104 protein-coding genes and 2 riboswitches (2 of these 106 cut by a window edge) are annotated in these 115,343 nt (G+C 43.4%); of the genes, 77 read left to right on the top strand and 27 right to left on the bottom strand.

The features are described 5' to 3' along the window. The 6 genes from CES82_RS05560 to clpB form a co-directional block, all read left to right on the top strand. Positions 1-2,581, top strand: the end of a protein-coding gene (locus CES82_RS05560) for a mucin-binding protein (protein ID WP_098824321.1). It extends 3,920 nt beyond the left edge of the window; 2,581 of the gene's 6,501 nt are visible here — the last part of the coding sequence; the start codon falls outside the window, past its left edge; its stop codon occupies positions 2,579-2,581. A 361-nt stretch (positions 2,582-2,942) separates the two neighbouring features. After that, positions 2,943-3,647 (top strand): tRNA (adenine(22)-N(1))-methyltransferase, encoded by a 705-nt coding sequence (locus CES82_RS05555; protein ID WP_098824320.1) that lies wholly within the window; start codon positions 2,943-2,945, stop codon positions 3,645-3,647. After that, positions 3,637-4,749: a Nif3-like dinuclear metal center hexameric protein gene (locus tag CES82_RS05550; protein ID WP_098824319.1), complete on the top strand. Its 1,113-nt coding sequence runs from the start codon at positions 3,637-3,639 to the stop codon at positions 4,747-4,749. The genes CES82_RS05555 and CES82_RS05550 overlap by 11 nt, the downstream gene beginning before the upstream one ends. 13 nt (positions 4,750-4,762) lie before the next feature. Next, a complete protein-coding gene (gene pepT, locus CES82_RS05545; protein WP_098824318.1) occupies positions 4,763-6,001 on the top strand; it encodes a peptidase T in 1,239 nt (412 codons plus the stop codon). 71 nt (positions 6,002-6,072) lie between these two features. After that, on the top strand, positions 6,073-8,193 hold the full coding sequence (locus tag CES82_RS05540) for a DNA topoisomerase (RefSeq protein ID WP_098824317.1): 2,121 nt from the start codon (positions 6,073-6,075) through the stop codon (positions 8,191-8,193). A gap of 111 nt (positions 8,194-8,304) precedes the next feature. Then, a complete protein-coding gene (clpB, locus tag CES82_RS05535; RefSeq protein ID WP_098824316.1) occupies positions 8,305-10,938 on the top strand; it encodes an ATP-dependent chaperone ClpB in 2,634 nt (877 codons plus the stop codon). A gap of 57 nt (positions 10,939-10,995) precedes the next feature. Here clpB and CES82_RS05530 read toward each other — a convergent pair whose 3' ends face one another. After that, positions 10,996-11,193, bottom strand: coding sequence for a DUF2929 family protein (locus CES82_RS05530; protein WP_098824315.1), 198 nt, complete (start codon positions 11,191-11,193; stop codon positions 10,996-10,998). A gap of 121 nt (positions 11,194-11,314) precedes the next feature. On the opposite strand from CES82_RS05530, the gene dnaE reads away from it, so the two are divergent. The 17 genes from dnaE (at position 11,315) to CES82_RS05445 (ending at position 30,819) form a co-directional block, all read left to right on the top strand. Then, positions 11,315-14,692: a DNA polymerase III subunit alpha gene (gene dnaE, locus CES82_RS05525; RefSeq protein WP_098824314.1), complete on the top strand. Its 3,378-nt coding sequence runs from the start codon at positions 11,315-11,317 to the stop codon at positions 14,690-14,692. A gap of 197 nt (positions 14,693-14,889) precedes the next feature. After that, the gene (gene pyk / locus CES82_RS05520) at positions 14,890-16,647 is read left to right on the top strand and encodes a pyruvate kinase (protein WP_098824313.1); all 1,758 of its coding nucleotides are present in this window, start codon (positions 14,890-14,892) and stop codon (positions 16,645-16,647) included. Between the two features lie 159 nt (positions 16,648-16,806). After that, positions 16,807-17,715 (top strand): CvfB family protein, encoded by a 909-nt coding sequence (locus CES82_RS05515; protein WP_098824312.1) that lies wholly within the window; start codon positions 16,807-16,809, stop codon positions 17,713-17,715. Beyond that, positions 17,699-18,586 (top strand): site-specific tyrosine recombinase XerD, encoded by an 888-nt coding sequence (gene xerD / locus CES82_RS05510; RefSeq protein WP_098824311.1) that lies wholly within the window; start codon positions 17,699-17,701, stop codon positions 18,584-18,586. The genes CES82_RS05515 and xerD overlap by 17 nt, the downstream gene beginning before the upstream one ends. 18 nt (positions 18,587-18,604) lie before the next feature. Further along, on the top strand, positions 18,605-18,961 hold the full coding sequence (locus CES82_RS05505; RefSeq protein WP_098824310.1) for an N-acetyltransferase: 357 nt from the start codon (positions 18,605-18,607) through the stop codon (positions 18,959-18,961). Then, positions 18,954-19,706, top strand: coding sequence for a segregation and condensation protein A (locus CES82_RS05500; RefSeq protein ID WP_098824309.1), 753 nt, complete (start codon positions 18,954-18,956; stop codon positions 19,704-19,706). Before CES82_RS05505 ends, CES82_RS05500 begins: the two co-directional genes overlap by 8 nt. Then, positions 19,706-20,293 carry an SMC-Scp complex subunit ScpB gene (gene scpB / locus CES82_RS05495; protein WP_098824308.1) on the top strand — a complete coding sequence of 196 codons (588 nt, stop codon included), beginning with the start codon at positions 19,706-19,708 and terminating at the stop codon, positions 20,291-20,293. The genes CES82_RS05500 and scpB overlap by 1 nt, the downstream gene beginning before the upstream one ends. Positions 20,294-20,297: 4 nt before the next feature. After that, positions 20,298-21,026 (top strand): pseudouridine synthase, encoded by a 729-nt coding sequence (locus CES82_RS05490; protein ID WP_098824307.1) that lies wholly within the window; start codon positions 20,298-20,300, stop codon positions 21,024-21,026. A 54-nt stretch (positions 21,027-21,080) separates the two neighbouring features. After that, positions 21,081-21,203: riboswitch (FMN riboswitch) on the top strand. Between the two features lie 109 nt (positions 21,204-21,312). After that, positions 21,313-21,900 (top strand): ECF transporter S component, encoded by a 588-nt coding sequence (locus tag CES82_RS05485; RefSeq protein ID WP_098824306.1) that lies wholly within the window; start codon positions 21,313-21,315, stop codon positions 21,898-21,900. 130 nt (positions 21,901-22,030) lie between these two features. Then, on the top strand, positions 22,031-23,071 hold the full coding sequence (locus CES82_RS05480; protein ID WP_098824305.1) for a helix-turn-helix domain-containing protein: 1,041 nt from the start codon (positions 22,031-22,033) through the stop codon (positions 23,069-23,071). Beyond that, positions 23,058-24,503, top strand: a complete 1,446-nt coding sequence (locus tag CES82_RS05475) for a RecQ family ATP-dependent DNA helicase (protein WP_098824304.1) — start codon at positions 23,058-23,060, stop codon at positions 24,501-24,503. The genes CES82_RS05480 and CES82_RS05475 overlap by 14 nt, the downstream gene beginning before the upstream one ends. A 90-nt stretch (positions 24,504-24,593) precedes the next feature. Further along, positions 24,594-25,256 carry a LysM peptidoglycan-binding domain-containing protein gene (locus CES82_RS05470; protein ID WP_098824303.1) on the top strand — a complete coding sequence of 221 codons (663 nt, stop codon included), beginning with the start codon at positions 24,594-24,596 and terminating at the stop codon, positions 25,254-25,256. Between the two features lie 19 nt (positions 25,257-25,275). After that, positions 25,276-25,962 (top strand): (d)CMP kinase, encoded by a 687-nt coding sequence (gene cmk / locus CES82_RS05465; RefSeq protein ID WP_098824302.1) that lies wholly within the window; start codon positions 25,276-25,278, stop codon positions 25,960-25,962. 79 nt (positions 25,963-26,041) lie between these two features. Next, positions 26,042-27,304, top strand: a complete 1,263-nt coding sequence (gene rpsA / locus CES82_RS05460) for a 30S ribosomal protein S1 (protein ID WP_098824301.1) — start codon at positions 26,042-26,044, stop codon at positions 27,302-27,304. Between the two features lie 133 nt (positions 27,305-27,437). After that, positions 27,438-28,745 carry a ribosome biogenesis GTPase Der gene (gene der, locus CES82_RS05455; protein WP_098824300.1) on the top strand — a complete coding sequence of 436 codons (1,308 nt, stop codon included), beginning with the start codon at positions 27,438-27,440 and terminating at the stop codon, positions 28,743-28,745. Positions 28,746-28,990: 245 nt separating this feature from the next. Further along, positions 28,991-29,266, top strand: a complete 276-nt coding sequence (gene hbs, locus CES82_RS05450; RefSeq protein ID WP_054655222.1) for a non-specific DNA-binding protein Hbs — start codon at positions 28,991-28,993, stop codon at positions 29,264-29,266. A gap of 281 nt (positions 29,267-29,547) precedes the next feature. After that, the gene (locus tag CES82_RS05445; protein WP_098824299.1) at positions 29,548-30,819 is read left to right on the top strand and encodes a tetratricopeptide repeat protein; all 1,272 of its coding nucleotides are present in this window, start codon (positions 29,548-29,550) and stop codon (positions 30,817-30,819) included. Between the two features lie 94 nt (positions 30,820-30,913). Here CES82_RS05445 and CES82_RS05440 read toward each other — a convergent pair whose 3' ends face one another. Continuing rightward, a complete protein-coding gene (locus tag CES82_RS05440) occupies positions 30,914-31,759 on the bottom strand; it encodes a YitT family protein (protein WP_098824387.1) in 846 nt (281 codons plus the stop codon). 182 nt (positions 31,760-31,941) lie between these two features. On the opposite strand from CES82_RS05440, the gene CES82_RS05435 reads away from it, so the two are divergent. The 10 genes from CES82_RS05435 (at position 31,942) to CES82_RS05390 (ending at position 42,407) form a co-directional block, all read left to right on the top strand. Further along, a complete protein-coding gene (locus CES82_RS05435; RefSeq protein ID WP_098824298.1) occupies positions 31,942-33,156 on the top strand; it encodes a CCA tRNA nucleotidyltransferase in 1,215 nt (404 codons plus the stop codon). A gap of 4 nt (positions 33,157-33,160) precedes the next feature. Next, on the top strand, positions 33,161-35,044 hold the full coding sequence (locus tag CES82_RS05430; protein ID WP_098824297.1) for an ABC-F family ATP-binding cassette domain-containing protein: 1,884 nt from the start codon (positions 33,161-33,163) through the stop codon (positions 35,042-35,044). Positions 35,045-35,063: 19 nt separating this feature from the next. Further along, positions 35,064-36,014: a thymidylate synthase gene (locus tag CES82_RS05425; RefSeq protein WP_098824296.1), complete on the top strand. Its 951-nt coding sequence runs from the start codon at positions 35,064-35,066 to the stop codon at positions 36,012-36,014. Between the two features lie 10 nt (positions 36,015-36,024). Further along, entirely contained in the window at positions 36,025-36,513 is a 489-nt protein-coding gene (locus CES82_RS05420; protein WP_098824295.1) for a dihydrofolate reductase, read from the top strand. A gap of 603 nt (positions 36,514-37,116) precedes the next feature. Further along, positions 37,117-38,313, top strand: coding sequence for an ABC transporter substrate-binding protein (locus CES82_RS05415; RefSeq protein WP_098824294.1), 1,197 nt, complete (start codon positions 37,117-37,119; stop codon positions 38,311-38,313). A 106-nt stretch (positions 38,314-38,419) separates the two neighbouring features. After that, positions 38,420-39,298 (top strand): branched-chain amino acid ABC transporter permease, encoded by an 879-nt coding sequence (locus CES82_RS05410; RefSeq protein WP_098824293.1) that lies wholly within the window; start codon positions 38,420-38,422, stop codon positions 39,296-39,298. 9 nt (positions 39,299-39,307) lie between these two features. Then, positions 39,308-40,267 carry a branched-chain amino acid ABC transporter permease gene (locus tag CES82_RS05405; protein WP_098824385.1) on the top strand — a complete coding sequence of 320 codons (960 nt, stop codon included), beginning with the start codon at positions 39,308-39,310 and terminating at the stop codon, positions 40,265-40,267. Next, positions 40,264-41,043 carry an ABC transporter ATP-binding protein gene (locus tag CES82_RS05400; protein WP_098824292.1) on the top strand — a complete coding sequence of 260 codons (780 nt, stop codon included), beginning with the start codon at positions 40,264-40,266 and terminating at the stop codon, positions 41,041-41,043. Before CES82_RS05405 ends, CES82_RS05400 begins: the two co-directional genes overlap by 4 nt. Positions 41,044-41,045: 2 nt before the next feature. After that, a complete protein-coding gene (locus CES82_RS05395; protein ID WP_098824291.1) occupies positions 41,046-41,756 on the top strand; it encodes an ABC transporter ATP-binding protein in 711 nt (236 codons plus the stop codon). Between the two features lie 3 nt (positions 41,757-41,759). Then, complete coding sequence (locus CES82_RS05390) at positions 41,760-42,407, top strand: CBS and ACT domain-containing protein (RefSeq protein ID WP_098824290.1); 648 nt, start codon at positions 41,760-41,762, stop codon at positions 42,405-42,407. A gap of 226 nt (positions 42,408-42,633) precedes the next feature. Here the strand turns inward: CES82_RS05390 and trhA are convergent, their stop codons facing one another. Continuing rightward, positions 42,634-43,299, bottom strand: coding sequence for a PAQR family membrane homeostasis protein TrhA (trhA, locus tag CES82_RS05385; RefSeq protein ID WP_098824289.1), 666 nt, complete (start codon positions 43,297-43,299; stop codon positions 42,634-42,636). Between the two features lie 205 nt (positions 43,300-43,504). Here trhA and CES82_RS05380 point away from each other — a divergent pair, with 205 nt between their 5' ends. The 12 genes from CES82_RS05380 (at position 43,505) to CES82_RS05325 (ending at position 53,403) form a co-directional block, all read left to right on the top strand. Then, positions 43,505-44,350: a DegV family protein gene (locus CES82_RS05380; protein ID WP_098824288.1), complete on the top strand. Its 846-nt coding sequence runs from the start codon at positions 43,505-43,507 to the stop codon at positions 44,348-44,350. A 153-nt stretch (positions 44,351-44,503) separates the two neighbouring features. After that, positions 44,504-45,415 (top strand): GDSL-type esterase/lipase family protein, encoded by a 912-nt coding sequence (locus tag CES82_RS05375; RefSeq protein WP_098824287.1) that lies wholly within the window; start codon positions 44,504-44,506, stop codon positions 45,413-45,415. Between the two features lie 16 nt (positions 45,416-45,431). After that, a complete protein-coding gene (locus CES82_RS05370; protein ID WP_225364845.1) occupies positions 45,432-46,058 on the top strand; it encodes a YpmS family protein in 627 nt (208 codons plus the stop codon). A gap of 13 nt (positions 46,059-46,071) precedes the next feature. Further along, the gene (locus CES82_RS05365; protein WP_098824286.1) at positions 46,072-46,290 is read left to right on the top strand and encodes a YozE family protein; all 219 of its coding nucleotides are present in this window, start codon (positions 46,072-46,074) and stop codon (positions 46,288-46,290) included. Between the two features lie 84 nt (positions 46,291-46,374). Beyond that, positions 46,375-46,584: a hypothetical protein gene (locus CES82_RS05360; RefSeq protein WP_098824285.1), complete on the top strand. Its 210-nt coding sequence runs from the start codon at positions 46,375-46,377 to the stop codon at positions 46,582-46,584. Positions 46,585-46,731: 147 nt separating this feature from the next. Next, entirely contained in the window at positions 46,732-47,151 is a 420-nt protein-coding gene (locus tag CES82_RS05355; RefSeq protein WP_098824284.1) for a MarR family winged helix-turn-helix transcriptional regulator, read from the top strand. Further along, a complete protein-coding gene (locus CES82_RS05350) occupies positions 47,148-48,530 on the top strand; it encodes an MDR family MFS transporter (RefSeq protein ID WP_098824283.1) in 1,383 nt (460 codons plus the stop codon). The genes CES82_RS05355 and CES82_RS05350 overlap by 4 nt, the downstream gene beginning before the upstream one ends. A 760-nt stretch (positions 48,531-49,290) precedes the next feature. Beyond that, positions 49,291-49,854, top strand: coding sequence for a hypothetical protein (locus tag CES82_RS05345; RefSeq protein ID WP_098824282.1), 564 nt, complete (start codon positions 49,291-49,293; stop codon positions 49,852-49,854). 94 nt (positions 49,855-49,948) lie between these two features. Beyond that, entirely contained in the window at positions 49,949-50,332 is a 384-nt protein-coding gene (locus CES82_RS05340) for a hypothetical protein (RefSeq protein WP_098824281.1), read from the top strand. 173 nt (positions 50,333-50,505) lie between these two features. Beyond that, entirely contained in the window at positions 50,506-51,297 is a 792-nt protein-coding gene (locus CES82_RS05335) for a CAP domain-containing protein (protein WP_098824280.1), read from the top strand. A 416-nt stretch (positions 51,298-51,713) separates the two neighbouring features. Continuing rightward, entirely contained in the window at positions 51,714-52,310 is a 597-nt protein-coding gene (locus tag CES82_RS05330; RefSeq protein WP_098824279.1) for a hypothetical protein, read from the top strand. A 187-nt stretch (positions 52,311-52,497) separates the two neighbouring features. Further along, positions 52,498-53,403, top strand: coding sequence for a hypothetical protein (locus CES82_RS05325; RefSeq protein WP_098824278.1), 906 nt, complete (start codon positions 52,498-52,500; stop codon positions 53,401-53,403). Between the two features lie 694 nt (positions 53,404-54,097). Here CES82_RS05325 and CES82_RS05320 read toward each other — a convergent pair. Then, the gene (locus CES82_RS05320; RefSeq protein ID WP_098824277.1) at positions 54,098-55,303 is read right to left on the bottom strand and encodes an MFS transporter; all 1,206 of its coding nucleotides are present in this window, start codon (positions 55,301-55,303) and stop codon (positions 54,098-54,100) included. Positions 55,304-56,517: 1,214 nt separating this feature from the next. On the opposite strand from CES82_RS05320, the gene CES82_RS05310 reads away from it, so the two are divergent. From CES82_RS05310 to hslU, 11 genes are all read left to right on the top strand, one after another. Then, positions 56,518-56,880, top strand: coding sequence for a MerR family transcriptional regulator (locus CES82_RS05310; RefSeq protein WP_098824275.1), 363 nt, complete (start codon positions 56,518-56,520; stop codon positions 56,878-56,880). Positions 56,881-56,919: 39 nt separating this feature from the next. Then, positions 56,920-57,810 (top strand): alpha/beta hydrolase, encoded by an 891-nt coding sequence (locus tag CES82_RS05305; RefSeq protein WP_098824274.1) that lies wholly within the window; start codon positions 56,920-56,922, stop codon positions 57,808-57,810. 305 nt (positions 57,811-58,115) lie between these two features. Beyond that, positions 58,116-58,280, top strand: coding sequence for a hypothetical protein (locus CES82_RS05300; RefSeq protein ID WP_439959045.1), 165 nt, complete (start codon positions 58,116-58,118; stop codon positions 58,278-58,280). 27 nt (positions 58,281-58,307) lie between these two features. Further along, a complete protein-coding gene (locus CES82_RS12470; protein WP_180245668.1) occupies positions 58,308-58,457 on the top strand; it encodes a hypothetical protein in 150 nt (49 codons plus the stop codon). Positions 58,458-58,709: 252 nt separating this feature from the next. Then, positions 58,710-59,564, top strand: coding sequence for a ribosome biogenesis GTPase YlqF (gene ylqF / locus CES82_RS05295; RefSeq protein WP_098824273.1), 855 nt, complete (start codon positions 58,710-58,712; stop codon positions 59,562-59,564). Further along, positions 59,557-60,330 (top strand): ribonuclease HII, encoded by a 774-nt coding sequence (gene rnhB / locus CES82_RS05290; RefSeq protein WP_098824272.1) that lies wholly within the window; start codon positions 59,557-59,559, stop codon positions 60,328-60,330. Before ylqF ends, rnhB begins: the two co-directional genes overlap by 8 nt. 41 nt (positions 60,331-60,371) lie before the next feature. Beyond that, positions 60,372-61,256 (top strand): DNA-processing protein DprA, encoded by an 885-nt coding sequence (gene dprA, locus CES82_RS05285; protein ID WP_098824271.1) that lies wholly within the window; start codon positions 60,372-60,374, stop codon positions 61,254-61,256. Positions 61,257-61,425: 169 nt separating this feature from the next. Beyond that, a complete protein-coding gene (gene topA / locus CES82_RS05280; protein WP_098824270.1) occupies positions 61,426-63,555 on the top strand; it encodes a type I DNA topoisomerase in 2,130 nt (709 codons plus the stop codon). 90 nt (positions 63,556-63,645) lie between these two features. Further along, on the top strand, positions 63,646-64,557 hold the full coding sequence (gene xerC / locus CES82_RS05275; RefSeq protein ID WP_098824269.1) for a tyrosine recombinase XerC: 912 nt from the start codon (positions 63,646-63,648) through the stop codon (positions 64,555-64,557). A gap of 19 nt (positions 64,558-64,576) precedes the next feature. Next, positions 64,577-65,119 (top strand): ATP-dependent protease subunit HslV, encoded by a 543-nt coding sequence (gene hslV / locus CES82_RS05270; RefSeq protein WP_098824268.1) that lies wholly within the window; start codon positions 64,577-64,579, stop codon positions 65,117-65,119. 23 nt (positions 65,120-65,142) lie between these two features. After that, positions 65,143-66,555: an ATP-dependent protease ATPase subunit HslU gene (hslU, locus tag CES82_RS05265; protein WP_098824267.1), complete on the top strand. Its 1,413-nt coding sequence runs from the start codon at positions 65,143-65,145 to the stop codon at positions 66,553-66,555. A 240-nt stretch (positions 66,556-66,795) separates the two neighbouring features. On the opposite strand, the gene CES82_RS05260 is transcribed toward hslU, so the two are convergent. Continuing rightward, the gene (locus tag CES82_RS05260) at positions 66,796-67,842 is read right to left on the bottom strand and encodes a zinc-dependent alcohol dehydrogenase family protein (protein WP_098824266.1); all 1,047 of its coding nucleotides are present in this window, start codon (positions 67,840-67,842) and stop codon (positions 66,796-66,798) included. A gap of 184 nt (positions 67,843-68,026) precedes the next feature. Here CES82_RS05260 and CES82_RS05255 point away from each other — a divergent pair, with 184 nt between their 5' ends. After that, positions 68,027-68,908, top strand: coding sequence for an aldose 1-epimerase family protein (locus tag CES82_RS05255; RefSeq protein WP_098824265.1), 882 nt, complete (start codon positions 68,027-68,029; stop codon positions 68,906-68,908). A 90-nt stretch (positions 68,909-68,998) separates the two neighbouring features. On the opposite strand, the gene plsY is transcribed toward CES82_RS05255, so the two are convergent. After that, complete coding sequence (gene plsY, locus CES82_RS05250; RefSeq protein ID WP_098824264.1) at positions 68,999-69,640, bottom strand: glycerol-3-phosphate 1-O-acyltransferase PlsY; 642 nt, start codon at positions 69,638-69,640, stop codon at positions 68,999-69,001. A 137-nt stretch (positions 69,641-69,777) separates the two neighbouring features. On the opposite strand from plsY, the gene parE reads away from it, so the two are divergent. The 11 genes from parE to CES82_RS05195 all read left to right on the top strand — a co-directional run bounded on the left by parE (position 69,778) and on the right by CES82_RS05195 (position 82,774). Next, positions 69,778-71,763, top strand: coding sequence for a DNA topoisomerase IV subunit B (gene parE, locus CES82_RS05245; protein WP_098824263.1), 1,986 nt, complete (start codon positions 69,778-69,780; stop codon positions 71,761-71,763). Between the two features lie 21 nt (positions 71,764-71,784). Further along, complete coding sequence (gene parC / locus CES82_RS05240; protein WP_098824262.1) at positions 71,785-74,229, top strand: DNA topoisomerase IV subunit A; 2,445 nt, start codon at positions 71,785-71,787, stop codon at positions 74,227-74,229. A 114-nt stretch (positions 74,230-74,343) separates the two neighbouring features. Beyond that, positions 74,344-75,303, top strand: a complete 960-nt coding sequence (locus CES82_RS05235; RefSeq protein WP_098824261.1) for a LysR family transcriptional regulator — start codon at positions 74,344-74,346, stop codon at positions 75,301-75,303. 50 nt (positions 75,304-75,353) lie between these two features. Then, a complete protein-coding gene (locus tag CES82_RS05230) occupies positions 75,354-76,283 on the top strand; it encodes a manganese-dependent inorganic pyrophosphatase (protein WP_098824260.1) in 930 nt (309 codons plus the stop codon). Between the two features lie 128 nt (positions 76,284-76,411). Next, positions 76,412-76,505, top strand: a riboswitch (TPP riboswitch). Positions 76,506-76,614: 109 nt separating this feature from the next. Then, positions 76,615-77,331 carry a TenA family protein gene (locus CES82_RS05225; protein WP_098824259.1) on the top strand — a complete coding sequence of 239 codons (717 nt, stop codon included), beginning with the start codon at positions 76,615-76,617 and terminating at the stop codon, positions 77,329-77,331. Next, positions 77,331-77,921, top strand: a complete 591-nt coding sequence (locus CES82_RS05220) for an ECF transporter S component (RefSeq protein WP_098824258.1) — start codon at positions 77,331-77,333, stop codon at positions 77,919-77,921. The genes CES82_RS05225 and CES82_RS05220 overlap by 1 nt, the downstream gene beginning before the upstream one ends. A gap of 22 nt (positions 77,922-77,943) precedes the next feature. Further along, positions 77,944-79,233, top strand: a complete 1,290-nt coding sequence (locus tag CES82_RS05215; protein WP_098824257.1) for an LLM class flavin-dependent oxidoreductase — start codon at positions 77,944-77,946, stop codon at positions 79,231-79,233. Between the two features lie 184 nt (positions 79,234-79,417). Then, positions 79,418-79,852, top strand: a complete 435-nt coding sequence (gene msrB, locus CES82_RS05210; RefSeq protein ID WP_098824256.1) for a peptide-methionine (R)-S-oxide reductase MsrB — start codon at positions 79,418-79,420, stop codon at positions 79,850-79,852. 79 nt (positions 79,853-79,931) lie between these two features. After that, positions 79,932-80,306: a hypothetical protein gene (locus CES82_RS05205; RefSeq protein ID WP_098824255.1), complete on the top strand. Its 375-nt coding sequence runs from the start codon at positions 79,932-79,934 to the stop codon at positions 80,304-80,306. A gap of 1,120 nt (positions 80,307-81,426) precedes the next feature. Next, a complete protein-coding gene (locus tag CES82_RS05200; protein ID WP_098824254.1) occupies positions 81,427-81,858 on the top strand; it encodes a MarR family winged helix-turn-helix transcriptional regulator in 432 nt (143 codons plus the stop codon). A gap of 22 nt (positions 81,859-81,880) precedes the next feature. Beyond that, positions 81,881-82,774 carry an SDR family oxidoreductase gene (locus tag CES82_RS05195; protein ID WP_098824253.1) on the top strand — a complete coding sequence of 298 codons (894 nt, stop codon included), beginning with the start codon at positions 81,881-81,883 and terminating at the stop codon, positions 82,772-82,774. A 77-nt stretch (positions 82,775-82,851) separates the two neighbouring features. Here CES82_RS05195 and cls read toward each other — a convergent pair whose 3' ends face one another. Together cls and CES82_RS05185 are read right to left on the bottom strand one after the other, a co-directional pair. Continuing rightward, positions 82,852-84,306, bottom strand: a complete 1,455-nt coding sequence (cls, locus tag CES82_RS05190) for a cardiolipin synthase (RefSeq protein WP_098824252.1) — start codon at positions 84,304-84,306, stop codon at positions 82,852-82,854. A gap of 110 nt (positions 84,307-84,416) precedes the next feature. Beyond that, positions 84,417-85,286, bottom strand: a complete 870-nt coding sequence (locus tag CES82_RS05185) for a bifunctional 5,10-methylenetetrahydrofolate dehydrogenase/5,10-methenyltetrahydrofolate cyclohydrolase (protein ID WP_225364844.1) — start codon at positions 85,284-85,286, stop codon at positions 84,417-84,419. A gap of 389 nt (positions 85,287-85,675) precedes the next feature. Here CES82_RS05185 and CES82_RS05180 point away from each other — a divergent pair, with 389 nt between their 5' ends. From CES82_RS05180 to xerS, 3 genes are read left to right on the top strand one after another with little or no spacing between them, the layout of a single operon-like run. Beyond that, positions 85,676-86,320: a phosphatase PAP2 family protein gene (locus CES82_RS05180; RefSeq protein ID WP_098824251.1), complete on the top strand. Its 645-nt coding sequence runs from the start codon at positions 85,676-85,678 to the stop codon at positions 86,318-86,320. Positions 86,321-86,350: 30 nt separating this feature from the next. Beyond that, positions 86,351-88,324: a glycosyltransferase-like membrane protein gene (locus CES82_RS05175; protein WP_098824250.1), complete on the top strand. Its 1,974-nt coding sequence runs from the start codon at positions 86,351-86,353 to the stop codon at positions 88,322-88,324. Positions 88,325-88,375: 51 nt separating this feature from the next. Next, positions 88,376-89,479: a tyrosine recombinase XerS gene (xerS, locus tag CES82_RS05170; protein WP_098824249.1), complete on the top strand. Its 1,104-nt coding sequence runs from the start codon at positions 88,376-88,378 to the stop codon at positions 89,477-89,479. Positions 89,480-89,801: 322 nt separating this feature from the next. On the opposite strand, the gene CES82_RS05165 is transcribed toward xerS, so the two are convergent. Then, a complete protein-coding gene (locus tag CES82_RS05165) occupies positions 89,802-90,404 on the bottom strand; it encodes a helix-turn-helix transcriptional regulator (protein ID WP_098824248.1) in 603 nt (200 codons plus the stop codon). A gap of 472 nt (positions 90,405-90,876) precedes the next feature. Here CES82_RS05165 and CES82_RS05160 point away from each other — a divergent pair, with 472 nt between their 5' ends. Both CES82_RS05160 and CES82_RS12770 read left to right on the top strand, forming a co-directional pair. Then, positions 90,877-92,847, top strand: coding sequence for a glycosyltransferase-like membrane protein (locus CES82_RS05160; protein WP_098824247.1), 1,971 nt, complete (start codon positions 90,877-90,879; stop codon positions 92,845-92,847). Positions 92,848-92,953: 106 nt separating this feature from the next. Continuing rightward, positions 92,954-93,079 (top strand): hypothetical protein, encoded by a 126-nt coding sequence (locus tag CES82_RS12770; protein WP_263850121.1) that lies wholly within the window; start codon positions 92,954-92,956, stop codon positions 93,077-93,079. On the opposite strand, the gene CES82_RS05155 is transcribed toward CES82_RS12770, so the two are convergent. Next, entirely contained in the window at positions 93,076-93,855 is a 780-nt protein-coding gene (locus CES82_RS05155) for a sulfite exporter TauE/SafE family protein (RefSeq protein ID WP_098824246.1), read from the bottom strand. The two genes, CES82_RS12770 and CES82_RS05155, sit on opposite strands and share 4 nt — an antisense overlap. 212 nt (positions 93,856-94,067) lie before the next feature. On the opposite strand from CES82_RS05155, the gene CES82_RS05150 reads away from it, so the two are divergent. Both CES82_RS05150 and CES82_RS05145 read left to right on the top strand, forming a co-directional pair. After that, complete coding sequence (locus CES82_RS05150) at positions 94,068-94,994, top strand: ABC transporter ATP-binding protein (RefSeq protein WP_098824245.1); 927 nt, start codon at positions 94,068-94,070, stop codon at positions 94,992-94,994. Continuing rightward, positions 94,987-95,763, top strand: a complete 777-nt coding sequence (locus tag CES82_RS05145) for a DUF2705 family protein (RefSeq protein WP_098824244.1) — start codon at positions 94,987-94,989, stop codon at positions 95,761-95,763. Before CES82_RS05150 ends, CES82_RS05145 begins: the two co-directional genes overlap by 8 nt. Before the next feature lie 25 nt (positions 95,764-95,788). On the opposite strand, the gene CES82_RS05140 is transcribed toward CES82_RS05145, so the two are convergent. Together CES82_RS05140 and CES82_RS05135 are read right to left on the bottom strand one after the other, a co-directional pair. After that, a complete protein-coding gene (locus tag CES82_RS05140) occupies positions 95,789-96,697 on the bottom strand; it encodes a sensor histidine kinase (protein WP_098824243.1) in 909 nt (302 codons plus the stop codon). Next, complete coding sequence (locus tag CES82_RS05135; protein ID WP_098824242.1) at positions 96,694-97,365, bottom strand: response regulator transcription factor; 672 nt, start codon at positions 97,363-97,365, stop codon at positions 96,694-96,696. The genes CES82_RS05140 and CES82_RS05135 overlap by 4 nt, the downstream gene beginning before the upstream one ends. Before the next feature lie 404 nt (positions 97,366-97,769). Between CES82_RS05135 and CES82_RS05130 the strand changes: the two genes are divergently transcribed. Continuing rightward, positions 97,770-98,090, top strand: coding sequence for a hypothetical protein (locus tag CES82_RS05130; protein WP_225364843.1), 321 nt, complete (start codon positions 97,770-97,772; stop codon positions 98,088-98,090). 121 nt (positions 98,091-98,211) lie between these two features. Here CES82_RS05130 and CES82_RS05125 read toward each other — a convergent pair whose 3' ends face one another. The 10 genes from CES82_RS05125 to CES82_RS05085 form a co-directional block, all read right to left on the bottom strand. Continuing rightward, a complete protein-coding gene (locus tag CES82_RS05125; protein WP_098824240.1) occupies positions 98,212-98,622 on the bottom strand; it encodes a MerR family transcriptional regulator in 411 nt (136 codons plus the stop codon). 11 nt (positions 98,623-98,633) lie between these two features. Then, entirely contained in the window at positions 98,634-99,959 is a 1,326-nt protein-coding gene (locus CES82_RS05120; RefSeq protein WP_098824239.1) for an MFS transporter, read from the bottom strand. Between the two features lie 191 nt (positions 99,960-100,150). Beyond that, a complete protein-coding gene (locus CES82_RS05115; protein ID WP_098824238.1) occupies positions 100,151-101,191 on the bottom strand; it encodes a zinc-dependent alcohol dehydrogenase family protein in 1,041 nt (346 codons plus the stop codon). 14 nt (positions 101,192-101,205) lie between these two features. Beyond that, a complete protein-coding gene (locus CES82_RS05110) occupies positions 101,206-101,856 on the bottom strand; it encodes an NAD(P)H-binding protein (protein ID WP_098824237.1) in 651 nt (216 codons plus the stop codon). 49 nt (positions 101,857-101,905) lie between these two features. Beyond that, positions 101,906-102,040, bottom strand: coding sequence for a hypothetical protein (locus CES82_RS12765; RefSeq protein WP_263850120.1), 135 nt, complete (start codon positions 102,038-102,040; stop codon positions 101,906-101,908). Positions 102,041-102,457: 417 nt separating this feature from the next. Next, entirely contained in the window at positions 102,458-103,183 is a 726-nt protein-coding gene (locus tag CES82_RS05105) for an SDR family NAD(P)-dependent oxidoreductase (RefSeq protein ID WP_098824236.1), read from the bottom strand. A 143-nt stretch (positions 103,184-103,326) separates the two neighbouring features. After that, positions 103,327-104,427 carry an NADH-dependent flavin oxidoreductase gene (locus CES82_RS05100; protein ID WP_098824235.1) on the bottom strand — a complete coding sequence of 367 codons (1,101 nt, stop codon included), beginning with the start codon at positions 104,425-104,427 and terminating at the stop codon, positions 103,327-103,329. Between the two features lie 223 nt (positions 104,428-104,650). Then, the gene (locus CES82_RS05095) at positions 104,651-106,345 is read right to left on the bottom strand and encodes an oleate hydratase (protein ID WP_098824234.1); all 1,695 of its coding nucleotides are present in this window, start codon (positions 106,343-106,345) and stop codon (positions 104,651-104,653) included. Positions 106,346-106,492: 147 nt separating this feature from the next. Beyond that, positions 106,493-107,359, bottom strand: a complete 867-nt coding sequence (locus tag CES82_RS05090; protein WP_098824233.1) for a DegV family protein — start codon at positions 107,357-107,359, stop codon at positions 106,493-106,495. 139 nt (positions 107,360-107,498) lie between these two features. Beyond that, entirely contained in the window at positions 107,499-107,939 is a 441-nt protein-coding gene (locus tag CES82_RS05085) for a MarR family winged helix-turn-helix transcriptional regulator (protein WP_225364842.1), read from the bottom strand. Positions 107,940-108,098: 159 nt separating this feature from the next. Between CES82_RS05085 and CES82_RS05080 the strand changes: the two genes are divergently transcribed. Next, complete coding sequence (locus CES82_RS05080) at positions 108,099-109,814, top strand: NFACT RNA binding domain-containing protein (RefSeq protein ID WP_098824231.1); 1,716 nt, start codon at positions 108,099-108,101, stop codon at positions 109,812-109,814. A gap of 68 nt (positions 109,815-109,882) precedes the next feature. On the opposite strand, the gene CES82_RS05075 is transcribed toward CES82_RS05080, so the two are convergent. The 5 genes from CES82_RS05075 to lspA form a co-directional block, all read right to left on the bottom strand. Continuing rightward, entirely contained in the window at positions 109,883-112,387 is a 2,505-nt protein-coding gene (locus CES82_RS05075) for a carbamoyl phosphate synthase preATP-grasp domain-containing protein (RefSeq protein ID WP_098824230.1), read from the bottom strand. A gap of 4 nt (positions 112,388-112,391) precedes the next feature. Further along, positions 112,392-113,462 (bottom strand): carbamoyl phosphate synthase small subunit, encoded by a 1,071-nt coding sequence (locus CES82_RS05070; protein ID WP_098824229.1) that lies wholly within the window; start codon positions 113,460-113,462, stop codon positions 112,392-112,394. A 28-nt stretch (positions 113,463-113,490) separates the two neighbouring features. Then, a complete protein-coding gene (gene pyrR / locus CES82_RS05065) occupies positions 113,491-114,027 on the bottom strand; it encodes a bifunctional pyr operon transcriptional regulator/uracil phosphoribosyltransferase PyrR (protein ID WP_098824228.1) in 537 nt (178 codons plus the stop codon). A 96-nt stretch (positions 114,028-114,123) separates the two neighbouring features. Continuing rightward, positions 114,124-115,035, bottom strand: coding sequence for an RluA family pseudouridine synthase (locus CES82_RS05060; protein ID WP_098824227.1), 912 nt, complete (start codon positions 115,033-115,035; stop codon positions 114,124-114,126). Further along, positions 115,028-115,343 carry the 3' portion of a signal peptidase II gene (gene lspA, locus CES82_RS05055; protein ID WP_098824226.1) on the bottom strand. It continues 149 nt past the right edge of the window, so 316 of the gene's 465 nt are visible here — the last part of the coding sequence; the start codon falls outside the window, past its right edge; the stop codon is at positions 115,028-115,030. Before lspA ends, CES82_RS05060 begins: the two co-directional genes overlap by 8 nt.

The raw sequence follows: 115,343 nt of genomic DNA, 5'->3' as shown, positions 1-115,343 counted from the left end.
CTATCCGACAGTTACTTCACCATCGATAACGGGTTATACCCCGGATAAAGCAACGGTGGCGGCTGAGACTGATACCGCTACTACCACAATGCCGACAGATAGCCATGTTACCGTTATCTACTCAGCTAACAATGCCGACTTGACGGTGACCTATGTTGATAAGGACGAAAATAATAAAGTCGTTGGTACGCCGGAAACACTTACGGGCAAGGTCGATGAGACCGGTACCTATACGGTGATTATCCCAGATGGGTATGTTTTAGCACCCAGACAAGGTGAAGCGGTGCCATATACCTTTACAACAGATACGTCGGATAATCTGATGATCAAGTTAGCACACAAGCACACGACTGATTTGCCTGAAGGCTTTACTGGCACCACGACCCGAACAATCACTTATACTGGGGCACCAAAGAACCCAGATTCAGTCAGTCAACCCATAATGTGGACGACTGATACCGATGAAGTGACCGGTGTCACGACTTATACACCGTCAGGCGATTACGGAGCAGTAACCACACCAGATGTCACTGGCTATGTACCAGATAAAGACAGTGTGCCAGCTGGAACTAACGCTGTTATGACCACTATGCCAAAAGACACGGATGAAATAGTTACTTACAGTGCCGGCGATGCTGATCTGACAGTGACCTATGTCGATGTTGATAGTGGTAATGCCACAGTTGGTGATCCAGTAACAATCACTGGCAAGACTGATGGAACGGGTACCTATACAGTTGTCATTCCAGATGGGTATGTTTTAGCACCCGGACAAGACGCGACGGTACCATATACCTTTACAACAGATACGTCGGATAATCTGACAATCAAGTTAGCACACAAGCACACAACTGATTTACCTGAAGGCTTTACTGGCACCACGACCCGAACAATCACTTATACTGGGGCACCAAAGAACCCAGATTCAGTCAGTCAACCCATAATGTGGACGACTGATACCGATGAAATTACCGGTGTCACGACTTACACACCATCGGGCGACTACGGAGCAGTAAACACCCCTAATATCACCGGCTATGTACCAGATAAAGCCAGTGTGCCGGTAGGAACTAACGCTGTTACGACCACCATGCCAAAAGATACGGTTGAAACAGTTACTTACAGTGCTGGTAATGCTGATTTGACAGTGACTTACGTCGATGTTGATAATGGCAACGCCACTGTCGGCGATGTTCAAACACTCAATGGTAAGACCGATGGAACGGGTACGTATACCGTAACGGTACCTGCTAATTACGTTTTAGCACCTGGACAAGATGAAACGGTGCCATATACCTTTACAACAGATACGTCGGATAATCTGACAATCAAGTTAGCGCACAAGCACACAACTGATTTGCCTGAAGGCTTTACCGGTACCACAACTCGAACAATCACCTACACCGGTGTTGCCAACGGCCAAAATCCGTCAGTCAAAGTTCAGCCAATTACTTGGACAACGGATACGGATGAAGTTACGGGTGATACGACCTACACGCCATCCGGTAACTATTACGAAGTTGATACGCCACGAGTAGCTGGCTATACTCCAGATAAGACTACGGTTCCGGCTGGTGTCAATGCGGTTACTACTACAAAGCCTGCAGATGCCAACGTTACCGTCACCTTTAAGGCTGATCCGCAAAGCACCACGGTGGAATACGTGGATGATGCTAACAACGGTGCTGTTGTCGGCACACCAACGAAGCTAGAAGGTGTCACTGATGGTACAGCAAGTTGGAACACCGATAACAAGCCTGCTAAATACACGTTGGCTACCGGTCAAGCGGCTAACGGAACGTATACTTTTAAGGCTGGCGACAACGCACCCGTTCAGATTCATTTGACGCACACGATGGCTTATACCACAACCACTACCACGCGGACGATTCACTACGTTGTGAATGATCCAAATTATACTGGTGAGGTTCCAGCACCAACGGTTCAGAAGGTAACTTGGAATGTTGTGACGGATGAAGTCACTGGTAGGAGTGTTGCTACGCCAACGGCAGCTTATTACGAACAAACTGCGCCTGATTTGACAGGTTATACTGCAAAACCAGGTCAAGTTGCTCAGCAGGCTTTAGGCAGCGTGGTTGCACAAGATGTGCCAATGTATAACGAAGACGTTGTGGTTACTTACACGCCTACGTCACAGCCAACAACAGAGCCATCCGTTCCATCTGATGGTACCGGTGTTCCTGAAAACCAGCCAGATGGTAATCCGACTGGTACACCAACTGAGCCGACCACGCCTGGGACGCCCGCTCCAGGAACAGCGACATCTGGAAAGACGAATGGTGATGATTCGCAGACATCAACTGAAAGTGGCAGCAATGCAGGAACTGCTGAAGGATCAACTATGGGAACCACGTCAAAGACTGAGAGTCAGAATGGTTCAGTTTCGCAAACTCGCAGCAATGCTTCAGCTACCAATCAGCAACAAGGATCACAAGCTCAGCAGAAATTGCCTCAAACCAATGAGCAAAGTCAAGCCACGGTGGGCTTAGGTGTCCTCGGGTTATTGACCAGTATGCTTGGTTTAGTTGGTCTGAAACGGCGTAAACGCGATGATGAGTAATTCAGTCATTGCAAAATAAGTTGTCATTAAACAGTGTGTGACAAAACTCGGTAGATTCCAGAATTTAACTAAATAATGCCTATTCCGTGATTTGTGCGGAGTAGGCATTATTTGCGTTAAATTCTGGAATCTGAGTTTTGGCGCATGATTAGGCTATATTGACGCATTGAACCAAAGAACAGGCATCACTAATTTTTGCTGAAAAATTGATTGGAATGCTTGCCAATATAGATTTATGGCACAATCTTTTTTGTACAGAGGGATTCACATCAACAGCCCACAAAAACAGTATCTAATGTTGTGCTAGGTTCGGGCTCTAGCCTATAATGGAATTACGAGATTGAAGTGGAGGAATGAACGTATGAACGGGACACATTTATCCAACCGGCTACAAACCGTCGCCGATTTTGTTTCACCTGGCGCGCGGTTAGCTGACATTGGCTCAGATCACGCTTATCTGCCAGTCCATTTAGCCAAACAAGGCGTCATTACTGCGGCGCTCGCTGGCGAAGTGGTGAAGGGACCTTATCACAATGCGTTAACTGAGATTGAAAATGAGCAGTTGACGGATACGATTACGGCACGGTTGGCGGACGGACTAGCAGCCATTCAGCCAGACGACAAGATTGACACTGTCACTATTGCCGGTATGGGCGGTACGCTGATCACGAATATTTTAGAAAGTGGCAAGTCGCATTTAACTCACCATGAACGGTTGATTTTACAGCCCAATGTGGGTGAAGATAACGTGCGACGCTGGCTGCAGAATAACCGCTATCAAATCGTGGCGGAACGAATCTTAGCCGAAGACGGTCACATTTACGAAATTATTGTGGCTGATCCGGTTGAAACACCAGTGACTTATACGGCTACGGAACTGAAATTTGGTCCTTACCTATTACGGGAAAAGAGTCCGGTTCTTCAACAGAAGTGGCGTCAAGAACAAGCCCGGCTTGACCAAGTGATTGCTACCATGAAGCAGGCAAAAAACGCACCGCAAGCAAAAATTGCGGCCTTTAAACGGGAACGTGATCAAATTCAGGAGGTCATTTTAAATGAAGGTTAAAACGTTAATTGAACGGTTCGAGCAGTTTGCGCCAAAGACGATTGCTGAACCGAAAGATCCCATCGGTTTACAGTTGGGTTCGCTGGAAGCTGATTTTCACAAAGTACTTGTGACGCTTGATGTGCGGCCAGAAGTGGTGGATGAAGCCATTGCGGTGGGAGCAGATCTAATCTTTGCTCATCATCCGGTGATGTTTCACCCGGCACGTAATTTAGACTTGGACGACCCACAAAACCAGATGTATGCCACCTTGTTGCAACACCACATCACGGTGTATGCGGCCCATACTAATCTGGACAGTGCCGAGGGCGGGATGAACGACTGGCTGGCAGCAGCGCTAGGCTTAACCAACACGGTTGGCTTGGTGGACGGTGTGACGGAAACTAATTATCTCCTGACCGTTCACGTGCAACCGGTCTATGCGGATGCGGTGCGATTAGCTATGGTGGGTGCCGGAGCCGGTGACATTTCTCGGTATGCCGGTGCCAGCTACGAATGGAACGGTACCACTTGGTTCACCCCCATGCAGGGTGCTGATCCAGAGTTAGGCCCCGTTGGTGAACGCAACAGTACCGATGAACTGGCGATTCAGATGCGCGTGCCGAATGCTAAATTGCAGGCTGTGGTAGCTGCTGTCAACGAGGTTTACCCCGGCGGTCACCCAGCCCTTGAACTGACCAAATTAGATCATGAAGGGCATCAATTCAGTATGGGCCGCATCGGTGATTTGTCTAAGACAATGACGGTGCGGGAGTTTGCTGAATACTGTAAGCAGGTTTTCAACGTTGACGGTTTACGGGTCATTGCTGATGACATGGATAAGCCCGTGCAACGGATTGCGGTACTTGGCGGCGACGGCGGGAAATTCTTTAAGACCGCTCAGCGAAAAGGTGCCGATGCCTACGTGACCGGGGACGTTTATTATCATACTGGCCACGATATGATTGCCGCTCATTTCCCAGTGATCGATCCTGGTCACCACATTGAAAGTATCTGCAAGCCCCACTTAACGGCTCTTTTTAAGCAGTGGGCACAGCAAAACCAGTGGCAAATTGAAATTGAACCATCAAAATTAAATACTGATCCATTTACGTTTATTTGAAAGGGTGACGACGATGCAATATGACGAGCTAATTCCCCGTTTTTTAAAGTATATCAAGGTTGAAACACGTTCCGATGAAGATAGTGATACCGTCCCATCAACTCAAAGCCAAGTCGACTTTTTGAAAACTTTGGCCGGAGAACTGACTGATATTGGATTGACGGACGTGCATGTGAGTCCCGCTAGTGGTTACGTCTTTGCGACATTGCCTAGCAATATGAGTGAACAAGTTCCCACCATTGGCTTTATTTCCCACGTGGATACGGCGGACTTTAACGGCAAGGATATCAACCCGCAGATCGTTGAAAACTACGACGGCCATTCGGTGATTAAACTAGATTCAGCTGGCAAATATACGTTGGATCCCCAGGTATTTCCCAATTTGTTGAATTATGCGGGGCAAACCTTGATCACCACTGACGGCTCAACGTTACTGGGTTCAGATGATAAGTCTGGGGTGGCGGAAATCGTTACCGCTATGGCATACCTAGTCGCCCATCCAGAGATCAAGCACGGTACCGTTAAAGTGGGGTTAGGACCAGATGAAGAAATCGGGACTGGGGCTGATCATTTTGACGTTAAAGACTTTGGTGCCGACTTTGCCTATACCGTGGATGGCGGGCCACTGGGTCAATTGGAGTACGAAACCTTCAACGCGGCGGATGGTCGAGTCCACATTACGGGGACCAACGTTCATCCTGGTTCGGCTAAGGACACCATGGTCAATGCTAACCAATTAGCCATCGATTTTCATAACGCTTTACCAGAACACGACCGGCCCGAAAAAACGGCTGGCAGAGAAGGGTTCTTTCACCTCTACAAAATTAGCGGTGACGTAGATACAGCCGACCTGGGGTACATTATTCGTGATCACGACCGTCAGCAGTTTGAGGACCGTAAGAAATTGTTTGCCGGGATTGCGGATCAGCTAAACGCCAAATACGGTGCTGGTACGGTACAAGTGACACTGAAAGATCAGTATTATAATATGCGCGAAGTTATCGAAAAAGACATGAGCGTGGTGGAGCTGGCTAAACAAGCCATGATCGACCTGGACATCAAACCGGACATCGCACCAGTGCGGGGCGGTACGGACGGTTCCAAGATCTCGTTTTTAGGCATGCCCACACCGAACATCTTCGCTGGCGGTGAAAACATGCACGGCCGGTTTGAATTCGTGTCGGAACAGACCATGGCAAAAGCCACGGATGTGATTTTAAAGATCATTAGTTTAAATGCTAAACAGGCATAGTACAGTCCAAAGGAGCTTTAACAGTTTAATCGACTGCTAAAACTCTTTTAAATTATAAGGGGGAAAGGGTCATGACGGAGTACGCCATTTTATGTGAAAAAGCCAGTGCGGCCAAGAACTTCGCGAGTGCCCTAGGGGGTACCAGCGGTGAGTTTGAAGGACACACCTACCGAATTGTTCATTCCCATGGTCATTTGATGGAATTTGTTGATCCCAAAGATCAGGTGCCAGCCGAAAAAGCAACGCAGTACCGTTCTTGGAAATTGGAACACTTACCTTGGCAGATCAACGATTTCAGTTGGGAGAAGCAGCCCATCATGGCAAAAAATCCGCGAACGGGGCGGAAAAAATCCACTAAGTCGGATTTAGCCGAGATTAAAAAGGCGGTGGCCGACTGCGAAGCACTGGTGATTGCGACCGATGTGGATCCTTCCGGTGAAGGCGAGCTACTAGCATGGGAGATTATTAACGCCATTAAGTGGCAAAAACCAGTAAAACGGCTGTATTTCGCGGATGAAGAAGCCCGTTCGATTCAAAGCGGCTTCCGGGAGATCAAGCCGATTACTAGCCAAATGCAGGATGGTGACTACTTAAAGTCGGATGCCCGCAGCAAATGGGACTTTCTGTCTATGCAGCTAACCCGGATTGCCACCACGGTGACCAAACAGGCGGGCTATCCGGTCAAGGTGGTTCGTGAGGGACGCTTGAAGTCCTTGATGGTGCGCCACGTGTACGAACAGCTCATGGCCATTAAGAACTATAAACGCAAGCCGTTTTACGAAGTGAAGTTTCAGGATAATGTGGAACACGTTTTTGCCCGGCGGTTTAAAGACGAAGAGGAAGCGGCCAAATGGCGTCACGAGCAGCAAGCCGACGCAAAGCAGGAACTAGAACAGTACCATGAAAGTGCCATTACCAACGTTAAAACGGTGCGTCGCCACTCGGCACCACCGAAATTACTGGATCTCTCAAACCTGGCGTCCATCTTAGCGCCTAAGGGGTACAGTGCTAAAGAAGTACTCAGCACCTATCAGAAAATGTATGAAGCCAAAATCGTCAGTTATCCCCGGACGGATGATTCTAAGATCTCCATGGCGCAGTTTTATCAGTTATTGCCGCTGGTACCCAAGATTGCGGCGGTGGTGGACGTGGATCAACGATTGCTGACACACCGCAAACCGCGGTTTACCCACGTCACTAACGGTAGCGTGGATCACGGGGCTAACCGTCCCGGTGAAAAAGTGCCTAGTTCACTGAGCAGTTTAGCAAGATACGGCAAGTCTGGTCCCGCCATTTATTCGGTGGTGGCGAAGAACTACCTGGCCATGCTGGGAGAAGACTATGAGTTTGATCATACTACCGCGGAGCTGAAGGACTATCCGGCCTTTAAGACCGCCTTCAACATTCCGGTAGCTTTGAATTACAAGCTGATTTTTGACAGTTCCCGGCAAATTAGCGACACGGATGAGGAACAGGGGGCTGCCAAGCAACAGCTGGGTAAAACCGCCTCGCCTTTCATCTTCGAAGGGGCTAATAAAAAACCGGTGAAGCCAACCATGAAGTGGCTGATGAACTACTTGCAGCACCACAACATCGGGACTGGGGCTACCCGAGTGTCCACGTTGTCACAGATTACCGCGGGCACCACTGCGTTAATGAAAGAACGACGAGGAGCCTTATCCATGACGGATACAGGCACCATTTCTGCTATTCTCACCGAAGGCACCATCATTAGCAGTACCAACGCCACTAAGCGGTTGATGACGTTGATGGACCAAGTGGGGGCGTTTAAATTAGAGCCGACAGAACTACTGACTACGGCTACGCAGACGGTAAACCACGATTTACCGATCATGGTGGCCAATGCTGAGAAACTAAAAACTAATTTAGGTGATCCGGAAAAACTGGTGAAGCACTATCCCAAGAAGGCGAAAACTGGCGGTCAGACGGCCAACGGCAAAGAAGTCAACTTCAACCAGGTCTGGGGTGGCCACCATTTTTCCGAGCAAGAAGTGGCAGATTTATTGGCAGGCAAGGAGATTCAATTTCAAATCAAGACTAAACGTGGTAAAGACATGGCCGTTCACGGCAAACTTGCTGAACAAACCTATCGCGGTCACAAATTTTGGGGGTTCAAACCAGCTGACGACGTGTTTCAAAAGCGGCCGAAAACCCGGCGAAAAGCCCGTTAAAATAGTTTGGTCAAAAAAGGTCAAATTATTTTTATTTTCACGGAGACCTATGATAGAATGAACCAAGAAATGAATGATTCAGCATAATCAGTAAAGGATGATGATCATTTAATGAACCCAGACATTTTAACGCAATCCGTCACTGACGCCATTGCGGAGGCCCAACAGATCGCCGTTAATCGTAAACAGCAGTCGATTGGGGTCTCACACCTATTTAAATTTTTGATCCAACCGGGTCAGCTTGACCGGCAGATCTTTAGCGAGCTTGGTCTGAACATGGACAAGCTGAATACCGAATTAGATCACGAAATCGATTCAATCAGTGAAGTTGAAGGCAGCAACGTGGCTTATGGTCAAAACCTGTCGCCGGACTTGTACCGTCTGCTGCAGAAGGCCGATGAAGTGCGCAAGGATCTGGGCGATGAGTACGTGGCTAGCGATACCTTGGTGCTGGCAGTCGTTCAAATGAGCGGTAGCCGTTTTGGTGACTATCTCAATGAGCAGGGGTTGACCTTGCAGCAAGTGAAAAACAAAGTGACTGAGATTCGTGGAGGTGAAAAAATCACGTCAAAAAATCAAGAGGAAGGCTTTAAAGCCTTAGAAAAGTATGGCACCGATTTAGTCAAAGCCATGCGCAGCGGCAAGCGGGATCCCATTATTGGTCGGGATGAAGAAATCATGACGGTGACCCGGATCCTGTCTCGAAAGACTAAAAACAACCCCGTGTTGATTGGCGAACCCGGTGTCGGTAAAACCGCCATCGTGGAAGGTCTTGCCCAACGGATCGCTCGCGGTGACGTACCGGAGAACCTGAAAAACAAGTCGATTTTTTCCTTGGACATGGGGTCGCTGATTGCTGGCGCCAAGTACCGTGGTGAATTTGAGGAACGGCTGAAGGCGGTTTTGAACGAAGTCAAGAAGTCTAACGGCGATATCATCATGTTCATTGATGAAATCCATAATATTGTGGGTGCTGGTAAGACGGAAGGCAGTATGGATGCCGGTAACTTGTTGAAACCCATGCTGGCTCGTGGTGAACTGCATTTGATTGGCGCCACCACTACGGATGAGTACCGGCAGTACATGGAAAAGGACCGGGCCCTTGAACGCCGATTCCAAAAAGTGCCGGTGGCAGAACCTTCCGTTGATGACACCATTACCATTTTACGGGGATTACGGGAGCGGTATGAAATCCATCATGGCGTGCGGATTCACGATAACGCGTTGGTGGCTGCGGCTAAGTTATCCGACCGCTACATTACTGATCGCTATTTGCCAGATAAAGCGTTAGATCTAGTTGATGAAGCATCGGCATCGATTCGGGTGGAAATGAACTCAGCACCTACCGAATTGGATCAGGCTCGGCGTCAGCAGATGCGGCTGCAGGTGGAAGAAGCTGCTTTGAAGCAGGAAACGGATGAAGCTTCTAAAGACCGCTTAAAAGAAGTCCAGAAAACCTTAGCTGACGTGAAGGAAACGGTATCGAGTTTGAACGCCCGCTGGGAAGATGAAAAACAGTCCTTGGATGCTTTAAGTCAGAAAAAGACCGAGTTGGACAAAGCCAATCACGATCTTAGTGAAGCTGAAGCACAATATGATTTGGATAAAGCAGCGGTCTTGCAGCACGGTACCATTCCCCAATTGAAAAAAGAACTGGCAGCCATGGAAGATAAGGACCACTCTGGTGACTGGCTGGTTGAAGAATCGGTGACTGAAAAAGAAATCGCGGCGGTTGTGGCTAAGATGACCGGGATTCCCGTTAACCGCTTGGTTGCCACGGAACGTGAAAAGCTGCTGCACTTGGCCGATAATCTGCATAAACGGGTGATCGGTCAAGATGAAGCTGTTCAGGCCGTCTCAGATGCCGTTTTACGGTCGCGTGCGGGCCTTCAAGACCCAAGTAAGCCACTGGGGTCATTCCTGTTCTTAGGGCCTACTGGTGTGGGTAAAACCGAACTGGCGAAAGCCTTGGCGGAAAACCTGTTTGATTCGGAAAGCGAAATGATTCGGATCGACATGTCTGAGTACATGGAAAAAGAATCCGTTTCCCGGTTAGTAGGGGCAGCTCCCGGCTACATTGGCTACGAAGAAGGTGGCCAGCTGACAGAAGCAGTTCGTAGGCACCCATACTCTATCGTGTTGTTTGATGAAATTGAAAAGGCTCACCCAGACGTCTTTAACCTGTTGTTACAGGTATTGGATGATGGCCGTTTGACGGATAGCCAGGGACGCACCGTTAACTTCAAGAATACCCTACTGATCATGACTTCTAATCTGGGGTCGGATATTTTGCTGGAGGGGACGGATGCTCAGGGCCAAATTTCAGACGATGCCAAAAAACAGGTGGCTAGTTTATTGCAGCGGTCATTTAAACCGGAATTCTTAAACCGGATCGATGACACGATCATGTTTAAGCCGTTGACCATGGCAGATGTTGAGCAGATCGTCGGTAAGCTGATTCAGCGGTTGTCTGCACGATTAGCTGAACAGCAGATTACATTGACCATTACGCCAGAAGCCACCAATTGGTTGGCTAAGCGCGGCTATCTACCAGCCTATGGCGCCCGGCCGTTGGAAAGAACCATTACCAGCGTTGTCGAGACACCGTTAGCGAAGTTGATTATTGGCGGCAAAGTCAGTGCGCAAACCAGCGTTGAACTGACGATGAACGAAGCGGGTAACGGGATTACCTTTAAGACCAGTTCAACTGTCAGTGATCAGCACGTGGATAGTGAAATTAATTAATTGAAACGACAAAAAAAGCGGCAGTCTCAATAATGGGACTACCGCTTTTAGTTATGGTTAATTTTTTGCTTTTGTATCTGAGTTTGCAACTAATTTAACGCCATTGGTGAAAATCAAGGCAGCGATGGTGGCTACGATACCAATCTGTGCAGGTACGTAGGTCATAACTTCCAATTGGCCACCGATGTAGCCGATGACTTCAACAAAAATGACTGCCCAAAAGATAACAACCAAGTTTGCTTCTAATGCTTTCATTGTAGACACCTCGCAATCAAAAGAAATTTTAGCATATTGTCAGCAAAAATGAAAGCTTTAAAATGAACCACTCTGTTATAATGGAGTTCGAAAGTTTAACGAGAAAGGAAGCCGATGAACCATGGCGTTTGTTCCATTACAAGTCATCAGCAGCTATAGTCTGCTGCAGAGTACCAACCAGTTGGAAGAACTGGTGAAAACCGCGGCTCAGCGGGGCTATCAGGCACTGGCACTGACTGACCGCAACGTCATGTATGGCACGGTTGAGTTCTATCAAATATGTCAGAAGTACAACGTCCAGCCCGTGATTGGTTTAACGGCTGACTTAGCGGGAATTTTTGCTAGCGAGCAGACGTTTCCAATAGTTTTACTGGCTAAGAATCAGACTGGCTACCAACATTTGATGGCCATTTCGTCTTATTTGCAGACGCGGCCCGACCAAGAACCGGTAACGGTGGCGCAAGTTAAGCAGTGGTTCGCCGATTTAATGGTGATTTTACCCAGTGAAAGTGAGTTGCAATACTGGCTTGATCAGGGGGAGCAAGATAATGCGAATCAATTATTGGCGCGGTTAAGTCAGATCGTTGATGTAGATAGTTTATTGATCGGCGTTGCGCCCACTCAGTCGGCCACCGTCCGTCAGTTGCTGACCAAACTGGCTGCTGAGGCGCGGGTCAAAGTTGTAGCGCTTCCTGAAGTTCGCTATTTAGATGCCGATGACCGGTTTGCGGTTGGCGTCTTAAATGCGATCAAGGACGGTACCACTATCAGTAATTTAGCCGATGCGCAGAAGAAGACTGGCCAGTACTGGTTACGACCAGCTGCTGAATATGCCAGTATATACGAAGAGCTGGGGTTAAAAGCAGCGGCTGAGCTAACTGAAGCAGTAGCTCAAGCCTGTCAGGTGCAGTTAAAGTTTCAGCATCCCCAGTTACCCAAATTCCAAACGCCTGATCAGCAGTCAGCTAAAACTTACTTACTGACGCAGTGTCAAACAGGGTTAACCCGACGTTTGCGGGAAAATCAGGTGACGGATGCTAAGCCTTATGAAGAACGTTTGGCACATGAATTAGATGTGATCGACCGTATGGGGTTCAACGACTATTTCTTAATCGTCTGGGACGTCATGCAGTTTACCAAGCGGGCGCAGATCACCACTGGCCCCGGTCGTGGTTCGGCAGCTGGTTCACTGGTGGCTTATGTACTGGGAATTACGGATGTGGATCCCTTGCAATATCGGTTACTCTTCGAACGTTTCTTAAACGAAGAACGGGCGCAGATGCCTGATATTGATCTGGATATTCCCGATAACCGCCGTGAAGAAGTCTTAGAATATGTTCACCAAAAGTACGGTCATGAACGGGTGGGTCAAATCATCACGTTTGGGACGTTAGCCACCAAACAAGCGATTCGTGACGTGGGTCGGGTGTTCGGTCTGCGTCCCTATGAGCTTAGTGAATGGAGCAAAACGATTCCCAGTGTCTTCCACATTTCCTTGAAGGAAGCCTATCAGCAGTCTCAGCCACTGCAAAACTTAGTGGCAGATTCAGCGACGAATAAACTGTTGTTTGAAACGGCATCTAAACTGGAGGGGCTGCCGCGGCATTATTCTACTCACGCAGCGGGGATTGTGTTAAGTGACCAGCCACTGACTGAGATCGTACCGGTTCAAAACGGGTCGGAAACCATGCTGATGACGCAGTATACCAAGGACTACGTTGAGCAGGTCGGTTTGCTGAAGATGGATTTTCTGGGGTTACGTAACCTTAGCCTGTTAGCTGCTGCGTTGAAATACGTTAAAGTGCAGACGGGACACGATTTAAATATTAGCCAAATTAATTTGAATGACGCTGACACCTTGGCACTCTTTCAAAGGGGCGATACCAACGGCGTGTTCCAGTTTGAATCCAGCGGCATTAAAAACGTTTTGAGACGACTGCACCCAGATAATTTTGAACTGGTGGCAGCTGTCAATGCGTTATACCGACCAGGCCCAATGGAAAACATTGACCACTTTATTAAACGCCGGTTTGGGCAAGAACCCGTGACTTATCCGGACGATTCATTAAAGGGGATCCTGGCGCCAACCTATGGCATCATCGTTTATCAGGAACAAGTTATGCAGGCGGCCTCGGCTATGGCTGGGTTCACGTTAGGTCAGGCCGATTTACTGCGGCGGGCCATGAGCAAGAAGAAAAAAGCCACCATGGAAGCCATGCGTAAACGGTTCATTGATGGTGCCGTTTCCGGTGGGCACAAAGTTGAAGCCGCTGAGGCCACCTTTGATTATATTGACCGGTTTGCCAACTACGGCTTTAACCGGTCACACGCGGTTGCTTACAGTAAAATGGCTTTCGAGCTGGCCTACCTAAAGGCGCACTATCCGGCAGCCTTTTTTACGGCCTTATTGAATTCAGTCTTAAATAATAGTGCCAAGACAAAATTATATCTAATGGAGGCTAAACGGCATCAGGTCAAGATCTTACCGCCTAACATTAACCATAGCGGTGCATATTTCCGGTTGGAAAATAACCAGATCCGCTTTGGTTTAGCTTCGATTAAAGGGATGCGCCGTGACCTGCTGCAAAGTATCATGACTGAGCGTCAAACCAATGGTAGTTTTAAGTCAATGCACCAGTTTTTGCTGCGATTAGATCCCAAATGGCTGAAAGCCGACCTCATTGAAGGATTGATTTACTCCGGTGCTTTCGACGACTTTGGTTATAACCGGGCTGAATTAATTGCCAGTCTGCCGGAATTCTTAAGTAGCGTGGAACTTTCCGGCAGCAGTATGGATCTGTTTGAAGCACTGGCACCCAAGATCAAGCACCAGCCGGATCTGCCGCTGAACGAACGGTTGGAAAAGGAAAACGAGTATCTGGGTGCCTACCTGTCAGGCCACCCAGTTGAGCAGTATGCTGATTTAGCTCAGCAGCGCAGTGCGGTTTCGGTCGGTGATCTCAGTGTTGATCAGCACGTGACGCTGGTGGTTTACGTGACGCGTATCCGGACCATTAGAACCAAGCACGGAGACCAGATGGCCTTTCTGACCGCTAGTGATCTGACCGGTGAAATCAGCATTACCGTTTTTCCGAATACGTATCGTCGCATTGCTACTTGGCTGGCAAAGGAACAGGTCATCGTGGTTACCGGCAAAGTGGAGACTAACCGTGGCAGTCTCCAGGTGGTGGCTGATTCAGTCACTCAAGCAGCCGATGTCAAACCTTTAAAACCGGAACAGTCCACAACTAAAGCGTTGCAGGGGAGTCGGTGGTTTTTGAGGCTAACTGAAGTAACGGATGAAATGGCGACCATGAATGAGTTGAATCAATTTTTAAAGTCACATGACGGTCAGACCCCGGTGATTATTTACCGGGTAGCGGATGACAGTAAACGGATTTTAAATCAGCAATATTGGTTGCCAGCCAGTGAGCAATTAGTGGCACCATTAGAACAAATTTTAGGTGACCATAACGTGGTCTTACAGGTGAAAAATTAAAATTTAGCGTTAAGTTTATCTTAAGAAAAGGCATGAAAACGCTTTTATGACGGAAATGTTCAGTTTTTGAGAAAACACCGCAGACATTAAATTTGAAAAGTGCTAAAATAACAAACGGATTCCAAATTGGATTGGTTTAGCTGTGATAATTATCACAAGGGTAAATCAGTCTTAAACTCAAAGGAGAGATTTTTCTTATGAAGAAAACCAAGATCGTAAGTACACTTGGTCCCGCTAGTACCGATGTCGACACAATCGTAAAGCTTATTGAGGCTGGCGCTAACATTTTCCGGTTTAACTTTTCTCATGGTGATCATGAAGAACATTTAGGCCGTTTGAACAACGTCCACGAAGCTGAAAAGATTACTGGTAAGACTGTTGGTATCATGCTTGATACTAAGGGTGCTGAAATTCGGACTACTGTTCAAAAAGACGGTAAGATCCAGTACCATACTGGTGACAAGCTTCGGATTTCTATGGACGAATCCTTAGAAGGTGTTAAGGATAAGATCGCGGTCACATATCCTGGTTTATTCGATGACGTTAGTGTTGGCGGTCACGTCTTATTCGACGATGGTCTGCTTGACATGGTTGTTGATGAAAAGGACGACGCCAACAAAGAATTAGTTGGTACCATGCAAAACGATGGTGTGCTTGGTTCACGTAAAGGTGTTAACGCACCTGGCGTTTCAATCAACTTACCAGGTATCACTGAAAAGGATGCTTCAGATATTCGTTTTGGTTTGGATCACGAAATCAACTTTATCGCTGCATCATTTGTTCGTAAGCCACAAGACGTTATGGACATTCGTGAATTATTGGAAGAAAAGCACATGGAACATGTCCAAATCTTCCCTAAGATCGAATCACAAGAAGGTATCGACAACTTTGACGATATCATCAAGGTTTCTGATGGTTTGATGGTCGCTCGTGGTGACATGGGTGTTGAAATTCCAACTGAAAACGTACCATTGGTACAAAAGCGCTTGATCCGTAAGTGCAACGTTTTGGGCAAGCCAGTTATCACTGCTACTCAAATGTTGGATTCAATGCAAGAAAACCCACGTCCTACTCGTGCCGAAGCATCTGACGTTGCTAACGCCGTCTTTGATGGTACTGACGCAACCATGCTTTCTGGTGAAAGTGCTAACGGTGAATACCCAGTAGAATCCGTTGCAACTATGAACCGGATCGACATCAAGGCTGAAAATGCTTTGAAAGACTTTGGTACTGACCACATGGACTTAGCCAATGCTGACGTTACTGAATCAATTGGTGCTTCAGTTGCTCGTGTTGCTAAGAGCTTGGGCGTTAAGACCATCGTTGCTGCTACTGAATCAGGCTACACTGCTCGTATGATCAGCAAGTACCGTCCAGATGCTAACATCTTGGCCGTTACTTTCGATGACCGTACCCGTCGTGGCTTGATGGTTAACTGGGGTGTATACCCAATCGTTGCTGAAAAGCCAGCTAACACCGATGCTATGTTTGATTTAGCAGCTGCTAAAGCTGTTGAAACCGGCTTAGCTAAGGAAGGCGACTTGATCTTGATCACTGCCGGTGTTCCCGTTGGCGAACGCGGTACGACTAACCTGATGAAGGTTCAATTGATCGGTTCAAAGTTAGTACGTGGCCAAGGTGTCGGCGATGACACTGTTATTGGTAAAGCCGTATTAGCAAGCAGCGCTGAAGAAGCTAACAGCAAGACTACTGAAGGCAGCGTTTTGGTTACTAAGAACACTGACAAAGACTACTTGCCAGCTATCGAAAAGGCTAGCGCCGTTATCGTTGAAAACGGTGGCTTAACTTCACACGCAGCCGTAGTTGGTATCTCAATGGGGATTCCAGTTATCGTTGGCGCTGAAGGTGCCTCAGAAAAGATCTCTGATGGTGAATTGATTACTGTTGACTCACGTCGCGGTGTCGTTTACCACGGTGCTTCAAACGCACTTTAATCAACTTAATTAGCTGATATTGAAAAAGTCTAGCCCTTGTGGCTAGGCTTTTTTAGTTTCCATAGGGGCACTGTGTTGAGAATAAACTACCACCACTGGTCAATATGTGCGATAATATCAAAAGATGTGTAATATAAGAGAACGAACGGGGATACTAAAATGAATGATGAATTAACCCAGTTGCTCGGCCGGATTATTAGTGGCGAAGTAACTGATGAAAACGACAAGGAATATTTTGTCCAAACCAATGGCCTGACTTTTCGGCTTGATAAGGGTGAAATCAAGAAGCCGTTAAAACTGGGTAGCCAGTTTAAGGGTTTTGCTTACGAAAACGAACAGCACCAATTGCAGATCACACGTGATGCGCCTAAAGTTCAAGTGGATCATTATGGTTTTGGCGAAGTGGTTCGCGTGCAACGTGGACTGGGCGTGTTCGTGAATATCGGTCTACCTAATAAAGACATTGTGGTGTCACTGGATAATTTACCGGAAATTGCTAGCTTATGGCCACAACGCGGTGATCGTTTAATGCTGTCCATCACCCTTGATAAGAAGGGCCGGATGTGGGGCGATTTAGGCGACGAAGCGCTCTATCGGGTAATCTCACAACCAGTAGCCACGAAGTCTAAGTTAATCAATAAAGACGTCGTTGCTACTGCTTATCGTCTTAAGCTCACTGGTACCATGGTGCTCACTAGTGACTATAATCTGGGATTCATTCCACCAGAAGAGCGTGATGAAGAACCGCGCTTAGGGCAACAATTAAATGCCCGAGTGGTAAGTCAATTCCCAGACGGCACCTTAAAGTTATCCTTGCGGCCACGGGCTTACGAGGCTATTCCAGAAGATGCGCTTATGCTGCTGGCAACCCTGCAACATGCACCTGAAGGCAAAGTTGCCTTCACGGATAAGAGTGATCCGGCTGATATCAAAGATTATTTTGGTATCAGTAAGGGTCAGTTCAAACGGGCAGTGGGACACTTGATGAAGCAACGGTTCGCCGAACAGCACGACGGTTACTTATGGTTGACTGAAGCGGGACGTGATCAAAATGGACGAGCAGATTGAGGATTTTCTGCACGATTTGCGGATTGAGCGTGGTCTAGCGGCCAATACCATCAGTTCGTATCGTTTGGATTTAAAAGAGTTTCACCAGTTTTTGACGAAACAACACATCACTGACCTGAACAAAGTGGATCAGCTGACGATCCTTAATTTTTTAAAGCAGCAGCAAAACAGTGGCAAGGCACGAAATAGTGTCACCCGAATGGTGTCGACGCTACGTCACTTCTTCCAGTATTTGGTTCAAAATGACCAGTTGGCCATTGATCCAATGGCAGAAATCAAAGCACCGAAAAAGGGACGGCCACTGCCTCAAGTGTTGACCGTTGCGGAGGTTGATGCCTTACTAGCTGCACCGGATACTACCAATAAATATGGCATTCGTGACCGGGCTATTTTAGAAGTGATGTATGCCACTGGCCTGCGGGTCAGTGAACTTGTCCATCTGAAAATGGGTGAACTTCACCTTGAGATGGGGCTGATTCAGACCATTGGTAAGGGGAATAAGGAACGCATTATTCCCATTGGTGATGTGGCCATTGACTGGATCAACCGGTACTTAAATCAAAGCCGACCATTACTACTAAAACAGCGCACGTCACCCTATTTATTTCTCAACGCTCATGGTAGCGGTCTGAGTCGGCAAAGCATCTGGCAAAAAATTCAGCGCTATGTTAGTGTAGCTGGGATTCGCAAACACGTGACACCGCATACGCTGCGACATTCATTTGCTACGCATATTCTAGAAAATGGTGCCGATTTGCGGATCGTTCAGGAACTGTTGGGTCATTCAGACATTTCCACGACCCAAATTTATACGCATATTTCAAAGAAACACTTAACAGAAGTTTATCGTAAAGCTCATCCAAGAGCGTAACGTTACGGGGGGATCAATTTGTTACTTAAATATCGTAATGATTATGAAAAAGTGGCAATGGGGTTGCTCTCTTTTGCGCCCGCACTCAAAAAAATTGACCGGCTGCAAGCAGAATTGCAGTGGTACCAAAATAGTGACGCCAGGCAGCTGTTGCTGTGGAAAGACGTTAACCAGGATTTCTCTGGCATTGTGGGGGTTGAATTACGGCCCCATTTTGTGGTGATGCGGCTGATCGCGCTAACACCCGCGGCTCGCGAAGAGGATCAAACCAATACGATCTTAGACGAACTCCAGGACATGTATCCGGATCAGCGCATCATGGGCACACTGGAAACAACTCGAATAGTTGCTAAATGGGAGGCTAGTCATGAGTGAACAGCCAGTATTGATTCACGTGCAGAACTTTGACGGTCCCTTAGACTTGTTGCTGCATTTGATCAAATCCGCATCCATTGATATTTATGACATTCCCATTGTGGCCATCACCGATCAGTATATGACGGCTTTGCGCCAGATGCAGGATCATCAGCTCGACGTGGCTGGCGATTACTTTGTCATGGCTGCCACTTTGATGAAGATGAAGGCTAAACTTCTTCTGCCGGTAGAAGAAACACCTGTGACGGAAGATGAAGAACCTAGTCTGGAAGAAATGCAGGATGATCTGGTCAATCGGCTAGTGAAATACCAGCGATATAAACAAGCAGCTGGCTGGTTCAAACAGCAGGCGGCTGCTCGGCAAAAGTTTTATACCCGGCCTGAAATGGCGGTACCAACAGGAATTAAATTAGGTAAATTAGCACCGGGACTGACTGCAGCTGACTTACAACGTGTTTTGACGGCACTAACTGAGCGTCGCCGGCAGCCAGCATTACCAATGCGGCTGATTCACGATGAGCAGTACACGGTTAAAGGCCAGATTCATACGTTGCGTTTTAAGCTCAGTAAAGTTCGTGCAGCGGTACCTTTTGGTCAGCTATTTGACAAAAAGCCTGATAGAGAAGAGCTGGTGACGACTTTTCTGGCACTACTGGAAATGACTAAGCAGCATGAAATTGCCGTGGATCAGCCCAGTCGTGTGATGCCAATCACCGTTAAACCGGCAAAATTGGGAGAAGAATGATGACTAAGATACAACAATTAGAAGCGTTACTGTTTGTGAGTGGCGAGTCGGGACTGACGGTTCAAGAATTAGCGGATTTAACGGACTCAATGGTACCAGCAGTCAGCCAATCATTATCAAAATTAAATCAGAAGTATGCTAACGACCCAGATTCAGCACTGGTGATCTTGAAGAGCAATGACACGGTTCGCTTAGCAACGAAGGCAACACTGGCAAACATTGTCAGCCAATATTTCGAAGCCCCTAGTTCCACTGGTTTGTCACAAGCGTCACTAGAAGTGTTAGCCATTATTGCGTATAATCAACCCATTACTCGAATTGAAATTGACGAGATTCGCGGTGTGCAAAGTTCTGGCACGCTTAATAAGCTGATGTTACGGCAACTGATTACAGAATCGGGTCGTAAGAAGGGGCCGGGCCGACCTAAACTGTATAAAACGACGGATTATTTTATGGACTACTTTGGGCTCAAACAGTTGGCAGATCTGCCACCATTGCCTGAAGCGCAAACGGTACCAGATGATGAACAGAATAGCGATTTATTTTTGAAACGATTTAATGCACAGATAAACTCGGAGGATAATTAATTACATGGAACGATTGCAAAAAGTTATGGCACATGCGGGCGTTGCTTCACGGCGCAGCTCAGAAAAACTGATCACTTCTGGTCACGTTAAGGTGAACGGCGAAACGGTGACCGAATTGGGCGTCAAGGTTGGTAAGCACGATCGTATTTTAGTAGATGAAGTTCCTATTCAAACTGAAATGCCAATCTACATTTTAATGAACAAGCCACGTCAAGTCGTGTCAACGGTTTCCGATGATAAGCACCGGAAGACGGTGATCGATTTATTAGACGATGAAATTAAAGAACGGGTCTATCCTGTTGGCCGGTTGGATTACGATACAACCGGTTTAATTTTACTCACCAATGACGGTGAACTGGCTAACCAGCTGACTCACCCAAAGTATGAAGTAGATAAGACTTACGTGGCGAAGGTTCAGGGTATTCCAACCAACGAAGAGCTGAAAAACCTGCGTAAAGGGGTCAGCCTCGAGGGTAAGCGAACAGCACCGGCTCACTCAAAATTGCTGTCCAGTGACGATAAGCGGAAAACTGCAATTATCTCACTCACGATTCACGAAGGTAAGAATCACCAAGTTAAAAAGATGCTGCAAGCAATCGGTCACCCGGTTATGAAGTTGAAACGTGAAACCTACGCATTTTTGACGCTTAAGGGCGTTCAACCAGGTGAATTCCGTGAACTGAACCCTGAAGAAGTTAAGGAACTCAAGCGGGTAGCCAAGCTAGACAAATAACTTGCATTCTTGAAGTTTACCTTGTACAATAATCACAAGTAATTGAATAGCGTGGTTCATCTTCAGGGCAGGGTGCAATTCCCGACCGGCGGTAATAGTCCGCGACCTACTTTTCGAAGTAGTTGATTCGGTGTGATCCCGAAACCGACAGTAAAGTCTGGTATAAAGAAGATTGGGTTAATACAAGCGATTGTGAGACCGAATTGATTTTCCTCTGAAGAAAATTAATTCGGCTTTTTGTTTACGTTTTCATTTGAAGATGACCAGTTTTGGGAGGGTATATCCAATGGAACATAGTCAATCATTTAGCATTCGTCAAGTTGTGATTATGTCACTGTTTGCTGGTATTTCGTTTTTGCTCTACTTTATTTCATTTCCAATTCTACCGTTTGTTTCCTACATGAAAGTTGATTTTTCAGACATTCCGGTTTTGTTAGGAATGGTCATGTTTGGACCGTTGGGCGGGATTTTAATTGCCGCCATCAAGGGACTGCTTTACTGGTTGATGACGGGTGTTGACATTGCTAATTTTATCGGTGTTGCTGCGAGTTTTGTTGCTTCAGTTAGCTACTTGCTACCGGTTTATTTCGTTTTGAAGCACGTTAAGAAATATAAGACGGTGACGCGTTTAGTCTTAGCTGTCATTGCGGGTACCGTTAGTCTATCCGTGATTATGGCATTGCTTAACGTCTCCGTCTTGATTCCAGTTTACATGGCAGTGCTGCACATGAAGATCACCATTCCGCTGTCACAGATGGTATTGTTTGGTGTTGTACCCTTTAATCTGATCAAGGGCATATTGGTTGGTGCAGTATTTATTATTGTGGCCGACCGAATGAAGTCTTTCCTAAGACAACAGTCCGATTTGCTTTAAAAACTGACATTTAAGATATTTCGTAAATAATGAGTAAGGGGATGGCTGATGGCCATCCTTTTTCAATGTCCTAGACAGTTAAATGACGGTGTGGGAAAATAAATAAAGACGATTAAGGGGGCTAAAAACGATGGATGCAACGCAACTGATGCGATTTTTATCACCGACATCCCCAAGACGCCTTCGAGTCATCGAAAATATTTTAGTGGGCAAGCGAACGGTTTCTACCCTTTACTGGGGCATGAGGTATCACCAATTATCCTGGTTAGGATACGAGAAAAAACTCAGTCGCGAAGTAATGGATCAAGCGGTTCACAACTTACAAACTGAAGGATTGGTGACGGTTGAACAGACTAATGCTCAGTTAACGCAGCAAGGGGCAGTTGAGCAGCAAAAATTGCTCCAGAACAGTTATCAACCACAGCATTTAAAGATTAGATTGGTCGTTGATGTTGAGACCTTTTGGCAACGGTTATTATTGGCAACCCAAGTGGTTTCTGAACAAAGTTATCAGAATCGTCAATATTATCCACTTCAGACGTCCTGGCAGGTGAAACAAACTGTTAAGCGCTGGTTTCGTCAGTTTCACGGAGCTGATTTGCAAACCGTGTTTTATAATTTTTGGCAGGATGTTTTCGCTGACTTGCCCAGTGACCAGGCTTCGTTTATGAGTCGATTGCTCGTTGGTCATGAACGCCCAGGAGACACACTGCAGCAAGTTTCTCGGGATTTCCAGATGAGTGAAACCGAAGCTAGACTGATGGAAGTCGATTTGATTTGTCAGTTAGCCAAGCTCGTTTCTCAAGCAGCAAACAGCAGCATTAACGCCTTACTGGCTGGTTTGAATCACTCGCTGGTGAGCGCCAGCGCAAATCAGACATTGCGCAGTTTTATGGCCGGTGAGTCACTAGAAGTCATTAGTCGAAAACGGTCGCTGAAACTGAGCACTGTGCGGGAACATTTATTGGAGGCGGCTATCATGCTGCCGTTGGAACAGTTTGATTACCAACGGATTTTAACACCAGAATTAGTTGCTCAACTGGAAAGTCGATTAAACGGCTTTCCGCTCGATGAATGGCAATTTAAACAAGTTGAAGATTTACCGGTAGATTTTTGGCAGTTTCGGCTTTTAGAAATTTTAAGGAGTAAGAAGGCAGATGATAAGCACTGAACAACTGTATCAGACACTTCAACAGCGGTTCGGCTTCAGTCGTTTTCGGCCAGGTCAGCTAGAGGCGCTGACGGCGTTAACCGCCAAGCACAATACGCTGGCTGTTTTACCCACCGGTGCTGGGAAAACGCTCATTTATGAATTGTATGGGGCGATCACCCAGCAACTCGTGCTGATCGTCTCACCGCTGATTTCATTGATGCAAGACCAAGTCACGACGTTGAACGTTAAGGGTGAAAAACGGGCGGCAGCATTGACTTCAATGATGACTTATTCAGAGAAAAACTGGATTTTGCGACATCTGCATGAGTATCATTTTATCTTTATTTCACCGGAAATGCTCAGTCAAGATCAGGTACTGAGTGCGTTTCAGTCCACTCAGATCGGGTTGCTGGTGGTGGATGAAGCCCACTGTATTTCGACCTGGGGGCCAGATTTTCGACCTGAATACCTGTTACTAGGGCAAATCCGACACCAATTGCATGACCCGTTAACACTGATGGCTACTGCTACGGCTACTGAGCGGGTTAGGGAAGATATTAAACAAAAATTACAACTCCCCCAGGCTACGGAAATCGTCCAGCCGGTAGACCGGCAAAATATTTTTTTGAGTGTTGAGCGTTTCGAAGCTCAGACGGATAAAGAAGAGCGTTTGGTTGAGCTTGTCGCTAAACTAAAGAAGCCAGGAGTAGTGTACTTTTCCAGTAAAAAGAAGGCCAACGAAATGGCGGAACTGCTTGCTGCTAAAACGGACTGTAAAGTGGCCGCGTACCATGCGGATCTGGATTCAGAAACCCGGTTTAAAGTTCAGCAGCAATTTATGCAGGACCAGTTAGACGTGATTTGCGCCACCAGTGCTTTTGGGATGGGCATCGATAAGAACAACGTGCGGTTTGTGATTCACTACCACGTTCCTAGTGATGTTGAGTCTTATTGGCAAGAAATTGGGCGTGCTGGTCGGGATGGTCAGCAGAGCGTTGCTATTTTACTGTATCAAGCTGGTGACGAGCAGATTGCAGCCTTTTTAAGTGAAGAAACGGTGCCCCAGGAAAATGAAATTCATTATTATTTTCAGCAGAATGCCCCCCAAGTGGCTGGTGATGAAAAAGCCAATTTGATTTGGTTTTATAAACAGCACGGCTATAGTGAAGCGCAAGTTCAGAATAGTTTTGCTAGCCGGCGTGAGCAGCGGGTCACCGCGTTGAGAAAAATGATGGGCTACGTGCGTACACCTGATTGTAAGCGACAGTATATTCAGCAATATTTTGATCAGGTGCAGGATGTGGCAACGAATCCTGAGCATTGCTGCAGCAGTGACGAAGCACAACTTGATTTTGGTGTCTTAGGGCTGCTGGCAACTGCGACGCCTGCTCAAAGTGATCAGTCTTCAGCGGAATGGCCTGCCATTTTAAAGCAGCTCTTTAATTTCTAGAGTCATGAGCCGGGGACCATTTAAAAAAGTTCCCACTCTAGTGCTAGCTATGGTACAATTCGTAATGAAAGTTTTTGAGGAGGTTACATGATGGATCCAAAAAAGGACGATCAATCATCTGAAACAAAACCTTGGGATCAGTCTTTTGGGGATGATCGAGACGACCAAGGTAATTTGTCCCGGACTAAGCGCCACCGACAAAGTCATAACAATCGATTGATCACGATTATTTTAGTTGCAATTATTATTATCATTGCAGTAGGGGCTTTGGTTTACGGCCTAGCACGTCAGAGTGCCATGAATAAACCCGATAATTCAATGAGTGTTTCCAGCGAACAGACCAGTTCTGTTAGCCAAACACACCGAAAAAAAGCTGCCAAGTCTGCATCAGAAAAGGCAGCTTCGTCTGTTTCTGCAAAAAAAGCAGCGTCTAAAGCAAGTTCAAAGACACGCGAAACCAGTGAGACAGCTGATTCGAATGCCACTTCGACCTCACAAACACAGCAGCAGACAAGCCAAGAATCAACCGTTGCTAAGCAGTCGTCTACAAGCACGGCATCTACGAAGACGGCCTCGTCTAAGCGGTCAACTACGAGTTCCACCTCTAGTTCGAAGTATGCCACTGTTGGTCAAGGACAAGGCATTTACCGGGTGGCTGTCAACAACGGTATTTCCGTTGAACGGCTTAAAGAACTCAATGGTCTATCTGGGAACCCGACGCTGACCCCAGGACAAAAATTACGCGTCAAATAAGTTGATACGGGTGAACAAAATGTCAAAAAAAGAGTTACAGGTTGCAATCGATGGACCAGCCTCTGCTGGTAAAAGTACGGTGGCTAAGAAAATTGCCCACCGTTTTCAGTATGTCTACTGTGATACCGGTGCAATGTACCGAACCGTTACTTTGAAGGCCATGCAGCAAAAGGTTGCTTTGGACGACCCGGTCGCTTTAGCCACCATGCTAAAAACGACTAAAATTGAATTTAAACCAGGAAATCCCGAACAATTAGTTTTTCTTGATGGCAAAGAAGTGACCATGGCGATTCGCCAACCAGACGTGACTAATAACGTTTCCACAGTTGCGGCTCAAGGAACCGTACGTGAGGATCTGACCGAGCGTCAAAGAGAAATCGCCGAAGCTGGCGGTATCGTTATGGATGGCCGTGATATTGGTACCTCGGTGTTACCAAAAGCCGAAGTTAAGATTTTTCTGGTTGCCAGTGTTGAAGAGCGGGCACAACGCCGGTTTAAAGATAATGCTGAAAAGGGCATTCACACACCAATCGACGTGCTGCGGGATGAAATTCAAACCCGGGATCATAAAGATTCAACGAGAGCGATTTCACCGTTAACTCAGGCGGACGATGCGGTGCGATTAGACACTACTTCGCTAACAATTGACGAGGTTGTGGACAAAATTAGCGACATAATTGTCAAAAAACAAAAAGAATTCGCATAAAGTTCGTCATGCTACTGGTAATATTGTTAATTTTCGGATAAAATATAAGTTAGAGTTGTCGCAAGGAGGAAAAGTTCGTATGAGTGAAAACAATAACAATGAGAACAACGATTTATTAAATGCTTTAAATAGCATTGAAACGGTGAATGTTGGTGACGTCGTTAAGGGTGAAGTATTGGCCATTGATGATGACAAGCAAGCTATCGTTGGTATCGAAGGCACCGGTATTGAAGGTGTGGTACCACAAAAGGAACTTTCAACAAAGCCAGTTTCAGATATCAATGATGTCATCAAGGTTGGTGACACCCTTGATTTAGTTGTTATCTCAAAGATCGGTAACGACAAGGAAGGCGGCAGTTACCTATTATCTGTACGTCGTCTTGAAGCCCGTAAAGTTTGGGACGAAATTCAAAAGAAGTATGAAGCTGGCGAAACCATTGAAGCCCCAGTTACCCAAGTGGTTAAGGGTGGTTTAGTTGTTGATGCAGGTGTTCGTGGTTTCGTACCTGCTTCTATGATCAGTGATCACTTCGTTGAAGATTTGAACCAATTTAAGGGTCAGACGTTAACCTTTAAGATTATTGAAATCGAACCTAGTGAAAACCGTTTAATCTTGTCACACCGTGCCTTGGTTGAACAAGAAAAGGCTGCTAAGCGCGAAGAAATCATGAGTACCCTTAAGGCTGGCGAAACAGTTGAAGGTAAAGTTGCTCGTTTGACTAACTTCGGTGCCTTTGTTGACCTTGGTGGTGTTGACGGGTTGGTTCACGTTTCTGAAATTGCTTACGAACGTGTTGAAAAGCCTTCAGATGTTTTGAAGGTTGGCCAAGAAGTCAAAGTTAAGGTCTTGTCAGTTGATCCAGATCGTAACCGGATCTCACTTTCAATCAAGCAGACCTTACCAGAACCATGGGATGGTATTGAAGAAAAAGCACCAGAAGGCTCAGTTCTTGAAGGAACTGTTAAGCGTTTGACTAGTTTTGGTGCCTTTGTTGAAGTCTTCCCTGGTGTTGAAGGCTTAGTTCACATTTCACAGATTGCACATGAACACATCGCTACACCAAATGATGTTCTGTCAACTGGTGAAAAGGTTCAAGTCAAAGTTCTGGAAGTTCACCCAGAAGCTCACCGCTTAGCACTTTCTATCAAAGCTTTGAAAGAAAAGCCTGCTGGCAGTGAAGACCATGAACAACAGCAACAACCAAAGCAACGCGCACCTAGAAAGCAAGCTGCACCTACTCAGATGTCAACTGACGATGACGATGCTGGCTTTACCTTAGGTGATTTGATTGGTGATCAACTGAAGAACGCCCAAACGGGTTCAGATTCAGACAACAAGTAATCTAATCAATGTTTCAAAACCGAAATTTTCATTAAATTAAAATGTCATTTTGAAACGGAATGCCAGTTTCAAAATGACATTTTTGCTGTTATTTAACCGTTATGAACTTAAGAACAGAAAAGAGGGATGTTGTATGAGTATGCCAACAATTGCTATTGTAGGCCGACCTAACGTTGGAAAATCAACTATTTTTAACCGAATTGCCGGTGACCGAATCTCCATTGTTGAAGATACCCCAGGTGTGACTCGTGACCGGATTTACGCTCACGGTGAATGGCTCGGAAACACGTTCAGCATGATTGATACTGGTGGTATTGACATGGGGGATGAACCATTCTTAAAACAGATTACGCAACAGGCTGAGGTGGCCATTGATGAAGCTGACGTGATTGTTTTCGTAGTCAGCGTTCGGGAGGGAATCACTGATGCTGATGATAAAGTTGCCCAAATTCTTTATCGCGCTGACAAGCCAGTTGTGTTAGCAGTCAATAAAGCTGATAATCCAGAACTGCGGCAAGATATTTATGATTTTTATTCACTGGGATTTGGCGATCCGTACCCAATTTCAGGTGCTCATGGTTTGGGCCTTGGCGATTTATTGGATGCCGTGATCAAAGCTTTTCCCGATAAAGAAGGCGAAGTTGACGATGACAGTATCCGGTTTAGTTTAATCGGCCGCCCAAACGTTGGTAAGTCATCGCTAGTTAACGCCTTACTTGGTGAAGACCGGGTGATTGTTTCAGAGATTGCCGGCACAACTCGTGATGCCATTGATACGAAGTTCGTGGCTGATGGTACCGAGTTTACCATGGTTGATACCGCCGGGATTCGAAAACGTGGTAAGGTTTACGAAAACACGGAACGTTACAGTGTCATGCGAGCGATGAAAGCCATCGATAATTCTGATGTGGTTCTGTTTGTACTGAACGCTGAAGAAGGTATTCGCGAACAAGATAAGCGGGTTGCTGGATACGCTCATGAAGCTGGTCGTGGAATCATCATCGTGGTCAATAAATGGGATACGCTGAAGAAGAATAACCAGACGCTGCATGATTTTGAAGTTCATGTTAGAGAAGAATTTCAATATTTAGCCTATGCGCCAATGGTGTTTGTTTCAGCTAAAACCCATCAACGATTGAATGAATTACCAGCCATGATCAAGACCGTTGCTAGCAATCATGCTAAGCGGATTAAGTCTTCTACACTTAACGAAGTGATTATGGATGCCATTGCCATGAATCCAACGCCAAATGACAACGGCCGGCGTTTGCGGGTTTATTACGCAACACAAGTGGCTATCCAGCCACCAACTTTTGTCCTGTTTGTGAATGATCCAGACTTGATGCATTTTTCATACGAACGCTATATTGAAAATCAAATCCGGGAACACTTCGATTTTTCAGGGACACCTGTTCATCTGATCGAACGGCACCGAAAGTAGAGTTAAACACTGATTCAGCTTGATTTCCGCTCATTTTTCAGACTTGTACGTAAAAAAAGGGCTTTTTGGCATATTTATTGGCCATAAACCGCAAAAAACCTTGCTATGATAGGCTTTGTGTGCTATCTTGGAAACAGAAATGATACGGAATGCCGTTATTATTTCAGTGGCCTGATTGACTTGTTGATCGGCTAGATGAGATGATTTTGTACTCATCATATATTATCCAAGGAGGCGAATCATTCATGGCAAATAAAGCACAACTTGTTAACGATGTCGCAGCTGCAACCGGCTTAACTAAGAAGGATGCAACTGCAGCAGTAGATGCAGTATTTGACTCAGTTCAAGCAACTTTGGCTAAGGGCGAAAAGGTACAACTAATCGGCTTTGGTAACTTCGAAGTTCGCGAACGTGCAGCTCGTAAGGGCCGTAACCCACAAACGGGTGCCGAAATTCAAATTCCTGCAAGTAAAGTACCAGCATTCAAGCCTGGTAAAGCTTTGAAGGACGCTGTTAAATAATTATTTATTGACGGCAAAAGCCAATCCCGTGTGGATTGGCTTTTTTTGTGCGTGACAAAATTCGGTAGATGCCATCATCTGTGTTAAATGGTCGGAAGCTGAGTTTTGGAGCGCTACTAGGCTATATTGACGCGTCGAATCAAGGTACAGTGACAACCAATTTTAACTAAACAATCAATTGAAATACTAACCAACAATTTTTTACGTAGGCGTTGTGTTTGTTAGGTAGTGCCGAAAGTGCTATCATATACTTTCATGAATGAACGAAACGGAGGATCAAAATGACTAGTTACTCACAGCAAGCGCTTGACCAGCTAGAACGCGGTCAACTTGATCAATTTAAAAAGGCTTATGCCAGTGCGTTACGCCATGATGACGACGATACGCTTTATAGTCTCGCTGAGGAACTGTATTCGCTGGGTTTCTTAAACCAATCAAAACGCATTTACGAAAAACTATTGAAGCAGTATCCAGACGAAGATGATCTTCGAGTCAACCTGGCTGATGTTTTGATCGATGATGATAAAAATGATGAAGCGTTGACACTCTTAAACGAAGTGTCTAAAGATTCGCCGGCTTACGTACGCTCATTAATGGTTGCTGCCGATTTGTATCAGACTCAGGAACTGTTTGAAGTCAGTGAACAAAAGCTGCTGGAAGCCATGCAATTAGCACCTGATGAACCGGCTATTCAATTTGCGTTGGCGGAACTTTACTTTGTGATGCGTGAATTTAAAAAGGCCATTCCGCTGTATCTTGATTTGATTAAGCAGGGGATTCCCGAATTTAGTTCGGTCAACTTGGTAGAACGAATCGGCGTAGCGTACGCGAATGCTGGTAAATTCGAGCAGGCGGTGGGTTATTTGAAGCAGATTCACTCGGGTGATATGACTCCTGACGTGAAGTTTGAAACCGCCTTTACGTACCTCCAGTTAAAGGATTATAAACCAGCCATTACGTTGTTTGAAGAATTAAAAGAAACCGATCCGCAATATACGAGCCTCTATCCTTATTTAGGGCAAGCACTGGTCGCTGAAAACCGGTTAGATGATGCTTTAAAGGCGTTACAGGAAGGGCTGGGTGTTGACCAGTATAACGAAAAACTCTGGTCATACGCAGCTGATATCGCGGCTAGAGTAGAGGATGAGTCGTTGACTGAAACGTATCTGAAAAAGGGCCATGATCTGGAGCCTGATGACTTGGATATCGTGATCAAATTATCCAATCTTTACGTTAAACAAGGACGTTTCCAGGAGACAGTGGACTTTCTTGCTGACTACGTGGGTCAAGATAACGTGGATCCGCAATTGTACTGGAATCTGGCGACATCGTACGCTCGGTTGGAAGACTACGACCAGGCCAACCGGTATTATCAAGCAGCAGCGCCATACTTTATGGATCAAGCTGACTTCTTAAAACCGGCCGTTTACTTCTTCCGTGAAATGGGGGAACGTGATCAGATGCTGAAACTGCTGCACGCTTACGTCAAGGTGGTGCCTGATGACACTGAAATGGCTGAAATATTGGAAAACGAAGAAGAAAATGATTACTAAGCACTACGGAGGTCGTCGAGAAGGCGATCTTTTTTTATTGAGTAAAAAAATAATAAGTTACTTTAACTTATAAACAAAAAATAAAAACACACCCCTAATGAGCGTGTTTAAAGAGGCCATGAGTCGGCCGGGAATAAGTAAATCCTTCGCCAATCGCTTCATTAACATCAAAAATCGTCATAAAAGCATTTTCGTCCAGTTCACCAACGATGGTTTGCAGTTCGTGTAGTTCACTTGGGCTGACAACGATATAGAGCATTGGACGGTCCTTGTGTGAGTAACCACCTTCGCCGTGTAGAATGCTAACACCACGCTCCATGACAGTCATGACCTGATCGATAATTTCCTGTGATTTTGTGCTGACAATTAAGACACCCTTAGCTGCGTAAGTACCACTTAAGATAAAGTTTACGAGACGAGAGAACACGTAGGAGTATAGAAGCGTATAAGCCATGTGACGAATATCAATATAAACCAGTGAGACGAACAGCACTAAAATATCCAACCATAATAAGGTTTGTCCCATTGGAATACCGCGAAAGCGTTCAAAAATTCGGGCGATAATATCCGTTCCACCAGTAGTACCGCCAAACCGATATACAAGGCCGCTACCAGCACCACCCGTGATACCAGCAGCCATGGCCGCTAAAAATAGATCGTGATGCAGAGCGATGTTAATTGGTACTCGCTGCCAGACCCATAAGAACAAAGACAGCATTAAAGTACCATAAAGCGTGTAAATGATGGATCGGCGACCTAAAAAACGGTAACCAATCATAATCAGCGGGATGTTGATGATGATGGTTGAATAAGCTGGATTAAAGTTAAATAATCCCTTTAAAATCAGCGTCACACCACTGATACCACCGTCAGCCAGCTGATTGGCGATGTTAAACGTCACCAATGCAAAGGCATAAGCTGCGCAACCAATGGTGATCATCAATAAATCAACGAAATGGATCTTTTCTTCAATTTTATTTGACAAACCGATCCCCCCTAATAAATTAATCCGTAGTAGGATTCCTCAATCATCATAGCATATTCAGATGAAGTACAGTTGGTTATGCTAGGGATATCTGGTAAAATTGAATAGACTGAAATCAAATAAAAGGGCCGATCAAAATGAGAATTGAAACATTACCAGAAGAATTTATTAAAGCACAGCCAATCATTGATACGATTGAAGCCGCTGGATATGAAGCCTATTATGTGGGCGGTTCCGTTCGTGACACCCTATTAGGGCTGCCAATCCATGACGTGGACATTGCTACCAGCGCTTATCCAGAAGAGGTTAAATCGTTATTTAAACGGACGGTGGATACTGGTATTGAACATGGTACCGTGATGATTTTGGATCATGGCACTGGTTATGAAACGACCACTTTTAGAACGGAATCAGGTTATCAAGATTATCGTCGACCAGATTCAGTGAAGTTCGTGAGATCGTTAAAAGAGGATCTCAATCGGCGCGATTTCACCATCAATGCCTTAGCGTTAAAGACTGACGGGACAATCATTGATTATTTTGATGGTTTGAGCGATTTAAAGGCACACCGGATTCGTGCAGTGGGTGACCCAGAGAAACGGTTTAACGAAGACGCCTTGCGCATGATGCGAGCGGTTCGTTTTGCCAGTCAGCTGAACTTTACGATTGATCCCGAAACGATTACCGGTATCAAACATCATGGTAGTTTGCTTACTAAGATAGCAGTGGAACGGATTCACGTGGAATTCGTTAAGATGCTGTTAGGTCAGTGGCCAGCCATGGGACTTGACGTTTTTATGGATACGGGATTATACCAATATTGTCCGGACTTTAAGCCGTACAAAGATCAGCTTGAGCAGCTACGGTTGCAGTTAAAGAGTGGATTAAGCAGTGAAACAGCGGTTTGGACGATCCTTTGCGCTGTCTTTGGTTTATCCAGCAAACAAGTTAATCGGCTACTCAAAGACTGGAAGTCCGCTAACCAGTTAATTGACGATGTTCAAGTTGCTGTGAAAGCTGTCAAAGCTATTTCAGAACATTCGGTTGATGCTTGGCTACTTTACCAGACTGGTAGTGAGTTACTGCCAATTGCCAATGAGGTGGCTAATCAATTGGGTGAGTCACCATATGCGACAGCCACTTTACTGGCGCAGTATGATGAACTGCAGATCCATTCTAAAAAAGCGTTAGCCATTACCGGTCAAGATTTGATGTCGGCTGGCATTAAACCCGGACCGCAACTGGGTCAGGCGTTGAATTATCTGGAGCGTCAAGTGGTAGAAGGACAGTTGAAGAATCAAAATAACATGCTGCTCAGTGCAGCAATTAAATATCTAAACGAGAAAGCGTGACCAAATGCAAACCTTAAGAGCAGAAGGATTGACCCGAACTTATGGTGAAAAAACACTATTTGACAAGGTCGACTTCATTATTAACGAAAATGATCGAATTGGTTTAATTGGAACTAATGGTAGTGGGAAGACCAGTTTATTGGATACTTTAGCTGGGCTGGCTCAATATTCGGGTGACATTATTACACCTAACGACTATTCCATTGCGTACTTAAAACAAGAACCAGAATTCAATGACGAACAGACGATTATGGATGCTATTTTTTCGGGTTCACAAAAAGTCTTTAAGATTATCCGGCGTTACGAGGACACCTTAGCGGCTTACAGTGAGGACCCTGAAGATCAGAAGAAGCAGCAACAATACATGGATGCGGAAGCACAGATGAACGAAGCTGATGCTTGGAACGCCGAAAGCGACGTTAAAACCATTTTGACGCAGCTGCACATCATGGATTTGAATCAGCAGATGGGAACACTATCTGGTGGTCAGCGTAAACGGGTTGGTTTAGCACAAGTGTTAATTCAGGCGCCTGACCTCTTATTACTGGACGAACCGACCAACCACTTGGATTTTGATTCCATTGACTGGCTGGAAAACTATTTAGCTAACTACAAGGGTGCTTTACTAGTTGTTACCCATGATCGTTACTTCTTGGATCAAGTTGCTAACCATATTTGGGAGTTATCCTTTGGTCGGCTATTTCACTACGACGGTAACTACCAAGATTATGTGGGTCAAAAAGCCGAACGGGTGGAGCAGGAAGCCAATGCCGACCATAAGCAGCAGCAACTCTACAAGCAAGAACTGGCTTGGATGAAGGCTGGGGCACATGCCCGTTCAACCAAACAGCAGGCACGGATCAACCGGTTTAATAAGATTAAAGAAAATCTTGGTACCACACCGACGGAACAGGATGTGTCGATAGATTTGGGACAGTCACGTTTGGGCAAACAAGTGATTGAACTCAAGGATGCCAATTTAAAATTAGATGATCATCTGATTTTACAAGATTTTAACCTGTTGATTCAGGCTGGTGACCGAATTGGTATTTCCGGCGAAAATGGGGCGGGAAAATCCTCGCTCTTAAACGTTATGGCACAGCGCCTACCTCTTGACTCAGGTACGGTAACGATTGGTGAGACGGTCAAAATGGCCTATTATACGCAACGTACTGAACCGATTCCAGACGATAAGCGAATCATTAACTACCTCAGTGAAGTGGGGAATAATGTGACCGACAAAGATGGCCATTCTGTTTCTGTGTCAGAATTATTGGAACAATTTCTGTTTCCAAGGTTCATGCACGGAACGTTGATTCGCAAGTTATCTGGTGGTGAGAAACGCCGGTTGTACTTGTTGAAATTACTCATGGAACAGCCCAACGTGCTCTTTTTAGATGAACCGACTAACGATTTGGATATTTCCACACTGACGGTGCTGGAAGATTATATTAATCATTTCAACGGAACCGTGATTACCGTTTCTCATGACCGTTATTTCTTGGATAAGGTTGCAGACAAGTTACTAATTTTTGATGGCAACGGGAAAATTGAACGCTACAGTGGTCAATTTACCGAGTATTTAGCTAATCAAAAAAAGTCGCAGCCAAGCGGGAAAAAGTCTGCGCCTAAGCCTAAACCCGTTTCGGAAGCACCCGTCAAGCAAACCAAAACAAAGCTGACTTACAAAGAACAGCTTGAGTGGGATGGTATTGAAGACGAGATTGATGCCTTAGAAAAGAAAAAGGCTGACTTGCAGGCAAAAATGAACCAGAACGGCGATAATTATGATAAATTAGCTACATTACAGGCTGACTTTGAAGCCACGGACAAGAAATTGGACGAAAAAATGACGCGGTGGGATTATTTAAGTCAGTATGTTGAATAAAGAATGAGAGGTTTTTTCAATGCTTGAAGACGCGTATTTAAATTTGGAACGCTACGTTTTGAAAAATGGGCATCGTAAATCTGACCGGACGGGAACGGGAACCATCAGTGTTTTTGGCTATCAGATGCGCTTTGACCTCAGTCAGGGATTCCCGTTACTGACCACGAAGAAAGTGCCCTTTGGGTTAATCAAAAGTGAATTGCTCTGGTTCTTGCATGGGGATACCAACATTCAATTTTTACTCAAACATCACAACCATATTTGGGATGAATGGGCCTTTCAAAAGTTCGTTGAGTCCAGTGATTACCATGGGCCAGATATGACCGATTTTGGTCGTCGTTCACTGGTTGATGAAGCGTTTAATGAGACTTATAAACAAGAAAAAAAGGCCTTTTGCAAACGAATTGTTGAAGATGACGCGTTTGCTGCCCAATATGGCTCATTAGGTAACGTATATGGGGCGCAGTGGCGAGCATGGAAAACTAGTAAGGGCGAAACCATTGACCAACTAGGAAACGTTATCGAAACACTGAAAACTCATCCGGATTCACGGCGCATGATCGTTTCGGCCTGGAATCCTGAAGACGTGCCTGGCATGGCACTACCACCTTGCCACACTATGTTCCAGTTCTATGTCAACGATGGCAAGTTGAGCTGTCAGTTATACCAGCGGTCTGCCGATATTTTTCTTGGCGTGCCGTTTAACATCGCTAGCTATGCATTGCTGACCAATTTAATTGCTAAAGAAGTGGGCTTAGAACCTGGCGATTTTGTCCACACCTTTGGCGATGCTCATATTTACAGCAATCACATCGAACAAGTTAAAACGCAGCTTTCAAGAACGCCTGCTGAAGCACCTAAATTAGTTTTGAATCCTGACAAGTCCAGTATTTTTGACTACGATATGGACGATATCAGTGTGACTAATTACCATCCGGCACCAGCAATCAAGGCACCAGTGGCCGTTTAGGGGTGATTTCATGATATTTATCTGGGCGGAAGATCAGCACCATGCCATTGGGTATAAGGGACAGTTGCCGTGGCATCTGCCAGCTGATATGGCGTTTTTTAAGCAGCATACCATGGGTAACACGCTCATCTCCGGCAGCCGGACGTTTGCCAGCTACCGAAAACCGTTGCCACACCGAAAAAACATTGTGCTGACCACGCGAACTGCCACTGATTATCCCAGTGGCGTTGAAGTGCTGCACAGTGCAGCCGAAGTGGTGGCTTACGAAAAAGCACATCCGGACGAAACCGTGATCATCAGTGGAGGCGCCAGGGTCTTTGAAAGTCTGTTGCCTGACGTTGATACGCTGTTGCGGACGCGCGTGTTACACACGTTTAAGGCTGATACTTATATGCCTGAAATTGATTACAGCCAGTTTCAGTTAGTTGAATCGATATCTCACGAGCCAGACGAAAAGAATCCGTATGGCCTAGTTTTTGAACGCTGGGAACGACGATAAAAATCGCTCATTATGATGACCTGCTAGTCATTATACTGAGCGATTTTTATGTTAACTGGACTGTTTTTTAAAATGAGCGCATTCTCATAATCTTATTTTTTAAAATGAGAGATAAATATTAAAGAAAAAATATCAAAAAATATTTTCTTATAAACGTTGATTTGAAGCTATTTAGAGAGAAAATCATTAAGTGAATATGCCATCAAATCATTAAAATTTAAAAATAATTGTTGACGAATTATGAGTTTTCAATTATAGTTACATCATTCACCAAGTACAAAAATTCTGACAGGAGGTTACATCGCATGAAAAATTCAAACGTTCAAAAACTTAATGTAACTTCTGCTCGTCAGAATTTAGTCTTATTATTAAAAACTAAGGACGCAACTATTAGCTAGTAGCCAAGCTACTGCTTAAACTAAGTTGAGCCCTTATTAATGCGTTTTTAATGATGAGGGCTTGATGATTAAATTCTGACTTCAAACCTCATTCATTAAACTGAATGAGGTTTTTTTATTGCTTTGGCACGAGGAGGGAAGTTAGTCAGGCAAGTCGTATCACACATATTACACATAAATTATATAGGGAAAGTGGGAAATACTTATGAATAACAAAATGATTAAACGAGTCACAGGAATTGCAGCAATTGCCATGTCAGCCGTCATCTTTGCGGGATGTTCAACCGCTAAGACAACCAGTCAGGGAAATGATCAAACAGGAAGTACCGTAAAAATTGGGGTCAACCTAGAACTTTCAGGAGCTGCCGCAGGTTACGGGAACCAAATGAAACAAGGGGTTCAGATGGCTACTAACGAAATTAACAGCAAGGGTGGCGTGAACGTTAACGGTAAAAAGAAGAAGATCAAGCTGATTATTAAGGATAACAAGACTTCCACGAGTACTTCAGCTTCAGTTGCAGCACAGCTGGTTAATAACGATAAAGTAAATGCCATTATTGGAACAGCAACCACTAACGCCGGTACTGCCGCAATTCCTAACGAAACAAAGGCTAAAGTACCTGCATTGAGCCCATCCGCAACTGATCCAAACTTCACCCTTCAAAAGAATGGTAAAGCTCAGCCATACGTTTTCCGGGCATGTTACCAAAACAACTTCCAAGGTGGTACAGGTGCTAAGTTCGTCTACAACAATTTGAAAGCTAAACGCGTAGCCGTGCTTGGTGACAACTCAACTGATTATGGGACTGGCCTTGCGAAATCCTTTAAGAAACAGTTCAAGGGTAAAGTTGTTGATACTCAGTACTTCTCAGCTGGGGACAAAGACTTCAATGCTATTTTGACTTCATTCAAGAATAAGAAAGTTGACGCTATTTACGCACCAGGTTACTACTCAGAAATTGGTTTGATTATCAAGCAAGCTCGTCAAATCGGTTTGAACGTTCCAATCGTTGGTTCTGATGGCATGGCTGATGCCAAACTGGTTCAAATCGCCGGTGCTAAGAACGCTTCAAACATTTACTACACCACACCATTCTCAAAGACAGTTGCAGAAAAGAATCCAACTGCTGTTAAATTCATGAACGCTTACAAAGCACGTTACCACACCGATGCACCAACTTTCTCAGCATTGGCATACGATTCAACATACATGATCAAACAAGCTATTGAAAGTCAAAAATCCGCTAACTCCGTTAAGATCACTAAGGGTCTTGCAAACATCAAAGACTTCAACGGTGTTACAGGTAAAATCACTATCGATAGCAAGCACGATGCCAACAAGCCAATCGCTGTTGAACATCTGAACAATGGTAAGGTCGTTGGTTCTACTCAAATTCAATAATTGATCACTGGAGCTTCCCTTTAGGGGGCTCTCGTGAACGGGCTAGGATGCCTGCTGACGAGAGCTTCCAAGCTGGAAATCTAACTACATAAAGGAGGGTGACATCTTGACAACACTCTTTCAACAACTTATAAACGGCCTTTCGCTTGGAAGCATTTACGCTTTGCTGGCACTGGGCTACACCATGGTTTATGGCATCATTAAACTGATTAACTTCGCGCATGGGGACATCTATATGTTAGGCGCCTTTTGGGGCTACTACACCATTAACTTCTGGCACTTTAACTTTATCTTTGCATTATTATCAGCCATGGTTGTCTGCGCGGCAGCCGGGGTAATCATTGAGTACTTTGCTTACCGGCCACTGAGACACGCGCCACGCATTACGGCTTTGATTACTGCCATTGGTGTTTCTTATTTTCTTGAAAATGGCATGTCGTACTTGTACGGTGCCGACACTCGGAATTTTCCTCAGGTCATCAAACAAGTGAACTACAACCTTTGGGGGGTTCGGGTCTCAAACATTCAGATTTTGATTTTGGGAACAGCCTGCCTGTTGATGATCTTGCTGCAACTGATCATTAAAAAGACGAAAATGGGTCGCGCTATGCGAGCTGTTTCAGTTGATCCTGATGCAGCTGAACTGGTTGGTATCAACATTAACCGTACGATTTCGTTCACCTTCGCCTTAGGGTCATCCATGGCTGGTGCAGCCGGTGTTTTAATTGGGCTTTATTACAACTCAATTGATCCGTTGATGGGAATGACGCCAGGGATCAAAGCCTTTGTTGCTGCCGTTGTTGGTGGAATTGGTTCAATTCCAGGTGCATCTCTCGGTGGGTTCTTGATTGGTATCTTGGAAACAGCCGTTCAATCCGTTGGCCTTTCAGCGTACAAGGATGCCGCGGTTTATCTGGTCTTAATTATCATTCTTCTGGTACTGCCAGCTGGTATTTTCGGCAAAAACGTCAAAGAAAAGGTTTAGGTGATGACTTTGAAAGCAAACTTGAAATATAATATTTGCTGGTTGATTTTGATGGTCGCTGGCTTTTACTTGATGAACACCTTGATCTTAGCAGGGGTAATTGATTCATTTCTAGAAAACATGGTGGTGACTATTGGGATTAACATTATGCTGGCTGTTGGGTTGAACCTCATCATTGGTTTTGCTGGTCAGTTCTCCCTTGGTCACGCTGGGTTTATGGCGGTTGGTGCCTACGCCACTGCAATTATTATTAGTAAAACACCGACCGCAGGGGCCCTTTACCTCTCAATTATTGTTGGGGTGATCATCGCCATTATTGCGGCATTGATCGTAGGAATCCCAACGCTGCGTCTGCGCGGTGATTACCTGGCTATTGCCACCATGGGTGCTGCTGAGATCATTCGAATCATTATTAATAATATGAAAATTACTAACGGACCTTCGGGGATGTTTAATATTCCGCAATTTGCTACTTGGCCCGTGGTTTATATCATGGTTTGTGTGACCACCATTATCATCGTGAACTTTATACATAGTCGTGGTGGTCGGGCAGCTCTAGCTGTTAGAGAAGACGAGATTGCCGCAGAATCAATGGGAATCAATATCTTTAAGTGGAAATTGGCTGCTTTCGTATTAGGTGCAGCAACCGCTGCTGTTGCAGGTTCGATGCAGGCTTCATATCTCCAGACCATTGCGCCAAACAACTTTAACATCATGGAGTCAATCGCCATCTTGATCATCGTTGTTCTTGGTGGCGTTGGGAGTATCACGGGTAGTTTCGTCGCTGCCATTATCCTGGGGGTTGTGGATACCGCTCTACAAAACTTCGGTGCGCTGCGTATGGTGATTTACGCCGTGGTACTGATCCTGATCATGATTTTCAAACCATCAGGGATCATGGGTTCTACAGAGCTGTCATTTAAACGGCTCTTTAATCGCAAGAATAAGAAGGTGGGTGCAAAATCATGACAACACTTTTGAATGTTGAAAATCTAGTCAAAAACTTTGGTGGTCTGACTGCCGTTTCTGATGTGAATATGCACCTTAACGATGATGAATTAGTTGCCTTGATTGGCCCTAATGGTGCTGGTAAAACGACTTTGTTTAATTTACTGACCGGCGTGATTGTTCCAAGCACGGGTTCAATCACTTTTCGGGGAACTGACGGTGTAATTCCACTGAACGGCATGAAGACCTACAAAATTGCCAATCTTGGAATGGGCAGAACCTTTCAAAACATCCGTCTATTCAAGGAGCTATCAGTATTAGATAATGTGCTTATTGCGATGACGGCTCATTATAAGGAGAATTTTATCCAGTCAATTTTCCGTTCACCAAAATTTTACAAAACAGAAGCTCAGATTCGTGAAGAAGCCATTGAACTGCTAAAAATTTTTGATCTGCAAGACGATTTGGATAAACAAGCGAAAAACTTGCCTTACGGGATTCAACGACGGCTAGAAATCGTCCGTAGTTTAGCAACGAAACCGAAGATCCTATTTTTGGATGAACCGGCAGCAGGCATGAACCCCGAAGAAACGGCTGATTTAACTCGTTTGATTCGCCAGGTTCAGCGTGATTTTCACATTACTGTTCTGTTGATTGAACACGACATGTCACTGGTCATGAACCTGGCCTCAAGGATTTATGTATTGGATCACGGTTCATTATTGGCAGAAGGTACACCAACTGAAATTCAGCAAAATGACGCTGTGATCAAAGCGTACTTGGGAGAGGAGGAATAGCGATGACCATGCTTGAAGTTAAGGATCTCGCTGTAAATTACGGTGTGATCAACGCGGTGAAGGGCGTCAGTTTCAAGATTAATCAGGGCGAAATTGTTTCGCTGATCGGTGCTAACGGTGCTGGCAAAACCACCATCCTAAAGACGATTTCGGGTCTACTAAAATCGGTGGGCGGCACTATCACTTACGAAGGTAAAAATTTGCAAAAGCAAAAAGCACCTAAAATTGTGGCTGCTGGTATTTCACAGGTACCAGAAGGTCGTCATATCTTCCCTGGAATGTCTGTACGGGAAAACCTGCAAATGGGCGCGTTCCTTCAAAATAATCGGGCAGAAATTGATGCCAGTTTTGAGACCGTCTATTCACGCTTCCCGGTGTTAAAAGAACGGCTCAATCAGGATGCCGCCACGCTTTCAGGTGGTGAACAGCAGATGCTAGCTATGGGCCGGGCACTGATGTCTAAGCCAAAGCTACTCTTACTGGATGAACCTTCAATGGGGCTGGCTCCGATTTTTATTAATGAAATTTTCGATATCGTAAAAGCAATTAAGGAGCAAGGCACCACGGTACTGCTCATTGAACAAAACGCTAAAAAAGCACTGTCGATTGCTGACCGTGGCTATGTATTGGCCAGCGGTGAAGTAAAAATGACGGGGACGGGCCAGGAATTGTTGGCTAATCAAGACGTCCAAAAAGCATATCTAGGAGGTTAGACGATGAGTGTTGCAGATTATATGACAGATAGGGTGATCACGGTATCACCGGATACAAAAATCAATATGGCAGTGAACGTGATGAAGGATAATCAAATTCATCGGTTACCGGTGATTGACGGCGATAAATTAGTCGGCATCGTCACAGAAGGGACCATTCAAGCAGCTTCACCGTCTAAAGCCACCAGTTTATCGATCTACGAGGTCAACTACCTCTTAAACAAGATGACCGTGGGCGAGATTATGGAAAAAGAGGTTAAAACCATTTCCAAAGACGCCCAACTAGAGGATGCCATCTCAACCATGCGGCACCATGACGTTGGCGTGTTACCGGTGATGGACGGGGAACAAGTTGTGGGCATCATTACTACTAATGACGTGTTAGACGGCTTCCTAGATATCACCGATTACTTCGTGGATGCTACCGTGGTACAAGTGATGATCGAACATGACCGTAAAGGCGTTATTTATGAAATGGGTAAGATTATGGCCGATAATGGCTTCAACATTCAAACGTTAATCGTTACCCGTAATCTGGGACCAATCATGATTGAAATGCACGTGGATAAAACCGATGGTGTTGCCGTTAAAAAGGCACTGGAAGATGCTGGCTATTCGGTACGGTTAGTGGTAAGTCAGAAGGTAAAATAAGCGTGTGTTACAAGTCGATACTGGTAAGTATTTCAATTAATTTTTTAAATAAAGTTGGATTGTAAGTATCCTTTGGTTCGATACGTCAACATAGCCTACTCGTGCTCCAAAACTCAGATTCCGGCCATTTAACGTAAAAATTAGGCCTATCCCGACCAAGTTCGCCGGGATAGGCCTAATTTTTACGTTAAATTCTGGAATCTACCAAGTTTTGTCACACATTTATTTAGGCATATAGCAAGATTGAGAAGTACATTAAAATCGTCCCTAACAGCACAAATAAATGCCAGATGACATGACCAAATTTGATGCTCTTAAAGCTATAAATCACTGCCCCTAATGTAAAAGCAACTCCGCCCAATACTAATAGCGTGAAACCGCGAACGCCAAGGCCGTAGAACAATTGCTTGAAACCGAGGACGCAAAACCAGCCCATGATTACGTAGATCACCGTGGATAGTTTCTGGAATTTACCCAACCAGAGACATTTGTAAACCACACCAAGGATTGCCATGGCCCAAATAACGCCAAAAATGACCCAGCCCAGCGTACCTTTGATGACCACCAAACAATATGGGGTATACGTACCCGCAATCAATAAGTAAATCGCACAGTGGTCAAAGATTTGGAATAAGTGACTGGCACGAGTGAAGTAGAGGCTGTGAAAAAGGGTTGAGGCTAAGTAAAAGATGACCAGCAATGCACCGTAGATACTGTATGCAGTGATACGCATTGCGCCACCTTCATGAACACCACGAATGATCAGTAACACTAATCCGGCGATGCTCAACCCGACCCCAATACCATGGGTAACCGAGTTGAGCACTTCATTAATGATTTGGTACTTTCTGGAAAATTCCGGCTTTGTTTTTAGGTGTTTGGATTGAATCATGGGGCATCCTCCTTGATGAAAATTTTGAATAAATCAGCATGAATGGCTCGTTAATATCTTTTAAATATGCTGTTAGCAAGCGCTTTAACGCCTTGTTACACGTTGGTTCATCTGCTATACTATTATCGAATCGTTTTCATGCACTAAAATTAATTGTAGCATGAAAACACCTACAATGGGGAAGAAAGCGTGGTTATAATCAATCATGGCAACTGTCAAAATAGTCACTGATTCATCTGCGGGTTTAACAGATGAAGAAGTTGAAAAATATCATATTACAATCGTGCCGTTAACGGTCATGATCGATGATGTGGTTTACGTTGAACGCCACACCATCACTAATGAAGAGTTTATTAATAAAATGGAACATTCAAAGGTGTTCCCAAAGACGAGCCAGCCACCACTAGGCGATTTCATCAAAGTTTTTGATGAACTGGGTGCTGATGGTAGTCCAGTCGTCTGCTTGAATATGCTGGAAGCAATCAGTGGTACGGTACATACGGCAGAACAAGCTGCCAAGATTTCGAAGTCTGATGTTACCGTTGTTGATAGCGGCACTACTGATCGGGCACTGGCCTTTCAATGCATTGAAGCTGCTAAGGCCGCTGAAAAGGGTGCATCCGTTGATGAAGTTGTGGCTATTACCAAGAAGGTTCAGAAAAACACCCGTCTATACATGGGTGTGATGACCTTGGACAACCTGGTTAAGGGCGGCCGGATCAACCGAATGACGGGGGCAATCTCATCATTATTGAATATCAAGATCGTGCTTCAGGTCGGTGATGGTCAATTAAACATCCGTACCAAGGGTCGCGGCATGAAGACCATTGACCGATTCTATGACAAGGTTTATGAACAAATGAAAAACACGCCAAACATCAAAGCCATCGGTATTTCTCACGTACACGCTGAAGGCATGGTTGACGACATTTTAAAGCATCTTAAACCCATGTTTCCTAACATTGATATTTTGGTTCGTGAAACGGTACCAATCATTGCGACCCATGGTGGACCAGGTGCCTTCGCGTTAGTTTACTATTTTGATGACTAGCGTTGTGACAACGGAAATTTAACTAAAACTTAGTCCGATAACGGCGGTTGGCCGTATAGAATAAATGAGATGGCCAGATGACCATCTCATTTGTCATTTTAAGTCATGTAACTTATAGAATAATGCGTATACGCTTAATGAAGGGGTTTTGACATGCATCGATTTTTAAAGTGGTTCTCGGCGTTATTAATCTTGATAGTGATCATCGGTGGCGGGTGGTTTTGGCTTCAGCATCAGTCAGGTTCCAAGAGTACCCAGCAAAAACGTCCTATTGTCCTGAAAACGGTTAGGGTCGTGGGGGTCGGTGATTCATTGACCCAAGGGATCGGCTATGATCATGATCATTCAGGATATTTACCGATTTTAAAGCAACAGCTTAGCCAGACCTATTACGTTAAACCGCAAACCGCAAATTACGGGATTGGTGGCGAACGCAGTGATCAAATCGATCATCGCGTCCAAACCAATCAGAAGTTACGTCGTTCGTTGCGTCGAGCGGACGTGATTGCGCTGACAGCGGGTGGCAATGACCTGCTGCAGTCCTTAGAAAAAAACATTATGGTGAACAGTGATGCTCAGATGACTCAAAAGATGGCGCCACTGAAGACTGAGTATCAGCAAAAACTGACGCAATTGGTCGCTGATGTCCATGAAGTGAACCCACGTGCCCAAGTTTATTTGTTCGGCATTTATAATCCAGTGTACGTTTACTTTACCAATGCCACGATGATCAGTTCATCCGTTGACCAGTGGAATCAGGTCAATCAAAAGGTTGCTGAAAGTCAGTCACGGACGCATTTTGTCAACGTCAATTCAACACTTTCTCACGGTCAGTACCAGTCGGCTAGTGCGCAAGCTAAATTGAAGACGGAAAACCGGCAGAGTGATCAGGCCTTCGTGGATCCAGAAAAAGTTGAACAACTGTTAAAGACGCAAGATAGTAAGGAAAAGAACGCTTACTTATCCACCGAAGATCATTTTCATCCCAACAAAAAGGGTTATAATGTGATGGCGACTAAGTTAAGTCAAGCCATTCAAAATAATGTTAATTGGCGTAAACGATAGATTTTGAGGTGATGTTTTGAACACAGAAAGTCGACAAGAACATACAGCAGCAAAGAAAACCATTAATCCCTGGAAATGGGCGTTTATTGCGTTGATAGCCATTATTGTACTGGGGATTGGTACCATGGGCGTTAAGGTGTTTTCGGCACCGAAAGAAAATACCACACCCATCAACGCCTCAGCAACGGCAGCCAGTTTTAACGTGAATCTGAATAAAAAACAGTTAAACGCTATGGCCGCTTACTATTTAGGCCAGTTCCAAGATCAAAGTAAACAAAAAGTTGATTATCAGTTTGAAGTCCACAACGATGCCGTTTTAACTGGTCAAACGAAGTTACTGGGTCTGCCGGTGAACTTTGGGCTGACGTTAAAGCCAACCGTATTGGCTAACGGCAACGTTCAACTTAAGGCTGGCAAATTGGCGGTGGGACAGTTAAACGTTCCCGTCAGTGCGGTACTCAGTTACATTAAGGCACAGTATAATTTACCAAAATGGGTCGAATTAAACGTCCATCAAAAAACGATTACAATGGACCTGCAACGTTTTAGAACGAATGGCGTTCAGTATCGTGCCGAAAAAATTGATATGAACGGTGCTGGCAAATTTGAGTTTAAAGTGTTGATTCCAAAGTCTAAATCCTAAAGGAGGGGTCGTTGTGAGACAAAGTTTCTACCAATTTTTAATGACGCAGCGCAATCCCGAAGACTACGAACCCGTGGCTGAGTTTGCCAACAATGCGTTTTATGATCAGGCCTTTCCAAAGCAAGAGACGCAGTTTGACGTGTTATCCAAGTATCTCGAAGAAAACGCCAGTTATTTACCGTCCATGACGGTGTTTGACAAAGCTTGGCAAATGTATTTAGAGCAAGATTAGAGACTGGCTGATCTTTTAACTAAGTGTTATGGTAATAGTCAGAGTAACTGAACTACAAATCAGAACAGAGGCGCGCATTTAACAATGCAAGATGAAACAAATGAAGAACTTTACAACCGCTTATTTGGTCGTGGCTGGTCGTGGTTTATGCTGAAAACGGCTGCACTCAGGGAGCTAAACGAGCGGTCTGATGATGGCGACATCGAGGCTGCCAGCTACTTGCAACTCTATGAAGATGGGGTGCATATGCCTAAACGGCCGAGGATGATCATTAAATACAAGTTCACCTTTTAATCGTTAAGGGGTAAACTAAAATCTATAATTTGATTTAAATCGAAAAAACACTTGGACCTCAACTGGCCTAAGTGTTTTTTTTCGTTGTTCTCGTCGAAATATTGTGCTAACATAATCGTTAGTCAGCTAACGAAAGGGTTTGATTGAATGGAAACGAATTACGGTCGATTGATTAAATTAGCGGACAATCAGTTGATTAGACAAATGGATGAATATGCGCGTCAGTATGATTTAACCGGTACCCAAATGTCGATACTAGAGTTTCTCGCAAGTACTGAAGGTGTTTGCCTTCAACGTGATATTGAGGCGGAATTCAGCATTCGTCGGTCTACAGCCACAGTGCTGTTGCAACGTATGCAGGCTCGTGACTTGGTAAAACAAGCACGCTTCGCTAAAGATGGCCGACAAAAACAGGTCACATTGACCACTAAAGGAAAGCAACTTCAACAGGCTACACAAGCCTACATGGACCGTATTCAGGCGGGATTTGTTGAACAGTTTACTGCTTCTGAGCGAGCTGATTTTGAACGTATGCTGCAGTATTGGATCAAGGGGGTTGTAAAATGAGTGAGGCGCGAATTGAACCTCGCGTAATCGGAGCAATTTTTGCCACCGGATTACTGTCTTTTAGCGGTGTCATTGTGGAAACTGCCATGAACATTACTTTTCCCACGATTATGCATGAATTTAGTGTGAACACGAGCACCGTACAGTGGCTGACCACACTGTATCTGTTGATCGTGGCAGCGGTGATTCCGTTATCCGCGTACCTTAAACGGACGTTCAAGATGCGACGTCTCTTTATTGTCGCTAATTTATTGTTTATGCTAGGCCTGATTTTAGATGGCAGTGCCCCGGCTTTTTGGGTGTTACTGCTGGGACGTGCTGTCCAGGGCTTAGGTACTGGTATCGCTTTGCCATTAATGTTTAACATCATTTTAGAGCAGGTTCCCCGTTCGAGAATTGGTGCCATGATGGGGGTAGGGACGCTGATCACAGGGATCGCTCCAGCAATTGGTCCCACTTTTGGCGGTATAGTGACCACGTATTTGAGCTGGCGGTATATTTTTGTTTTCTTAATACCAATTCTTCTGATTTCGTTGGTATTAGGCGTTAGCTGTATTCGGCAAAAACAGCCATTACAGCCAAGTCAGCTAGATATTTTAAGTGTCGTGTTATTAATTTTAGCTTTCAGTGGTCTTATTTTTGGTGTGAGTGAATTTAATTCAAATACGATTTCGCATCTCTTCGCCTGGACTGCTTTCATAGTGGGCGTAATCGCGTTGGTCGTATTTGTTCTAAGAGAGCGGCGACAAACACAGCCCATTTTGGATTTAACACCCTTTAGTCGTGCCAGCTTTTCTCAGCACGTTTTCGCTTTCTTAATGTTTCAGATGATGGCGTTAGGACTGTCGTTTATCTTGCCGAATTATTTACAGCTTGTTAACAAAGCCACCGCATTACAAGCTGGTTTGATTGTGCTCCCTGGTGCAGCGCTTGGCGCAGTGCTAGCACCCATCAGCGGGCGTTTATACGACCACTTTGGTCCACGCCGGCCAATCTTGATTGGTACAACGATTGTGTTCGTTTCGATGATTGCGTTCGGATTATTCCGTATGCCATTGAGCGACGGTCAAGTCATTGGTTTGTACGTAGGCTTTATGTTGGGAATTGGACTGGCCTTTGGTAATGTGTTGACTGATACGCTGAACCAATTATCAAAGCAGCAACAAGCTGACGGCAACGCCATTATGAATACCCTACAGCAGTTTGCGGCTGCGCTGGGAACGGCGATTGCTTCAGCCATTGTTGCTAGCGGTCAGAAGGGACGGCCACAGGTAGCTGGTACCATGCTTGGTAGTCAGTGGGCGCTTTGGCTGTTACTGATCTTTAGTGTGATTGCATTGATCATGTTAGGTTGGACGTTGAGAAAACAGCGAGAATAGATTAGCAATCTCGATTGTGTATTTTGAGTATGGAATAATTTATGCTGGTATTTAAATCTATCAGTATTACAAGCTAAACTTGAATTTTACTTAAAAAGTCTGCTATTTTGGTAGGCTTTTTTGTGATACAAGATCACATTTATTTGTATCACTCCTTTATGCAAATATCTAAAAGTGACCTATAAATACCGATTTTTAGTTATGTTGGGATGCTGTCACATTAGTCTTGCTTCAATTTAATAGAACTATAAACCATAACCTAAATTTTCATTGACTTATAAATTAATAGAAGTAAACTAAAATTGATTCATAAGAATTTGGTAAATCAAAAGAAGGGATTTTGAATTGTCATTTTCTTATTGTATTAGAACGATGTTTTAGGGGGGAACTGTATATGTGGGAGAAAAATAGTCGGGCAGTAGCATCGAGCATCTTAATAATATTTATTTTTAGATTTAATGCTATCAATAATCACGTGAAGGGAGTGTATACCTAAGGAATCAAAAGGGAATCATAAGTTAAGTTCTGATCTGCTGGTTTGATGTTAATTTGTAAATTCATCTGAAATCGGTTAGCGCTGGTAGTGCAGCACAGATAATCAGAAACTGGATTCTCGAGTTATATGAAAATGCTTTCTCAACATTGCTGTATGGGATAAATCAACCAAAATGCTTACGGGCAAGGTTGATGGCAGGAATATGTTGATATAAAAGTAGTTTTTTTATTTAAAGTTAATTAAATAAGTTTAGAGGGTGTAAACATGAAATTTAAGAGGATACTTGGTGTTTTTTTAGCAACCATGTTCGTATTTATGGCATTTACGACCCAAGCGAATGCAAAAGTTTTGAAGTATCGGACAACTTCATCTAATTCTTTCAGTTACACAACTTATCATCAGGCGTTCATGTACGGTGGTTATGAAGGAAAAGATACACAGCTGTACACAACTTTATGGGCAGCTGCGCACCCTACAACTGCAGCAAGCGTTTCAGGATTTTATGGTGTATTTAGTGATCCGGGTTATGAAAAAATTTTTTATGCTCGCAAGGTCAAAGGGTATCCGAAAGTAATGCAGTTAAAGTACGGTAAAAACACTTGGTACGTTAGTCTTTTGGATGCTAATTTATATCGTTACAACACTTGGCGATCGGGTCATAAACTCATCTCGTTGTTGCCGCCTACTGATAAAAAACATGTTATGCTCAAAGCGCATACGCATGTTTATTCGAGTCAACCATGGTGGTATAACTGGGCTTTCAAAGCTCATCCTTATTATGATAAGTATCGTTATTCTAGTTCGCATGGGTGGTATGTATATGACTAAAAATGAGTTACTGTTTTACAAACGAGGATGTTGGGAAAATTAAGTTCAGCGGTACAGATTGTGGTAATTTTAGCTAATCAGGGGGGAATTTAACATGGATAACAATAACAGTAATAACGACAGCATGTCGAAAGAGACTAAGACAAAATGGATAATTGCAGTAGTGGTAGCAGTTCTGATTATCGGTTTTTTTGTATTAAAGCCTAAACATTTAAGTGGTAGCTATTCGCACACAATAAATGCATTTTTCACGAAATCCACAGATACGTTGAAATTTAATGGTGATAAAGTCACAGAGTATGCTGATGGAGAAAAAATGAATACTGGCACTTATAAGATTAAAAACGATCAGCTCACTGTAAAGTTTGGGCGGTTCCAGATGAATGCTACTTTATCAGACAATAAAAAGTCTTTTGTTATCACCTCAGCTACTGGTGCGAGTGACTTAGCTAGTGGTTTTAAATATACCAAAAAGTAAATAGTGAAAAGCCAACGCTCGTGTGTTTTACCAATGATGTGATAGCCAGCAGGGATAATTATGTCGTACGTTGTCTATTATTTTTGGAGATTTAGGGGTTAACATGGTTTAGAAATTTATTCTGGAATCATTGTGAAATTAGGAACAATGATTGAAGACAGGGGGAAATAATCATGAAAGTTAAAAGCATTATGATTTCAGCTGTAACGTTTTTAAGTGTGATGAGTTTTGGAGTAACAGGGGCAAAACTAGACCATACTGATACAGCTTTGGCAAAGAGTAAGACTGCTAAGGTCGTTAAGACCACAAACTACAAGTCAAAACATAAGGTTCACGTTGGGGGAGGATGGATGTATTCGAGTTCCAAACTAACCCATAAAAACCACCATATGACAAATTATTTATACACAAAGTTTTATGCAACCAAAAAAGTGACCATCCGTGAAACTAGTGGTCATACAGCTACGTTTAATTACCTGGTGTCTAAAGACGGTAAAGTAAAAGGATATGTTCCTACAAGCGATGTTTGGAATAAATGGGGATATGGTAAGTATAGTGTATCGGCATACCGAAAACAGGCCATTTCTAGCATCAATGAAGAACGTGCTAATAAGGGCTTATATGCTCTAAAAGAAAATACTAAATTGGACAAAATTGCCCAAAAGAACAGTGATCGTATGCTGAAAGATGGTAAAAAGTTTAAAGTGAACGTGGAGGGTACGCCACATGCTGGTTGGATTGTCGATAGCTATATTGCGCCAAAGTCACTTCCAATTGTTGATTATAGAAATGGTACTCAATGGGGCATGGGATCCGTTTATTCTTGGATGCGTTACACGGATCAGAATCGAGATATTGGTGCCATACCTTATATTCTCAGTAAAGATCATACGCAAATTGGTGTGGGGGGAACACAACATGGTGAAGCAATCTATATGTTCGTTCTTTTCTCCCATAATTCTTAGTGATCTAGCTATTGAAGAGTGAAGTTTCTAGGGGAATTTTTAAACATTAATATGCATGTTAGACTTTTTACAACTGCAATATATCTCCTAAATAAAGTCGTCAGGTAAGTCGGAAGATGATCCCTGGCGACTTTTATTGATATGGTGGACAGAAAGTATATCAAAATCAGAATTTTTATTAGCATGAATTAATCCAAAAGTCGATTAATTCTTAATTGCTTGCAGTGCCTCACTATCACTTGTTAATTTAAAATTCTTATAACCTATAATATCTATTATCTAATGGTGAACGGGCACTTATTGACTTATAAGTCCCTCTAGAAGTAAACTAAAATTGATCCTATAGGAAATTTTGAATCTGGGGAAATAATGTTTGAAATTGCTTACCGGAAAGAATAATTGGGAGGAAATAGCTTATGAGGAAAACAGGGAAATCAATGTTGGTGCTGGTTGCACTAGGGACAGCGTTTTTTGGTTTTAACGGCGTTAATGCGCAGGCCAAGAAAGTGACTTGGCATAAAGGGATTCCAAGTACTTTTAAAACCCATAAATATTGGGTGACTAATTATAAGGTTAAGACGGAGTATGGTAAGAACTATTACGGCCGTAAATTTATTTCATTTAGTTATAATACTGGTATTAAGGCATATGACTTTGATGAAATTAATAAGATGTATTACAAGAATGGCAAGGGTTACATTACTGATAATTTCATCAATTATGATAGCAATGGGGTCTTTACGCCTTATTTATCCTATGCAAAAACCAGCAAAAACACGTATGAATTTAAACGGACAAAACAGATGTCCGGATGGCCAGAGGAACATATTAGATTTCAAAAATCTGGGAGTTCATACAAAGTATCGACCAAGGCACTTTGGAACCATATCGATCCGAATATTGGCGGTAACCGGAGTGAGAAAAAGTGGACTAAGCTGGGGACTTTCTCGGTCTTAAAGCACGCTACTAAAAAATCGATGGACAAGCTTGACCAAAAAGATCCGCTGCGATAGGTTATGCAAAGTTTAGAATGATTGTGGCTGAAATATCAATAAACCAAAATTTTGAAATTAGGCACGATCTCTAAGGTTCAAGCGTGGTTCCACTGTCAGAGTAGCTGATGGTTATTAATTGTTTAAAATCAGCTAAGTTGGAAAGAAAAGGATCATTGATCGGTTACTTTAAGGGGAGCAAATTAAAATGAAAAATAATTTGAAACATATCACTAAAATGATGGTAGCGGCCGGTGCGGTCACGTTTGGTCTGACTGGTTTAGCAGCTACGGCGAATGCCAGCACCGTTTATCATCGGACTAGTATCAAGAACGTTAAGTCCACGGCTATGTACAGTACCTCTAATAAGGGCAAGACGTATAGCTTTAAGGGCAGTGCTGTACATTTCACTTTAAAGAGCAGTCATAATTTGAAGAGCTATCACAATTCAACATGGACTAAGGCTAAGCAGACAACTATTAAACATGGCCGTCACAGCAGCACTTATTACTATGTTAAAAATGCCAAGAACGGGGCGTCTGGCTGGGTCAACAAACTCTATATGAAGACGGGCCGTGATTATCAGCTGAGTAATCCGAAGAACGTCACCAGCAAAGATTACATTATGAAGTCTAATGGTAAAGTTTATCAGTTGAAGGGCAATAATAACTGGTTCCAGTTCAAGAGTGGTCAAAGTTTAAGTGATACTGCTACCTATGCTGTTACCGCGCAACGCAATGTTTACAAGAAGGGCAAGGCTTCTATCTATTACTATGTCGTTGGGACTGATGGTACTAAGGGCTGGACTTGGCACGGTTATCTGACTGCTGGTGATCATAAGTCAGCTACTCAAAATAATATCACCAGCTCAACTGGTAATTCTGGCCAAGCTGCTGATAGTGATGGTTTCATTCATGTTGATAATGCCAGTGAAGTTGGCTCAAAAGGGCCTGGTGTTTATACCTACACTGAAAATGCTAATGATAGCTGGACAAAGAGTGGTAATGAATGGTCTGATAAAGTGAAGAAAGCCATTGATTCATATGATATTGAAAATAAAACTGCTGCACAAATTGAAAGTGATTATAGTGGCACAATTAATGCTTGGGGATAATTTTTTCTAAGTAATCAAGTTTCATCGTTTCACGCAGATATGTGGTGTAATTGGCAGCACACGTTGTGACCTGGGTTCGATTCCCAGCATACCTATCAAGTTAAGCAAAGATCATCTATTTGATATAACAAAGCTTACTGCATGCTGTTAATAAAAAGTGCTGATACATCAGATTAGTGAATGCCCATTATGTTGCAGATATGGCGCAATTTGGGCACATTTGATAAAATTATAGACGAATGAGACGTTTGAAACCTTGTTTGTAAAAGAGTTAGACAACATGGCAACTATTCGATGGTTGAACGGTAGGCATTAATAAAAATACAATAAAGAATGAAAAAGATTTTCCATTTATAGAAGTCAAAAAAAGAGCCCGCATTATTGCGGGTTCTTTTTTATTTAACATTATTTTCTAAGCACATCATTTTAAATAAAAATGCATATCAGCGTGATTGAGCAATAATGAGCAGATTTTGTTCCTACCAAATATTGAATTGTACCCTAGGAAAGTTAAAGAATATTTACAATCGGTCTTTGGGTATAGATTGGCTATTTAACAGTTTATTGTTGAAAAAGATTAAACGCAGGTCGTTAAAAATCCTTTGATTTTAACGACCTGCGTTTGAATAAAGAAACTTAAGTCAAAATTGTACTTATGTGATGCCATTAGCATCATCTGACAATGACCTATGATTTATTTAATTTTTAGCATTAATTTAGATTTATTCACTAATCGTTGGTGCTTTGTGACGATTCGATTTAATAGTATAAGCAGCGTTAACGCAAATAGGGCGTATATTGCGGCCCCAAAACTAATTTTGGTAACACCAACAGTCCCTACTAAAAATGATGCCGTTGCAGAGCCCAACGAAGTTCCAAAGTTAAAGAAAATCGAGCTTAAAGATGATGCTAGTAGCATTGACTGTGGGTAGTCATGTTCTGCCACATCTAAAAAGTGAAGCTGCATTGATGCACTAAACAACGTAACTAGCATCGTAATTAGCATCAACATAGAAAATCCAATGAATTTATTCATAAATGCTGAGGGCAACAAAATTAAAATTATCACATCTGTTACATAGTACTTCGGCATTAATTGGAGACCACCGTGCACAGCAATTGTGCCCGAAAAACGGTTGCTAAAAACGCTGGCAATTCCCAAAGCAAAGAGCAATAAGTTTAAGTATCGCGTGTCAAAACCTAGTACTGAAGTTAGTAACGGTCGAATATACGTATAATAGCCGTACTGAGTTGCAGCAGTAAACAAAACAACTGCAATTGCGATGTATATTCGTGAATCTTTCAGTAGAGATAATTGATTCAAGATACTTCCCTGAGTTTGAGCGACACGGCGGGGCAATAACCAAATTAAAAACACAATAGTGATCAGTGAGATGATTGACACTGTGAAAAATGCATAACGCCAACCATAATGAGTGCTAATGGTAGTTCCAACTGGGATCCCAATAACAGACGCAATGCTAAAGCCGGCATAAATCCACGAAATTAAATTAGCACGTTTTTTCTCTGGTGCAATTTGATTAGCAAATGTCATAATGATTGAGATAATTCCTCCCGAAACACTAGCCGAAATCACCCGCGATGCAACCATCATCCAGTAATTTGTTGCCAGACCACTTAGAGTGTTGCCAATCAAAAAGATGCCCATTAATGTCAATATTGTTTTGTAACGATTATATTTGCTCGTCAAAATAGTAATAATTGGTGTGCTGATTGCATAAACAGTTGCAAAAATTGTGACCAAGTAGCCAACCATAGCAATTGAAACATGCAAATGGTTCGCAATATCGGGTAAAATCCCGACCACCATAAATTCATTGCATCCTGACATAAAAGCGACTAAGACGAAAACAACTGCTTGTAAACGATATTTGTTCAAAATAATTCTCCTTTTTACTGTTTTAATTACCACCTCCAATCGAATTTGAAATACTGATTTTTTTACACAGTTTAATAGTCATTATTTTGGCTCCTTACCAAAGGCAAAGTTATAGAAATACAAGTTAATTTTAACACCTCTGCAAATGACATTAATTGGCACAGCAATCGGACTATTTGTAAGACTACTTTCAGTTGGATTTGAAAGTGATCAATCTAAACTTAGAACTGTGGTAAAATTAACATGCTAAGCGTAATACAGTGGATTCTTTTAGGGTTAAGCAACGAAATATCATTAAATATTTTGAAATCTGACCGCCTGTTGACGTATCAATCTAAACGTAACTTGCTTGAAAAACACTGATGAATAAACAAGAAATGATAGAATTGGTTCTTGCCATTCTTAATTTCATGAGTATGGTTAAATGATGCGTAAAAATAGGATTATTCAAAAGAGTTTCTCCCAACAGAAGAATATCAAGAAATTAGGGTCTTAAAACCCTTACTATAAAAGGAGATAAAGCATTATGGCAATTATTCAATGGTTGAACGGTAAGCACTTATAAAAATACAATAAAGAATGAAAAAGATTTTCCATTTACAGAAGTCGAAAACAGCTGTGAACTCGCATTGTTGCGGGTTCTTTTTTTTAACATTATTTTCTAAGAGCATTATTTTAAAAGTCATGTCAGTTTTATTGAGCAATAATAAGCAAAAATAATCAAATTCTGTCCCCAAATTTGTCCCCACCAAATATTGGATTGTACCCAAGGTGGTTCGGTTACAGTTCAACTGTAGTTATGGGGAAAAATTAGAGTGACAAACGAGAGCACCACTAAAATGAGCGAAATAGAAAAATGGCGATTGTTAAAAATACGGAAGTCTAACATTGGTTTGGCAAATTGCAGTTCGCAATGAATGAAGATCACAATAAAGATCGCTCCAATTGCGATAAAACACGTTCTCAGTGTCTGATTTTGGTTAAAACTGCCAGTGCTATAGAGGAGTACATCAAGATCCAAGATTGAATAGACTACTAAAGGGTAATCAAGCGAATTATTTTGTTGCTGTGGAGTGTCGACATTTTTCTAGTATTTAGCGGAATGGGTTTGAGCTATTTTTGAGAGACAAGTATAACGATCGAAGATAAATAATAAATAGTGCTTGCCTTAAAGTAGCTTTAAGGTTATATAATGAATTTTGAAAGGAGTACTTATGAAAATTAATGAAGTTGCCACATACCTAGAACTGCCTTCAGAAACTCTTCGTTACTGGGAGAAAATTGGGATCATTTCCAAAGTTAAGCGAGATAAATCAGGTTACCGTCAATTCGATCAAGATGATGTGAATTGGATTCGTTACGTGAAGTGTATTCGCGAGGTTGGTATTCCCATCGCGCAGATTAAGGAATACACCAATGTTGCAAGGAAAGGTGGGAATGCTATCCTACGCAAAGAAATTTTAGTTGCTCAGAAGAGTAAACTGAAAGCCAAAGTCAAAGAAATCGAGTTGGCGATACAGATGGTAGATTACAAGATAGACCATTACAATAGCATGAGCATTGGTTCGGATGAATGAGTACTCAATACAAGATGAACTATAAGGAGAAGAATGTAAATGAGAGAAGAAATCACCTTTAAGCGCAATGGATTGACGTTGTCAGGTCACTTATTTACACCAGCAAGCTTCAATGCTGACGAAGAATATCCGGCGATAATCGTACAAGGATCACTAACATCAGTAAAAGAACAGATGGCAGATGCTTATGCGGTAAAGTTTGCCAGTCAAGGGTTTATTGCTTTAGATTTTGACTACGCACATTATGGTCAAAGTGAAGGTCAACCAAGACAGCTTGAAGATGCTGAAGAAAAGTTGAAAGACTTACATGCCGCAGTAGACTATCTTGAAGGTCTAGAGTTTGTTTATGGAATCGGCATGGTCGGCGTATGTACTTCCGCAAGTAATGGTGTGTACCTAGTTGCGTCAGATTCAAGAATCAAAGCTTTTGCAACGATTGCTGGCATGATTGTAAAACCAGCAATGTATCGTTCAATCATGGGTGAAACTGGTATTTTACGACGACTTGAAGCAGCAAAGAAAGCGCGTCAAAAGTTTGAAGCTACTGGTGAGGGGACGTTGATCGCGGCCTATAGCGAAACCGATGAGACCGCATGTAACTATAATCCAACTTCAGGGGCCTATGATTATTACACCAACTCGAAGCGCGGAAATGTTCCAACTTATCGTAATGCATTTGATGTTAGTTCATGGGGTTCATGGTTAACATTAAATCCATTAAGCCAAGCAGCTAAAATCAAGACGCCAACAATCGTTGTTGAATCTGATGGATGCGCATTTCCTGACAATGCCAAAGAATTATATGAAACCGTCAAAGGCCCTAAAGAATTGGTGTGGTCAGATGGGATGCACTTTGATTACTATGATTCAGACAAACAAATGGACAATGCCGTCGCAAACATCAAACGTTTTTTTAAGGCGTATATATAAGCTCATCAATACAAGCAGATAATAGTTCATTATTGATTGGAATTTAGAGAACTTGATGAATTGAGAGAAAACAAACGTTACGCAAGTCCATATCAAAAATAATAAGTGATAGGGTTGGGCTAATTGCCGTTAACCGACAGGGAAAGCGGGAAGAAGTAAAATTTGGTTTTTTGTCAAAGAAATTTCGTTAAGTAATAACTTGTTAGAATTGCAATACATTGATGGGTAATAAACTTTTTTACGCTAAATGAATAAAGAATAGTTACTAAATGTGGGAAAATGGCGAACACAAAGTAGCATTTTTTGTGTTTAATAAACAAGTGGACAGCAAGACGGTCAATAACCTGGTGGACGTGACCAAGAAGAATAATGTATCAGTGCTTCCAGTAACCGAAACACTGCCTGCAAACGAGGACTATGCTGAATGGATGACAAATCAGTATAAACAGTTTGCACAAATCTTGCATTGATGAGAAATACCAATAAGTTGATTGCGAGTGAGTCATGTTAATGTTTATTCTGTGGCAGAAAGTGCAGCTGAAATATACGCAGTACAGGTAAAGTATATTTCCAATCATTCGTTGAATACCCAGTTGGAAGTAGGGGCCAAGCAAGTTGCAGGACTATCGTTTAGTGTGCTTGTTTAGATTGCGTGGACTTGAAAATTGCGTAAGCAAAAGGGTTAATCGACTTTGCTAAAAAGATAGGCGAAATAAAGGATTAGATGGTAAAATAGAGTCTGCTCATTGAGATTCTGTTTTACCATTTTTTTGAATTCAGAATGCTTACAAACGAGAGAAATAATCAAATTGCTTGGGCGAGTTTTGATGGCTCACGCATATATTTAAAATTAATGAATGAGGATCCAAGGATTCTCGGTATTAAAAGGGGTTAAAATTATGGCAACTATTCAATGGTTCCCTGGTCACATGGCGAAGGCCATTCGCCAGTTGGAAGAAAATTTACACGTGGTAGATATTGTGTTTGAATTGGTTGATGCTCGAATTCCACAATCGTCACGAAATCCAGAAATCGAGCGGATCATCAAAAATAAGCCACATTTAGTGATCATGACTAAAAGTGATTTAGCGGATCCGGAACAAACCAAAAATTGGATCAAAAAATTCAAAGCTCAGGGTCTGCCAGCGATTGCGGTGGATTCTAAGGCAAACATCACCACCAAAACGGTGACCCGCATTTCGCAATCTATTCTGGCGGATAAACTGGATAACGAGCAACAAAAGGGACTGAAAGAACGGCCGATTCGTGCAATTACTGTGGGTATTCCTAACGTAGGTAAATCTACGTTACTAAACCGGTTAGTTAACAAACGGGCTGCTCAAGTGGGCGACCGTCCTGGTGTGACAAAGGGGCAACAGTGGTTACGGTCATCTTCCAAACTGCAGTTGCTGGATACGCCAGGTATTTTGTGGCCAAAGTTCGATGACGAAGAAACCGGTCAGGCACTGGCGTTGACGGGGGCCATTAAAGATCAGCGTTTCGCTAGTGACGACGTGGCGCTTTACGCCTTAAAGTTCTTTCGGCAGTACTATCCAAAGGCACTACAAGAACGCTACAAGTTGACTGAAGATGATTTCGATCTTTCAGACGTTGATCTACTGTTAAAATTAACGAAACAGTTTGGCATGAAGGATGACTATGAACGTGCTTCTGACCGACTGATTTTAGACATTCGTAAGAGTAAATTAGGTCGCTACTCGTTAAACCGAACGGACGGTGAGGCAGATGCCTAAAGCACCTTCAATCCGTGAACTTAAACAGCTGTTTGATCAAATTACGGACGAGAACGATTCGCTATTTACTGAATATGCCGATGATCCGCGTGCGGGTGTTCAGAAATTGATGGCGACCACTCAGCATCGATTGGCTAAGCTAATCAGTGAAAAGCGCGCTTTTGAGCAGCGCTTTTTTTATGAACGGCAATTTCGGCAACAGGGACATCAACTGATTGCTGGCATCGATGAAGTTGGTCGTGGTCCGTTAGCGGGTCCCGTGGTGAGCTGCGCGATTATTTTGCCTGACGATTTTGATGTGATTGAAGTCAACGATTCTAAGCAACTGTCTGATCATCAGCGAGAGGAACTCTACCCGCAAATTTTGGATCAAGCAATCGCAGTGGGAATTGGTACGGCTTCAGCTCAGCAAATTGATCAGTTGAACATCTATCAAGCCACCCGTGTAGCCATGTTAGCGGCAGTGAATCACTTGCAGCCGCAACCTGATCAGTTATTGATCGATGCTATGCAGATTGATAGTGACATTTCGCAGTTAAAGCTGATTCACGGTGATGCGAAGAGCGTCTCAATTGGGGCAGCAAGTATTGTGGCTAAGGTCTTTCGGGACCACCTCATGCAAAGTTACGATGTGCTTTATCCCGGTTATGAATTTTCACATAATGCGGGTTATGGCACCAAGGCGCATTTACAAGGTTTAGCTGATCTAGGACCGTCTAAAATTCATCGGCGAACGTTTGCGCCCGTTTCAAACTATTTCAAATAATTTATCGTAGTTTGCTGAAACTAAGGATGAGGTGAACTATCGTGAATTTGAATCAATTTTTACTCCGTTTACATTTAACACCGGGAATCGGCTTGAAGGGCGAGTATCTCGTTGCCCAGTGGCTAACGAATCATCCGGGGCAATTGAGAAACTTGCTGCCGTCGGAAATTAGTGAAATTGCCAGTGTCTTACCGCAGCATCGGCAGAAATTTGAACAGAGTTTTATGAGTGATAAGGTAAGTCAGGCATTGGCACGACACGAGAAAGAGTCGCAATACCTGACTTTTTTTGATGCGCAGTATCCTGCGTTGCTGAAAGAAAGTTGGTTGCCACCCGTGGTACTGTTTTATCAGGGTAATCTTGAACTACTGAACGCACAGCGGCTGTTGAGCGTGGTGGGCAGTCGAAAGCGCAGTGCTTATTCAGAAACGGTATTGAACAGGCTCATGCCAACACTGATTGAAAATCAATTGGTGATCGTTTCCGGACTAGCAGCTGGTGTCGATAGCTTGAGTCACCAGCTCGCCTTACGCAACCATGGTCATACCATTGGCGTTATCGGTACTGGCTTAAACTTGAGCTATCCAGCAAGCAGTCAAAAATTACAGCAGTACATGGCTCAACATGAATTGGTGCTGTCAGAATATCCCTTGGATGCGGTGGGGAAGAAGTACCATTTCATCGAACGTAACCGGCTTATAGCGGGCTTAAGCCAAGCAACGCTAGTGGTACAGGCCCAAGAAAAATCCGGCAGTTTGATTACTACCAGTTTAGCGCTGCAAAATAATCGTGATGTGATGGCTATTCCAGGGAGGATTGATGATCCGCTCTCCTGCGGGTGTAACCAGTTGATTCAAGCGGGAGCTAAAGCAGTTTTAACAGCTCAAGATATATTGGATGAATACCCGTCATTAAAGACTAAATAACCAGCATTTACCCGTATGTATTTTACAGAAACGACATCCATTTGCCATATAATATAGTAGCTTTTGAAATCTTTTTCAGTTGACAATCTAATTTTTATGAAATATGATGTGAAAGATTTAGTAATCTTATAGCATCAAATATTTAAAACTCACCAGAAGGGGTAATTAGATGGCAGCAACAACTAAGAAACCAAAAGCTACGAAAACTAAAACAACTAAAACTAAACGAAGAAAACCACAAAAAAAACTAGTTATCGTTGAATCACCAGCAAAAGCGAAAACGATTGAAAAATATCTTGGGCGTACTTACAAAGTGATGGCCAGTATCGGTCATGTGCGGGACTTGCCTAAGAGTAAGATGGGTGTCGACGTTGACAACGATTACGAACCGCACTATATTTCCATTCGCGGTAAGGGTGACGTCATCAAAGAGTTACGCTCTGAAGCTAAAAAGGCCAAGCAAGTTTATCTGGCAGCTGACCCGGACCGTGAAGGGGAATCTATTGCGTGGCATTTATCACACTTGTTAAACTTAGATCCCAAAGAAAAGAACCGGGTGGTCTTTAACGAAATCACCAAAGATGCTGTCAAAGACGCTTTTAAAACACCGCGGACCATTGATATGGATCTTGTGGATGCTCAGCAAGCTAGACGTATTCTTGACCGTTTAGTGGGATATTCCATTTCACCACTGCTCTGGAAAAAAGTTAAAAAGGGGCTTTCAGCTGGTCGGGTGCAATCCATTGCACTGAAGCTGATCATTGACCGAGAAAACGAGATCAAAGCTTTCGTCCCAGAAGAATACTGGACGATCGATTCTGAATTTAAGTTAAAGCGGTCTAAATTTGATGCCAGTTTCTGGGGCCTTGATGGAAAGAAACACGCTTTACCTGATAACGACGAAGTGCAAAAGGTTTTGGCAAAGCTTGATCGTGATCAACCTTTCAACATTACAAAAGTAACCCGTAAGGAACGAAAACGGACGCCACAGCCCCCATTCACAACTTCCGCTATGCAACAAGAGGCTAACAAGAAGTTAAACTTCCGAACGCGGAAAACTATGATGGCTGCTCAACAGCTCTATGAAGGGATCAATATTGGTAAGGAAGGTTCTCAAGGACTGATTACCTATATGCGGACCGATTCTACGCGAATTTCGGTCATCGCAAAGCATGAAGCCTCTTCCTTCATCCACGAAAAGTATGGTGCAGAATACGCCGCTACTAAGCCACTTAAGGGTAAGTTACCAGAAGGCGCTCAGGATGCCCATGAAGCCATTCGGCCATCATCCGTTTTTCGGACGCCAGCTGATCTGAAACAGTATTTAACCAACGATCAATATAAATTGTATTCATTGATCTGGAACCGGTTTGTGGCCAGTCAAATGACCAACGCAGTCATGGATACCATGGGCGTCACCATTGAACAAAACGGTGTTACGTTTAGGGCTAACGGCTCAAAATTGAAGTTTGATGGGTTCTTGAAGATCTATAAAGACGGTAAAGAAAAGGATAATCTGCTGCCAGATCTTAAAGAAGGCGACCAGTTGACCTTGACTAAGACCGATCCGGCACAACACTTTACTCAGCCGCCTGCACGGTTCTCTGAAGCTAACTTAATCAAGGCTTTGGAAGAAAACGGTGTTGGTCGGCCATCGACGTATGCGCCAACCTTGGATACCATCCAACGTCGCTATTACGTAAAATTAGTTGGACGTCGATTCGAACCCACTGAACTGGGAGAAATCGTTAATACCATTATTCAAGATTATTTCCCAGACGTTGTTGACATCAACTTCACGGCTGATTTAGAGAAGCAGTTGGATGGCATTGAAGAAGGCAACCAAGACTGGGTTAACGTCGTGGATACTTTCTATAAGCCGTTTTCTAAAGAAGTGAGTCACGCTCAAGATACCATTGAGAAGATTCAAATTAAAGACGAACCAGCTGGTTTTGACTGTGATATCTGCGGTGCACCGATGGTCATCAAGATGGGCCGTTATGGTAAGTTCTACGCTTGCTCACGGTTCCCAGACTGCCGGAACACCAAACCAATCGTCAAAGAAATTGGTGTGGTTTGCCCGAAGTGCCATGAAGGCCAGGTTATTGAACGAAAATCAAAGAAAAACCGCTTGTTCTACGGCTGTTCACGTTATCCTGATTGCGACTTTGTTACCTGGGATAAGCCAGTGGGCCGTGATTGTCCGAAAGATGGTCACTTCTTAGTTGAAAAGAAGATCAAAGGCGGCGTACAAGTCGTTTGTCCAAACGGCGACTACGAAGAACCCGTTCAAAAATAGTTATAAGAAGTTTAAGTTTGACCAACCTTGACCAAATGTGTTGCATCAGGGTTGGTTTTTTGATACATTACAATCATGGAGGCGATTCTCATGGCAACACCAGTTGAATTGTTTATCACCTACCTGGAAAGTGAACGACAGTATTCACCTGAGACCGTTAAGGCTTACCGTGAGGATCTGGCTGCTTTTCAAAAGTTCTTAGTCGATACCGGTGACAACACTGATTTACTGTTAGTGTCGAAACTGGACGTTCAAGTTTATCTTAGTCAGCTGTATGACGAGCATAAGGCGCGAACGACCATTGCACGAAAAATCTCCAGTTTGAGGTCGTTTTACGATTTCTTGATTCGCGAAGATCTGGTTAAGGTCAATCCGTTTGCCTACGTGACGCTAAAGAAGCGTTCACAGCCACTGCCCAGATTTTTCTATGAGAAGGAAATGACGGCACTGTTTAAAGCAGCGGGTGAAAATCCAGATCCCGTGTTAGCAAAGCGGGATTCTGCGATTCTTGAAGTGCTTTATGCCACTGGCATCCGTGTCAGTGAACTATGTGGGTTGACCTTAAACGCCGTCGATTTTGACGGTCAGCTAATGTTGATTCATGGTAAAGGCAATAAGGAGCGCTACGTGCCTTTTGGCCACTACGCTAAAGACGCGCTGCAAACTTATCTTAAGGCTGCGAGAGAGCCATTGATGCAAAAGTACCATAAAACACATGAGGTGGTTTTCATCAATCATTATGGCGATCCAATTACATCTACGGGTGTGGAATACGTCTTGAATCAAATGATTGATCGTAGCAGTCTGACGGGTGACATTCATCCGCATATGCTGCGGCATACCTTTGCCACGCATTTATTGAACCACGGCGCGGATTTACGAACCGTGCAAGAGCTTTTGGGCCACAGTAGTTTATCCACAACTCAGATCTACACTCACGTGACTAAGTCGCAGCTTCAGCGTGACTATCGGCGTTACTTTCCGCGCGCCACTCATGATTAAAGAAAGCAGGGGTTAACACATGCCAGTAAAATTTGAGGCAACAACCATCGTTGCCGTGCGTCATAATGGGCACAATGCTATGGCTGGAGACGGTCAAGTTACGATGGGCGAAAAAGTAATTATGAAGGGTACTGCACATAAAGTACGCCGCATTTACAACGATAAGGTAGTCGTTGGCTTTGCGGGCAGTGTGGCTGATGCCTTTAAACTTGAAGAAAAATTCGAAGCACGTCTGAATGAATTCTCTGGCAACCTGGAACGGGCTGCCGTAGAACTGGCTCAAGACTGGCGTTCAGACCAAAACTTACAAAAACTAGAAGCGCTATTGATCGTCATGAATGATAAGGATATGTTGCTGGTTTCTGGTTCCGGTGAAGTGATTGCACCAGACGATGACATTTTAGCCATCGGTTCCGGTGGTAATTTCGCTCAAGCAGCTGCCACAGCTTTGCACCACCACGCTAAAGACATGAGTGCTAAAGAAATCGCCGAAACTGCCATTAGCATTGCTGGTGACATCGATATCTTTACGAACCACAACATCATTTCCGAAGAATTATAACCCAACAGAAAGCAGGGATTTGTTTGGATCCAATTACAAAAACACCACGTGAAATCGTTTCGCTCCTTGATCAGTACATTATTGGCCAAGACGCTGCTAAAAAGTCGATTGCGATTGCTTTACGGAATCGTTACCGCCGCATGCAGCTGTCAAAAGACATGCAAGAAGAGATCACACCTAAAAACATGTTAATGATCGGACCTACTGGGGTTGGTAAAACCGAACTGGCACGTCGATTAGCTAAAATTGTAAAGGCACCCTTCGTCAAAGTTGAAGCCACGAAATTCACCGAAGTTGGTTATGTTGGTGGCGACGTTGAGTCCATGGTGCGTAACCTGGTTGACGTTTCCGTTAAGATGGAAAAGGACAACGAGTTTGAAAACGTCCGTGCTGAAGCCACTAAACGGGCTAACAACCGGTTAGTGAAGTTATTAGTTCCCGGTAAAAAGCCGAAGCAAAATCAACAAGCCGATTTTTCAAACTTGATGAACATGTTTTCTCAGATGCAAAAGGGTGACATGCCAACTGCTGAGCAGCCAAAAGAAGAAGTTACCGACGAGGTCAAGAATCAGCGTATGTCGGTTTCTGATCAACTGGCTCACGGTTTATTGGAAAACTCCGAAGTTGAAATCGAAATGGATGATCCACAACAAGCCATGGCTGGCAATAACCCGATGATGAATCAGATGGGTATCGACTTAAGCTCGACTTTAGGCCAAATGATGCCTAAGAAGCGGATCAAGCGAACCGTTCCAGTTTCTGAAGCACGTGAGATTTTAATTCAAGAAGAGTCTGAAACCTTGGTTAACGACGCGGATATCAACCACGCTGCCATTGAACGGGCCCAAAACACGGGGATTATTTTCATCGATGAAATCGATAAAATTACTTCGAAATCTGACAAAAACAGTGGCGAAGTTTCCCGTGAAGGTGTTCAACGTGATATTTTACCAATCGTTGAAGGTACTCAAGTTCAGACCAAGTACGGTGCCATTAATACTGATCACATTCTGTTCATCGCTGCTGGGGCCTTTGCTGAAAGCAAACCCAGTGATTTGATCGCTGAACTGCAAGGCCGTTTCCCAATTCGGGTTGAACTGGATGAATTAAGCCAGGAAGACTTTGTTAAGATTTTGACGGAGCCTAATAACGCTTTAGTTAAGCAGTATATTGCTTTAATTGGCACGGATAACATTAAGGTGACCTTCACCATTGAAGCCATCAACCGAATCGCTGAGCTGGCTTACCAGCTGAACCATGAGAACCAAAACATTGGTGCACGACGGTTACACACGGTGCTTGAAAAACTGCTGGAAGACCTGCTTTATGAAGGGCCAGATATGCAGATGGGTGACATTACCATCACTGAAAGTTACGTGAATGACAAGATCGGCAACATTGTTAAGAACAAGGATTTGTCACGTTATATCCTTTAATTTGACAATCGCATCAACACAAAAATCTATGATATAAGTCTATATTGATAAAAATGTTATTTGGCTTCTTGACTTAAAGACAACTTAAAGTTTACTTTTGCTCAATACTTTAATCTAGTCTAAACCTGCGCCACAACACAGATTCCGGCCATTTAACGCAAAAAAAACGTATTCCGACAAAGTTCGACGGAATACGTTTTTTTGCGTTAAATTCTGGAATCTACCGAGTTATGTCACACTCTAATCTTCACCAATCTTCAAAACACAAGCACCACGAATATCGCCCTTTTTAACGTAGCGTAAAGCTTCATCCGCTTTGTCAAAGGCATATGGTGTGGTTTCTGGATGAATATCTAACCGGTCTGCCAGTTTTAAGAATTCTTCACCATCAGACCGAGTATTGGATTCAACACTAGTCAAATTCTTTTCGTGAAAAATATGATCTTGATAGTTTAACTGTGGAATATCGGTTAAGTGAATCCCGGCTAAAGCCAAGGTGCCACCAGGAACCAACCCTTCAAGTGCCTTGGGGACGATGTCACCGACTGGGGCAAAAATAATTGAAGAATCCAGTTTGACAGGTGGCAGATCATAAGCTCCCGCGGCCGATTTAGCACCTAATGATAGAGCAAACTTCCGGGCATCTTTACCACGAGTTAAAACGTGGACTTCAATGCCTTGATCAATGGCCAATTGAGCTGTGATGTGAGCAGAACCGCCAAAACCGTATAGTCCAAGACGGCCACCAGCCGGCACGTTAGCCCGGCGAAAAGCCCGGTAGCCAATAATTCCCGCGCAGAGCAGGGGTGAAGCGGTTTGCGAATCGAACCGTTCTGGAATACGGTAGGCAAAACCTTCAGGCACCGTGGTGTACTCGGCATAGCCACCATCATGATCCCAGCCGGTGTACAACGAATTGGGACAGAGATTTTCTCTACCGGAACGGCAGTATTGGCAAACGCCACAGGTCCACCGAAGCCAAGGCACCCCGATGCGGTCACCCAGTTCAAACCGCTGTGCGTCAGGGCCAATTGCAACCACTTCTCCGACGATTTCGTGACCGGGGGTAACGTGTTCTTGATGAACAGGTAAATCGCCCTCAGACACGTGAAGATCCGTGTGACAGACGCCACAAGTTAACACTCGCACTAAAACTTCGCCTCGTTGAGGAGTAGGCACGGGTTTCGTCGTAAACGCTAGTGGGCTTTTCTTACCATCGATGGGACCTGGCTCAGTAACCGCCCAAGCTCGCATGGTGGTTGGTAAATTAGAAACTGCTTTAGACATATTTATCGCCTCTTGTGAAAGATTAGCTTTCAAGTTAATTTCATTGTAGTCAGGTTCAGAAGACTTCGCAAGCTGATGGCTTTGCATTAACCTCTAGATTAGTTAAACTGAGCTCAGTTATTGAAAGGGGCCAGCTAATGGTCTATACTAATCTTGAAGACTGATCAGAAATGGGGTTTAAGCAGTGATTGAACTTAAAAATGACGAGTTACAGGTTAAGATAAACGAACATGGCGCTGAATTGACCAGTGTTAAGAGCGTCGATGATCAGATTGAATATATGTGGCAAGCGGATCCTAAATTCTGGGGTCGCCACGCACCGGTTCTCTTTCCAATCGTTGGTCGACTGAAGGATGACCAGTACACCGTGAACGGTCAGACATACCGTATGACTCAGCACGGTTTTGCGCGGGACATGGATTTCATGGTTATCGAACACGAAGACGATCACGCTGTTTTTCAATTGGAAGCTAGCGACGAGACTCGGGAGAAATTTCCCTTTGATTTCACGTTACAGGTCACTTTTACCCTTGATGCACACATGTTATCGGTTCATTATACGGTGACCAATCCTAGTGGTGACGTGACACTGCCATTTTCAATCGGTGGTCATCCCGCATTTAATGTACCACTAGAACCTGGTAATGGAGATTTTTCAGATTACTCCGTAACGGTTGCGCCTAAGAAAGCTTATCAGCAGATCCCATTAGTTGGCCCGTACAACGACGTGAAGCACGAAAAAACGTTAAATTTAACTACACCAATGGTATTGGATCACGATTTATTTAATCAGGATGCTTTGATCTTGGACTTAGATCACGTTGAGACCACGTTGATGCTCAGCACAAGACTTAACGATCATGGTGTGGCACTGACGCTGCAAGATGCCCCATACGTTGGCATCTGGTCACCTTATCCTAAGCGGGCACCGTTTGTTTGCTTGGAACCATGGTGGGGGATTGCGGACAACGTTGATAGCGATGGTGATTTCATTCATAAGATGAGCATCCATACTGCAGGCCCTAAAGAATCATTTAACGTCGGTTTTCAGATCCGCTTTTTCTAAAATTTTACTCAAAAAAAGAGCTATGCCAAAAAATCATTTTGACATAGCTCTGCTTTTGCTTATAAGATAGTATCTGTGATGCAACGATCATCAGTCCTTATTTTGTTGCTGACGTTGTCGCCGCTTGTTTCCTAGACCAAATGAAACCATGTTTTCCGTGCCATTCAAGATTCGTTTGATGTTTGACCGATGACGCCAATAAACAAAGATAGTCAAGCAAACTGCCAATGCAGATAGGTACCAATCCTGAATCACGAAGCATAAAATGGTGATAATCGTAAAACTAACCATTGACGCAAGGCTAACCATGCTGGTTAAATAGATAAGGCTAACAAAACACACTGACGCGATTACAAAGAGCAGTGGATTGTAAGCGAGTAACATGCCCGCGCTGGTGGCAACGGCCTTGCCACCCTTAAAGTGATCAAAGATCGAAACGGTGTGGCCGAGAATCGCCATGAAGCCGAAGAGCAAAAGCATGGGCGAATGCTGACTGAGGCTGATATGCAGGAACCATACTGGTAGTAAGGTTGCTACCGTTCCCTTTGCTAAATCTAAGATTAAAACGGCGGTGCCAGCAATCGGACCTAATACACGGTATGTATTCGTGGTACCGATGTTGCCAGAACCAGCTTGTCTGATATCGGTGTGAAAGAATCCCTTGCCGATCCAGACACCGTTTGGAATCGCGCCTAAGAGGTAGGCAATTAATAATAAAAGTGCGAGTTTCAAGTTTCATTCCTCCATTGTCATGATGACGTGTCACGGCTAATATTTTAGCATGTTTCCTACTGCATTACAGAATAATTTTATCGTTATCATGAATTCTAAGTCAAAATCGTAATTAAAAGTTGAAAGGAGTCTTTTTGGTGCCGAGAAAAAAAGCAACTTATGATGATTCATCGATTCAGGTTCTAGAAGGACTTGAGGCCGTTCGAAAACGCCCAGGGATGTACATTGGTTCTACTGATGCTCGTGGACTGCATCATTTAGTTTACGAAATAGTCGATAACGCGGTGGATGAAGCTTTAGCCGGTTACGGGGATGAGATCAGCGTGGTCATTGAAGCTGATAACAGCATCACCGTCACCGATCATGGTCGTGGTATGCCAGTCGGGATGCACGCCTCAGGGAAACCAACACCTGAAGTGATCTTAACGGTGCTGCATGCTGGTGGTAAGTTTGGCCAAGGCGGCTATAAAACCTCTGGTGGCCTGCACGGTGTTGGGGCTAGTGTGGTAAACGCACTGTCTTCAGAATTGACCGTTAACATTGTTCGTGACGGCAAAATGTACGAACAGCAGTTTGAGGATGGTGGTCACCCCATCACAACCTTGATCAAGAAGGGCAATACCCGTAAACCAACTGGAACGAAGATTCATTTCAAACCAGACAGTTCTATTTTCACTACGACCGTATTTAACTTTAATACGCTGTCTGAACGGCTTCGGGAATCTGCTTTTTTGCTGAAGGGTGTTAAAATCACGCTGACGGATAAGCGGCAGAATCAGGAACGCGAAGAAGTCTTCCATTACGAAGAAGGCATCAAGGAATTCGTTGCCTACTTGAATGAAGATAAGGAAACCCTTGGCGACATCATGTACTTTGATGGCAGTAAGCAAGGTGTTGAAGTCGAAGTTGCCGCTCAGTATAACGATGGCTATTCAGAAAACCTGCTGTCGTTTGTTAACAACGTCCGTACGCCAGATGGTGGGACTCATGAAGCTGGGATGCGCAGTGCGTGGACGAAGGCTTTTAACGAATATGCCCGTAAAGTGGGCTTGTTGAAGGAAAAAGATAAGAATCTGGACGGTTCTGACGTTCGTGAAGGTCTTTCTGCGGTGATCTCACTTCGGGTACCAGAAGAAATCCTGCAGTTTGAGGGCCAAACCAAAGAAAAGCTGGGGACGCCAGAAGCCCGGGCCATCGTTGATAACGTCGTCAGTGAACAACTCGGCTACTACCTGATGGAAAACGGTGAATTTGCGCAGATGCTGGTTCACAAGTCGTTGCGTGCTCGGACTGCCCGTGAAGCTGCCCGCAAAGCTCGGGATGAATCCCGTTCTGGTAAGAAACATAAACGTAAGGAACGGCTATTGTCTGGTAAATTAACACCGGCACAATCTAAAAATGCAGATAAAAATGAGTTATTCTTAGTCGAAGGTGATTCTGCCGGTGGTTCAGCTAAGCAGGGGCGTAACCGTAAATTCCAAGCAATTTTACCCTTACGTGGTAAAGTTTTGAACACGGAAAAAGCCAAGTTGGAAGACGTCATGAAAAACGAAGAACTGAATGCCATGATTTATACCATCGGTGCTGGCGTTGGCTCTGAATTTAACATTGAAGATGCCAACTACGATAAAATCATTATTATGACTGATGCCGATGATGATGGTGCCCATATTCAAATTTTACTGCTGACCTTCTTCTACAAGTACATGCGACCAATGATCAATGCCGGCCGCGTCTACATTGCTTTACCACCACTGTACATGATCCAAAAGGGTAACGGTAAGAAACAAGTTGACGAATATGCTTGGACTGATGAAGAACTGGCTACTAAGACTAAGGGATTAAAGGGCTATAAACTACAGCGGTTCAAGGGTCTTGGTGAAATGGATGCAGAACAGCTCTGGGAAACAACCATGAATCCTGAAGGCCGGACGCTGGTTCGGGTCCGGATCGATGATGCCGCATTAGCTGAACGTCGAGTCACGACCCTAATGGGCGATAAAGTTGAACCTAGGCGTAAGTGGATCGAAGAAAACGTTGCGTTCACTATGGAAGAAGACGGCAGCATTCTCGATAGTAATTTAGCAAATGAAGCTCATAACGAGCCAGCATCAACCAAATAAGGTATGAAAGGAGTCCTTTGAGTGGCAGGAACTAAGATTCAAGAGCTCACATTAGAAGAAGTCATGAGTGATCGATTTGGTCGCTATTCAAAATCAATTATTCAAGAACGGGCACTGCCAGATATTCGCGATGGTTTGAAACCCGTTCAACGCCGTATTTTATTTGCGATGAATAAGGATGGTAACACGTACGACAAACCATTTAGAAAATCCGCTAAGGCCGTGGGTAACGTCATGGGTAACTTTCACCCCCATGGTGATAGTTCCATCTACGAAGCCTTAAACCGAATGAGTCAGGATTGGAAAGTTCGGGAACCATTGATTGAAATGCATGGTAACAATGGTTCTATGGATGGTGATCCGCCTGCTGCCATGCGGTACACTGAAGCTCGCCTCAGCAAGATTGCTGGGGAAATGCTACGAGACATCGATAAAGAAACGGTCGATATGGTGCTGAACTTCGATGATACGGAATATGAGCCCACCGTTTTACCAGCCAAGTTCCCTAACTTATTAGTGAACGGTGCCACTGGGATTTCAGCGGGTTATGCAACGGATATTCCACCGCACAATTTAGGCGAAGTTATCGATGCGCTGCTGTATTTGCTGGATCATCCCAACACTGACTTAGAGCATTTAATGCAGTTTGTTAAGGGTCCTGATTTCCCAACGGGTGGCATCCTGCAAGGTGTTGATGGTATTAAAAAAGCCTATGAAACCGGCCGTGGCCGTGTCGTTGTCCGCTCACGAACAGCTATCGAAGATCTGCGTGGCAACAAGCAGTTGATTCGTATCAGCGAGATTCCTTACGAAGTTAATAAAGCATCGCTGGTTAAACGAATCGATGAATTACGCTTAAACAAAAAAGTTGATGGTATTTCTGAAGTGCGTGATGAGTCTGATCGTGATGGGCTTTCAATTGCTATCGAATTAAAACGAGACGTTGATGCACAAGGAATCTTGAACTATTTATTTAAGAATACTGACTTGCAAGTCACCTATAATTTCAACATGGTGGCGATCAACCATAAACGACCAGAACATGTTGGTCTAAAGACGATTTTGGCGGCATATTTGGAACACCAACAAGACGTTATTACTCGCCGGACTAAGTTTGATTTGGACAAAGCAGCCAAACGTCAGCACATCGTTGAAGGCCTGATTAAAGCGTTGTCTATTCTGGACCAAGTCATTGCCACTATTCGGGCAAGTAAAAATCGTAAAGACGCCCGGGATAACCTGGTCACCACTTACGACTTTTCTGAAGAACAAGCAGACGCGATCGTGGCGCTGCAACTCTATCGTTTGACCAATACCGACGTTACGGCGTTAGAAAAAGAAGCAGCTGAATTGGCCAAAAGCATTGCAACTTATCAAGAAATCTTGGCTGATCCAAAAGCTTTAAACAAGGTGTTACGAAAAGAATTGCGGGAGATCAATAAGCAGTACCGCAACGACCGACGAACTGAAATCCAAGCGGAAATTACACCACTGAAGATTTCCACAGAGGTTATGGTTCCTGATGAAGACGTGGTTGTCATGGTCAGTCGTGACGGTTATCTGAAACGCAGTGGCGTTCGCTCTTATAACGCTTCTGATCCGGAAGACAACGGGCTTAAAGAAGAGGATTACCCGATCTTCACTGAAAAACTCAGTACACTGGATCACTTGTTCATGTTCACCAATAAGGGTAATTTGATCTACCGGCCAGTTCATGAAATTACTGATGCCCGTTGGAAGGATACTGGTGAGCACATTTCCCAAACTATCGGTCTTGCCGATGACGAAGAGATTATCGCCACCTACGCGTTTAATTCTCTCAAAGCACCTGGTGAGTTCTTGATTGCTACGGACGACGGATACATTAAGCGGACAGCCTTTGAGAACCTGTTGCCAGGACGTACCTATAAGTCCAGTGCCAAGGTGTTTGAAAAGTTAAAATCGGATCAGGCCAAAGTCGTTAACGTTACTTATTTGCCACAGCCTGCTAAAGCGTCAGTATTGCTGATGTCTCGATTAGGCTTAGCGCTACGCTTTGACCTAGCCGAAGTTTCGATTAACGGTGCCCGGACCACCGGCGTTCGCTCGATGAACCTTGGTGAAGGGGATTCAGTGGTTGATTTGCAACTGGTTAACGATGATGACACCGTTGCTTTAATTACGCAGCGTGGTGCCTTTAAGAAAATGTCGGCTAGTGAACTGCCAGTGACGAGTCGGGCGCGGAAAGGCGTATTAGTTCTGCATGCCCTAAAGTCACAGCCGCATGAAGTGGTTGATTTTATTAAATTACCTGATGCCTCGTCACCACTTGAAGTAATCACGGATCGGCGACGGTTGCATGATATTTTGCCAGCAGAGCACCCAATGAATAATCGTTATTCGAACGGTTCATTTGTCATTGACACAGAATCGGAAGGAATTCCAGAAGTGTTGCGGAGTAAACCAACTATTTTAACTTTGTCTTAATTTTTATTAGAAATTAGTTATTTTCGGATTACAATAATTGCGTATTTGTCCGAAGATGGTTATTATAGTTTTGATAATAAAACATTAAGGACAACCCAAATAGGAGGTTCCCACATGAAAAGTAAGCAAGAAAGTATTTTTTCATCTAAGACATTGACTTATTTTCTTCAATTGTCTGAAACGATGAATTATACGCAAGCCGCTCAAATTTTGGGTATTACCCAGCCTGCGTTAACTCAGCAAATTAAAAAATTGGAACGTACAGTTGGTGCTCGTTTATTCTATTCCGTTGGTAAGAAGTTGCGTCTAACCGATGCTGGTTATACCATGCTGGATGCCACACACCGGATTTATGATGTGCTAAACAGTGCTACTGATGAGATTCAGCAATCAACTAGTGCCACTCAAGGTGACATTAATATTGGGATGCTATCATCAGTTGAGGACAGCGTTTTTGAAGACTTTGTAATTCAATCTTACCGGGAAAATCCGGATGTGAAGATTACATTGCATATGCTGACCCGTAAGGAAATTTGGGATAAGCTTGAAAACAACCAAATTGACCTAGCAATCATGTACTTACCAGATGAATCAATTAAGAATTGGAAACCATACGAATCTAAACGTATCATTAGCGATGACTTACTCTTTATTCACCATGATGAAAAGCTCAGCAAGAAGAAACGGATCAAGTTTGCTGATACGCCTAACAAACCATGGGTCACTTATCCAGTTGAGTATTACTTGAATCACGTTATGCGCGAATCCTTTAAGAACGCAATGGTTGACTTACCAACCAGTGTGGCGCAGTTTACCACACCAAGCCAGCTACTTCGGTTCTCTGATGCGACTGGCGCATATACCGCATTACCTAACTCATTTGTGGTTGGACAAGGTGAACAGCCTGATACTTGGACTGCGCGTTTTGAACCAAACATTCGCTTTGAACTGGCCTTCGTCTTCAGAAGCGGGAAAGATAAGATTCCACGCATTGGACATTTTCTCGCACAATTTGATCAATATCTGAAAACTAAAGATTATTTGGCACGTTTACAAGAAATTCAGCAAAATTAATAGTATGATTAGTATGTAAAATCATTATTGATATGAGGAGCGATAAATTTATGTCAAAAGAACTCGTTTTTGGACACAAGAGTCCAGATACCGATGCCATCGTTGCTGCAATGGCATACGCATATTTACAAACAAAGTTGGGCTATGATGTTGAAGCCGTCGCACTTGGCGAACCTAACATGGAAACTAGTTTTGTGCTGAAGCACTTTGGTGTGGCTGCACCACGTGTCGTTAAGACTGTTTCAAACGAAGTCGATTCCGTTATGTTAGTTGACCATAACGAACCACAACAATCAGCTGACGATATTGCTGATGTTACAGTTACTCACGTGGTTGACCATCACCGGATCAATGGCTTTAACACAGCTGCACCACTATACTACCGTGCAGAACCAGTTGGCTGTGTTAGCACCATCATTACCAACATGTTTGCGGAAAACAAGATTGATATCCCAGCTCAGTTAGCAGGGTTAATGCTATCAGCTATCATTTCTGACACCTTGTTGCTTAAATCACCAACCACCACTGACAAAGATCGTGAAGCAGTTAAAGCACTTGCTGAAATTGCTGACATCGACTATGAAAGTTATGGCATTGAGATGTTAAAGGCGGGGACTAATTTAGCCGCAAAGTCTGACGCTGAATTAGTTTCAGGCGATGCTAAATCATTTACCATGGGTGGCAAGAGTATTCGTATCGACCAGATCAACACGGTTGATTTAAACGATGTCATCAGCCGTGAAGATGGCATCAAGAAGGCGATGAACGACGAAGCCGCTGAAAAGGGCTACGATTTGTTCCTCGTTTTGGCAACTAATGTATTGGACAGCAACTCCGAGTTATTCGTTGTTGGTGAACCTAAAGACATGGTTGAAAAAGCCTTCAAGACAACTTTGAAGAATGATCGTGCAAACTTACCAGGTGTTGTATCACGTAAGAAGCAAGTGGTACCACCATTGCAAGAAGCTTTCGAAGCTTAATTGAATGGTAATCAAAAGAAGCAGTCTAAATTATTGGACTGCTTCTTTTATATTATTTAAGCAGAAAAATGCAGTTGCTTGACAATAACAAACTAATCTTGTTTAATTCAAGTGTACCGAAAATATCGTTTTGTGGTCTGGGGTGCTGTTTGATCAGCTGAGACATACCCAAGGAACCTGATGCAGTTAGTACTGCCGTAGGGAGAACCATTTGCCTTTAGTCGAATTTAACTTTAATTGACTAACAGCCCACTCGTATCATTGAGTGGGCTGTTTTCGTAAACTCAGCTAATTTGACCACCCCGGACCCCAAACAAAAGGGGTGTTTGATATGTCATTTTCACAAGAATTAATTAAAGCCAGTCAGCCGTATTTGATTGCTAATGAGCAACATCCGTTTATCCAGTCTGTTCTCCACAACCAAGTGGATGCAAAAGCGCTGGCATACTATATTCAACAAGATCTGCAGTATGCTAACGCTGAAACGATTGTTCAAACAGCTTTGATTGCTAACAGCAAGACGGTGGACGATCAACGATTGTTTGCCGATCAGCTCAGTCGACATTTAAAATCTGTGAGCGCTTTGTTCCAGCAGTTATCACACAACAATCATAATGAATGGTCACAACAGTATGATGCCGCAGTTCAGCCAATTACTTTTTTGTATCGGCAACACATTCTTGCACCGCTATCATCCGCTAATCTGCTGGCAATTTTGACACCGTTTGAAGCCGGTATTTGGCTATATGTTGAACTAGGTAAGTTCCTTAGTCAAAGTGATCAAGTACATCAGGATAACCCATTTTATCCGTGGGTTGACGAATTGCAGCACGGAGAATTTGCTGGCAAAGACGGTATTTCGGACAAGTTTATGGCTATCATTGACCGAGAAGCAGCTCGCACAACAGAGTCGCAATTAGCTGCTGCAAAACAAGCTTTTCTTAGAAGCTGCTTATTGGAATGGTATTTTTGGGATGCTGCAACTAAACAAATATCCTGGGCGAGTTGGACAGAATCGGCACTCGATGGGCAGGCAGGTGAACTCTAATGAAAAAGGCGACTCGTTGGGACATTAGAGCCATTATTTTAGTGACTTTGATTGGTATTTTCTGTGGCATTATCTATACCTATGTGATAAATTTTTTCTACAATTTGGTTAAAGTAGCTGTTACGCCGACTGGGCTTGGCCCGGTAGTTGATAGTGCCTTCGCCGGCCTTTGGTTCATCGCGGCACCATTAGCCATGTATTTTGTTCCAAAAATCGGAGCGGGGGTTATTGGGGAAACTTTAGCGGCAGTGGTTGAAATGTTTCTTGGTGGCCAGTGGGGTGCTATGACCTTGTTGTACGGTATCATTCAAGGAGGCGGAAACGAACTGGGCTTTTTCCCGAATCAGAGTAAGTATCAGCGGTTTAGTTGGTCCAGTTGTCTTTGGGGAGCCTTTGGTGCCAGTATTGCAGCGTTTATTTACAATTACTTTGTTTACGGTTATCAGCAGTTTAAACCAGGATTGCTTGTTTTAGTTTTCGTTGTGAATATTATTTCCGGTCTATTATTTGATGGTGTGATGGTTAAGTTGATTACTTTACGATTTGATGCAATGCAGCATGCGGTTAGTAAGACTAATATCACTGAGTAATTAGGAAAGGACGTCATATCTAATGAATAAAATGATGCATTTAGCAACTGTTCTGTTTAGTTCTGGGCACCACGGCGCTGCCTGGCGTCGACCAAATTCAACCATCACACAAGTGGGTGATTATCGTTACTGGCAGCGTTTAGGTCAATTAGCTGAGAAGGGCTGTTTCGATGCGATTTTCTTTGCTGATGGTCAAGCCATTATGGGTGGTTACTACGGTGGGGTTTCTTACTATCTAGAACCAATTACGTGTATGACAGCCGTTGCAACTGCTACTGAGCATGTTGGGCTAGTTCCCACAATTTCTTCTACTTTGTATGATCCATACAATGCTGCTAGGCTGATTAGTAGTCTTAACCACATTAGTCATGGTCGGGCAGGGGTTAATATTGTCACTTCAATGTTTGATGAAGAAGCGCAGAATCACGGGTTTGAAGCACTGCCCAATCACGCTGATCGCTATCGGCAAGCTGATGAATTTATCCAAACGTTAAATGAATTATGGGCATCATTTCCAGCAACCGCTATTATTAACGATGCCGAACATGATCGCTGGTTAGACACTGACCAAATTCACCCAATCAACCATCATGGTGAATTCTATGACGTTCGTGGCCCGTTAAACATTCCAACTTCGGCAACAGGCAGGCCCGTAATTTTTCAAGCCGGTCAATCTGAGCAAGGAAAGGATTTGGGCGCTAAGTATGCGGAAGCTATTTACTCGGTTGCCTGGGATCGGGCTGAATCCCAGGTGTACTACGATGACGTGAAGCAGCGAGCTCAAAACTATCACCGAACGGGAGATGTACCCATCATTTTACCTGGATTGGTACCATATGTAGGCAGAACCTATGAGGAAGCCGCCGCTAAGCAGAAAAAGCTAGACGATGCTTTGCCGATCGCGGATTCGGTGGCACAACTAAGCGATTTCTTGAACTTACCAGTAGCGGATTGGCCCTTAGATGGTCCGGTGCCATCATTACCTGAGGTTGCCGATTTTCAAGGACCTAAAGGACGGTTTGAAGTTATCAAACGGATCGTCGAAACCGAACAGCCAACCGTTCGGGAACTCTTACAACGGTTGGCTTGTGCAGGAGGGCACGCAACTGTGGTTGGCTCTGCTGAGGAAGTTGCTGATATGATGCAAGATTGGTTTGAGAATGGTGTGGCTGATGGCTTCAACTTAATGTTTCCAACTTATCCAGAAAGTATGACCGATTTTGTTGAACTCGTGGTTCCAATTCTTCAAGAACGAGGCTTGTTGCGGACTCATTATGAGCAATCAACTTTGCGGGGTAATCTGTATGACTGATTTTAATGTCATTTAATTCAAAAACCAGTTTATCAGTTCACCAAGACAACAATGGTTACTGATAAGCTGGTTTTTACATAGTTGTTAAAGAACCTAAATATTGCTAAAAATGGTTAAGTAGCCTACAATTTAAATTGTACACAACCTATTATTTATAATTGATTAATCAAGGAGTTGGTAAAAAATGGAGAAAGACGAGCAAAAGTTACGGAAACAATTGTCCCAAACAGCTTACGAAGTCACTCAAAATGCCGCAACTGAAGCACCATTCAGTGGAAAGTATGATCAGTTCGATCAACCAGGTATCTACGTTGATGTTGTGAGTGGCGAACCACTGTTTAGCTCACTAGATAAATATGACGCCGGTTGTGGCTGGCCGTCATTTACAAAACCAATCGAAAAGCAATCTGTTAAGCGGCATTTAGATACATCACATAGCATGTATCGGACAGAAGTGCGTTCAACTGAAGCAAAATCACATTTGGGTCATGTTTTCACTGACGGTCCTCAGGATGCCGGTGGATTAAGGTACTGCATTAACAGCGCAGCTTTAAAGTTTATTGCGGCGGATCAGCTTGAACAGGCTGGTTATGGGCAATATAAAACGTTGTTTGAGTAATAACTTCTAGCAAATCGGTTGCAAATCCCTAGAAATCACCGATAATAGTATATATACGTACTTTAGGGAGTTGTTCGCTTTGTATAAAAAATATGCTATGACATCATGGATCACCGCAATTTGTCTGTGCTTAATCACGGTAATTTCTGCAATGAGTAAGCATAATTTATCATATCAGGTTTTGGTGAGCGTTTTAAGTTATATCGGTGTATATGCCATTTCGCTGTATTTAGCAAAACATAACGGGACTGAAAAAATCGTTCTGACATTTGTTAACATTTTAGCTGTTGCGATATTGGTAGCAATGATTATCAATGCAACGAGAAAGTATTCGGGTTTTGTTGTGGTGTTGCTATTAGTGATTTGCGTTGTTGGAACTGTGACAGGAATCATGGCAATCTGGTTTAATAATCGATTTGAGAAAACAAATTCTGCAGATTCAAAAGAGCACTAGCAAATGCGGTGCTTTTTTATTTTGGAATTAAAAAAGAATGGAATTGTTCAGGAAAGTGAATTGGATAGAGATCTGTGATTGTAAAAATGATGGCTTAATTTCTTTGATTAACTACTTTGAATAATATATATTATGTAAAGTAGAGAAAGAAAACAGAAGTAGACCTGTAATTAACGTTAAAAATACTCCCCTGTTTTATTGATTGCGTTTATTTAAGTTATCGACTATCAAATTACGATAACAATCAAACCGGCTGACTAGTTGAATTAAATTGGCGCAACTGAGAACATCATTCGGACAACTACACACCAGAATGAACGAACGTGTGTCGTATGAACGCCGAACAATCACCTACAATCATCTACGTAGTTTGATTGTTAACTTATTGTTGCTACTGAGACCAGTTTCTTGTTTTTGTAGATAGTTGTTAAATTACAACGGATTCTATAAATTACATTGTTTTGTATCGTTTATCATTAGATTGAAACAATCAGGTACTAGTTTAGTCATCGTAGTGTCCATCTAGCAAGACCAAGACATCGAATATATTGGCTGTTAGCTCAATTTTCAATTCAAGATATACAGTTTAACGATCCTGATGTAAATTGTGCTAATTATTAGTGCAATTGTTGTATGAGTTTGCTCTTAAATGCTATATGAACGCTGTTTGCGTCGACAAACAGCTGCTTTTACAGTAATTTAGTCACTTTTTGGCGTTTTAAATTCACAGTTTGGCTTATTATTATGCTTAAAACATCGTAAATTCAGGTTTTTAGCTGTTTGAACCACTTTCAAATCAGCTTTTTCGCCATATTTTACTGTATTTTTGGGTTTAATGGCCTTTGTTTAGCTATATTCTTCATGGTATTAACTCCCCTCAGAACGTTATTTCCGCGAGGGGAAGATTAAATTGCGTTTTTTAAGTAAACTTAATAAAACCTATATTTTATTAAGTTTACTAATTTAGCCTTCTCTATCGTCATTTTTCCATAGTACTCAAGCATGATCTGGTCCTACTAAAGAAAGCGGTTGCAAAATATTCCTAGCATGCTAAGATATAAGTAATGAATCCTAGCTAGCTAACTATTTCATTAACAATCTGCTTTTGGGGGGTAATGACTTGCTGAATCAACGGAACCGGATCGGAATCTATCTCAAAGAGGCTGCAATTGAGTTTGATAAGAAGAGCAATGTCCTACTCGCTCAATTTCAGCTTACTCAACCGCAGTTTAATCTTTTGTCTTGCCTAATGGTTAATCAAGATCGAGCTGTTAGACAAGTTGATTTGGAAAAGCAATTCAAGCTTTCCAGCCCCACTGTTACACGACTTTTACATCAGTTGGAAACAAAGGGATTTGTTAAGCGGATTCCGAATCCCGATGATGCTCGCAGTAAGCAAATTGCACTAACAGCGAAAGCCTTGGCTAAACAAGATGTTCTCCTTGATTCAGCTGACCAATTAGAAACGGATATCAGAACCGGGTTAAGCGATTCTGAGTTGAAATCGGGAATTAACTTCATGAAAAAAGTTCTGAAGAATCTCGAAAACTAATTCAGTCTAGGAGGAAGTTATTATGTTACTAATTACAAGTGCATGTGGATCTGTTGGTCGCCAAATCGTTCCCTATTTGGCACAACATGGTGTTGATATTCGTGCTGTGGATATTAATCCTAAAGTAGCTGACTATAAGGCACAAGGTGTTAAAGAAACAATGGTCATTGATGCTACTAAAGCTGATCAAGTTGAAAAGGCCATGAAGGGTGTTGACCAAGTTGTCTATATCCCTACCCTCTTCTCATTCCAAGAATATGTGATGGGTAAAATTGCGATTGACGCTGCCATCAAGGAAGACGTTAAGCAATTTATCGATATTTCAGTGCTCTTCCCTAACTTGGATACTAAGTTGCACCATATGATGAAACAAAAAGTTGAACATTACTTGCTATACCGTGGGTTCGAAAGCCACATGTTATGGACTGTTCTACAACCATCTGGGTATAACCACGATGTCTTCCTAGAACAGTTCTACAAGTTGGGTAAGTTTCCTAACTACACCCCGCTTGATAAGCGAATGTCATGGTTCGATGCTCTCGATGAAGCCGACGTTATCTTGAAGGTTCTTGATCGTCCTGAATACTTCGATAAGGGTGTTTACCAACTGTGCAACGAAAAGCTAAACAGTTATGAAGTCGCTGATATGATGACTGAAGTCACTGGCAAAAAGATTACTGCTGAATACGTTGACGAAGATCACCTTGCCGACTACTTCCCACAGTACTTCCACGGTGGCGACAGTTATTCATACGAAGCCTTTATTCGTTTAGTCCGGACCATGCGTAAATGGGGCTGGGACAGTTCTTCATTTACATTGGAAGCATTATTGGATCACAAGCCGCGGACCATGCATCAATATCTGGAGCGTGAATCAAAGCGCTTAGGTATTTATAAAGGTGCCGCAACTAAATAGTCATTAAAAAGATTCCTCAACATACGTTGACTGATTGATTAAATCAGCTAGCGTACGTTGAGGAATCTTTAGTTTAATTACAATATTGGCGCAAGTAAGCGTGAACCAGCCTGTTTGAAACGTAGCCACAGTGACATATTTTGAAAGTCAGCGGCCGTAATTAATTGACTTTCTTTGATATCATTCTCAAAAATATCTCGAAGTTCACGGGAAATTTTAAAATCGTAAACAAAGGCGTTTGCCTCGAAATTCAGTTTAAAACTTCGAAAATCCATATTAGCGGAACCCACAGACGAGATGGCGTCATCAATCATCACAACTTTAGAATGGATAAATCCATTTTGGTAGAAATAGATTTTCGCGCCATCTTCCGCTAGTAACCGCGCATAGTATTGAGTCGCCCGGTAAACAAAGGGGTGATCTGGCATATGAGGAACCATGATTCGGACATCGACGCCAGATAAGGTGGCGCTCCGTAATGCGTTTAATACACTGTCATCTGGAATCAAGTAAGGTGTTTGAATATAGAGCCTTTTTCTCGCACTGTTGATCATACGCAAATACCCTAGTTTAATTTGTTCAATATCGGAATCGGGTCCACTGGTCACAATTTGCATCATTGTTTTACCAATTTCATCACTGGCTTTGGGAAAATGCTGCATGGTACGTTCCAGTTCATTTTCAGGAACCGTGGCATTCCAGTCAGAAATGAAGTGTTCTTGGAGAGCTAAAGCTGCATCCCCCGTTACCTTCATGTGGGTATCGCGCCAATGGCCGAATTTCTTTGAACGTCCCACGTACTGATCACCGATATTGAAACCGCCGATATAGCCAGTCCAGCCATCAATGGCAACAATTTTACGGTGATCCCGGAAATTTAGACGGAAATCGCGCCAGTTTGAGTGGATGCCCAAGAATGGTTCAGCAAAACCACCAGCATCACGCAATGGTTCAAAGAAATCGCGCTTAGTCCCCATTGATCCCCAAGAATCGTACAGTACGCGAACTGTAACTCCTTCTTGAGCTTTGGTGGTTAAAGCACTGAGCATTTGCTGTCCAAGCTGGTCGTTGTAAAACGTATAAAATTCAACGTAAACCACGTGTTGGGCATTCAGAATCTCTTGTTGCATATTATTAAATAACGTTGTACCGTCTGTAAAAATCTCAGTTTGATTATTTAACGTCACAAAGGCGTTATCAACGTTTTGGAATAAGCGAATCATGTTCTTAACGGATGATTCCTGGTGGGTATCACCTGAAGAATATGGTGGTAACGAGGCCTGTTGCTGTGACAAGGCGTCCGTTAATTCAGCGTCGGGTTGACGTTGCACCTTATTTAACTGTCGATGGGTTAATTTTCGCCCAAGCAAAGCATAAATTAAAAACCCAATGATCGGCAACAAGTTCAAAACTAGCAACCACGCCCACGTTGCAGCAATATCACGACGTTCTCGGAACACCGTAAACACTGCTGCAGCGGTGTTTAAACTGAATATAACAAAAACAACCAAATAAAATAGCGTCCAGTTCATACATTGTCCCCCAATTTTATAATACTTTTACATTACCGCAAAAGTGGATTAGAAAACAGGGGAAATTTGTTTTAGACAATGAAAACTGGACGCTATATGTTATATAGTTTTTACTTAACAGGTTCTAATGCTCGATGATTAGCGACTTTGGTGAGTTCAAGGGTCTGCTGCATGAGCGACGTAATCGTCATAGGGCCAACCCCACCTGGGACAGGCGTGATGGCGCCAGCAACTTCTTTAGCTTGATCATAGTCGACATCGCCCACTAATTTACCGTTTTCGTCCCGATCCATCCCGACATCGATTACAGTAGCACCAGGTTTAATATCGTCTGCTTTGATTAAATGAGCGACTCCGGTTGCCACAATCAAAATATCGGCTGTACGGGTAAATGACGATAGGTCCTGCGTTAGAATATGGGTATACGTTACCGTTGCACCAGCATTCAGCAGTAATGCACCCATTGGCCGTCCAACAATGTTAGAGTCACCAACAATCACGGCATGCTGGCCTGCTGGATCAATCTTGTAATGTGCCAGCATCGTCATAATACCCTTGGGTGTGCAGGAAACTGGGTAATGTTCGTGACTATTGCTGAAAAGTTTGCCGACGTTTTCGGGACTGAAGCCATCAACATCTTTTTCAAGTGCAATAGCGCGAATAATCACAGATTTGTCAATTTGTTTCGGTAATGGCAGTTGAACTAAAATACCGTGAACAGTATCGTCTCGGTTGTACTGGTCAATTAATGCCAGTAATTCAGCTTGGGTAAAGTCTGCGGGCCGACGTTCAATGATTGAAGTAATACCCAATTTGATAGCTTTGCGGTGCTTGTTGCGGACGTATATTTGACTGGCGGGGTCGTTACCAACAATAATCACAACCAGTTTAGGTTCAATACCTTCTTCGCGGAGTGCTTTGACCTCCGCTTTCATGCTGATATCTAACTGATTGGATAGTGCTTTACCATCTATGATCAATATTCTCTCCACCCTTTCGGATTCTACGGGAAATTTAATGTCTCTTATGCTGATTAACGAATAGACTGTTATAGAATGGGAACACTATGAACAATCTATTCTACTAATATTCGTATTATAACCGATTTGTTGTGAAAATTACCTGTTATCATCCTAAAATTTTTTTAATTTTTATCTTCAAAGCAGCCTTTTTTGACTGTTTTAGTCTACTATTAAATTGTTCGCGTGTCATTTATAATGTTTCCAAATTACATTTAAGGGTAGTTGCTGTTAAAAATCTAATCGATGGTAATTTTCACAATTCTTATTGATTGAAAAACTGAGCGCCATATAAGATTATAGCTAAAACAGGACTACGCATCATTATTTTACAGACTGGACTTGATATTATGCGTATACGACAGCAAGCAAACCGTTTTTGGTGGGGAGTTGCTATGCTGACTTGGTTAAGTTTTCTAATATTAGCAATGGGAGTTCATTTTCACGCCAGTTGGATCGGTGATTTTGACGCTTGGGGACAGCAATTGGCAATTGGCGTTAGGCAACCTAGTAGGACCATTTTTTTTAAATGGTTTGCGCTCCTAGGCACCCCATCCGCCAACACGATCATTTGTCTGCTGATCTCCCTAATTCTCTGGTTGCGTCGTCATCGCTTTGAGGCAGGCTGGGTATTGACCGCTCAAGTTGGCATTAACGCACTAATGGCTATTTTTAAAATGATCATGCAGCGGCCACGGCCACTAGGAAAACTAGTGGCTCAAGCGGGCTATAGTTTTCCTAGTGGACATACCACTTCAACTGCGACGATGGTATTGGTCATCCTTTTGATCGTGATACCGCTATGTCACTCAGCATCCGTTCGTTTCTTACTTGGATTGATCAGTCTTTTCTGGCTAGCAATGATGGGCTTTGATCGCATCTATTTATTTGTTCACTATCCCAGTGACGTGTTAGCGGGATTGTGTCTGTCATTGGGTTGGTGGAGTGTTTTACGCCTGTCATTTAGCCACGTGTTATCAAAGCAACGGGAATAATCAAATTATTAAATTAACTAGGAGTTTCTCATGCGAATCAGAAAAATTAGTATTACTTCAGTTTTAGCCTTAATATTAGCTTGCGCAATGCTGATAGGAATCATCTCCAATATTTTTGTGCCGCTTAATCTTAAGGCCACTTGTTTGGTTTTAATTGGGTGTTTGGCTATCTGGTATTTAAAGCCGCTCTATTTAAAATGGACGAGTCAGCTTTCACAACGAACGGTTAATTGGATATTAGCTGTGATTATCATTTTGATGATGGTAATTCAGCTACTGGTACTTCGTTTCTTACCGGCTTCTGTTTATCATGATCCATTTCGGGTTCTCGTGCAGGCTGAACAGCTCAGCCACGGTCATTTAAACTGGAATGATTCACTTTACTTCCAGCGGTTTCCAAATAACGTTTCGCTGACGGTACTCATGAGCGGATGGCTTAAACTAACGAACTTGCTTCATCTGGATACGTATTGGGGTATCCATTTATTATCCTTTATTTTGCTTGATACTTTTATTATTGCTATTTTACGTTCAGTTCGTCGTTTGAGTCACCAAAACAGCGCTGCTTTGTTAGCTGCCCTGTTCTTCTTGGTCAGTCCGTTTGCCTATACGTATTACTTACAAGTCTTTTATTCCGATTTGCCTACCCTCGTTTGTCTGGCTGTGGTGTTTAACGTTTTAATCGGCTGGTCTTCTTTTAACCAAACCAAAAAGGGACTCACGGGAGCCGGCTTACTCATTTCGGTGATTATTGGTGAAGTGGTCAAACCTAATCTGATCGTTTTGCTGGTGGCGGTTTTGTTAGTCACGATTTGGCTACTGTTTAAAAATCGTCAGCAGTTGAAAGCCATCCAAACACCGTTCCTGATTATCATCTTGGGGTTCGTTCTAGCCGTACCAACGTCTGCTGGGTTGAAAGCTGCTAGTCACTATCACGCTGATAATGAATATGCCTTTCCAGCCATGCACTGGGTCTGGATGAGTTATAATCCGCACAACGCTGGTCGATATGATATTAAAGACGTTGAAACACTCAGCTCGATTCAGGGTAAACAAGCTAAGCAGGATTATTTAAACAAGGCGTTACCGGAACGGCTAGCAAAATTAGGTCCAGTGGGCATCGTGACGCGCTGGATCGAAAAAGCCAGCATCCTATTAAACGTTTCGCTCATGCCTAAAGCCTACACTGGTGGCTACGTTGCTGCACCGAAACTCTATCAACGATTTGAGTTGCAGTTGTCTTCTATGGGTATGGTGATCATGCGAATCGGCTTTGTCTTACTTTACGCCGAAACCTTGCTGCGTTGTTTGCGCTTATGGCGGAGACGTTCAAAGTCAACGGATGATCCACGAATTATGTTAACTATTCTAACCGCTTTAGGCTATATTGCTTTTCACACCCTATTATGGGAAACAGAAAGTCGCTATGGACAAGTCATGATTCCGTTGCTTGGGATCCTTTGTGCCGTACCAAGTTTGGCACTCGTTTCCGAGCGACGGATTAGATTGCGCACTAAAAATGAAGGCTGGGTTGCCCTCGTAGCGGTCGTTGTCTTAGTAGCGACCTATGCTTCAGCTCCTCATGCACTATCTACTACCAAGGGGCACGATGTGGCTGTACAGCAAAGTCAGTTATCACTGCAATTTGATGCCAAGAAGACCAAAATCAAACCGTATGGTACGCTAAGTCAGCAAGTTCAATTAAATCATAAAGCTAAGCGTTTTGAGATTTCTTTGGCACCGGCAGCTGAATTCAGCGGTACTTTGATTAACGAGCAAACCCATCAGCACTATGAACTTTACCGGACATTTAAATCACTGATGTTGAAGCGGACGCTGCCAGTTGGCAAATATCGGATTCAGCTTAGAAATGATTTGCAGCGCTCACAGTCCGTGCTGATTACCAAGACGTTATCGTATCGTTTGGCACCGTACCCACTAAAAATCGATCAATCTCAGTATCCTTACTGGTCATTCGTTTATACCTTCTCACGAGCCCGGTGATTCATGGTATAATTAGAACACCTGTTCCTAATCCTAAAAGGGGGTATTCTAGTGGACCATTCAGCCTATGTTGCACATAATGAACAGTTGGTGAATGAACTTCCTGACTACGTTGGTGATTACTATTTAGCGAAGTCTTCCGTGCCGTTGTCGCCAGCGACTTTATATCAGTATCTGAACGAATTTAAACGCTTTTTTGAATGGCTGATTGAAACGGGAGTGTCCTCTGCCAACTCGATTAAACAAATCAGCCTGCAAGATCTTGAACATTTGAAGAAACAAGATATGGAGTTGTATAAATCCTATTTGCTCAATCGTGGTAAGCAAACCGCACAGCATCCGCAAGGCGCGTTGTCGCACCGCACCGTTAATCGTTCTCTAAATGCCCTGTCCGCCTTGTTTCGGTTTTTAACAGCTGAATCTGAAAATAGTGAAGGTGAACCTTACTTCTACCGCAATGTGATGAAAAAAATCTCACTGGTTCAAGATAGCGAAACCTATGCGACTCGAGCCAGTCATATTAAAGATCAGCTGATGTTGGGTGATCAGGATAAAGCCTACTTAAACTTTATTCAAGATGAATACGGCGAGCGCTTGGATCAGAACCACTTACGCTACTACCAGCGTGATCGTGAACGAGACGTTGCTATTAATGCACTAATGTTAGGTACCGGTATTCGAGTCTCTGAACTAACGAACATGGATGTGGGCCACCTTAGTCTCAAAGCCGCTAATGTGACCGTTCGGCGTAAAGGTGGTAAGTGGGATTCGGTGCCAATTGCAAAGTGGGTACTGCCTTATTTAGCCCGTTACATTAGCATCCGTCGTCCCCGTTATCATGCCACTGCTAATACGCCGGCGCTGTTTCTTACTATGGGTACGGATGAACCTCGCCGAATCAAGCCAGCAACGGTGGAATTATTGGTGGCAAAATACTCCACTGCCTTTAATCACGTGCGAATCACGCCGCATAAGTTACGTCATACTTTGGCTTCTAAGCTGTATTTAGAAACCAAGAACGAACACCTAGTTGCTACACAGTTAGGTCAAAGTTCGACTTCGGCCACTGGGTTGTACACGCATATTATTGATACCCAGCAGCGGAAAGCGTTGAATCGATTGCATGAGGATAATCATAATAAGGATAATAGATAAGATAAGTAAAAAAAATTTCGATGGTCAGATAAGTAAAATAGTATAAATAATTTTTCTCAATGAAAATGAAAGATAGAAAAGCCAGATTTCCTTAGACAAGAGACAAGGGAATCTGGCTTTTATTAACCCTATTTTGAATACTTTCTATTAATGGATTGAACTATCTGGTGGCTGAGCTTACACACTAACTTTATTAAGCAATTCTCAGGTAATCAATCAATGATTAGCAGGTCAATTTAATCGTGTTTCTTAAGAGCAATTAGTCTTGAAAAACCAGCTTCCCCTAAAAGGAAAGTTGGTTTTTTTATTTTTAGGCTGATATTTACTTAACTAACCAAAATCCAAGCAGAGCCAACCCACCAGCCCCTATCATAAACAGCAGCATGGTAACAACCAAAACAACTTGATCTTTTATTGTGTTGCGCAGACGTTCGTTTTCATCGATGACTTTATTCTTTTCGAAGGCAACAATCTCACTATAGGTTTTCAGTTGATGCTGTCCCTTCCAGCGCTCTATTTTAATTCCAGCATACAGCGAAATATTTATCAGTAAAACAGGTAACACCAAACCCCACCAGCCCCAAAATTTAACGGATGGTCCAATTGACAGTGCGCTTAATCCCAGCATGACAGTCATTAGCCAGGCCCATTTGTTGGTTCGTGCGTAGTTTAGTTCATGTTTCATCACCGCCACGTCTCCTTTCAGTAAATCATCCAGAGAAACATCAAACAAAACACTTAACCGCAGTAGATTTTCTAAATCCGGATAACTGTGTGCCGTTTCCCAGTTAGAAATCGTTTGTCGCGACACATACAGCTTTGAAGCAAGTTCATCCTGTGTTAGCCCTAATCGTTCTCGGTTAAGTTTGATTTGATTATGAATGTTCGTTGTTACCACCTCCCGTTCAATATTAATGTAGCGCATAACCGATATTATTTCAGCCAAATTTAGCTGTCATTGGTCATTTAATGGTGTCAAAATGAGTTGACATCGCTTTAAAGCCAAGTTTATTCAGAGATTGACTAGCCTCGACATACAGCCGAAACGACTCGAGAAATTTTGAGAAGTTTTGGCTGTCTTTTTATCAATTATAAATTTTCTTCAGAAAACAAGCCTAATTTAGCAAGGTTTAATCGATCAAACTAAAAAAAGCTCAGTTTTTATTGAGTTTTTATTGGTAGTTGACAAAGTTCATATCATTTACGCTTAATTCATCATGAAGTCATGATACTACCCGGTTTTCGATGGCTCCGTATGCGAGTGATTAGTGGTGTACATAATCAATTAATAGAGGAGGTTAAGAATTACTAGAAGCCACCAGTTCAAAACCATAGAGCAATGATAAATCGTCAACTTGGTTTGGCTTTATCCCAACAATTTTATGTAGGAGTTTCTGATGCAATTTAAAAGGATAAGTATTACGTCAATTTTGGCTTTGATATTAGCTTTTGCAATGGTGATTGGCATCATTGCAAACCTGATTAAACCCCTGAGCTTGAAGTCCGCTGCACTAGTCATTATTGGCTGTGTGGTAGTTTGGTACCTCAAGCCGCTTTTCTTAAAGTGGGTTAAAAAACTTTCGGAAAAAAATATGACACGTATCATTTACGCGACGATGGTCGCAATCATCATCATTCAGGTATTAGTCATCCATTTTTTACCCGTTTCGGTTTACCATGATCCATTTCGGGTACTTGTTCAAGCAGAGCAACTTGCCCATGGTAATCTGAGCTGGCATGGTTCGTTATATTTTCTGCGCTTTCCCAATAACGTTTCGCTGACCGTTTTGATGGCATTTTGGCTCAAATTAACGAGTTTAGTCCATTTGAGTACCTATTGGGGCATTCATTTATTATCAATGATCTTGCTTGATGCTTTCATCTTTGCCATGCTGCGGTCGGTTCGCAGATTAAGTCACCAAAACGACGTGGTATTACTGGCCGCACTCTTCTTCCTCATCAGTCCGTTTGCCTACACCTATTACCTTCAGGTGTTCTACTCTGATCTGCCATCAATGGTGAGTTTGGCTATTGTGTTCAACGTTTTAATTGGCTGGCAGTCATTTAAACGGCCGAAGAAAATTTTAACCGGTATTGGTTTAGTTCTCTCCGTGATTCTTGCTGAAGTGGTCAAACCGAACTTGATTGTGTTGCTAGTGGCGGTATTATTGGTGGCTATCTGGCTATTCTTCAAAGATCGTGCACAATTAAATGCGGTTAAGATGCCATTTATTCTAATTGTTTTAGGCTTTATTCTAGCAATACCAACGTCAGCAGGTCTAAAAACTGTTAGCCACTACAAAGTCAATAATGATTATGCTTTCCCAGCCACTCATTGGGTTTGGATGAGTTACGATCCTCATGGAAAAGGTGGGTACGAATTCCGAGACGTGAAGAAACTGAGTGCGATTCCAGGGAAACAAGCAAAACAAAAGTACCTCGATAAAGCACTGCCTAAACGTTTAAGTAAGTTAGGGCCCGTTCGTATCGGGGAACGCTGGATTGAAAAAGCAGGTATTCTGTTAGATGTTTCCACCATTCAAAAAGCTTATACGGGTGGTTTTGTCGCCCCACCAAAGGCCTATCAGAAAGTTGAAATCCCGTTAGCCGCTTTAGGGATGGTCGTCATGCGAGTTGGGTTTATTCTACTTTACAGTGAAACCCTATTACGTTGTGTACGTTTGTGGCGGAAACGTTACGCCGTTAGAAACGATGATCCGCAACTCATGCTGACAATCTTGACAGCACTGGGTTACATTGCGTTTCATACCCTGCTGTGGGAAACCGAAAGTCGCTATGGACAAGTGATGATTCCATTACTGGGGATTCTTTGTTCAATTCCAAGTTTGGCCTTGCCGGATGAACGACGGACAACCCGCAGAACTAAAACTGAGGGGGTGGCGACCGCTACTATCTTGGTGCTGGCACTAGCCATTTTCGCGATTGCCCCCCACGGCCATCTTGCGACTAAGGGCGATCATGTTGCCGGTCAAGAAAGTCAGTTATCGCTCCAATTCGATGCTAAAGAAACTCGAATTCAGCCTGGCAGTACCTTAACACAGCAAGTTAAGCTGAATCATCCTTCGCGGAAATTCAAGGTGTCTTTAGCCCCTGGTGTAAAATTCCGCGGTATTTTAGTTAATGAACAAACCCATCATCGGTATACGCTTGTACGGACTAAGAAAGCATTTAAGTTAAAACGAAAGTTGCCCATGGGTAAATACCAAATTGAATTAACCAATAATCAATCACGGACACAATCAATTCTGTTGACCAAGACGTTATCGTATCGGTTAGCGCCCTACCCGTTGGTCATTAATCAAATACAACACCCTTACTGGTCATTTGTTTACACTTTTTCGCGGTAGTGTAGCTGCGAAACGAATAATAACGTCACGATGGTGATAAAAAGAGGCTGCGATATAAATCGCAGTCTCCTTTTTATCGATTTCATTTGATTACGGTGAATTTACATTGATTTATCATCATGATTATCCGGAACGTACCGAAGACTATTACCCGGTTGGCAGTCTGAAACCTGACCGATTTTTCCAGCCTACCAAAGCGGATGGCCCTGATATTACCATTCCCTGCAACTAAAAATAAGCTTTGATAAATAACGTGATACCTAAGCCAAATGCGGCTAACGCAATCAAGGCACGCAGTATGGTGATATTGATGTGGCGGACGATGATTGGCCCCACATAGCCGCCGATAAATAACCCAATGCCCATGGGAATCACGAAATGCCAAGCAATGCGAGTGCGGAAGATAAAGACGATGGTGGCAATCAAATTACTGGCAAACCCGATGACATTTTTCATCGCGTTGACCACCAAAAAGTCGTCATCGGTGATGATCGATAACAAAGACAGTATCAAAATACCAGCACCAGCACCAAAATAGCCTCCATAGGCGCCAACAAACAAAATACCAAAGTAACTGGCTACTTGAATAATGGCATGCTTTTTGGGGTGCATTTTAGCAGCTTTAATTCTTTGCGCGGTATCACCGGTTCGCCGGCCCGAAGAAATCAACAAAGCCCCTGCCAAAAAGATCAAAAACGGCACAATTTTTTCAAATGAAGATTCCGGCGCAAGAATTAAAGCGAGACTGCCAATAATCCCACCGACTAAAGCCAGTGAGACATATAACGTTAATTGGCGCCAGTGTCCGCGTAGTTCTCTCAGGGAGGACACTGTGGAGCCGATGCCAGTAAAAATCAGTGATGTGGTGTTGGTGACATTAGCAATGACCGGTGGCAGTCCAACGGCCAGTAACGCAGGATAAGACACTAACGAGGCTAGTCCAGCGGTGGAAGCCAGTATCCCAGCAAGAAAACCAGCACCGATTAAAAAGAGAATTGTAAGAACCATATGTATGACCTTCTTAGTGGTAATTTTAGATAAGTGTAACAACTAATATTATCATAATTAGACCGAATATGTTAATTGCTTGCCAGACTATCCTTACTCAGAGAAATAACCTACAATAATGGATGATTAACCAGTTAATAAACATTTAAGATTTCAATTAATAATCTATTAACATTCGGCCCTTACTCTAATAGTGTCAGGAGATGATGACCATGGCAGCAATCTTACAAATGGAAAATATCACCAAAAGCTTTGGTAAACAACGTGCTCTAAATCACGTTAATTTAACTATTCAACCGGGCGACATTTACGGTCTGATTGGTCGAAATGGTGCTGGTAAAACGACGATTTTAAAAACGATTGTTCAATTACTGTATGCTGATCAAGGGACTATTACGCTATTTGGCGCAACATACGGTAAAGATTATACGAAACAATTGAAACGAACAGGTAGTGTTATTGAAACGCCAGTGGCTAACGACCAGTTAACGGCTCAGCAGAATCTCACGTACTACTGCAAAATTAAAGGCATCGTCGATAAAGATGCTATCGATGACGCGCTAAAGTTCGTGGGGCTTACTGATACTGGGAAAAAGAAGTTTAAGGATTTTTCGCTAGGCATGAAGCAAAAATTGGGTTTGGCAATTGCCCTACTCAACAAACCAGATTTCTTGATTCTGGACGAGCCTATCAACGGTCTGGATCCCATTGCCATTGCTGATTTCCGTAATTTACTGGTGAAAATCAATCAGACTCAGGGCATGACGATTCTTATTTCCAGTCATATTCTAGAAGAACTTTACCAAATGGCGACCCGTTTTGGAATTATTGATCACGGAACGATTATTAAAGAACTCACTAAAGACGAGTTCGATGCTAAAAGTCGCGAATACATCAAACTGCAAGTTGATCAGCCTAAACTGGCGGCTACAGTGCTTAATAAGATGGGGATCGAAGATTTTAAAGTCATCGATCAGCATACGCTGAATATCTATGATCTGTCGCTGGATAACGCGGCATTGGTGGAAATGCTCGTGGCTGCCTCAGTCAGTGTCACCACTATCGTCCGTGAGCACATTAACCTTGAAAACTACTTCAAAACAATTGTCGCTGAAAACGAGGTGACCCCAAATGCTTAATATGGCAAGGGCTGATACGTATCGTTTATTTCGTTCTAAAGGCTTTTATATCACCCAAATTCTGATGATCATCGTTGCGACCATTAGCATCCTTACGTCAACAATTGGTATTATCGGCGGTGGTTCTGATGCCCTTTCCAATTTTCAGGCAGCTAATCAAAGAGTTGTCTGGACAGGCGTCCAATGTGTTAAAGCGATGTCTAGCGAAACGAGTGCACTGATTTACTTTATTTTGCCCTTATTTATCATGACAATTGGTTTCGAATTCTCGAGACAGATCTATAAAAATCCGCTCAGCAGTGGCATGACGCGGCTTAACTACTTTATTTCCAAGTACGTTATCTTCCTGCTGATCTCGGCTTGTCAGGTGATTTTCTATTACCTGTTTATCTTTCTAGCCGGCGGTTTTAAGAATGGTTTCGGCAAAATTACCGGTCATTTCTTAGTTAAATTACTTCAAACTTCAAGCATTCAATTATTAGAACTGAGCGCCATTTTTGCCATCTCAACGTTAGTCATGTACCTTTTCTTTTCAACGATTACTGCGGTAGTGACAACCATCCTTTTCCCTTTGATCATCACAGTTCTGGTACAGATTTTTACCAAGCAGCATTGGTTGAAATATTTCAGTTTTCAAAATAACGTTGATTCTGCTTACTTTACCCACTGCACATCTGGTCAAATGAGCCAGTTACTTTTGGCAGGATTCGGAACCATTATCGTTTGTTTGGTCTTAGCCTTCTTATCCTTTAGAAAACGCGATTTGTAAACAGCAAAAAGGGTGAAGCCTTGCTTTAGGCCTCATCCTTTTTTGCGTCCGTCAACTTAAACGTTATTTGAATCTGAAATTGTAGATTCTTGGTATTCAAGCTAACTTGACCGCCCTGCATCCGTGTTAGTTCCGCAATAATGTACAGCCCTAACCCAGCGTTTTGCTCACGATGAGACAGGTCTTCTGTGTAAAACCGATCCAACAGCCGGTCAAAGTTCTTGATAGGCGTGATTAACTGATTTGTTGCTGTCAGCTGAACCCCTTGATTAATTTGTTTGAGTTCGATGGTTGCTTTTTGATAGCCATGATCCAAAATATTACCTAAAATATTCTGTAAGATTCGAGTGGTTGCTTCCTCGTCCAATTGCCACATAATGTTGGGCTTAATCTTTAAATCCGTTATAATTTGTTTTTGCTGCAATGCATCGTAGTAATTCAGACAAGTCTGTGTCAGCAGCTTTGACAGATTTAACTGCTTGGGAATAATCGTGATCTGATTTTCTAGTAGTCGGTTATATAGTAATAGCAGATTAAGGTGTTTCGATAATGTCTGCAGGTTTTGATTCAACTTGCTGACCTGCTGGTGTTCAGTTTCAGGTAAATTTTCGTTTGTTAATAACAACTGCGAATACCCACTAGCAACTGTCAGTGGCGTTCGTAGGTCGTGTGAAATATTATGAATCGCCAGGTCTAACTGCTGTTTGGTTTGCACCGACTGCTGATGAGTGGCTTGCTGTTTGGCAATCAACTGATTGATTTGCTGAGTCAGTGCCACGATCACTGGATTACGGGTTTTGACTTTTAATTGTTGATTCGTGGTGTGCTGATTAATGAATGTTAACTGGTTGATTAAAGCCCGTAGATCCATCATCATTAACCAGAAATAAGCTAAAACAGCCACTATCAAGATAATCATCGCTATTAGTATCATGCTAACCGCACCCCAATTCCCCAGATGGTCTCAATATAGGTATGCTCTGAGTCTAATTTTGCTAACTTATTTCGTAAATTACTGAGGTGAACATTGATCGTATTTTCATCCCCTAAATAAGGCGTCTGCCAAACTTGTTCATAGAGTTGTTCTCGAGTAAAAATTTGTTGCGGGTTCATAAATAGTAATTTTAAGATTTCACATTCCTTTTTCTTCAGTGAACAGCTGGCAGTGCCACGTTTCACCATGAACTCATGTGGGTACAGTGTTAACTGCTGGTAAGTAAGGGGTTGTTCATCAGTGATATCAGTCCCTGTTGGCCGTAGCTGTACCATAATCCGAGCTTTCAATACATTGATATCAAAGGGTTTCGTTACATAGTCGTTGGCGCCTGCCACCAATAGATCGGCGATATCACTGGCTTCATCTAATGCCGTCAACATGATGATAGGCACTTGGGAAGTCTGACGAATGATTTGCAGCACCTCATCCCCGCTTTTTCCAGGTAGCAAGCGGTCTAACAGAATCAACGATACGGGATACTTCTCAAATAGCATCAAGCCCTCAGTACCTGAATACGCACTCACAACTTGGTATTCAGCTGACAGCATACTGGTTAAGAGTCCTTGCATGTCGTCGCTATCTTCAACAATCAGAATGGTTTTCATGGTGCTCACCTCCACTTCTTAACTTAAGCTTATGGCTTGAGGTTTGCGGAAACAAGGATTAACTGTTAAATTCCATCATAAAGTCTTGGCAAGAATAACGTAAATTCCCGCCATACCGCGGATGCAAGAAACGCTGTCGTGCTGTAACGACTGCTTGCTAGTATAATAGCATTAATGAATGAATAATAGAGGTGAGGATGAGCATGTTAAAAGATAAGTTAAAGGCACAACGCAAATCATTGGGTTTAACTCAGTAGCAAGCAGCCGAATTACTCAACGTCACCCGCCAAGCCATTTCAAACTGGGAAAACGGCAATAATTATCCGGACATACCAACCCTCATTAAAATCAGTGAGTTGTACCATATTTCACTGGACACTCTACTAAAGGGGGATCAAGATCTGATGACAAAATTTCAGGCAGATTCACAGGATTTACACTATTTAAGAATGGTTCGATATCGGTTTGGGATTATAGGTTCTTACCTATTCGTTCATTTTGGTCATCATTCGAAATGGGGCAAAGGTAATTTTATTTTTTGGCTGTTTACACTCACGTTTGCAGTATACATGAATCTCATGTTATTTGTTTTGCAGCTTGCAATTAGCTACATCTTTGACCATAATCTGTCTGTTAATTATCTCTCTGAACTGTTTATCGCTACTTTTACTCTGGGGTTAAGCCCTGTCTACGGTTGGTGGGCACAGGACTTTTTAAAGAAGTAAATCCATTTGTGGTTTCGATTGTGTTAAAAGAGCCATAGCAGACATAACTGCTATGGCCCTTGATGTATTTATCTAGCACAACTTTCTGATCCGGCAAACACTTAAATTTGCCATTTGGTGATTATTTACCGGCTTTTGAGTCATGTTCTTTTTCAATCTGGCGTAACTCTTCTTCAGTAGTCGCCATGTGATCATCATAGTGATCCAACTTGTAATGCAAATGGTCAATGGCTACTTGAATATCGTCCCGCCTTTCTTCCATTTCAGTCAGTTGTTCTTGCAGCAAATCAATTTGCTCCTTGGTGTTATCTTCCTGGGCATCGAATAACTGAATATAGCGTCGAAGATTTTCAATCGACATCCCTGCTGAGCGCATTTGTCGAGCAAATTTGATCCGTCTTATAATCCGCGCGTCAATGTCACGGTTACCAGTATCAGTCCTATCAATCGGTGGGATGAGACCCTCTTTTTCGTAGTAACGAATTGCTGCGGATGAGACTCCAGTTTTTTCACTCGCTTCTTTAATGTTCATTTTAAATCCTCCTATTTCTTTGTAAAGGCAATATTGATCGTTGAGAGCAACGCAACCACCATGAAGGCAAACATAATCATCAGTGAATGGTTATAAGAAATGACGGGATTGTTGATGCTTGCTGTCAACATCGTGATAACCGATAGCCCAGCGGAACTACCGATCTGGTGTACCGTGTTGACGACTCCGGAAGCTGATCCGGCAATTTCTGGATCTGTGTTTGCTACCCCGGAGACAGTCAGGGTGCTTAATGCGAACCCCTGTCCGATTCCAATAATGACCATCGGAATCGCAATAGCTAGTAGGTACCCACTTTGAACCTTCATAATGGCGGCCATTAATAATCCAATGGTGGTGATCAATGTTCCAGCAATCATAATTTGCGTATTTGAGAAACGCGCGTTCAAACGCGAGACCAGCGTGGCAAAGATAAATTGAGGTACCGTTTCTGGCAAGAATCCCAGTGCGGCTAGCAACGGTGTAAAGTGATAAACATTTTGCATGGCCTGCGGTGTTAAGAAGAAGTACGAAATCATGGCGCCGAGAAAGAAGAATCGCGCCAGATAAGCACTACTGCGCTCGCGGTCTTTGAAAAGCTTGAGCGGCATTAATGGTTCGACAGCTCGTTGTTCTTGCCAGATGAAGGCCAGCATCAAAACAACGCCAATCACTAACGTTGGCACTGGATAAGTGGCGCCATTAATACTGTAAATAATAGCCACAATTCCGAGAACTGACAAGATAGCACCCAACCAATCGATTTTACCATTGGATGGTTCGCTTTTCGGCACGAACTTAATGGTTAAGATGGCCATTAAAATACCGATGGGAACGTTTAGTAAGAAACCAATTCGCCAGGAAAGATAACTGGCAATTAAACCGCCAATGACGAGACCAAAACTAGCGCCCAGACCACCAGTTGCACCATAATACACAATGGCATGGGTTCGCATCACGCCGTTATAGCTGTCCATTAGTAGTGCTAATGTTGTTGGTGCTAAAATTGCGGAACCGGTACCTTGTAGAGCTCGCATGGCAATTAACATTGCACCGTTGACTGATAGACCAACCAGTAATGAGCCGATACTAAAAATTACGAGGCCAACCAAGAAAACCTTCCGTCGACCAAAAACATCACCAGCACGTCCACCAAGCAGTAATAAACCGCCAAAAGTTAACGCATACGCGTTAGTAACCCAAGAGAGCGTTGGGGCATCCAAAGATAAGTCAGCAGCCATTTTGACCGTGCTGGTAAAAACGATTGAGTTATCCAAAAGAATCATAAAATAACTGATTAAAATAATTGGCAATACAATGCCAAATCTTGCTTGTTTCATTAATTAAACCTGTGCTTTCATCATTTTATTTGTTAAGTACAAAAAATGATGTTAGACCCTTGAAGTAACTTCAAGGCAAGCATAATTTGCAAAAAATTTAAATAAATTGAGTCGTTAAAGCTTCCAACTTCGTATTATATTAAAACCGGCAAATTTATCATCTGCCGGTTACATGTTTCTACTATCTAGCTTTACTCGCTCACGATGACTAGTGATTTAATGGCTTCACGGTGATCCATGGCCTCATACGCAGATTGAATGTCATCCAATGAGAAGCGTTTTGTGAAGACCTTGCCTGGGTGAATGTCACCCTTTAAAACAGCATCCAATAATACTTCTCGGTCGTAAGTCGTGACAGCAGCGATGCCACCACGTAAACCGATGTTGTGCCAGAACAATTGGTTAGTATTCATGTCTGATTTTTGTGGTACACCAACGCGACCCACAACCGCACCTGGACGGCCTACTTTAACCGCCGTATCAACAGATTGTTCAGTTCCAACACATTCCAGCACGGCATCCACACCAGCACCATTGGTCAGATCCATCACTTTAGCAACGGCCTCATCACCACGCTCCGCAACAATATCAGTAGCACCAAATTCACGTGCCAGCTTTTGACGATCTTCATGTCGGCTCATGGCAATGATCCGTGTAGCACCATGTAACCTAGCTGCAATCACACCACATAGACCAACCGCACCGTCGCCCATTACCACCACCGTGTCGTTGGGCTTAACTTCAGCCATGTGAGCAGCGTGGTAACCAGTTGCCATGACGTCCGCTAAGGTCAATAAATCGTTGAGTTGTTCATCTGTGTAATCGGAAGGTTGACCCGGGATTTTTACCAAGGCCCATTGTGCGTTCTTAAACCGTAGATATTCGCTTTGGTAACCGACAACTTCTGTATCAGTCCGATTAGTGCAATCCCCATCAAAGCCTGCTAAACAAGCCGCACAATGTCCACAACCATGAGAAAATGGTGCGATAACAAAGTCCCCAGGCTTCACACTGGTGACTTCTGAGCCCACTGATTCAACCACGCCGATTGCTTCGTGCCCAACTGGGGTATTGTGGTCTCGGTTGGAAATACCACGGTACCACCAAAGATCTGAACCGCATACGCAGGCACGAACAATTCTAAGTACCGCGTCCGTTGGATTCTTGACAACTGGTTTATCTAATTCATAAATTCTGACTTTGCCGGGTTCTTCAAAGACTGCTGTTTTCATGTTGAATTCTCCTTTTAGTAGACTGGTCGGGTGGATCCTTCAGTATCTGGGTCGGCTAAGCCTAAGCTATCCTTGTTGCCATATGTCGGATCGGCAACCATCTTTAAAACAAGATCAGCAATACTTTGCCGGGATGCAGAAACACCAACGTAGGGTTCATCTTTGTGAGTCACCGTATACTTAACTTCATCCCGGTCGTTTAACCAGGGAATCCGGATGGTGGTGTAATCCAGACCAGAATCTGCAAGTAGTTTATCGGTACGTTGGGCACCGGCCATATCATTGACCAAGAAGTCCGCGTTCCATTTTCCAAATTCGCCGGGAACTTCGTTGTAAATGCCCAAGAAATTAGACGAGATGACGCGTGAAACACCATTATTATTCATTGCAGAAATGACATTTTGGGTCCACAAATTATTGTTTGAATGATCCACTACCGCCACAAATACCATGTCTTGTCCAGCCATGGCTTGATTAACTGCTTTGGCATCATCTAGACTGCCATCGATTAATGTGACACGAGGATTGCTGGCTAAATCGTCTAAACGTTCTGGATTGCGTAAAAATAACGTTACTTCAACATCGCTAAATTGGTCCTCATTTAAAATTCGTTGTTCTACAAGCTGCGCGATACGCCCGTTTGCTGCTAAAATTAATAATTTCATGTTTCTTAACTTCCTTTCAGTTGCAATGATATCCCTTTAACGCGCACGATTACGCGCGATTGATACCTAAACTGTCATGGGAATTGGACATCAGTATGAGTTCATCAGTCGTGTAATCGAGAAAATACCACCGAGTTACTCGACCCACTGAGCCAGTGGCACCAATGATAAGAACTTTTACCATATCTGATTTCTCCATTTCCGAAATGATTACCCTTAGTCTATTACCTTCAAGTTACTGCAAGGCAAGTAAATTTTAAATTATTTTTGGTAAATTCCCTTTTGGGCTGTTTTTAAACTGGTACCAAAATCTGTTCAGTGGTTACTGGGTCACGGTGGTCAAACTACTTTGGTCACGTTTAAGGGTCCAGAATTTTACCAGTTATCGCCTACATTTCGACTGATTTTCTGGGTCAAAAAAGCGTTTCAAGATAATCTTAATTGACTTCTTGAAACGCTGTTATAGAAATATAGGACATTTTTTTGTTGGTGCGGAGATATTGATCCCCTATGGTATGGTGGTTTTTGTGGTTTGGTTAGTAGGTTAAAGTAACTTTTCACTAGTTAGCCAAACAACCACTACTTACCTATCCCCAACACATTAATGTCCCACGATGACCTTTTTAACCAACTTCAAGCCACCAAAACGCACCATTATTTTGCCCTGATGATTATGATGGTCCAGAATTAATTTAACTACCGAACCTGCCCCGTCTTCTACTGAGCGCATGAAACGGTTGTCCATATGATGATTCAAATCAGTGGTAACTCCGCCTGGTACGGCACCAAAAATTTCCACTGGAATATGTTGAGACTTAAAACTGTCGCCAAACATCTTGGTCATTTGGTTAAGTGCTGACTTGCTGACGCAGTACGCAAACGGATGAAAGAACCGGTTACCTGTCGCTGGAATAGTCATATTAACGATTCGACCATGATTTTTCTGTAGAATCGGTGTAAATGACTTGATCAGTTCAAAGTTACCCGTTACATTCACATCTAAAGTTGCCTGTAGATCTGTTGTTTTTGTCTCAAGTGGTTCAGCTTCCATGTCACCGGGAATACCCGCGTTGTTAACTAATACTTTGAGTTCCGGATGAACGTTAGCAATTTTATCCGCCGCAACATGGATGGTTTCTAAATCGTTAAGGTCAATCATCACTAACTCCACCGTCACACCAACAGCCTGTAATTTATTAACGGCAGCTAATCCCCGCTCCTTATTCCGGGCACCTAATAGAATCGTCCAGCCTTTTTGTCCCAGCTGACGTGCAATCTCAAAACCGATACCCTTATTTGCGCCAGTAATCAATACAGTTTCTGACATTATTAGCCCCTTCTTTACGAAAAATGATAGTAACTATAGTTTACCATGAATCGTCGAGAAACATATAGACCAATGGACTAAAAAAGACCAATTCAAAGTGAATTAATCTTCATTCGGATAAACTAGTTTTCATAAACGCTGATCTACTGGTATCTCTGAACTAAAAATTGATATAGCGGGTGGTTAAACGGCATGTACTGAATAGCATCCGTAAAATCGCCAGTAACCATATCTGCATCCTGCCCTGCCTCTAATTTTTGAACCCAAGTTGGGTCGAACAACAGTTGCTGACCCACTGCCGCAAATTCAGCATTCTTCAACAAAGTTTCAACGTCATGGCGAGTTCGCACACCACCAACGCCGACTAATGGTTTTTGCCCAGCAATGTGTTGGTGCAAATAAGCCAAAATTGATTGTTGTTTATAGTCATCCGATTGTGCAACACGATCAAATGAATCTAAGGAGACGTGCAGATAATCCAGAGGTGTTTTGACCAGTTGGTCCACTAAGTAAAAGGTATCTTCTAAAGTGATCCCAGGGGTAGTAAATTCTTCTGGCGAGAACCGATAACCCACTACGAATGGCCGATCAGCATATTGCTTCACTGCATTAAAAACACTATCGAGAAGTTGTTTGATAAATGTAAATCTGCCTGTACGATCCCCACCATATTCATCGGTTCGCTGGTTGGACTGCGGTGAGTAGAATTGCTGAATCAAATAAAGGTTAGCACCATGAATTTCCACGCCATCAAAGCCAGCTTCAATTGCCCGTTTAGTGGCAGTTCCAAAGGCGTCAATTGTTTCGTGAATTTCAGTTAACGTCATTTCCCGTGGCGTACTCGTTTTTGGTGACCCGTCACGGTGTTGTGCTGCTACAGCACTGGCAGAAATCGCCTGTTGTCCGTTTAAGGCATCAAAGCGGCTCATCCGTCCAGCATGAAAAATCTGAACAAACGCCTTGGCACCTTGAGCTTTGATTGCACTCGCTAATTTAGTGAGTCCCGGTAAGTCTTCATCGTGAGCAATACTGAGTTCACCAGGCCATCCCTTACCCATGTCGGTCACATTGGCAGCACCCGTGATTACGGCACCAACACCGTGTGCGCGTTCGGCATAGTAATTGATTTCATCAGAAGTAATCGTACCGTCATAGAAACTTTGTAGGGTGGTCATTGGTGGCATTACTAGCCGATTTTTGACCGTAAAGCCAGATTGAAAGGTAAATGGTTCTTGATAATTCATTAACGTTGCCTCCTATGTATATAAAGTCATTATCTTTGTTTAAAATGCTACTAGCAGCTAACTAGGTGGCAATTTTTAATTCTGGTTACGAATAGTAAGCTACTAAATATTTATGTTACGTTGCTGAATCAACAATGTCAACTTACTTGCTAATCGACCAAACCCAAAAAGACCGAATACTTAAATCGCATTCGGTCTTTATAATTAACAGTTACCTGTTATGTTAAGAAAACAGTTTCTTAGTCGCCTTAGCCAGCGTCTTCCAATCTTTGTCGTACCGTGGCGTATGAACCAGCTTACTCATTGGAATACCAGCAAAATGATAAGCAGCAATTTCACCAGAACGTACGGCACTTTGTTCTGTGTAAACCATTTGATACGGCTGCTCAGCAAATTCACCCGTGAAAGCTAAGTTGGTACTGTGTTCAGGAATCACCTCTGGCCGATCTGTTTTAGCCCGGTTATTGAACAATGCTGAAGCATACGGCATGTAAACCGGAATACAGTTGATGATGCTATCCATGATGTCGGCCTTTTTGTCCATAATATTACCGGGACCAGGATCAACTTTGGAGAGCTGACCAATGAGTTCTGTAGCCATTTCCTTACCGGTCATTTTAACGTAAGGTTTGTCCACAAACTCACCGTATCGTCGTGGATACAAGAAGTACCCCCAGATCACTGATTCGTTCGGTTTTTGAGTGGTGAAATGCGGTTGATGGTGCACCACGATTGACATGTTAACGTCGTTTTGCCCTAGATCCGTAATGGGCTCAGTTGAGATAAATGAATTTAGCGCGTTACCCGGCACTTGAGTGGTGATTCGGGTAATTTCGTTTAGTAATAAATGATTCTTAGTGGTGAGTGTAAAACTGCTCCACTCACTGGCATTACGGTCCGCAAAGAATTTATCGGGGTTGCCAAGGTTATAGAAGTGTTCCGTTGCCTTTTTCCATAGCCCTGAGGCAGCGCCATAGTCCATGTTTTCACTAGCAGGCGTATTGAAATCGCCCATGGTAGCAGAATCCGTAATGGACCCGTTGGTGAAAATGACAGCGGTTTGTTCATCCACATCGACCGTTTCCTCTTCGCCGGTTTCTGTATTGGTCATCACCAGTCCAGTAACGGTAATTTCGTCTTGCAACGGCGTTTGTTTGAAGCGCCAATCCGTCACACGACGATTTAACACAAAAGTACAACTCTGATCTTTCAGATAATTGATCAGTGGCAGCATGATACTTTCGTACTGGTTATAACGTGTCCGGTTAACGCCCACTAAATGCTCGATTTGCGTAAATTCGTAAATCATTTGGTGCATGTAACGGCGTAGTTCTTGAGCAGAACTTTGAATTCGAAACGCAAAGGTGGTTTCCCACATGTACCAGAAGTTAGTTTGGAACATGTGCGGATCATCTTGAAAGTATTCGGCGATGGTGACGTTGTCCAGCCGCTCTTCCTGATCATCTGGCATTAAAATGAGTTTAGTCAACAGTGAACGGTCTTGGTTATTCAGGCCAAGCTTGCTACCGTTGACAATGCCCTTACCGCCCTGTAACAGGCGGGCTCTATCAAACGTTCGGTGATGAGCATCGAATTCTCTCGTATCAGCTGCAGCCGTCATCCCAGTTTCGGTACCTGATGGGATACGACTTAACAGATCCATTAAGTCGACGTAGGTACGGTAGTTGAGCATCCGTCCACCACGGGCAACGTAACCTTCATGATTTTCGGTAGGATGATTCTTATTCCAGTAATCATCTTTAGCGTACTTGACCTCATCACCGTCATTTGAACCATGGTCATCAATCGAATAAAACGTAATTTGATCACCGGACCAATGTGCCTCTTGAATTAAGTACACCGCACTTGCCATATTGGCTAAGCCCGCACCGATCATCACTGCTTTTGTTTTCACCATGCCAAAACCTCCTTGAACTTTATTTCTTATTCTTCCCCATTATAAAGCGCTTCCACTAAATACAAAACCTTTCTGACATGATTACAGAAAAAAGGCCCCGCAAAAACTGACGGGGTCGTAAAAACATATCGAATTATAATAGCAAAATTAAGCTTTATCAGTATCGATGAGCCAAGCTAAGGCTAAGGCTTTTTCTCCTAAGTGTGTCCCGATTACAGGACCAAAGTAACTGCGCTCGATGGGAATCTCTGGAAACTTGTTCTTGATCTGTTTCTGCCAGTTATCGCCACCCTCAGGATCGTTGCCATCAATAATAATGGCACGTAACGGATAATCGGCAGCTGCAACTGCTTCAGCAAACAAATCTTCCACTCGTAGCAACGCTTTTTTCCGTGAGCGAACTTTTTCAAAGGCCACGATTTCGTGACTTTCATCGTCAAAGGTTAATAGTGGCTTGATTTTAAGTAAGCTGCCAACAAACCCGGATGCGTTAGACAACCGACCGCCCCGAACAAGATTTTGCAGATCATCAACCACAAAAATTTCGTCGATGGTTGCCCGAACGGCATCTAAACGTGAAACGATTTCATCAACCGTTTTACCAGCGGCGGCGAGTTTCGACGCTTCAATCGCCAAATACCCCATGAGTTTCACGGTAATCTGCGAGTCGTAAACGACGACGTGAGTGTTTGTTAAGTTTTCGTTAACCTGTCTCAGTGAATTAACAAAGCCAGAGATTGTGCTGGCTAAGTGAATACTGATAATCGTATCGTAGCCTTCATCACCCAGTTGCTGGTACAACTGAATCATTTCACCCAGCGGTGGTTGTGACGTACTTGGAAAGGATTTCGAGGATCGTAGTTTATCCCAGAATTCTTCGGTGCTAATATCCACACCTTCATTGTAGGAACGGCCGTCAATGATCACTGGGATCGGAACGACGTGTATGTGATAGCGCTCAATGTCTTCTTGTGACAAATAGCTGGTACTATCAGTGACGACAGCTATTTTCATTGTAAACACCCGTTTCTTTTATCGATTTAACTTACCTGTCGTTTAAGTCTGGGATTAATTGTAACGAATCCGCGAAGTGAAAGCAAGCACAGACGAAAACGTAACGATTGTTTAAAGATTTCAACAGTCGTTACGAACCTTACTTCGAGTTTTCTTCTAAAATGCTGTCTGCGCGATCAATACTACGACTCAGCCGATTTAGCATGATTTTCATCATCTGCTGTTCATCTTCAGGCCAGTAATGAAAGACAGCGTCGATCAACGCATCGTAATCCGCATTAACGTGTTGTAGAGTATCACGCCCCATCGCTGTAAGTGCGTATTCCAGCTGCCGGCGATCCTTACCTACCGCCGTTTTAGAAACCAGCTCCTTAGTACTGAGATTTTTTAACTGTCGGCTTAATGTTGACGTGTCCAATTGTAAAGCTTCCGCCATGGCATCTTGAGTGATTACCTGACTTTCGATTTGGCGTAAGAGTCGCCATTCGGCAATGGTAACGTGGTAGTGCTTCGTAATTTTGGCCGTTTGTGCCTGCAACGATTTGGCAGCTAAACTTAAGTTATCTAAGATTCCTTCCAAGGTACGACTCCCCTTTCGCTGTGATTTACTTGTATTATACATCTTTTTTGCTAAAAAGCCTCTTATTTAGGCCATAATTTACAACCAATCTGCTTTACTAAGGGTGTAAACACCGTTATACTAGTATCCGTGTGAATAACGAACGAAGGAAGTGAGACCATGTCATTTGATGGTGCATTCACCCACGCAATGGTTGGCGAATTAAGCCGACAGCTTGTTGGCGGTCGTGTCTCTAAGATCAACCAGCCGTATAATAATGAGGTGATCTTAACCGTTCGGGCAAACCGTAAGAGTTTACCGTTATTGTTATCAGCAAACCCAACTTTTGCCCGAATTCAAATTACCGATATACCCTATGTTAATCCAGTAACACCTACCAACTTTACCATGATGATGCGTAAGTACTTGAGTGGTGCAATTCTAACCGGGGTCAGCCAGGCAGCTAACGACCGCGTGGTTCACTTGGACTTTACTAGTCGAAATGAACTGGGCGATCAAGTTACCCTGCGTTTAATTATTGAAATTATGGCCCGGCACAGTAATGTCATCTTGATTGACCTTGCTACGAGTACTATTTTGGATACGATCAAACACGTTGGTTCAGACCAGAACCGGTACCGAACATTACTGCCAGGTGGTCACTACATTAATCCGCCTGCACAGGATTTAATCGATCCCTTTCAACCGGATGCGGCTCACGCAGTTGAAAGCTTAGTCCGCGATTATCCTAATGAAGATGTCTTGACCCAAGAATTACGTCACACTTATCAAGGACTTGGTCAGGATACTGGTTTAGGATTAGCCAAAGCCTTACATCAAGCAGGTGACCCTGTTGACAATTTTACGGCCTTCTTTAAGCGATTCGATGATCCGGAGCCGGTTCTGGTGACTAATGATAAGGGCAAGACTGGCTTCAACGCCTTCCCTTATGGTCAAGAACACGTCACCAGCAAGAACTTTGATAGTTTAAGTGCCATGTTAGACTTTTACTATCAAGACCGGGCTGAACGTGATCGAGTCCAGCAGCAAGGCAGTACTTTGATTCACGTGGTCCGCAACGAACTCAAGAAAAACCGAACCAAGCTCAAGAAACTTCAATCAACTTTGAAATCAGCCGATGACGCGGATGAGTATCGAATCAAAGGTGAACTACTGACCACATACCTGACTAAAGTGACCCGTGGAATGACTAGTATTACCCTGCCGAATTTCTACAATGACGAAAAGCCACTGAAAATTGCCTTATCCAACCAAATCAGTCCTTCACAAAACGCCCAGAAGTATTTTAAGAAGTACAATAAATTAAAGGCTTCTGTCAGTTATGTCAACGACCAAATGGCGAAGACCAATGCTGAGATCGATTACCTGGATAACATCAGCTCACAAATTGAACTTGCAGCCCCAAAGGATTTAGCCGATATTAAAGCTGAATTGCAGCAGGGCGGCTATTTACGAGATCATGAGCACAATCAACGCAGTGGTAAAAAGAAACGGCGTCAAGTCTCTAAACCAGAAGTTTTTGCAGCCAGTGATGGCACCAAAATTGAGGTCGGCAAAAACAACCTGCAAAATGAGAAACTGACACTGCATAGCGCGGCTAAAACCGATATCTGGTTGCACGTTAAAAACATGCCAGGTTCTCACGTGATCATCCACGATGCAGACCCCTCGGACCAAACCTTACTTGAAGCGGCTAACATTGCCGCCTATTATTCCAAGGCGCGACAGTCTAGCTCGGTGCCAGTTGACTATGTTCAAGTGAAGAAGATTCGTAAACCAAACGGTACCAAGCCGGGTTACGTTATTTATGAAGGTCAAAAGACCCTCTTTGTCACCCCAGACAGGGAATTTGTTGAAAAATTAAGTACGCAGTAGCCATTTCCGTGTACATTAAAAGCCATGTTTTCAGTTTTGACTGGAAGCATGGCTTTTTGAATTCAATTTTACAACGTTTCAAAACTAATTCGGGCACCCACTTCTTGCGTTGTAAGGCCCAACTGATCTGGTAATTGCAGTTGTTTAAACGGAAATGTGCCCCGTACCTGCGAACGGCGATCAGAGTGAATATCCACGTCTAACTGCGCAATTAAATCTTCATTGATTTCTCCCAGTGCTTGGCGTACCAGCATGCGAATCCAATTAATGCCAGTGACCTTATTTAAGTACGCAATTGTGGTTAGCCGAGTTGGCCGGACACCCGCAAAACGCGGTGATTGTTTGCCATTAGTTGTATATAGCATTTGAACCATTCCAGTCCGCTTATGGTGTCCAAGATAGTCCTTGGCATGTACAAGAATCTCATTTAATTGGGCATCCGTTAATGTTGCTGGAGACCGCATCAACGTAATTTGATCTAACGTCGTAGCGATGCCTTGATCTGAACGTAAATCACTGACCAGAATGGGAACGATATGCCCTTCAGTCACAAATAAATCAAGGCCAATATTAGCATGATTGGTCAACAGCTCACTACGTTTTTCTTGATCCGGCGGCAAAATTGAAATCGAGTAATGTCGTCGCCGTAATTCTCGGGTCAAATAGTGCCGGTTGCCGGGCACGAAAATTTTCACGGGATGCTCAATGGCAATCACATTCATGATGTCCCCCAATTGTACCGGGTCAATGATCTGTTTATCACTGAGCGTTGCCGTTAGTGACCCGGCGTTGGGATTGGTATTCATGATGACGGTTTGATAGCCAGACTTCCGTAACTGTTTGAGCATTTCAGTCGTGAAATAATCGGCTGAGGCATTTGGCCCCAACTGATTACCGCCACGCCCTAGGACCAAGATTGTTTTGTCAGAAAGCTGCTGACTTTCATTCTCAAGCTCAAAGGTACTGTAATACGTTGTTGGTGAGTTCAGCAATTCACCAGCTGATGGTTCAACGCCTTTGTACGTTGGTGAAATGTGGTTATCATGCCCTAACTGACGGACAGTTTCAATGTCTGCCTGCCACATCTTCGCAATCATCCCGTCACCGAAGCCGTAGTATCGCCCCTCATGAAGGGCTTCAACGTCCATCGGGTGGGTCCTAATCATGGTTTCGATGGCAAGAATATGCTTTAATTTAACAAAATAAAATTGATCGATCTTGGTGAGTTCACTCAGTTCATCTACTTGGTAACCGCGCCGCAAAGCTTCTAGTAAGACTAAAATTCTGCTGGATAGCGGGTGAATCAACTGTGAAATAATTTGCGAGTCGGTTAAGTTACTCATTGACGGTAATTCATCTTGCGGACTGAACTGTGACGATCGGAGGGCTTTCAGAATTGCTTCTTCGGTACTCCTACCGATACCAATAGTTGACCCCACTGACTTCATCACCGTGCCTAAGTGTCGATCGGCATTTTTAACGTCTTCAAACGGCCAAAGCGGAATCCTGACTACCACATGATCCAAGCTGGGTTCCAGTAGCGCTGTTTGTTTAAAATGATAAATGTCGGGTAGATGAACATCGGTTAATTTTTGGTTCAAATATAAATTAGCGGCGACATACGCGATTGGATATCCCGTCGCTGCAGCTACCAGTGAAGTGCCACGGTCATTATAAGGCGTTACTTTAGTCACGTAAAAACGCTCACCATCTGCACGTAAGGCAAAGTGAGTATGCACAACTCCTGTAAATTGAAACTGATTATTAATGGCAAAAGCCGTGTCGCGCAGCATTTCGTATTCAGTATTGCTTAACGTCAAAGTCGGTGTAACGACCATTGAATCACCAGAGTGAATACCAATGGGATCAATGTTTTCGAGACCGGCGATTAACACTTGCGTACCCATGATGTCCCGCATGGACACTAATTCAATTTCTTTATAACCAACGATACTTTGCTCGATGACACACTGTTTGAAACGTGACCAAGTAAACCCTCGTGAAACAGCACTGAGCATGTCGCTTTCGTTTTCGCACAGTATTCGGTTGGTATCGATTCGCGGTGCAATCGGTTTGACGATCACCGGGTAACCAATATCATTCGCCACATTGATGGCTTCGTCTAAGGTACCCACGGTTTCTGAAGCAATGACTGGGACGCCAACGTTGCGCATGACCCCGTTGAGCCGATCAGGATTATTGATGTCCATCATGGCGTCTGCGGGAATGCCCAAAGTTTTCACGTTATTATCGGTCAACACACCATTTTCTTGTAACTCTTGAATCACACTGATAGCGGTGACGCCACCAGTAGTAGCCAAGATGGCATCAGGGTGTTCTTTTTCGATAATTCGCTGAACGTTATCAGCCGTTACCGCTTGAATGAACATATTAGTTGGCTGGACGTCTTCCAGCGCCGCAGAAAACGGATTATTGTCGATTAACAATGAACGAATGCCCTGTTTCTTAAACGCTTGAATGATTTGGACACAAGCAGCATCTAATTCGGTTTCATGGCCAATTTCTGTTGGACCGCCACCGATTATAAGTATTTTTTGAATTTCAGTATCCATCTCATCACTTCCGAGTTCCCATGATTTCAATAAATTCATCGAATAAGTCCACTGAATCGTTAGGACCAGGGGCACCATCAGGGAAAAATTGGACCGAAAATGCTGGATAATCTCGGTGCCGAAGTCCTTGAATGGAACCGTCAATTAAATCCAGATAAGTTGTAATCAAACGATCACGATTAACTGAATCCGGGTCCACAACGTATTCTTGACTCTCCATAGCATAAATAATTTCATTAGTAATAATTTTACGAATTGGGTGATTAGCCCCATGATGAGACAATTTTAGTTTGGTAATTTCAGAACCATTCGCTAACGCAAATAATTCGTGACCAAGTCCAATTGCGAATAACGGAATCCGTTCTTGAATTGTTCGAATCATGTCCAAAACACTCTCTGGGAGATCCAGCGGTGAACCAGGTCCCGTTGAAAGTAAAACGCCATCAGGATCCAGGTTAATCACATCTTGCGCACTGGCATCCCAAGGTAAGACGGTGACGTTGCAGTCGCGCTTAGATAATTGCCGTAAAATGCCATGTTTGAGACCAAAATCAATCACAACCACGTTATAACCTTGATTGGGGTTGGGGTATGGCCGCGGCGTTGCAACTTGAGCAACTTGCTGATTGGTCAGCACAGTGGCATGTAGTTGATCAAAGGCGTGATCATCAGCCACGTCCACAATACTACCTTTAATGGTCCCAGTTTGATTAATTTGCCGAATTAAATGCCGGGTATCAATGCCGCTAATGCCAGGAATATTGTGCTGTTTTAAAAATTGATCCAGAGACAATGAACGTTGGCGATTTTTGGAAATATCAGTGACATCTCTGACCACCATTCCTTTGGCGGTTGGTAAGATCGATTCATAGGCATCGTGAGCGATTCCAATACTGCCGACAATCGGCTGAGAAAAAACAATAATCTGATTGTGGTAGATCTGGTTCGTGACGATTTCTTGATAGCCCAACATACTGGTATTAAAGACAATTTCGCCAGTGGTCGTTGCTCCCGCACCAAAGCCTTGGCCTGGGTAGACCGAACCATCTTCCAATATTAAAAAACGTTGTGCCATTTACATCATTCCAATCTTGATTACTGTACTACCGTTCAATGATTTCGACACTGTCATGGCCGTCGATTTCACTGACAGAGACTTTGATCCGTTCTTGCTGTGAACTTGGAATGTTTTTGCCAACAAAATCGGCACGAATGGGCAGTTCACGGTGACCACGATCAACTAAAACGGCTAAATTAATCTGTTTAGGACGTCCCAGGTCCATAATGGCACTCATAGCAGCACGGATGGTCCGACCGGTATATAGCACATCATCGACGAGAATCACTTTTTTATCCGTCACGGGAAAATCAATCTTAGATACGGTTACCTGAGGATCAGTTTCTTGGCTATCATGCTCAATATCATCACGATATTGCGTCACATCTAACTCACCCACTGGGACGCTAGCATTCTCTAACTGTTTTAGGCGACTGGCAATCCGTTGTGCTAAATAGACCCCACGCGTTTTAATGCCCAGGATCACTAAACCATCGATTCCTTTATTGTGTTCAATAATTTCGTAAGTAATTCGTGTCAGTGCACGCTGCATTGCCATTGCATCTACAACTACTTTTGCCATAAGTGGCCTCCTATTTTTTAAAGTCTGGTTATCTCAAAAATCCTATAATAACTTTACAATATGCTGGAATAAATTGACTTGCAAGCGATTTTATCTCTAATGGGGCGTCTGTTCTCGGAGCCGATTGATCACCCGTTGGAAGTCATCTGGAAGCGGTGCTTCAAACACCAGCTGTTTGCCGGTAACTGGGTGCCTAAACCCCAATTTTTTGGCGTGCAGAAATTGACCGGAACCAGCAATCGTTTTCCGAGGGCCATAAAGTGGATCCCCAGCTAAGGGATGGCCAATCGATTTCATGTGTACCCGAATCTGATGCGTGCGCCCCGTCTCTAACCAGCAAGAAATCAACGTATAGTTCAAATAACGTTCTAACACCTGATAGTGGGTCACAGCATGACGGCCATCCGCTACAATCGCTTGACGCTTACGATCTTTTGGCGAACGGCCAATTGGCGCGTCAATCACGCCCTTATCCTGTTTGATAACACCGTGAACCAGCGCGATATACTCCCGTAGGTTGGTTTTATTTTTCAACTGAGCGGCTAAAGACCGGTGCGCGTTATCATTTTTAGCCACCATCAGTAGACCAGACGTATCTTTATCAATCCGGTGTACAATACCGGGTCGGTAAGTGCCGTTGATGGTTGACAATGGCGAATGGTATAACAACGCATTGACTAGTGTGTGATCAGGATGCCCAGGTGACGGATGGACCACCATTCCAGCGGGTTTATTGACCACAATCACATCATCATCTTCATAAACGATGTCCAGTGGAATGTTTTCCGGTTCCAAATCAAGTGCAACAGGGTCTGGAATCGTCACCTCTATTTGATCACCAGGTTGAACCTTATACTTCGGCTTTTCCACCTTTTGATTCACCAAAACACGCTCGTCATCAATTGCTTGTTTGAGCTGTGATCGACTTTCATCTGGCATCATGTCACTAACAACCTTATCCAATCGACCGACTTGATCTGTAATCACTAACTGTACTGTTCTAGGCATTTGGTGTCCCCACTTTATCTTCCATAAACAAAATTACCATGATCCAGATGACACCAATGGTCAAACAGCTATCAGCAAAATTAAAAATGGGAAAATTAACGAAATCAAGTTGGAACATATCAACCACGAAGCCGTTGACGAGACGATCGTAAAAATTACCTAATGTGCCGGCAATCATAAAGGCCAAGCCAATTTCATACCGCCAGTTAGTGCGATAGCGGACTAAAAACCAGATCATGACCGCTAACGCAACAACTGAAATAATCAGGAAAAACCACTGTTGACCAGCCAGCATACTCCAAGCAGCC

The sequence above is a fragment of the Secundilactobacillus silagincola genome (assembly GCF_002583405.1).
GTDB classification, from domain to species: domain Bacteria; phylum Bacillota; class Bacilli; order Lactobacillales; family Lactobacillaceae; genus Secundilactobacillus; species Secundilactobacillus silagincola.
The sequence above is the reverse complement of the archived record's forward strand: the minus strand, read 5'-3'. Positions and strand labels throughout refer to the sequence as shown.

What these genes read in the sequence shown, in the direction of transcription:
- CES82_RS05540 (WP_098824317.1), top strand. Translation starts at nt 6,073, where the DNA reads ATGACGGAGTACGCCATTTTATGTGAAAAAGCCAGTGCGGCCAAGAAC.
- der (WP_098824300.1), top strand. Translation starts at nt 27,438, where the DNA reads ATGAGTATGCCAACAATTGCTATTGTAGGCCGACCTAACGTTGGAAAA.
- CES82_RS05415 (WP_098824294.1), top strand. Translation starts at nt 37,117, where the DNA reads ATGAATAACAAAATGATTAAACGAGTCACAGGAATTGCAGCAATTGCC.
- CES82_RS05095 (WP_098824234.1), bottom strand. Translation starts at nt 106,345, where the DNA reads ATGGTGAAAACAAAAGCAGTGATGATCGGTGCGGGCTTAGCCAATATG.
- CES82_RS05225 (WP_098824259.1), top strand. Translation starts at nt 76,615, where the DNA reads ATGTCATTTTCACAAGAATTAATTAAAGCCAGTCAGCCGTATTTGATT.
- CES82_RS05350 (WP_098824283.1), top strand. Translation starts at nt 47,148, where the DNA reads ATGAGTGAGGCGCGAATTGAACCTCGCGTAATCGGAGCAATTTTTGCC.
- CES82_RS05090 (WP_098824233.1), bottom strand. Translation starts at nt 107,359, where the DNA reads ATGAAAATAGCTGTCGTCACTGATAGTACCAGCTATTTGTCACAAGAA.
- hslV (WP_098824268.1), top strand. Translation starts at nt 64,577, where the DNA reads ATGCCAGTAAAATTTGAGGCAACAACCATCGTTGCCGTGCGTCATAAT.
- CES82_RS05075 (WP_098824230.1), bottom strand. Translation starts at nt 112,387, where the DNA reads ATGGATACTGAAATTCAAAAAATACTTATAATCGGTGGCGGTCCAACA.
- CES82_RS05425 (WP_098824296.1), top strand. Translation starts at nt 35,064, where the DNA reads ATGCTTGAAGACGCGTATTTAAATTTGGAACGCTACGTTTTGAAAAAT.
- CES82_RS05135 (WP_098824242.1), bottom strand. Translation starts at nt 97,365, where the DNA reads ATGAAAACCATTCTGATTGTTGAAGATAGCGACGACATGCAAGGACTC.
- CES82_RS05080 (WP_098824231.1), top strand. Translation starts at nt 108,099, where the DNA reads ATGTCATTTGATGGTGCATTCACCCACGCAATGGTTGGCGAATTAAGC.
- CES82_RS05430 (WP_098824297.1), top strand. Translation starts at nt 33,161, where the DNA reads ATGCAAACCTTAAGAGCAGAAGGATTGACCCGAACTTATGGTGAAAAA.
- CES82_RS05150 (WP_098824245.1), top strand. Translation starts at nt 94,068, where the DNA reads ATGGCAGCAATCTTACAAATGGAAAATATCACCAAAAGCTTTGGTAAA.
- CES82_RS05175 (WP_098824250.1), top strand. Translation starts at nt 86,351, where the DNA reads ATGCGAATCAGAAAAATTAGTATTACTTCAGTTTTAGCCTTAATATTA.
- CES82_RS05470 (WP_098824303.1), top strand. Translation starts at nt 24,594, where the DNA reads ATGGATCCAAAAAAGGACGATCAATCATCTGAAACAAAACCTTGGGAT.
- msrB (WP_098824256.1), top strand. Translation starts at nt 79,418, where the DNA reads ATGGAGAAAGACGAGCAAAAGTTACGGAAACAATTGTCCCAAACAGCT.
- CES82_RS05335 (WP_098824280.1), top strand. Translation starts at nt 50,506, where the DNA reads ATGAAAGTTAAAAGCATTATGATTTCAGCTGTAACGTTTTTAAGTGTG.
- CES82_RS05340 (WP_098824281.1), top strand. Translation starts at nt 49,949, where the DNA reads ATGGATAACAATAACAGTAATAACGACAGCATGTCGAAAGAGACTAAG.
- CES82_RS05330 (WP_098824279.1), top strand. Translation starts at nt 51,714, where the DNA reads ATGAGGAAAACAGGGAAATCAATGTTGGTGCTGGTTGCACTAGGGACA.
- CES82_RS05155 (WP_098824246.1), bottom strand. Translation starts at nt 93,855, where the DNA reads ATGGTTCTTACAATTCTCTTTTTAATCGGTGCTGGTTTTCTTGCTGGG.
- CES82_RS12765 (WP_263850120.1), bottom strand. Translation starts at nt 102,040, where the DNA reads ATGGTAAAAGTTCTTATCATTGGTGCCACTGGCTCAGTGGGTCGAGTA.
- cls (WP_098824252.1), bottom strand. Translation starts at nt 84,306, where the DNA reads ATGAACTGGACGCTATTTTATTTGGTTGTTTTTGTTATATTCAGTTTA.
- CES82_RS05420 (WP_098824295.1), top strand. Translation starts at nt 36,025, where the DNA reads ATGATATTTATCTGGGCGGAAGATCAGCACCATGCCATTGGGTATAAG.
- xerC (WP_098824269.1), top strand. Translation starts at nt 63,646, where the DNA reads ATGGCAACACCAGTTGAATTGTTTATCACCTACCTGGAAAGTGAACGA.
- rpsA (WP_098824301.1), top strand. Translation starts at nt 26,042, where the DNA reads ATGAGTGAAAACAATAACAATGAGAACAACGATTTATTAAATGCTTTA.
- CES82_RS05400 (WP_098824292.1), top strand. Translation starts at nt 40,264, where the DNA reads ATGACAACACTTTTGAATGTTGAAAATCTAGTCAAAAACTTTGGTGGT.
- CES82_RS05070 (WP_098824229.1), bottom strand. Translation starts at nt 113,462, where the DNA reads ATGGCACAACGTTTTTTAATATTGGAAGATGGTTCGGTCTACCCAGGC.
- CES82_RS05140 (WP_098824243.1), bottom strand. Translation starts at nt 96,697, where the DNA reads ATGATACTAATAGCGATGATTATCTTGATAGTGGCTGTTTTAGCTTAT.
- CES82_RS05145 (WP_098824244.1), top strand. Translation starts at nt 94,987, where the DNA reads ATGCTTAATATGGCAAGGGCTGATACGTATCGTTTATTTCGTTCTAAA.
- CES82_RS05125 (WP_098824240.1), bottom strand. Translation starts at nt 98,622, where the DNA reads ATGAACATTAAAGAAGCGAGTGAAAAAACTGGAGTCTCATCCGCAGCA.
- scpB (WP_098824308.1), top strand. Translation starts at nt 19,706, where the DNA reads ATGACTAAGATACAACAATTAGAAGCGTTACTGTTTGTGAGTGGCGAG.
- CES82_RS05475 (WP_098824304.1), top strand. Translation starts at nt 23,058, where the DNA reads ATGATAAGCACTGAACAACTGTATCAGACACTTCAACAGCGGTTCGGC.
- CES82_RS05360 (WP_098824285.1), top strand. Translation starts at nt 46,375, where the DNA reads ATGCAAGATGAAACAAATGAAGAACTTTACAACCGCTTATTTGGTCGT.
- CES82_RS05120 (WP_098824239.1), bottom strand. Translation starts at nt 99,959, where the DNA reads ATGAAACAAGCAAGATTTGGCATTGTATTGCCAATTATTTTAATCAGT.
- CES82_RS05230 (WP_098824260.1), top strand. Translation starts at nt 75,354, where the DNA reads ATGTCAAAAGAACTCGTTTTTGGACACAAGAGTCCAGATACCGATGCC.
- CES82_RS05395 (WP_098824291.1), top strand. Translation starts at nt 41,046, where the DNA reads ATGACCATGCTTGAAGTTAAGGATCTCGCTGTAAATTACGGTGTGATC.
- CES82_RS05435 (WP_098824298.1), top strand. Translation starts at nt 31,942, where the DNA reads ATGAGAATTGAAACATTACCAGAAGAATTTATTAAAGCACAGCCAATC.
- CES82_RS05105 (WP_098824236.1), bottom strand. Translation starts at nt 103,183, where the DNA reads ATGTCAGAAACTGTATTGATTACTGGCGCAAATAAGGGTATCGGTTTT.
- CES82_RS05490 (WP_098824307.1), top strand. Translation starts at nt 20,298, where the DNA reads ATGGAACGATTGCAAAAAGTTATGGCACATGCGGGCGTTGCTTCACGG.
- CES82_RS05220 (WP_098824258.1), top strand. Translation starts at nt 77,331, where the DNA reads ATGAAAAAGGCGACTCGTTGGGACATTAGAGCCATTATTTTAGTGACT.
- CES82_RS05440 (WP_098824387.1), bottom strand. Translation starts at nt 31,759, where the DNA reads ATGATCACCATTGGTTGCGCAGCTTATGCCTTTGCATTGGTGACGTTT.
- CES82_RS05260 (WP_098824266.1), bottom strand. Translation starts at nt 67,842, where the DNA reads ATGTCTAAAGCAGTTTCTAATTTACCAACCACCATGCGAGCTTGGGCG.
- CES82_RS05445 (WP_098824299.1), top strand. Translation starts at nt 29,548, where the DNA reads ATGACTAGTTACTCACAGCAAGCGCTTGACCAGCTAGAACGCGGTCAA.
- CES82_RS05325 (WP_098824278.1), top strand. Translation starts at nt 52,498, where the DNA reads ATGAAAAATAATTTGAAACATATCACTAAAATGATGGTAGCGGCCGGT.
- CES82_RS05375 (WP_098824287.1), top strand. Translation starts at nt 44,504, where the DNA reads ATGCATCGATTTTTAAAGTGGTTCTCGGCGTTATTAATCTTGATAGTG.
- CES82_RS05345 (WP_098824282.1), top strand. Translation starts at nt 49,291, where the DNA reads ATGAAATTTAAGAGGATACTTGGTGTTTTTTTAGCAACCATGTTCGTA.
- CES82_RS05180 (WP_098824251.1), top strand. Translation starts at nt 85,676, where the DNA reads ATGCGTATACGACAGCAAGCAAACCGTTTTTGGTGGGGAGTTGCTATG.
- hbs (WP_054655222.1), top strand. Translation starts at nt 28,991, where the DNA reads ATGGCAAATAAAGCACAACTTGTTAACGATGTCGCAGCTGCAACCGGC.
- pepT (WP_098824318.1), top strand. Translation starts at nt 4,763, where the DNA reads ATGCAATATGACGAGCTAATTCCCCGTTTTTTAAAGTATATCAAGGTT.
- clpB (WP_098824316.1), top strand. Translation starts at nt 8,305, where the DNA reads ATGAACCCAGACATTTTAACGCAATCCGTCACTGACGCCATTGCGGAG.
- CES82_RS05355 (WP_098824284.1), top strand. Translation starts at nt 46,732, where the DNA reads ATGGAAACGAATTACGGTCGATTGATTAAATTAGCGGACAATCAGTTG.
- cmk (WP_098824302.1), top strand. Translation starts at nt 25,276, where the DNA reads ATGTCAAAAAAAGAGTTACAGGTTGCAATCGATGGACCAGCCTCTGCT.
- CES82_RS05550 (WP_098824319.1), top strand. Translation starts at nt 3,637, where the DNA reads ATGAAGGTTAAAACGTTAATTGAACGGTTCGAGCAGTTTGCGCCAAAG.
- CES82_RS05485 (WP_098824306.1), top strand. Translation starts at nt 21,313, where the DNA reads ATGGAACATAGTCAATCATTTAGCATTCGTCAAGTTGTGATTATGTCA.
- CES82_RS05530 (WP_098824315.1), bottom strand. Translation starts at nt 11,193, where the DNA reads ATGAAAGCATTAGAAGCAAACTTGGTTGTTATCTTTTGGGCAGTCATT.
- CES82_RS05305 (WP_098824274.1), top strand. Translation starts at nt 56,920, where the DNA reads ATGAGAGAAGAAATCACCTTTAAGCGCAATGGATTGACGTTGTCAGGT.
- CES82_RS05115 (WP_098824238.1), bottom strand. Translation starts at nt 101,191, where the DNA reads ATGAAAACAGCAGTCTTTGAAGAACCCGGCAAAGTCAGAATTTATGAA.
- CES82_RS05160 (WP_098824247.1), top strand. Translation starts at nt 90,877, where the DNA reads ATGCAATTTAAAAGGATAAGTATTACGTCAATTTTGGCTTTGATATTA.
- topA (WP_098824270.1), top strand. Translation starts at nt 61,426, where the DNA reads ATGGCAGCAACAACTAAGAAACCAAAAGCTACGAAAACTAAAACAACT.
- trhA (WP_098824289.1), bottom strand. Translation starts at nt 43,299, where the DNA reads ATGATTCAATCCAAACACCTAAAAACAAAGCCGGAATTTTCCAGAAAG.
- CES82_RS05235 (WP_098824261.1), top strand. Translation starts at nt 74,344, where the DNA reads ATGAAAAGTAAGCAAGAAAGTATTTTTTCATCTAAGACATTGACTTAT.
- CES82_RS05195 (WP_098824253.1), top strand. Translation starts at nt 81,881, where the DNA reads ATGTTACTAATTACAAGTGCATGTGGATCTGTTGGTCGCCAAATCGTT.
- CES82_RS05165 (WP_098824248.1), bottom strand. Translation starts at nt 90,404, where the DNA reads ATGCGCTACATTAATATTGAACGGGAGGTGGTAACAACGAACATTCAT.
- CES82_RS05100 (WP_098824235.1), bottom strand. Translation starts at nt 104,427, where the DNA reads ATGAATTATCAAGAACCATTTACCTTTCAATCTGGCTTTACGGTCAAA.
- CES82_RS05060 (WP_098824227.1), bottom strand. Translation starts at nt 115,035, where the DNA reads ATGCCTAGAACAGTACAGTTAGTGATTACAGATCAAGTCGGTCGATTG.
- CES82_RS05480 (WP_098824305.1), top strand. Translation starts at nt 22,031, where the DNA reads ATGGATGCAACGCAACTGATGCGATTTTTATCACCGACATCCCCAAGA.
- dnaE (WP_098824314.1), top strand. Translation starts at nt 11,315, where the DNA reads ATGGCGTTTGTTCCATTACAAGTCATCAGCAGCTATAGTCTGCTGCAG.
- pyk (WP_098824313.1), top strand. Translation starts at nt 14,890, where the DNA reads ATGAAGAAAACCAAGATCGTAAGTACACTTGGTCCCGCTAGTACCGAT.
- CES82_RS05555 (WP_098824320.1), top strand. Translation starts at nt 2,943, where the DNA reads ATGAACGGGACACATTTATCCAACCGGCTACAAACCGTCGCCGATTTT.
- CES82_RS05380 (WP_098824288.1), top strand. Translation starts at nt 43,505, where the DNA reads ATGGCAACTGTCAAAATAGTCACTGATTCATCTGCGGGTTTAACAGAT.
- CES82_RS05310 (WP_098824275.1), top strand. Translation starts at nt 56,518, where the DNA reads ATGAAAATTAATGAAGTTGCCACATACCTAGAACTGCCTTCAGAAACT.
- pyrR (WP_098824228.1), bottom strand. Translation starts at nt 114,027, where the DNA reads ATGGCAAAAGTAGTTGTAGATGCAATGGCAATGCAGCGTGCACTGACA.
- CES82_RS05500 (WP_098824309.1), top strand. Translation starts at nt 18,954, where the DNA reads ATGAGTGAACAGCCAGTATTGATTCACGTGCAGAACTTTGACGGTCCC.
- rnhB (WP_098824272.1), top strand. Translation starts at nt 59,557, where the DNA reads ATGCCTAAAGCACCTTCAATCCGTGAACTTAAACAGCTGTTTGATCAA.
- CES82_RS05390 (WP_098824290.1), top strand. Translation starts at nt 41,760, where the DNA reads ATGAGTGTTGCAGATTATATGACAGATAGGGTGATCACGGTATCACCG.
- CES82_RS05110 (WP_098824237.1), bottom strand. Translation starts at nt 101,856, where the DNA reads ATGAAATTATTAATTTTAGCAGCAAACGGGCGTATCGCGCAGCTTGTA.
- CES82_RS05130 (WP_225364843.1), top strand. Translation starts at nt 97,770, where the DNA reads ATGACAAAATTTCAGGCAGATTCACAGGATTTACACTATTTAAGAATG.
- xerD (WP_098824311.1), top strand. Translation starts at nt 17,699, where the DNA reads ATGGACGAGCAGATTGAGGATTTTCTGCACGATTTGCGGATTGAGCGT.
- CES82_RS05215 (WP_098824257.1), top strand. Translation starts at nt 77,944, where the DNA reads ATGAATAAAATGATGCATTTAGCAACTGTTCTGTTTAGTTCTGGGCAC.
- CES82_RS05515 (WP_098824312.1), top strand. Translation starts at nt 16,807, where the DNA reads ATGAATGATGAATTAACCCAGTTGCTCGGCCGGATTATTAGTGGCGAA.
- ylqF (WP_098824273.1), top strand. Translation starts at nt 58,710, where the DNA reads ATGGCAACTATTCAATGGTTCCCTGGTCACATGGCGAAGGCCATTCGC.